The sequence below is a fragment of the Paraburkholderia dinghuensis genome (assembly GCF_003837865.1).
GTDB lineage: Bacteria > Pseudomonadota > Gammaproteobacteria > Burkholderiales > Burkholderiaceae > Paraburkholderia > Paraburkholderia dinghuensis.
Genome location: NZ_RQIS01000020.1, coordinates 1 through 103,914 on the forward strand (window position 1 = coordinate 1; position 103,914 = coordinate 103,914).

A 103,914-nucleotide genomic window follows, 5' to 3' on the forward strand; every position below is an offset into this window, starting at 1 on the left:
TTCGTCAAAACGATGAAACGCGATTACGTCGCCTTCATGCCGAAGCCGGATGCGGCGACTGCCGCAAGCAATCTGGCCATCGCATTCGAGCATTACAACGAGAAGCATCCCCATAGCGCGTTGAAATACCGCTCACCACGAGCATTCCGGCGCGCGACGGAATCAGCAACCTTAGTGTGAAGCTGTGTCCGGAATTACAGGGTCAACTCCAGCAGGGCCAGCAGCTGACCGAAGCATAAGCACACGATGCAATCCCTTCGACATCGTTCCGTTAGTGTGTTTAGTGTGTATATACACTAATTGGTATTACCAAACAGATAAACGAGACGTAGGCAAACGTCGATTCGATTCCGGGCTTGCCAATAATCGGTTCAATGCGGCAGAAACAGCGAGTCAAGTGTGGCAGCCTGTTTGTCCTTCAAAGACCTTGAGTGTCCGTTTCGATTCTCTACAATTCCACACATAGCGCACTGGCCAGATCACGGTTATGAAGCGCGCTACCCGTTTCGATGGAGGACGCGATGAGCTATCACCTTGAGGGTCGCCTGCTTGAAGTTTGCAACTGCCGCGTGCTCTGTCCTTGCTGGATTGGTGAAGACGCCGATAATGGAACGTGCGATTCCATCGTCGCGTGGCACATGGATCAAGGCACAATCAACGGCGTCGATGTCGCAGGCAATACGGTTGCCACGGTATGCCACATTCCGGGCAACATCATGCAGGGCAACTGGTCGGTGGCGGTCTTCATCAGCGACCACGCGTCGAAGGAACAGGAAGAGGCACTGCTGAACGTCTTCACGGGACAGGCTGGCGGTCCTGTCGCGGAACTTGCCAAATTGATCGGCACGGTGGTGTCGGTGGAACGCGCACCAATCGGCTTCGATGTCGTCGGCGGAAAGGGCACGCTCAAGATCGGCGCCGACTATTACGCCGATCTCGAACCGTATCTGGGACCTACCGGCGCAACTACGACCCTGACCGATACCATATTCTCTACAGTACCGGGAGCGCCGGTGTTCGTCGGCAAAGCCCCTGTCTACCGCGCGAAGAACGAAGCGCTGGGGATCAACCTCGACCTGAAGAACCATAACGCGCTGCAAAGCACCTTCCAGTTCGACGCGTGACCGGGTTCCAGGTGCTGCCATTCACGACGGCGGCACCGTCACAACGCCGATTAGCGGAGCCGAACATGCGCGGCATGTCGCGTCATCGACGCATCTTCGTGCCCGTGGTGGGCAGCGTAGTCGTGCTCGCGTGGACCATCTTGTGGCTCTGGTCGCGCAGCCCCTACGGACGCTATCTGGATCACGGCGACTGGGCATCGTCGGGGCCCGCGGCGGTATTGTGCCGGGCCGTCCCCGGCGGGTCTCCGGTCGTGCAAGCCGTGCTATACGCGCTGTCGTGGACGCTGATGATCACGGCGATGATGCTCCCCACCACACTGCCTCTGTTCAATGCATTCGAGCGCGTGGTCGCGGGGCGGTCCGACCAGTTGCGCCTGCTGTCTCTACTCTGCCTCGGTTACATCGTGACGTGGAGCGCGTTCGGGTTGCTCGCGCATGGCCTTCACGCGCTCTTGCTGAGCACAATCGCGCGCGTGCCTGCGATCAGCGAATACGGCTGGCTGATCGGAGCGGCTACGCTGGCGTGCGCCGGCGCATTCCAGTTCAGCAAGCTCAAGTATCGCTGCCTCGATAAATGCCGCACGCCGCTGAGTTTCGTGATCACGCATTGGCGCGGCCGTACAACGCAGCGCAACGCGTTCGCATTGGGTGCACATCATGGACTGTATTGCGTCGGTTGCTGCTGGGCGCTGATGCTGCTGATGTTCGTGGTCGGCGCAGGCAGTCTCGGCTGGATGCTCATGCTTGCGTCCGTGATGGCGGTCGAAAAAAACATTTCGTGGGGACAGCGACTCAGCGCGCCACTCGGCGTTACATTGTTGACCTGGTCGGTGCTGCTCGTGGCAAGCAATGCCTGAGTCATCTTCGATCCGGCATGCGGAACCCCTGGCGCTCGTATTGAGCGCGTCACAGCACAGCGGCTTGCATGCCGGCCTGGAACGGAACGACCACTAGTGGCGCACGTTGGGCCGGCCTCGGGCATCGCTGCCCCGAACCGGACACGCGCGCCCGGACCCTTGGGGAGTCACTCATGCCAACCCGACCCGCGAATACACCGCACGCGCTGCGCGAAATCTCGCTGATCCGACACGGCGAAACTGCATGGAGCCTCTCGGGCCAGCATACGGGCCGCACCGACATTGCACTGACCAATCGCGGCCGTGAGCAGGCGCTCGCGCTCGTGCCGTTGCTCGGCGAACAGCCGTTCGATGCAGTGCTATCGAGCCCGATGTCTCGCGCCATCGAGACTTGCCGCCTGGCTGGATTCGGCGACCAGATGACCGAAATGTCCGATCTTCGTGAGTGGGACTACGGTATCTATGAAGGACGTACTACCGCGGAAATCCGCGCGACCGAGCCCGACTGGAGTGTGTGGCACTCGCCCATTCCCGAAGGCGAAAACCTCGAACAGGTTCAGATACGGGCAAACTCCGTGATCGAGCGGCTGATGATGATGAAGGGACGCCTGGCCCTGTTCTCGCACGCCCATTTCCTGCGTGCGCTCGCCGGTTGCTGGATGGGCGGCGACGCGTCGCTGGGCGCGCATCTGTATCTCGATACCGCATCAGTCAGCGTATTGGGCTTCGATCATGAAGAACGCGCCATACGGTGCTGGAACGTGCGATGCGCGGCAACTACATGAGGACGATATGTTGCGAAGGCGCGGCACAGGTATGCCGCTTTCAACACCGCGATAGAAAAAAATAATCCGCGGCAACTGTCAGTCTCGTCCGAATACTGAAGTGCCGGCGCAGGTCTTTATCACGCGCATCGTGCTCAATACGGCAAACGACGGACAACGCCTGAAAGACTACACACGCGAAGTCGAGCTTCCCGAAGTAATCCCTGATTAGTTCGGATGCCGAATCAAATAGATGAAAAACACGCGAGCAACAAAAAAGCCACGGGCCTTCTGTTGCTCGCCGTGCCGGCACCGCGCCGCGAGAAAGCGGCCGGTGCGCCAATGCTCAAGCGTCAAGAGGGGGAGCAGCGAAGACGATCAGACGCCGCGCCAAACGGCGCGGCCATTGCCCAATGCGTCACACGCACTGCACCTCGATGCGCATGTCACGACGCGTTGACGGCGTCCTTGAAAGCCTTACCGGCCGTGAACTTCACCGTCTTGGCAGCAGCGATCTGGATTTCCGCGCCCGTAGCCGGGTTGCGGCCCACGCGGGCAGCACGCTGGCCGGTCGAGAACGAGCCAAAGCCGACGAGTTGCACGGAATCACCCGACGTAACCGTGCGCGTGACGACTTCGAGGATCGCGTCGATAGCTGCGCCAGTGGCCGCTTTCGTCTCGCCCGTGCTTGCGGCGACTGCGTCAATGAGTTCCTGTTTGTTCATCTGCTACCTGTGTTGAGTTGAGAAAACTTGCATACCCTACCGCACAAGGGCGAAACAGGCAAATCGCGTTTCATGTCGATACGGTCTTTTATCGGTCACGGAGGGTCGCTGCGCCCCGTTTCGGGGATGGTTCAGATGAACGACCCACCGTCAAACCAGAGCGCGAACGCACCATCCAGATGCGCTAAGTATCTGGCCGGGAACGATTTATGCGCGTTTACGCGCAGCGGGCCCGGCGTCACAGGAACCAGCGATATTCCCGGCTACTGATCGAATTCATGAAGTCGAGATGATCCTGGCGTCGGTTTTCGCAATAAACCATCACAAAATCGTCACCAAGTCCCTCGCGCACTGCCGGATGCTGTCGCATGGCCGCCACGGCCGACAGCATGTCGCCGGGGAAATCGACGCCGCTCGACCGGTTTTCGTTGAGCGGCGCAATCGGTTCATGCCCCGCGTCGAGTCCGTGTTCGATACCCGTAAGAATCGCGGCCAGCACGAGATAAGGGTTTGCGTCAGCGCCTGCGAGACGGTGCTCGATGCGCAGATTCGCGTCGTCGGACTCGGGAATGCGGATACACGCGTCGCGATCCTCGAAACCCCAGCTCGCCCGGCTCGCCGCATTCACCATCGCGCCATACCGCCGGAACGCGTTGTGATTGGGCGCAAATATCGGCATGCAGTGCGGCAGCAGCGCAAGGCATCCGGACACGGCATGGCGGAGTGCACGCTTGCCATTCGCTGCGAGCACATTCTTTCCGGCCTCGTCGTAGAGACTCACGTGTACGTGCATCCCACTGCCCGGTGCGTCGAGCCAGGGTTTCGACATGAAGCTCGCGCGATAACCGTGTTTCATCGCCACGCCACGCGTACTGCGGCAAAAGAGAGCCGACCAGTCGGCGGCGCGAAGCCCATCGTCGCAATGACCGAAATTGATTTCGAACTGGCCCGGTCCGAGTTCTGCGGTGATGACGGTTGCGTCCACGCCCTGCTCGCGCGCCGTGTCGACCATCTCATGCAATACGTCCGAAAAGCGCGAAATGCGCTCGATATGCATGTTCGCCTGATCGTCTTCGTCGTCGCACAGCGGATCGCGCGCATATTGCGGCAGACCGTCCTTGAGCTTGCCGTCGAATAAATAAAATTCCAGTTCGAAGGCCACGACCGGCCGAAGGCCACGACGCTCGAGTCGCTTGAGCACGCGCGCGAGGACCTCGCGCGGTTCGAAGCCGATGGGCGCTTCGGTGCCGTCCGACGTGATCAGCATCTGCGCGAGCGGCTGCTTTTCCCAACGCACGCGCCTGAGCGTGCCAGGCACGAGGCGGCGCACTGCATCCGGGTCGCCGTCATTGAGGCAATAGTCGCCAATCGGATAAATACCACCCTGCGTGCCGAGCAGTATGGTGTTCTGTGGCAACTTCAGCATCGATCCGGCAGCAACCTTTTCAAGCATCTCGATGGGACAGCGCTTGCCGTAGAAATGACCGGGAATGTCGAGGCAGATGAGATCGACGTAGCGCACATCGGCATGTGCTTCGCGAAACGCACGCACTTCGCTGACGAGACCGGCTGCAGGAGATGTCACGGTAGATTCCTTGGTTTCGCAATTGGAAACAGTTGATAGCCTGACTTTATGTACAACTTATTGTTTATCCAGACCGCACGGAATGCGTCGATTGGTGCAAAACACCCGCGATATCAGGTGAATACCCAGAGCACCCGCGCCGCCTTGTCGCCGAGATTCGCGTAGCTGAACCGGCAACGCGCCGGCAACTGGAAGCTGTCGTTTGGCTTGAGCGTGACGGGATCCTGCTCGCCGTCGATCCAGATGGTCAACTCGCCTTCCAGCACGAAACCGCCCTGCTCATCGCTGTCGTCCACTGGGCGATCGCCGCTCGTGGCGCCCGGCTCCAGCAGACTCTCAAGCATCGAAAATCGCGACGACATGGTGGGCGATACGAGCACATCCGTAATGCCACTCGCGTAGTACAGAATGCGACGCTCACCTGGACGCGTCACCCAGGGCAACGCGCGCGGCTTGCTCAAACTGTAGAAATACGTGGTGGGCGTCTGCAGCGCCTCGCCGATGGCGGTCAGATCCGCCACACTCGGTCGTGACAATCCGCGCTCGACCTGCGAAAGAAAGCCAACCGAGCGGCCGACGCGCTTCGACAACTCGCTCAGCGTCACCTTTTTGTGTTTTCGCAGATCGCGAATCAGGATCGCGAGGCCTTCAATTTCTTCTTCCTTGTCCATGCTTGTTTACTCCGTCACACGACGTCCCGCAGGCGATACCACAGCTTGCCTAACGCCTCCAGCGGCGCCGCGAACCGCTCGCCACCCGGAAAGCCCGGATTATGAATGGCCTGGTAAAGCGCAAGCAAGCGGTTATCGCCGAGGATCGCGTCCGTAACGGCGCGCGCCGCCGCGAGTGTGGGCAACACACCGTGCCCGGAGAATCCCTGTAGCCAGTAACGTTGTCCTTCGCACCCGACGTCCGGTGTCCGTCGCATGCTGATGTCGATGTGACCGCCCCACGCGTAATCGAATTCGATGCCGCGCAACTGCGGGAACGCACGCTCGAGATTCGGCCGGGTCGCGGCAGCGATGTCCCGCGGAATGCCGCCGAGATACGTGCATGCGCCGCCAAACAACAAACGATGATCGGGGCTCAGACGGAAATAGTCGGGCACGAACTGGTTGTCGATGACACAGCTATTGCGCGGCAGCAGCGATTTCGCGAGTTGCGGCTCAAGCGGGCGCGTCGCGACCTGATACGTGCCGACGGGCAGCACGCGGCTCGCCAGCCGCCGATCGAGCTGATCGATATACGCGTTGCAGGCAAGCACGAGCGTGTCCGCGCGCACGGTCCCCTGGTTCGTGTTTGCGACATAACCGGAATCGGTCTCGTGCCAGGCCAGCACGCGGCTTTGTTCGAAGATGCGGCCGCCCGCCTGCTCGACAGCGTCGGCGAGTCCGAGCGCCAGCTTGAGCGGGTCAAGATGCCCGCCCTCGGGATCGTAAAGCGCCGCGCGATAACGGCGGCTACCGATCCAATCCGGCATCTCTTCTTCGGGAATGAGGCGCAGCTTGTCGTAACCCCACTTGTGCACGGCTTCGTCGCGCGCCTCTTCCAGCATGCCCACACGACTACGCTTGACGGCCGCCCACAGGCTGCCGGATCGGTAATCGACGTCAAAGCCGTGCCGAACGGGCAATTCGCGCACCTCAGAGGCGGCCCAGCACATGCTGTCCCAGAGTTGACGCGTGCGTTCGACGCCCAATGAACGTTCGAGCGGACCCATGTCGCAGGACCAGCCGAGGATTGCCTGCCCACCGTTGCGGCCCGACGCAGCCCAGGCCACGCGGCTCGCTTCGAGCAACGCGACGCGCTTGCCCGCGAGTGCGAGCCGGAGCGCTGAATGCAGGCCGCTAAACCCGCCGCCGACGATCAGGACGTCGACGTTGCAGTCGCCCTCTAACGCCTTGCGAACCGGCAGTGAGCCGGGCCAGCTACCGGCGTAATAGCTCTCTACGTGATGAGTCGATTCGACGAACATGTCGACGCCCGTGAAAATTGGTTGGTGAAATTTCATGAAAAAATAACACGACAATTTCACGAGCGCAACTCATCGTGTTGCCGCGCGAGGAACCAGGTCGCATGAGTTGTGCGTTCCAGGATGCTCTGCTCGATCTAGTTCCGCACGCTGCCAGAGGATCAGGAATACGGCGCCGCTGTGCCGCGTTTATACCAATGTCGATGCATGGCGTTCGCACACCATGCACTTTGAGTTCGACACCCCGGTAGTTTTGAAGTGAATGCCTCGCTCGAATGCTCTGTGCGGAACTTCCCGCGGGCTTCCCACCAGGAGATCGGCATGAAACGGATTCGGATGGTTCTTGCGTATCTCGTCTGCCTTGGCATGGTCGCGATGTCCGCGTCGGCGGTTGCCGGCAGCGACATGAATCGTAGCGCCGACAGTGCGTCGAGCAGTTCAGGGAATTCTTCCGGGAGTTCCTCAGGCGGTGGCTACTGAACGCCGCAAGACACCTTGCGCGGTCCGTCCCCCGAGGCCGGACCGCTTGCGCACGCATGGCCCGGCCTCGGAGCCGTCTTGAACGCGCACTGACAACGCCCGACGGGGATTGTCGGCGGCCGCCGGGTGACGCCGGTGTTCCGCGAACACACTAAACAGAACGGCGAAGGAAGCAGCAGGAATCAGCATCCTGTACGCCGCCCTACCTCATAGCCACGCCCTGCTTCAGTTCCATTGGCCCGCTGGCAAAAGCATATTCATGGTCGCTACGGATGACCCTGGAAACGCCTGCAAGAGCTAATTGCATTACTTGACGGTGATCGTCCCCTTCATTCCCGCCTCGAAATGCCCGGGTTGAAGGCAAGCGAAATCGAAGGTGCCGGCACGGGTAAATTGCCACACCAGATCGCCGGTCTTTCCAGGCTCGACCGTCACGCTATTGGCGTCCTGATGCGTCATATCTGGCATCGCACGCATCATGTCGGCGTGCTCCTTCAGTTCCTGCCTGGAGCCCAACGTCATCTCGTGGCGTACCGCGCCGGCGTTCTTGACGACGAAGTGGACCGTCTCGCCTTTCTTGACGGCGATAGTCGGCGGTTCGAAGCGCATGGTGTCGAGCATAGTGACTGCGACCGTGCGCGTTGCGTGCTTCGCGTCGCCGGGTCTTCCAGCGGATGAGCCCTCATCATCTCCGTGGACGTGGGCACTGGAACTCGCCCGCGGACTATGTTGTGTCGCCTCCTTCTGAGGTGCCGTGGCGTCTGCAAAGGCGGACGACGAAAGAACGGCAGCCGCGAGCAGGACGACGGTCGATGCCGCGATTACGGCGGCTGAAGGGCGTTGCATGGACTACTCCTATCCAAAGAGAACTCGCAGTCTAGCGTCAGTATCCGGCTCCCGCTATGACGGAAATCCTGCGCGGAAGGGTGCGTAGCTTGTCAGAAAGTTGGCCGCACAAAGTCAGAGGAGCATCCGCAGACCAACGTGACAAGTGGAGCTGCCCTGGTCGCTCGCGTCGCTGCCTGGGATGCTTGACGGCGCGCAGGGGCGCTTCCGCGGCTCGCACGAGCAATGCGGTCTCAACGCTACGACCGACACCGAAGCGATCGCCGCGTGGCTGACGCTGCACGAGCCGCGACACGCGACGCGTTTACTGCAGTGAGACTTGGCGCCTGCTGCTGTGGGTCCTCGGCGAACGCCACGGGCGGCACTCGTCGCGCCCCCATCGCGTACTGCGCCTTCGATCGACGTCGCGCACCGGCTGCACGCCGGGTCGGGCCACCCTGACCGCGCAGCTCGCCCGCGTAACGTCCGAGTGGCGTCCGCTTGCGCGCGAACGCAGCGTGCGCTCCGCGACATACGCGCTGCCCGTCCTGCGCGCACGCTTTGCGCGGCTCGTCGGGCAGCAGCACGTCGTCGTCAATCCGTTCGCCGACGTGACGGTCCGCGGCGGGCTGGCGAGCATCGCGTTCGATGCCGCACAGGCCGTCGATGGCCGCGAGTGGAAGCAAGTGCGCGCACTCGCCGCCGGCTCGTACGCGGCCTGGCCGGACGCGGTCCGCATATACCTGAGTATTTTGTGAAGGGACGTGTGGTCGGCCACAGAACAAGACCGGCGTCCGGGAAATCATTCTGTACATGGCGGCAATGGACGCGATCGCGGACTTCCCTGGCATCGTAGCTAGCGGAACCCACCCCCTACGCCTTAGCCGAAGGCGAACGGTTTGGGAGGCAAGGCTAATCGGTCCCAGTGAGGCGCTGGACACTCCAGACAACGCAACATCGCAATCGCGGTAGTGTGTTGACTGGCGCCTTCGTGTGCATTCGCATCGCCCGGGTTTGTCCTGGCTAGATGCCAGCGCAACCAGGTGCTGCCATGTTGCGTAAGGTCGCACTGCGTTCGCGCGCCGCCAGCGGGCCAAGTGGCTCGCTCAACCACTCCCTCACTCTGCACGGAGGAAGCCATGCAGAAACTGATTACGCGGAGTCTGGCTGGCATGGCCTTCGCCACGCTGTTCTATGGAAGCGCATCGTATGCGGACGGTCCGCCCGAGGCATACGACAACGGCGCGCCGGCCCAACGCAACCTCAAGCCCGGCGACTACCTCGTGAATGCCGACGGCGCGAAGGAAGATCCGAACGCAAGGATGAGCGAAATCGCCCGGGCGTATCGCAACGGCTGGATTCATCGTGGCAACACCGACGACCGGATCCTGAAGGACCTCATCCAGAAGCAGCACGATGCGAACATGGCCGCTGCCCGCGCGGCCATCCCGCCGGTGAGCGGGCCGCCTCCGGCGGCACCGGCGCAGACAGTGCGGCGGTACTTGCCACCGCCGCCGCCATCGTCGTATGTGGACGCCCCGCCGCCTGCGCAGTACGCGCCGCAGATGTATGCGCAACCGATGTACGCCGAACCGCCCGCACCCGTTCAGCCGGTTCAGTACGTGCCGGTGTATCCGCCAGCGCCTCCGGTGTATCAACAGTACCCGCAAGCCGTGTACGCGGCGCCGCCTGGCTGGCCAGTCGTCGCCGTAGCAAGCGCGTACCCCGTGGTGCAGGCCGGATACTACCGGGCACCCTGGTGGTATGGCGGAGGTTATCGTCGGTGGCGCTAGCGATTTTTGCGTGAGCGATCCCGGGCGCGTTACGGTCTGCCCGGACGCCGTTCCAGTAAAAGGATAGCTTCGTACAAGGAGACGCGGGCCTGGCTGGCGATACGCCGGCGTGCTATCCCTCCCCGTCCGGTCGGGCGGGTGCCCGCACGACAATATGAACCTACGCTTACAGCCTCTTGCGGTCGCATCAGTGATGGCGGTATGTGGTTCGTTGTCCGTGTCCGCCATCGCCGCCAGTAGTTCCGGCACGATGACACCGGCGGAATTGAAGGCCGTCAGGGAAGCCTACGAGGCCGGGTACAAGGCCGCGCATGCCGAAGTCCCGGCCAGCCAGTCCGGCGGCGCAGCACAGGAGGCGGCGACCGCACCGCCCCGACACAACATCGTCGACATGAAGGAGACGTACAGCGATGGAGGGGACGTTGAGACGGTACAGGAGATTCCGGTCTCGAGCGCCCCGTTGCCAGCACAAAAGGCGCCAGCGCCCCACGTGGCGAAAGTCGCCCAGGCGCCGCACGCCGCGGCAGCCCCCGCGAAGGTTCCTTCAAGAGACCAGCTGATTGCCGAATTCTGTTCGGCGGCATCGGTTCACGCCGCGGGAAATCCGCCTCCGCAGCCCGCTCACCCAGCCGCTGTGACGGCACGTGAAGATCAGGTCCCCGATGATGGAGAGGATGACAGCCAGGCGCAGGCCGTGACGCCCCAGCAGTTCGAGGCCGATGCGCAAGCCTATGCGCGGGAGATGTCGCGGACCGACGACGCACAAACAGACGCCCAGCCGGCGATACAGACTGCCTCCGCGGAAGCACCGTCGCCTTCGGGTCCAGCAGCTCCGCGACGCTTCTGGTCCGCGCAATACCATACCTGGATCACGGTCGGGAATTCTGGCCAGTGATGCGGTATCGGGTGCCGCTGGTTGCGCGGCGGCACCCGGTTTCGTACGCCTCTTCTGTTGTTTATTTTCGGCACTGCGCTCGTCAGTCGCCCGGCGGCACGCTGTATCCCATATCGAATCGCGTGCATCTGGCAATGCACAATGAATTTTGCCGAACAAGGCGCGCCGAAATTGTCGTTGCGAGCCGGAACGTGAATGGACCACGCTTGCGCTCGCAATCGCTAACGCTTGCGCATCTGTCCGACGAGTTTGCCGATCCCTCGCGAAAGTCGCGCAATCTGCCTGTACTGCTCGATCAGATCGACGGCCAATTGATAGTCCAGCACGTCTGATTTCTGCGCCAGTTGCACATTACCGAGAATGCTCTGCCGCGTCTGCGCAACGAGCGCCTTGATCTCGGGCTTGGTGCCAAAGGTTCGAGACGCGGGACGCGCATTTGTATCCGCGTCGCCATCGGCATCCACGTCCGCGTCTGTTTGCGCGTCGCCGATCGCCTCGACGACCTGTGCCAGATTCTGAATCACGACTTCGGCGAATCGCGAATTCGCAACGCCTTTCAGACGCGTGAATTCAATATTCTGCGTCAGCCGTTGTTGACTCATGGACATCAGATTCGTCCCGATAATGGCACTGATGTTCTCGAGACTCGTGACGATCTGCGTAAAGCAGACTAGCTGTACGCCTTCCTGCTCTGATGGTTCATCCTGCGAAATTAGTCCGATGTAATAGAGTATTTCGGCAGCGAGCCGGTCCACCTCCTTGTCCCGATCGAGCAGCGTATTGATCTCTTCGATGGACCCGCCCACGACGACGTGTGCGCCGCTGCGCACGATATCGACGACCTCATTGCCCAACCGGCTCGATTCCATCCGGACGCGCTGAAGCCCAAGCGAAGGCATCTCCAGGGACGATTTGTCGAGATAGACCGGGTCGCCGATCCGTTTCTTCTCCCGCGCGCGCGGACGAACGATCAAGCGCGCGAACCGGGCGATCCAGTCCGAGAACCAAATTAGCACCAGGGTATTGCTCACGCTGAAAATCGTGTGGATGTTGGCGACCTGCCGCGGCGTTTCGGCTGCCAGCCTGGCAACACCTTCCAGTTCCGGGAACGACGGCGAGACGAACCGGCCCATTTCTGCCATCTGCGGAATGAAAAACGCCCAGACCACCACACCAAGGACATTGAATATGAGGTGTACGACAGCCACCTGAAGGGCTTCCGCCGACTTGCCTATCGCAGCAAGCAACGCCGTTCCGCAAGTGCCCACATTCGCACCGAGAATCAGTGCGATACCGGCTTCAAGCGGCATCAACCCCTGTGCACCGAGGGCAATGACAATGCCCAATGTCGCGGCAGAGCTTTGCACGATCGCGGTAAAGACGGCGCCGACCACAATACCCAGCACTGGATGCTTCATGTCCTGCATCGCATCGATGAACGGGGGGAAGGTTCTCAGCGGACGCGTGGCGTCGCCCATGAACTCGATGCCGATAAACAGCAGCCCCAACCCCATCACGATTTCGCCGGCCCGGCGAATCAGCATGCGCTTGCCGAATGCGTACATGACGAACCCGGCAGCCAGCATGAAAGGCGCCAGCCTGGAAACATCGAACGCAATGATTTGAGCCGTGACCGTCGAGCCGATGTTCGCGCCCATGATCATCGGCACCGACTGCGTCAACGTCATCAATCCAGCGGAAACGAAGCCGACCATCAACACGGTCGTGATCGTGGACGAGTTCAGCAGCGCAGTCACCACTGCACCGGCCAGTACGCCCCGGAAGCGGTTGGCCGTGAGCTCGCCGAGCCATGCCTGCAGTCTCGAGCCGGCGATGGCCTTGAAGCCTCCGGTCATGAATTGCAGGCCCAGCAAAAAGAGCGCAAGTCCACCGACAAGAAGGCCGGACATGTGGACCAGATTCAGGTTTGCCTGATCGATAGACGAGGGATCGGGAGTCATGTCGTTGCGCCTCGCGTCATTGCGTACCCACGCTGTCTGCCCGCTTCAATGTTCACGCGATCTCGTGCCCGTCCGGTTCCGCACCGGCACGACGAAAGCCCCGTTGATCCGGATCGCGACCGTCAACCCGCCTATTCTGTTTCAAAACGGGAAAACGGGGCGGATCCCGGTCATGCGCGGCTCATGCACGATCACTGCGCCGTCGAACTGCGTGCCACTCACCCGTGCTTTACCGGCTTCCGGCACGCGAACCGTAATCGACCACCGTGTCTGCCACCTCGACTGGAATTGCTGATGACTTCATTGGCCCGCTTGCACATTGCACCGCAGCAGCGCAGCACACGCTGTCTTTCCAGCTCGGCGCCGAACGCCTGCGATGGGCAGCACCACCGCGTTTGTTCATCTACGGCAGCGTGCGATCAGGCGGCGACAAAATCCTCGCCGGCTCACAAGCAACGTTCGCTTCTTCGGCATCAAATCACGGGCGACGGATATTCAATGCGTGCGCGAACAAAGGTTGCCTCATCAACAACCTTGAAGGCAGACCGCGAACGGCGAACCGGCCCCTTTGTATTCGCCTTTGCGCCGCTGAAATGCGCTGTTTCGTCGTGATTTTTAAGTCACGTTTAAGCAGCTATGAGTACCTTACGCCCCATTGGTCAACCTCCCTTTTCATCATAGCCATGACTACCAGCAAAAATCGGAACCGCGGATTGATCGTCGGTGTTGCAGTGGCGGTCGCCGGCGCCTATCTCGTGGGTCACGAACGTGCCCGCGCAGACGAGGACAGCAGCGCAAAAACCACTCTGTCCAGTCCTGCAGCCGGCAACAATCAGGCCCCGAATTTTTCGGCGATCGTGGCGAAGTACGGCCCGGCGGTCGTGCACGTCGAGGCCAGAAGCGATGAACAAACGTCCGACGGCGGTCATTCCGGCGCCCTGGGAACGGGATTCATCGTCAGCCAGGACGGCTACATACTGACGAATAATCACGTTGTCGAAGGCGCGGCCCGAGTGACGATCAAGCTCTCGGATGGCCGCAAATTCCCGGCGCAGGTGATTGGCACGGACAAGGAAGGCGACGTTGCCGTGCTGAAAATCGCCGGCAGCGGATTTCCGACCGTCAAGATCGGCAACCCGGCGGATAGCCACGTCGGCGACTGGGTCGTCGCAATCGGCTCGCCTTACGGCCTCGACAACACCGTGACGTCCGGCATCATCAGCGCGAAATCGCGCACGATGTCCGAAGACAACCCGATGCCGTTTATCCAGACCGATGTCCCCGTGAACCCCGGCAATTCGGGCGGACCGCTCTTCAATCTCAACGGCGAAGTCATCGGCATCAATTCGATGATCTACTCGCGCACGGGCGGATTCCAGGGGCTCTCATTTGCCATTCCGATCGACGAAGCCATGCACATCAAAGACCAGATTGTCGGGTCCGGACACGCATCGCATGCCCGCCTCGGCGTTGCCGTTCAAGCGCTCGATTCCTCCACGGCGAGCCAACTCGGACTGAACTCGACGCATGGTGCGCTCGTAGCGCAAGTCGAGGACGGCAGCCCCGCGCAAGCGGCGGGCGTCCAGCAAGGTGACGTCATCGTCGCGCTCAACGGCCAGGAAATCGCAACGCCAGCCGAGCTGCGCGCACGCGTCTCGCACCTCGAATCCGGCGCGAATACCAAGCTGACCGTGCTGCGCGATGGCGCAAAGCGTACGCTCACGCTCGCTGCCAGCGGCGACGCGGCAGGCAACGCAGCGCCTCAAACTCGCGCGCAAAGCGAAACACCGCGTCCGCGACTCGGCGTGGCCGTGCGTCAGCTCTCGGACGACGAAGCCGCGCAGATCGGTGTCGATGGCGGCGTGCTCGTCGCGCGCGCGTCGGGTCCGGCGGCAGCGGCGGGCGTTAGCCCCGGTGACGTGATCCTCGCGGTCAACGGCGTCGAGGTGAGTAACGTCGAGCAGTTGCAGCAGACCATTGCCGACGCGCGTGGCAAGGTGTCGATCGTGGTCTATCGCGACGGCCAGCAATTGACGCTCAAGGCACAACTCGCGAACACGCGCGAGGGTTGAACGCGCCACACATCGATTGCGTCGATTGCGTCGATGTCACGGCGAGACGGCAGGCGAAGCGTCACTGGCGCTTGCGCGGGAAAAGGGTACGCGAGAACAGGTACCTCAACCCGCCAGGCACCTGCGGCGCTTCGACGGCCTGCCACGCCAGCAGGCCGGGGACGAAGATGACCACGTCGCGGATACGCCGCGCCCCGGCCAATGCGAGACATAACGCGGGATCGAGTCCGAGCGCCCCGCCGATCACGATGAATCCGCCTTCTTGCACGCCCACCGCGCCGGGAACGAAAAACGCCGCGCTGCTGAGCGCCTGAATCAGCGATTCGATGACAAGTGCTTCCACGAATGTGACGCGCGCGCCAAGAAAAAACAGCGCTGCCCAGATTTCGAACGACGTAATCGTGTAATGCAGCGGCTGCCAGAAAAACAGATAGCGAATAACGGCCCCGCGACGACGCCAGACCTCCTTGATAGCTTCATCCACCTGCCACGAAGCAGTGACGGTGCCGACAAGCTTGCCGCTCAACATACGGTCGAGCACGCGCGTCACCCGCTCGAACGGATTTGCGTGCTGGATTAGCGCGAAGGCCGCCAGCAGCGGCGCTAGAACGGCAACGCCCAGGGCGAGATCGCCCGCAAGTCGAAGGTCGCCCGACTCCCCGTGACTAAACAGAAAGCCGATGCCGACAATCGTGAACATCAACTGACTGATTACCGTTAGCTGCGTATCCACGATCAGACTGGATGCAGCGAGGGGAACGGGCACGCCGCGTCGCAGCAGGAGGCGAAAGGCTTCGATATCGCCGCCCACGCGTATCACGGGGAGCAGGCTATTGACGGACTCGCGGATCCAGGTCAGCAAAAACAGGAACCGTAACGGCGGCCGGCTCACGCGCTCGAAAAGGATTTGCCACGCGCGTGCGTTGCTCAAGATGTGCAGCACGTGAATCAGCGCGGCAAGGACCAGTCCCCAACCAGCAGCATGCAGCGCCGCGAGGACAGCACGTGGATCCTCGTGCCACAGCAACCAGAGTGCAAGGCCCGCACCCGCAAGCGCGGCGAGACCTCCCACGCCTTTCATGGGAACGCTGGACAAGACCGGGCGCAGCACGAAACGTGCAGCAGCGAACTGGCTCGACGAATACTCACGTCCCGAGACCTCCCTTATCCGTCCACTTGCGCAGCGGGCGCGGGCGCCATCTTCGCTCTTGAACGCAGCATCTGACGTGGAAGCGTCTCGCGCGAGAGTGACCATATCGAATACAGCACGCCTTGCTGACGCAGCGCGTTGACCGCTGCCTGCACGTTGCCGTGCCTGAACGCCTGAAGCGCATCGGCCACGGCTATGGCGCCGTGCATCAGCACGCTGGCATGCCGATAGCACGACATCGTGCACGCGTTACAGGGCTCCGTTTCATCGGGGAGGTCATCCAGGTCGAAAACCGAACCCATAGGCTCGGACCACGCTTCGCACCGCCAGATGTCGAGATTCCAGTCGATATAAAAGTACTTTCTCCCGCCTATGCACGGCACGCGCTGTTCTTCGCCGCGCACGAAACGTTCCACCTCGGCGAGCGCTCCAGACGGATCGAGCACGCGAAAGTGGCGCTTCATTCGAACAATGGCGCGCAAGGCATCGAGCAATTCCTGCGTATCGAGGTCGATTAGCTTCGACGCTTCATCGTAGACGAGCGACGTGGATCCGAAGGGTGCGCGCCGCGGATATGAGAATGAGACGGCATCGAAACCAAGTTCCGCAAGCGTCTCGGGAAGCGCGTCATAACGGACGAGCCGGCTGACTGTCACAGAAGCACAGGTGAAGATGCCATGCGCGCGCGCCGCAGCAAGGCCTGCGCTGATTCGCGGGCCGAGTCCGTTTAGTCCTCGATTCAGTTCGTGCTCGTGGATGTTGGGGCTATCGATAGAAACGAGCAAACGCTTGAGACCTGCTTGCGCGAGACGCTCGATATGGCGGGGAAGAAACCAGCCGTTCGTGATGATTGCGCACACCATGCCTGCCTGCGAAGCCGATGCGACGAGTGCATCGATATCCGGATGAACAAGCGGCTCGCCCCCCTGAAACGTGACGTACTTGATGCGGCGGCGTCGCAGGATCGGCAGCGCGCGTGCAAACGCGTCGGGGTCCAGGTAGCGTCGCGGACCTGCGAGTTTTTTGTCGCGCGAAAAGCCACAGAAATCGCAGGCAGCGTTACATACGTTGGTGACTGAAATGTCGCAGACGGCCGGAATAAAATTATCTGGCGCGGTGGCCGCGGTGGCCGTCGTGGCCGCCTTGGCAATAGTCACCGGTTCGGGAGTTGTCGATAACTTCATATCCACGTCGCCCCATGAGTGAACTCAACTATTGGGCATGACCACCCCCTCCTGCTGGGGGGCCACGGAACCTTTCAATGCGGGTATAGACCGGATAACGAGCTTTTCAAGCTCAACCACGAGGAAAAACAGGAATGCTCCGGCAACGAGCCAGATCCACGCCGACATGGGTAGACCCTCTGTGTCGAAGATTGCCTGAAACGGTAGTGCATAGGTGAACAGAAGCTGCAGCACCACGACGCCAGCTATGCCGTACCACATGTAAGGATTACCCATGTGCGCACGCACGGACAGCGATGAATTGAGCAGGTACCGACTGTTGAAAAGATAAAAGACCTGACCCAGCGTGATGGCATTGACAGCAGCCGTGCGCGCCATCTGATCCGAAGTTCCCTGGGCCTTCATCCAGAAGAACGTCGCGAGCGTATAGATCACGAGCGCCGCGCCGACGAACAGGATGCGCCAGATACCGAAACGGGTGACGATGGGCCGGTCGACTTCACGCGGTGGCCGGCGCATGACGTCTGCCTCGTGCGGCTCGAAAGAAATCGCGAGGCCGAGCGCGACGGACGTGACCATATTCACCCACAGCACCTGAGGCGCCGTAATTGGCAGCGTGAAGGCGAACAGGATTGCCACCGCGATCACGACGCCCTGGGCGACATTGGTTGGCAGAACGAATAACATCGCTTTCTCGATGTTGTTGTAGACCGTGCGCCCCTCCTTCACGGCTGCGGAGATCGAGGCAAAATTATCGTCGGCGAGGATCATCCCCGCTGCTTCCTTCGTTACCTCGGTACCCTTGATGCCCATTGCGACGCCAACGTCTGCCTTCTTGAGCGCCGGCGCGTCGTTGACGCCGTCGCCTGTCATGGCGACGACCTGCCGGTTGGCCTGAATGGCCTTCACCAGCCTCAGTTTGTGCTCCGGACTCGCACGGGCAAAGACATCGACGTCACGCACGCATTCCTGCAGCGCCGCATCGTTCATCGCCTCGATCTCCGCGCCGGCCACGGCCGTCTTCCCGTCGCCAATCCCAAGCATTCTTGCGATCGCGGCCGCAGTGATCTTGTGGTCGCCCGTGATCATCGTGACGCGAATACCACCGCCGTAGCATTCGCGCACGGCTTCAATCGCTTCCTTGCGCGGCGGGTCCATGAGGCCCACGAGGCCTAACAGCACGAGCGTTTTCGGCAAGTGCTGCGGACCCAGCCCGCCCGCTTCGAGTCCCGGGTTCGGCAGCCACGCAAGCCCCAGCACGCGATTTCCCTGCGCAGCAAGCCGGTCACCCTCCCTCGCGAAACGGTCGCGATCGAGCGGCGCTGGACCTTGCGCCGTCTGCTGCCGGTCGCAATGCTCGATGATCACTTCCGGTGCGCCCTTGACCAGCAACATCTCGCCGTGCGTCGAGCGATTCAGCGTCGCCATGAACTTGTGCTCGGACTCGAAAGGGATCGCGTCGATTCGCGGTGCGGCGGCCGTCTCTGCGGTCCGGTCCATGCCGAGCTTGGTGGCGAACGGATAGAGAGCGGCCTCGGTTGGGTCGCCCTCGACTTTCCATTTACCGTCATCTTCGAAGAGTGCAGCGTCGTTGCACAGAATGGACACGCGACCCATCAGCGAAAGCACCTCGGGGGCGGCGCCGAGCCGCGTACCGCTCTCGTGAATCTCGCCTTCTGGCGCATAGCCGTTGCCGGTCACCGCATAGGCCGACTCCGCCGTCACGACGGAGGTCACCATCATTTCCATCAGGGTTAGCGTACCGGTCTTATCGGAGCAGATGCGCGAAACGGAACCTAGCGTCTCGACCATCGGCAGGCGGCGAATGATGGCGTTGCGCTGAGCCATGCGCTGCACGCCAATGGCGAGTGTGATGGTGATCAGCGCTGGCAGGCCTTCCGGAATGACCGACACCGCAATGCCGACGACGGCCTGAAATAGTTCGACGAACGTCATGTGTCCGAGCCAGTGGCCCCACGCGAAGAGCAACGCGCTGACGCAGACGATGACCACCGTGATGACGTAGCCGAACTTCTTGATCTGGCGTAGCAGCGGCGTCTCGAGCACGCTGACTTCGGCGAGCATCTGATTGATCCGGCCGAGTTCAGTCTGGCTCCCAGTCGCCACGACGATACCGGTCGCCCGGCCGGACACGATCATCGTGCCGGAAAAAGCCATGTTCTCGCGGTCGCCGACCGTGGCTTTCGCGGATACCGCAGCGGCGCTCTTCTCGGACGGAACGGATTCGCCCGTGAGCGCCGCTTCCTCAGTCCGCAGGTTCTTGGTGTCGGCAAGGCGGATGTCCGCGGGAATCTTGTCGCCCGATTCCAGAAGCACGATGTCGCCCGGCACAACGTCTTCGGCCGGGATCAGGCGAACCGCGCCGTCACGCAAAACGCGCGCTTCCGCAGAAAGCATGTTGCGAATCGAATCGAGCGCCTTTTCGGCACGCCCCTCCTGGATGAAGCCCAGCAGCGAGTTGAGGATGACGACGGCGAAGATGATCGAGGCGTCGAGCCACAGACTCAGCATCAGCTTGACGAAGCCGGACACCAGCAGGACGTAAATGAGGATGTTATGAAACTGCGCGAGGAACCGTATGATAGGCCCACGTTTCTTGCCCTTCGGCAGGAGGTTCGCCCCGTACGTGCCCAGCCGTTTGGCAGCTTCTCCGGCATCGAGGCCTTGCGAAAGATCGGTGTTGAGTTGCCGCTCGAGCTCGCCTACTGGCATCGCGTGCCACGCCGTCGCATCCACGCCTGAAGCCGCAATCCCAGACATGTTCATTCGCCGCTCCTGATTGCAGGGGGTTTCGGTCCAGGGCATCGGCCCCAACCATCAGGACCGCTCGTTGGCTGATCGGCTCCGTCACTTACTCACCCTGACCGCGAAGATATACCGCAGTTCGCGAGGCGAGGCTCGCAAGCCGGCCAGGCGCCGCACAGCCAGCGATAGTGACCAGGCATTCGCGCTGCAACACGACCGGATGCTTTGTCATCGGCTCAGTCCGGGCAAGCGAGGCGTCTGCCTGCACCGGACGAGCAGCTAAAGGAAACAAGCCGGCAAATTCGGCTTCCGCGTATTGCCGGCGGCGTCGATCCTTCGTCCGTCAATGAGGCGGAAAAATGCCCGGTCCTGCCTGACCGCCAGACAACCCCGATTCGCCAACGGATGGATGCGAGCTGCGGAGGCGATCGTGCAGCCACGCGTCGAAAGCGTCCTGCACTTCGGCATGCCGCAGAGCAAAGTCGACCGTTGCCTGGAGGTAACCCAGCTTGGTGCCGCAGTCATAGCGCTTGCCAACAAACTCGTAGGCGAGCACCTGCTCATCCTTGAGCATCGAATGAATCGCGGGGGTTAGCTGGATCTCTCCGTTCCCGGCAGGCACCAAAGCGCGCAAATGCTCGAAGATGCTGGGCATCAGCACATAGCGCCCGGCAACGCCGAAGCTCGATGGTGCGGCTTCCGGCGTCGGCTTTTCCACGATACTGGAAACGTTGATCACACGTTCATCCCAATGTCGTCCATCGATCACGCCATGGCTCGACGCTTCATGCGAAGCGAACTCCTCGACGGCCAGAACCGATGAATCGTAGTGGCTGAAAATATGAACCATTTGCGCGAGGACCGGCGGCTGTCCCGTAAGCAGATCATCAGCGAGAATGATCGCAAAGGGCTCCCCGTCGATCAGCTTCTCCGCGCACAGCACAGCATGGCCGAGACCGAGCGGTTCGGCTTGCCGGACGTAGACACATTCAACCTCCGGGGGCTTGATGCTCTGCACGAGTTCAACGAGCTTCTGATTTCCACGCGCTCTCAGCACATGCTCAACCTCGTAGGACTTGTCGAAATGATCTTCGATGACCCGTTTGCCGCGGCCAGTAACGAAGATCAATTCAGTGATTCCTGCGGCTATCGCTTCTTCAACGGCGTACTGGATGAGTGGCTTGTCGATGACCGGCAGCATTTCCTTCGGACTCGCCTTGGTCGCCGGCAGAAAACGCGTATCGATTCCCGCCACAGGGAACACAGCTTTATGAACACCAAGCATAATGGACTCACCCTATCAGGTAGGGGAAACAAAACGGCATCGAGCATCGCCTGGATCCGTGACACCGCAGCCTCGCCACACCCGCCAACCGACGGTCGAACTGCGCTCCCACGCACAACGTTAGCCAACTTCAAATCGCTCTTGCCTGCCCCCTTACGAAACAAGGCCTCATCGGCATGCGTCAGGCTAGCCGCCGAATCCCGTTCGCCGCGCACTGGCACGGTTTCACCGATGCCAACCGAACTTGTCGTGCCGGTACCGGCGGCTGAGCTTCTTGAAGAAGTTGGAACCAGGAATTAAAGCCAAATTTCAATTCAGACCGGTAAAAACTTTCCTGGCAACACGATAAAACGCACTGACAAGCGGTAAATCATTCCGCGCCTCCGCGCAGCGCACTTCAGAAATAAATCTATCTTCAGGAGAGCATCGACACTTTGGCGAATGATAGCTGTAAATTCAATGAATTCCCGCGATATTAATTGGCCGTTTTGCGCAATTGAACGATTAACCGTTTCAGAAATTAGTCTGGAAATCATCGGGGCACCGGTGCAATCCGGGTCAAGTCGCGCTAAACGGGCCGTGGAGGCTTGCAGCGATAAGCACCATAAGTCCGCGTTGTCATTGTAGGACCGCTGCGGCGCTCGGTGATGGCCTCGACGTTGCGGTGCTACGAACGCGTCCTGATATCGCTCCGTCACCTGGATTCCGTTTCCTCAGCTGCAAAAAGTACTCGCCTACCGAACGGCAAGGAAAATTCCGGTTCAGCCTGATCGTCAAAAACCTTTCTTAACATCGGGGTCGCACCTCGCGTGCCTGCTTGAAATCGTATCTCTCCCATACACTTGGTCATGCGTCGATCCGCAACTATATTACCGGGCATCATTCGCCTATCAGGCGAGCGGTACGGCACCGAGCGCATAATGCAATCACCTCGCCTTATGTAGAACGAAACTATGAGTGTGCACTGCATTCTCCGCAATCCGCTTGCGGTAAGCGTTCGGAAACATCTGCGTAAAGCGCAGGAATTTTCATGACGGAGGCGTGATGTCGGACTTGTCCGCCCGGATCCGGGAATTCGTCGATGAAATTGCAGCGAGCGTTGCTGTAATCGCACGCGACGAGAGGGGGCAACTAGCGGTTTCTGCCTGTAATGATCAATTCATTCAGATGACGGGCGGCAGGCAACCCGGCGCGGTCAAATCGCTACCGGCACCACTCGATACCCTGCTTCCTAACTATGCGCGAAACGACTTTCGGCAGTTGATCCAGGAGTGTTTTGATACCGGAGTCGCCCGGGAACTCGAGCAAGCCTATGACTTGAGGGATGGGACACACTGGTGGCGCTTGTCGTTGAAACCGTTCAGGCACAACGAAGGCGATCAGGCAAAGTTTGAAATCCTCGTGACAGGTCTCGAAATCACTTCGAAGATGCTGCTGACCCATGAGCTTGAAGTCAGCACGTCCCGTTTCCGGTCTGTCGTCGACGCCGCGTATGACGCGATCATTACGATGGACCAGCAGCACTGCATCACGCTGTTCAATCGTGCAGCAGAAAATCTTTTCGGCTACACGGCAGAAGAAATGCTGGGAAGGCCCATTACGAATCTTCTCCCTGAGCGTTACAGGGCCAATCATTCCCACTATGTGATGCAGTTCGCCCGGTCCCCGGTGCGTTCACGGCAGATGGATGAGCGCAACCGGGTGTATGGACTGCACCGGGACGGTACGCTGCTGCCGGTGGAGATCGCGATATCGAAGATCAATGTGGGCGGATTGATCGAATTCACGGCGGTCATTCGGGACATCGCCGATCGTGTCCGACTGATGGATCTGCTTCAAAAGCAGGCCGTCACGGACGAACTAACCGGCCTACCGAACCGCAGGGAATTTACCGATACCGTCGACAACATCCTTTACACCGATAAAATACTCTCGGTTTTCATCCTCGACATCGATCACTTCAAGAACATCAACGACAGTTACGGACACGATATCGGCGACGAGGTGCTCCGCGTCCTGGCCAAGGTTGCCATGGGTTGCGACAGTCGCATCGGCGTTTTCGCCCGCTGGGGCGGCGAAGAATTCGTTGCGACGCTGCCGGGCGTGGGAATCGAACAAGCCCAGTCCGTTGCGGAAGAGCTGAGGACCAAGATCGAGCAGCAGAGCTTCGAGCACCCCTGGCGACTCGGCAAGCCGATTCCATTCACGGTCAGCATCGGTGTCACCGAGCGGTTACCCGGCGAGCGAGACGTTACGGCGCTCGTGAAGCGTGCGGATGAGGCTTTGTATCGCGCGAAAGAAAGCGGCCGGAACCGGGTTGAGGTCAACTAGTGCCGAAGGTCTGCTGAGCCAGTGCGATGGCGGTACGAGCGGTGGCCGCCATCCGCAGGACATGGCTCTTGAGCGCGATTCATGCGATCGAGCGCATGCCACTGGCGTTCGCTTTATCCTTCGCATCCCTGAATACTCTGGATTACTGAGCCACGGATCAGAACATCAGAACGTGTTGTGGTTTTCACCGTTTAAGCAAACACGCCTGAGCATCCGCAAAAACACGGCAAGATCCCATTCAAATCATGATTTGGCGGCGCGCTTCCGGGCACCGGACGATGACTTCGCTGCACGGCCCGTACGCGGCGCAGTGGCACCTGTGTCGGGCGACGTCTGACGAAGGGGCTTGCTGCGTTCCGGCGACTGCGCGCCGTGACTCGCCCGCAAAGCCTCCAGATGTCCTTCCAGCATGCCCGCGCGATGGCGAAGGTCGCCTAGCTGCGACTGCAACGACTGGATTTCGGCGCGCGCCCCCTCTTCGAACCGGGCGGCACGTTTTGCGGCAGATTCGAACTCGCGCTGCAGCCGTGCATTGGCTGTGCGCTCACGCTCGACCTCCAGCAACGCACGCTTTTCCGCCGCCTGAAGACGCGTTTCGGCAAGTTCGGTACTCGCCCGCTGCCTTTCGAGCTGGGACGCGAAATCAGCATGCGTCCGCGCGAGCGCGGCGTCGCGTTCGCGGGCCTCCCGCTCGAGGCGTGCAATTTCGCCCTCCAGCGAACCTCGCTTGGACTCGGCGCTCGCGTGTGCTTGTTCCAGTTCGTGGATACGAACCTGCGCAGCGAGCAACGCGCTGGTCCGTTGTTCCAGGGCCGTTTCCGTGCGCTCGAGATCGGCCTCGCGCGCGACAACCGATGCTTCGGCCGCCCGGCGCGCTTGCTCCACCTCGTCGCGCAACGCAACGAGCGACGCCTGGGCCGCCGTCGTTGCGCGCGTCCAGAGCGCGCCAATGAATTCGCCAGCCGCGCCTTGCAGGTCCTCCGGCAGGTCCGCGTGCTCGATTCGCACCCGGCTCTTTTCGCGCAAATCCGACCAGAACTCCGCGAGCACGGCCGTGGGCGTGCCCATGCTGCCTCGGTGTACCAGCTGGTAGAGCCGGTTGGCCGTAGGCGTGATGCCGAAACGGAAGAACATCAGCGCGCAAACTTCGCGATAAAGCTCGCGAGTCTTCGGGAACTCCGCCTTGAGCCGGTCGATGTCGGCGGCAAGGCGCGCTTCATCAGAAAGGGAATCGGACATGAGTCGGTAGCCCAGGCTATAGACGTAAATAACATAGCGTAAAACGTCAAATTCCCAACTTTGGCGGACCAACCACCTTGCAGGCGTCAGCGTCGCAAGGGTGACGCCAACGGGGACGGCGAACGCGTCCGCCTACGCCAAATCAGCTCCTGCTTTTTGCGGTGACGGCGCGAGTCCAACGATCAGCGACGTGACCCAACCCATCGTCCAGATTCCCCGCATCTCCATTCATATCGAAGCACCTCCGCCGAGATCGGCCGCCCAGATGAAACGCAGCGCACCGAATCGATGGAATTTTCCGTATCACAAATAAATCTGCGATCCACCCTGTCCTGGGGCAATCCGGGAATGTTTAACCGGTTGTGACAAGACGACGCACTCATCGCATTTTTGCGATCAATCAGGACAAACCCCGATTTTTCATCAATATTTGTCGTAAAGCATGGAAACCCAACTTCACAGCGATTGTGATACAGATATCTACGACTTTTTTGTATTCTCGTATCACTTCAGACGTCATCCGAAATGACTAGATCTGTTGAACCCGAATTACCCAACCAGGAGGAACGATATGGCCACGATCAAGGAACGCCTCTCAGACAAGATGGAATTCCCGCCTGAGACCCAGCAACCCAACGTCTACCCGCTGTCGTGGAACAGCCGGACGAAGAAACTGCAGGAAGTCTGGGAAGCGGCGCTGCGCGAGAACTGGGATCCGGAAAAACTGCCGTGGGACACCCTCGACCTCGACAGCTATAGCTGGGAAGAGCGCGAGTCGATCGCCTACTGGTGGACACTTCTGTCGGTGTTCGATGCCTCGGCGCCCCCGGTTTTCGCCGAAGCCCTGATCAAGACGTACGAAGTTCACGAAGAAGACCCCGTGCGCAAGTGCTTCTTCTCGGTGACGCGCGATGAGCAGAATCACGAGATCATGTGCGGCCTTGCGATCACGAAGCTGCTCGGCCACTCGGACCCGCTCACCTACCAGCCGAAGACCGAACTCGGCAAGCGCCTGCAGAAGAACGCGCAATGGCTGTACTACAACGGCGGCCGCTACTGGACCGGCTACAAGCAGGCCGTGCCGAAGTACGACCTCGCGGTGCTGTTCAGCTCGTTCCTGATGGGCGAAATCGCCGCTGCGACCATCTTCAAGCAGATGTACGAAAACAGCCGTGAACCCGTGTTCAAGGAAGGCTTCAAGAACATCGGCCGCGACGAAGGCCGCCACATGGCGATCTGCATGGCCGTGATGGAACGCGACTACCCGGGCCTGAAGGAAGAGACGAAGAGCATCGTCACGAAGCAGATCCGCGCCGGCTACCTGTTCCTGTCCGCCGTGCTGTTCGAGCCGCCGATGGAATTCTGGGACCTCCCGAGCGACTTCATCGCCACTCAGCGCGAAGCCGAAGAAGTGGCCCGTCGCGCCGGTTTCGGCATCCCCTCGTATGAGGCGAAGCTGGAGAACTGGAAGAACGCGATGATCAACCTGAAGGGTGTGCTCGACCGCTACAACATTCCGTTCCCGGCGATTCCCGAAGTCGGCATCACCGGCCAGGAAATCAGCGACATCGAGATGGAAGACATCATCCCGGTGTTCTGATTCCGGCTAATACAGCTTGAATCGGCGGGTGGGCGGCCCCTTGATGGTGTGCCGCCCACCCGCCAGTCTGCCTTGCCCTCACGTATTCAATCCCTCGAAGATCCATGTCCCGCATCATCATGCAACCCTCGGGCAAGTCGGTCGAGTGCGCCTACGGCGACACCGTCCTGATGGCCCTCGAAAAGGCCGGCTACGCGCTGCCCAACAATTGCCGCGCTGGCGCTTGCGGCGAGTGCAAGATCAAGGTCACGTCGGGTCAGTTCGACCAGGGCATGGTCCTCGATATGGCCCTGTCCCAGGACGAGCGTCGTCAGGGATACGGCCTGATGTGCATGGCCAAGCCGATTTCCGACGAATTGACCATCGAGTGGGGAACCGAGGATGCGAAGCCCAAGCTCTTCCCGCCTCGCGAGAATGCGCTCTTCGTCGTCACCCAGAAAATTCCGGTCGCCGCGCGGGTCGTGGAACTGCACTTGCGGCCGGTCGGCCAGCCGATCCGCTTCTGGCCCGGCCAGTACGTCACGCTCGGCAATCCCGGCGCGGGCATTCCGGCACGCGCCTACTCGATCGCCAACGTGCCACGCCCGGACGGCGAACTCGTGCTGCAGATCGCGCGTGCCGAAGGCGGCGCCACCAGTGCCTGGGTCCACGATACGCTCGCCATCGGCGACAGCGTGAAGATCTCCGGCGCATACGGCACCTTCATCGGTGACCCGGGTGTCGACACGCCTGTTCTGTGCCTCGCTGCCGGCACAGGGCTCGCTCCCATCCTCGCGCTGACCGAGGCCGCGTTGCGGCGCAACTTCCGCCAACCGGTGACCATGGTCATTTCCGCCCGCTCCGCAGCCGACCTGTATGCGCGCGGCATGCTGTCCTGGTGGCGCACCAAACACCGCAATTTCGACTACAAGATCACCCTGACCCGCGAACACAACGACGCTCACCTTCACGGCAGAGTGGACGTAGTCGTGCCGCAGCTGTTCAGCGATTTGTCGAAGCACACAATCTTCGCGGCAGGCAGTCCCGAGTTCGTCAGCACCTGCGTGGCCAGCGTCAAGTCACTGGGCGCCGCGCCGGAGCGTATCTATTCCGAGGGATTCTTCACCCAGCAGCAACCCGAGACAGCCGGCACGAACTAGTCCGTGTTGCGAAGGAGACGGTGGACCTACCGGGAACAAAGGCAAATCGCTAAACTGCGCAATTCGATCCAGAACCTCCCTGCAGAAAAGTGCTTTCCAGGATCCATCAACGCATCGACGATTTTCGCCACCAGGGCCGCGTACAGACAGGCTCCCTGGTCATTTCGGTATTCGGCGACGCCGTGGTGCCTCGCGGTGGGCGGATCTGGCTTGGCAGCCTGATCCGCCTCCTGGCGCCGCTCGAACTGAACGAGCGCCTGATCCGTACCGCCGTTTTCCGCCTGACCAAAGAAGCGTGGCTGCTCGCCGAACCCTCGGGCCGCCGTTCCGACTACGCGCTCTCCCCATCCGGCCAACGTCGCTTCGAAGACGCAGCCCGGTACATCTACGCTTCGACCGCGCCGCAGTGGGATCAGCGCTGGCGACTGATCATGACTGTCGGCAAATTGACGCAAAAGGACCGCGACGGTTTGCGGCGCGCGATGTTCTGGCAGGGATTCGGATTGCTGGGAGGAGACTGCTTCGTGCATCCGGGCGCCGATATGAGTGCGGCATTCGATGCATTGATCGCGGAAGGTCTGGGGAGCGTGCTGGACAAGCTCAAGCCGCTCATTGCCGCCGACGTTCAGCTTGAAGGCACCGCCAATGATCAGCGTATGGTTCACGAGGCCTGGGATCTGGAGAACCTGTCGGGGATGTATACAGAGTTCGTGTCCCGGTATCAGCCAATACTTGGCCAACTGCGTGACAGCCACGACGCCCTGGACGACGAAAGCGCCTTTCTGCTCAGACTATTGCTGATTCACGATTACCGTCGCCTGCTGCTGCGCGATCCGGCTTTGCCCGACGTACTGTTGCCTGCCGACTGGCCAGGCCAGCACGCGCGTCTCGTGTGCAAGGAAATTTACCGGCGCCTGCTCACTGCCTCGGAGCGCCACCTCGACAAGAACTTCCATCTCGCGAACGAATCCACGCCGCTCGCCGCGCCCATTCTGTTCGAGCGCTTCCGCGAAGCTGACCCGCTGGCCCACTGACCGGCAATCTTTGTAACTTTCACCGGGTTGTACGCGGCGTTCCGTTCGTCGCGTACGGCAACGCACTGACGATTCGTGGGGTTGTGGTCTGATCTCATCAGCGGTGCTGCTTCTGCGTGCGAAGACGAAAAACTGCACGGGAAACGCATACGCTGGAATGCACGATGCTTCAGAGTGGTAAACCGGATAACGGAAAGCTGCTTATTCCAACATGCTGCGACGCGCGAGCCTGCCGATTGTGCGGGGTACGCGTCGAAGACGGGAACTGGCTGCGATAACCGTGTCCGCCCGGAACACCGTGCCTGGGTCTCACGCCATGGATTGGCTTCGAGGCCGTACAAGAACCGGGCACAACTACCCGGCCGGACAAGATGGGGGCAGCAATGCGAGTGACCAACTGGATCGTGGTACTGGACTGCGCTTACATGGAATACACAAGCTGGCGCGGCAAGAACGTCTACCGGCGCACGGTCGCCTATGATCGTGTCGTGTGGTGTTGAGCGTTGCGTCTGCGGCACGGCACCGCGCTCAAATCAGGACGCCGAATTGAATTGACTGAACAATCGCGCAACGCTTCGATCCGGAGCATCGATTCGCGCCGTTGTGCGCCTGAGGGCTTCGACTGATGAAACATCGAGCCCTCCCGCGCGTTTCGGGGGTCCGCCGCGCCGGAGCGTGCGGACTCCGCAGACCTGCGTCTCAAACCGACTTCGTAGGACGACCGGTCTTGACCGTTTCAACCGCTGCGATCGCTGCCAGCAAGCGCTTTTCCGACGTCGATTCGAGCAGCTTCAGACCAGCACGCAGCAGTTCGCTCTTCTTCACAGCGACGCCGGCATCGAGACACTTCTTCTTGAGTATCGCGAGTTTGTCGTAATCGGTCTTGGGCATCGTAAAGCTGTCGCGCACCACTTTTTCTTTCTTCGCGCTCACTTTTTTTACGCTTTCCTTTTTCTCGCTTTTGGCCTTGGCCTTCACGGCGACTTCCTCGGCAACGGCCTCGGCAGCCCTCTTCACGATTTCGGCCGCCTTCGTTTTGGCATCCACCCGCTTGACACGCGCACTCTGGCGAGGCTTCGCAGCCTTGCTCGCGGGCGTCGCATCGCTGGCTTCAGCGGATTTGGGGAAATGGAAAGTACTCTTTGTGGGCTTATGAACCTTCGGCGTAGTCATATTGTTTGCTAACCCGGTTATAAAAACAGTATATACCGTATATACAATCTCTCTCACGCGCAAGCAATTTCTACCGTTGACGAGCGGCCGCGGTTGCGCAGTCTCAACGGCTATAAACCGTGCAACGGCCAGGAAGGCATTCGCGTATGCAACCTCGTCAGGGAACGATGCTTCGTTCGCGAACATGTTGGCGAGCGTAATACGAATGCCCATTCAACTGATGTACCGCGCCCAATCCACCCCGTACAAGGTCGCCCGACGTGCTCGGTGCGTCGGGTGGTGGACCCGGCGTTGCCTTCCCCCTGCGACGCGTTCGACCCATTTCGCCAAACCGCCCGTTCACGGATTCGCGTCGATCAAAAAACGTAGAATCGCCCGATGCAAACCTACGTCGCCTTTCTGCGTGCCGTCAACGTTGGTGGTACCGGCAAACTCCCCATGGTCGAGCTTCGCGCCATATGCGAACGTGCCGGCTTCGGTCACGTCCGCACTTATGTCGCTAGCGGGAACGTTGTCTTCCAGAGCGCGCTTCCGGAAACCAAAGTCAAGGTCACACTCGAACGCGCGCTGGAGGCCTACGCCGGGAAGCCGGTTGGCGTGATGGTCCGAACCGGAGCGGAACTGGCCGCGATTCTCGAGGCCAATCCGTTCAGCGCAGCACCGCCTGACCGGACCGTTGCGATCTTTCTCGACGCAGCACCGCCCGCGGATACGCTCGCGAAGGTGAGTGGATCCACCACTGAAGAAATTGCCCTCGGCAAGCGTGAAATCTATGTGCACTATCCGGAAGGAATCGGACGCTCGAAGCTGAAAATCGCTGCTGCCAGAACGGGAACCGCGCGCAATATGAATACCGTCGCCAAACTGGCTGAATGGACTGCGGAATAAACTGAAGTTTCTCGCTGTAGCATCGCGCTGGCGTTCAGCGCGACCTGCATCCACCAACGGCGCTTGCGCGGCCAATACGTGCTGCATTCACGATCGCGCAGCGAGGCGCGAGCGCATCAGAACTTGTGCTGGACGTTGACGGACGCGCCGACGTCGTGCGAGTGGCTCAGTAGTGGAACACGCGCACTGGCAGAAACGCGCCAGTCGTCGATCAACACGGCAAGCCGGCGATGGGGGTGCTCGGCTTCGGGCGCCGTATCGTCAGTCAGCTGAAACCTGTCGAGCAGCGAGAGGGTGGGGGTCACCTTAACGAGGCCGTAGCTTTCCGAAAGTGCCGATTGCGATTGCGTCTGGATTTTGAGCGGATGCTGGTATCCCGCATAGGATGAGGATGCCGCCGCCTGCCGCTTGAAAGGCTCGCTTGCCGCGACTGGCGCGGAGTAGAAGTCGGACGGATTGAATGCCGCTGTGGCGTCGCGATATGACTCAAACTGCATCGCGTAGCGGAAGATGTACTGGCTGGGCTCGGGTATGGGCGGAACGACTTCGATCGGTGCTATCGGCGCAATGGCCGCGATAAGCAGATTGCTGTACGCGCCATCCACCCCGCCCGCCGAGGCGATGCCACTCACGGCAAAGCATACCGCGCCCGCTAACAAACGCGGTTCGCGCCGACCTGTCGAAAGCATGATTTCCATCCCACAAGGAATAAAAACATCACACTTCTTGAGAGGGTATACCGTGCCTGGCGACGGGAATGCTGTCAGTCCACGAATGCGATCGTCTGCACTACGATCTGCGGACCCATGCCGTGGCAATGCCGGGTACTTGTTATTGGTTATAGTCGAATCCGACACCAGCGCCAAGCAGATCGGCACGAATGCCATTCGCCTGGCATCGTGCGAGAACGTCTGCATGCGTTAACGTGTAACAAGACGACGGCAATTGCGTTATCCCCTTCGCAGCGCGCGCATTCCGTTACGTATGCGCCAGTGGTTGTTTGCCCGATCAATAAAAAAATAGCACGCAACCAGGCGCGCCAATTGCTGCGCAACTTTAAATGCCGGACGCACAAGGCGCTGTTGAGATTCCAGTAGATCGCCGCCTTCGAAAAGGCAGGTGGTGCGAAGAGGCCGCCAGCCTGAACTACACGTCCTGATGCAGGCGAAATAAAGTCGAGGCGCATAATCGCGCGCGCTGAATTCACAGCGAGTCCCTCTGACTGCAAAAAACAGAAGTTCGATTTATTCGATCCGCGGACCGGCAGCACCAAAGACCACTCTCATCAGACGCTCCCCCGCGCAGCATCAGCACGCGCCAGCATGACCTCGCGCTAACGCGTGCAATCGCGCGCGGCGTATGCAATAACCTTCGCCTATTCGATGCACCAGATCGCCTCGACAGCACGGCGCATCGCGAGTCTACGTGTCTCACATCTCACGATACGGACGCCTCGACGCAATCAATCATGCAGATCGGTTCATGGCGAATAAACGCAATTCGTCCGCTCAGTTCGACGACGTGCCGCCGCGCGCCTTTTCGATCTCGCGAAAGCGTTCGATGCTATCGTTTTGCTCGAAGTCCTCGAGCTCGTAGAGTTGCCGAACTTCGATTTCGCCGTCCGCATGCTTGCCGAACGGCGCAGGAAAACGCCGCGCCCATTCAAGCGCTTCCTCACGCGAACGCACCTGGATCAGCGTATAGCCCGCAATCAGTTCGTTCGTTTCGGCAAATGGCCCATCGACGATCGTGGGCTTGCCCTCGCTATACCGCACGCGCCAGCCGCACGAACTTGGCTTAAGCCCCGACGCATCGAGCAGCACACCCGCTTTCGCCAGTTCCTCGTGGTACGCGGCCATTTCCGCGAAGATGGGATCGTCACTGTGCATTTCGCCCGATTCGCTCAGGGCGTTCGCCCTCACCATGATCATGAATCGCATCGCTCAATCTCCTCGTTGTGAAGGTCGATCAGGTGACATCGTTCGATGCGCTCAATACCGCAACACGCGAGCGGCGTGTGAGTCGGCATCCGGAACGAGAATACGCCGCTGACGACGAGAAATACCCGTGAACGGAATGCGGGACATCGGCGCAAGGCTGCGTCGGTCAAATAACGCCCTGCCGCGGCGTGGGCGGCCGACCGATGCGTATCGCGCAGATGAAAGAAAACATGTGCGCGTAACGGATGTCATGGATTCGCAGCAAGCCGCGCCCCCGCAACATCTCGGGATTTCCCCAGGCTGACATACCTCGGTTTCCAGCATTAAATAAATCAACGTGATTTATTTAATGCGAATGCTGGAGGCAACGCCAGCACCCGCGCCCGGAGGAAACACGTGAGAAGTCCGCATTTCGGCCAGGGCAGCAACTCGGCCAATGTCCGCCGCTTCAACGAGCGCCTGCTGCTACAGGCGTTGCGTCGCGCCGGGCAGGCGTCGAAGGCGGACCTCGCGCGACTCGCGAATCTCACGAGCACGGCGGTCGGCAGCATCATCACGTCCCTCATCGAGAGCGGGCTCATCGAGGTCACCGGCCGCCGCCTCGAAGGCCAGCGTGGCCAGCCTGCCTCGCTGCTGCGGCTCGATCCCCGCGGCGCGTTTGCGATCGGCGTGCGGCTCGATCGCACAAGCATCGAAACCGTGCTCGTCAATTTCGCGGGCCACATGATCGAGCGCCGCTCACACGACATGCTGCTGCCCCAGCCCGCCGTGGCGCAGCAAATCGTACAGCGCGATATCCACGATCTGCTCGCGCGGCTCGATGCCGACGAACGCAACCGGATCGCGGGCGTTGGCGTTGCACAGCCGTACAACCTCGGTGCGTGGCTGCGTGAGCTGGGCCTGCCCGCCGATACCTTCCGGGCCTGGAACGACGTCGATTTCGCGGGCGACCTGGGCCACGCGCTCTCACTGCCCGTGTTCAGCGAGAACGACGGGAACGCAGCTGCCATCGCCGAACTGTTCTACGGCTGCGGCCGCCAGCTCGATGACTTCATCTACCTGTTTCTCGGTCCCGCGATTGGCGGCGGCATCGCCATCGATGGTGACTGCGTGCGCGGCCGCACCGGCAACGCAGGCGATTTCGCCGTGATGCCCGTGCCGCCGAGCCGTCTGCCGTCCGCGCCTCAACCACCGGGTCAGTGGGACATTCTGCTCTCACGCGCGTCGCTGATCGCGCTGCGGCGGCATCTGCGCTACTGCGGCGAAACCGTGGAGAACCTCGCCGATCTCGAAGTACTCATCGCGCGCGGGCATCCGGCAATCGACGCGTGGCTCGACGATTGCGTCGATGCCCTCGCGCCCGCGCTGCGCGCGTCGCTGTGCGTGCTGGATGTGCCGGCCGTCGTGCTCGACTCAGACGTGGACGCCGGCCTCATCGACACGCTCATGCAACGCCTGCGCGTGGCCGTGGCCGCGACAGCACCCGAGGCGCGCGGCACACCGGCGATCGTGCGCGGCACGTTCGGCCGCGACGCGGGCGCGCTGGGCGCGGCCACGCTGCCCATGTTCTACAACTTTTCGCCACGCGCAGGCATCCTGATGGGCGCCAGCGCGCAGACCCTGGAGGTGAGCCATGTCGCGACCTGAACCGCCGCGTCCGATACTGGAAATGCGTGGCATCAGCAAGACGTTTCCCGGCGTGCGCGCACTGGACAACGTGAGCCTGTCCGTGCGCCCAGGCGTTGTCCATTCGCTGATGGGCGAAAACGGCGCGGGCAAATCGACGCTCATGAAGATTCTCTCGGGGGCCTATGAGGCCGATCCCGGCGGCGAAATCCTGATCGACGGTCAGAAGGTGCAGATCGACGGACCGCTCGCCGCGCGCGAACTTGGCATCGCGGTGATCTACCAGGAACTGAGTCTCGCGCCGAATTTGAGCGTGTCCGAGAACATTCACGCGGGGCGCGAATTGCGCCGCGGCGGGCACCGCTGGGGCACAGTCGATCGCAAGGCGATGGAGCGCGACTGCGAAGATGTACTCAAGCGTCTCGGCGCGAATTTCGGACCTGGCACACTGGTCGGCTCACTTTCGATTGCCGAATGCCAGCTCGTCGAGATCGCTCGCGCCGTTCACGCGAACGCACGCATCATCGTGATGGACGAGCCGACGACGCCGCTCTCGTCGCGTGAGACGGAGTATCTCTTCAAGCTGATTCGTCAATTGCGCGAGGAAGGCATCGCGATCATCTACATCAGCCATCGCATGGCAGAGGTCTACGAGCTGTCCGACCGCGTCTCCGTGCTGCGCGACGGCACGTACGTCGGCACGCTCGAACGCGATGAACTGAGCGCGGAGCGTCTGGTCGGCATGATGGTGGGCCGCGATATCTCGGGCTTCTACAAAAAAGCGCACGCACCCTACGATCCGGGCGAGGTCGTGCTCCGTGTGCGCGACGTGGCGGACGCTCGCCGCGTGCGTGGCTGCAGCCTCGATCTGCATGCGGGCGAGGTGCTCGGCATCGCGGGGCTCGTGGGCGCGGGGCGCACCGAACTCGCACGATTGATCTTCGGCGCCGAACCACGCGTGAGCGGCGAGATCGCCGTCGACGGTAAAACGCTGCCCGGCCACACGCCGCGCGATGCGATCGACGCCGGCGTCGTCTATCTGACCGAGGATCGCAAACATCAGGGCCTCTTCCTCGACATGAGCGTGCGCGACAACATCAACGTCGCCGTGTGCGGACGCGATGCGCGCTTCGGCGTGCTCGACCGCGCACGGGGTGCCGCACGCGCAAGCGAAGCGATCCGGTCTCTATCGATCCGCGTGCCCCATGCGCGCGTGAATGTGGGCGCCCTCTCCGGTGGAAACCAGCAGAAAGTCCTGCTCTCGCGCCTGCTTGAAACACGCCCACGCGTGCTGATCCTCGACGAACCGACACGCGGCGTGGATATCGGCGCGAAGTCGGAGATCTACCGGATCATCAACGATCTGGCGAAGTCCGGCGTCGGCATCATCGTGATTTCGAGCGAACTACCCGAGATCATCGGCGTGGCCGACCGTGTGATCGTGATGCGCGAAGGGGTCTTTGCCGGCGAGCTGGGCGGCTATACCGGCAAGCCGATCACGCAGGAAGCCATCATCGAGCTGGCCACCGGCTCGCAGTCCGCCTTGGGCGAAGCAGCCTGATTTCATCCGAACACGAGCGACGTTCATTCAGGAGTACGACATGCGAAACATCATTCCGCGCCATGGCATCGCTGCCGCACCGGCGCAACCGGGCGCCACTTTGCTCGACGGCCATCGCGCGCGCATGAAGTCCTTCTTGCGGACCGCCGGCATGCTCCCCGTTCTCGTGTTGCTGTGCGTGGGTTTCGGGTTGCTCAACGACGGCTTTTTCACGTTCGAAAATATGTCGATCGTCACGCAGCAGGCGTCCATCAACATCGTTCTGGCCGCCGGCATGACGTTCGTGATCCTGACTGGCGGCATCGATCTTTCGGTCGGCTCGGTGCTCTCTGCGGCAGCCGTCGCAGCGATGCTGGCCTCGAATATCCCCGGCTGGGGCTGGCTCGGCGTGCCTGCCGCGCTTGCGGTGGGCCTCGCCTTCGGTGTCGTCAACGGCGCACTGATCTCGCTGTTGCGTCTGCCGCCGTTCATCGTCACGCTCGGCTCGCTGACCGCCGTGCGCGGCGTCGCACGCCTCATGGCACACGACACGACGATCTTCAATCCGCAACTGTCGTTCGCGTTCATCGGCAACAGTACGCTCCTTGGCGTGCCGTGGCTCGTCATCATCGCGCTCGTCGTCGTGGCCGGCTCGTGGTTCGTGCTGCGCCGCACCGTGCTCGGCCTGCACATCTATTCCGTGGGCGGCAATCGTGAAGCCGCGCGTCTCTCAGGCATCAAGGTGTGGGGCATCGAGTTGTTCGTCTATGCCGCGTCGGGCCTCCTCGCCGGCCTCGGCGCCGTGATGTCCGCCGCCCGCCTCTATGCCGCCAACGGTCTGCAACTGGGTCAGTCTTACGAACTCGACGCCATCGCCGCAGTAATTCTGGGCGGCACGAGCTTCGTCGGTGGCGTCGGTTCGATCATCGGCACGCTGATCGGCGCGCTCATCATTGCGGTGCTCTCGAACGGTCTCGTGCTGCTGGGCGTTTCGGACATCTGGCAATACATCATCAAAGGGCTCGTGATTGTCGGCGCCGTAGCGCTCGACCGGTATCGCCAACGCGGATCCGCGCGCACCTGAACACTCGCAAAGCATGCTGCCCGCTGACCGGTCAGCGCAACAGACGGGCGCAAGCGGTCCTCTTGCGCCCACACTGGATAACAGGACCTCTCTGGAGACAACCACCATGTTCAAGAAGAAGGCCGTCCTCGCCGTCGTTGCGCTCACGCTCGGCTGCGCGCTGCAAGTCGCGCACGCCGCCGACAAGGAGCTGAAGTCCATCGGCATCACCGTAGGTTCGCTCGGCAATCCGTACTTCGTGACGATCGTCCAGGGCGCCGAAGCGAAGGCAAAGCAGATCAACCCGAGCGCGAAGGTCACGGCCGTGTCCGCCGATTACGATCTCAACAAGCAGTTCACGCAGATCGACAACTTCATCTCGGCGCACGTCGACATGATCCTGCTGAACGCCGTCGATCCAAAGGCCATCGAACCCGCCGTGCGCAAGGCGCGTGCGGCCGGCATCGTGGTCATGGCCGTGGATGTGAGCGCCGCCGGCGCGGACGCCACCGTGCAGACCGACAATGTGAAAGCGGGCGAGCTGTCCTGCGATTACATCGCAAAGAAGCTCAATGGAAAGGGCAACGTGATCATCGAAAACGGGCCGCAGGTATCGGCGGTGATCGATCGCGTGACTGGCTGCAAATCGGTGCTCGCGAAATCGTCAGGCTTCAAGATTCTCTCCGACGACCAGGACGGCAAGGGTTCGCGCGACGGCGGCATGAACGCGATGCTGGGCTACCTCACGCGTTTCCCCAAGGTTGACGCGGTCTTCGCAATCAACGACCCGCAGGCGATCGGCAGCGATCTCGCAGCGAAACAACTGCATCGCAGCGGCATCGTGATTACGTCGGTGGACGGTGCGCCCGACATCGAAGCGGCGCTCAAGGGCCAGACGCTCGTGCAGGCTTCGGCGAGCCAGGACCCGTGGAAAATGGCACAGACCGCTGTGACCGTGGGACACGACATCATGAACGGCAAGAAGCCCGCCAATCCGATGATCGAAATGACGCCGCAACTCATCACCCGCGACAACGTGAACAGCTATAAGGGCTGGTCGTCGCAGCACTGAGGAACTGGGTGACCGGCGGGCCGCGGCCCGCCTCACTGCGCCGAGGTCACCGTCACCGCCGCAAGCGGCTGGCTGCCGAGCGTGCGATACCACTGGGCGAACGCGTCGGCGGTCATCGACTTCGCATACAGATAGCCCTGAACGAATCCCACGCCGCGAGCGCACAGATAGTCGAACTGCGCCATGGTTTCGACACCCTCCGCCACCAGTTGCGCGTCGAGTGAAAGCGCGAGATCAATGATGGCGTCGAGCACGACGGCACGGGTCGTCCCCGGCTCGATCGTGAGAACGAAGCCGCGGTCGATCTTGAGCAGATCAAGCGGAAAATGCTCGAGGTACGTGAGCGAGCAATAGCCCGTGCCGAAGTCGTCGATTGCGACCTTCACACCTTTGTCGCGCAGTGCCTCCAGATTGCGCTGCGCTTGCTCAGTATTCTTGATTAACGTGCGTTCTGTGATTTCCATGACGATCTGCGGCCGATTTTTGCTTACCGTTTCGAGCAACGCGTTCACATCGTCGGTTAGCTTTTCTGAAGACAGGTGTTCCGGCGAAAAGTTGATCGAAAGATGAAATCCCGGCCGCACATCCATGGTCGCAAAATCGCGCGCAATCAGCTTCAACAGATGCTGGGTGAGCGGTACGATCACATGCTCGTCCTCGGCGGCCGTGATGAATTCGCCGGGCCGCACCTCGCCGAACTCGGGACGCACCCAGCGCAACAACGCCTCCGCGCCATCGCAGTGGCCCGCAGATACGCCATAGAGGGGTTGATATTCGACGTGGAATTCGTTCGCGCGAATACCGCGCAGCAACTGCTCGCGCCGTGACGATCGGCTATTCTGCAAGCGCCACACCAGCCAGACGAGCAGCGCCGATAGTGCGACAGCCCACGGCATATCCCTCAACATCAACGCGATAAACGTGGCGCGCCACCGCTCCCGCAGTCCGTATATACGCAGTTCGAAAGCACCGCTCGCCGTCACCTTTCGCGTGTTGACCAGCAACGAACTTTCGTCGAGCGGCGTGGCCATCCGCGCCCCGTCGAGCGGTGGACTCCCTGCGAATCGCAGTTCTGCTTGACGATACATGTCGAGTGGTGCAGCCGCGCGCATCAGATCGAGCAGATAGCGTCCGTCGATCACCGCCATGACAGCGCGACCGCCCGCTGCCGGCTTGCCGATAACGAGCGCCTGGCGCTCAGGCACCATCGGCGTCATGCCCACCAGCGCCATCCATTCGCCGCCACGTTCATGCCCGATATCTGGCATGAATGTGGAGAGCGGGATGGAGAGCTTCCCAAACGCAGAGGAACAGAAAACGACGTCGCCCTTGATAACGTTGATCGTGCGCACGTACGGCGCCGTAGCCGCCTTCACCGCCAGGTCCGGAAGTAATTTCTCGCAGGGATAATCCGCGTGAGGCACGATCGTGAGCATGGCAGAACGTGCCACCTCGACGATCGCACTCACCTCGCTCACGATGATATTTGCCGCAATGGCGGCCTCGCGGCGCTCGGTGCGCCCGGCCGCGTAGTAGCAGATCACAACGCACGCCAGCAGCGGTGCAAGCGCCACGAGAATCAGCACCAGAAGACGTTCCCTGCGCGTCAGCGGGGACCGCAGGTCGGACGACGCATCGGGCAAGCCATCCTCCACATCTGGCCCGCGGTATCGTCTACCGCGCGCAACGGGTCGAGATCCTTACGGCCGCCATCAGACGCCATTCGTTTCCGTGTGCGCGTCTGCGGCCATTGCTACGAAGTAGTGCCAACATACACCAACGCCCGCGAACGCTCCGGCTGGGAGATCGTCCTCGCATATTTCGTCAGCAAACATCCGGCATGTGCCGGTCAGGCACACTCGATACGATTGCGCCCGTTCTTCTTCGCACGATAGAGCGCGAAGTCGCTGCGCGAGAGGGCGGCTTCGGCGTTCGCGTCCTCGGCGGTCATCTCGGTGATGCCGATACTCACGGTGAGCGCAACCGGCCCGGCGTTGCTGGTAAGCGGTTGCTCCGCAACATGGCGCTGGATTCGCTGAGCGACCACGCGTGCGCCTTCGACACTCGCCGCACCGATCAGGACGGCGAACTCCTCGCCGCCGATGCGGCCGGCTACGTCGCCCGCTCGCAGATTCGTGCGCAGGATATCGGCGAAGTGGCGCAGCGCCTGGTCGCCGATCGCGTGGCCCCAGCAATCGTTGATCGATTTGAAGTGATCGAGGTCGCACATCAGCACGGCCGATTGCGCACCGCCCGCGCGGCGCAACTGCGCAAGCTGCGCTTCAAGACGCGACATGAAGTGCCGGCGATTCGAAAGGAGCGTGAGGCCGTCGGTCGTCGCGAACTCGTGCAGTTCCGCTTCGATGCGTTTGCGCTCGGTGACGTCCGTGATGAAGCCGTGCCACACCGTGACACCGTTCGCGAGCCGCTGTGGTTTTGCATCGCCCTGACGCCATCGCAGCCCCTGCGTCGGCAACTGGACACGGTATTCGAGGTGCCAAGGCTGGAGATACGCGGCGGAATGCGTGAACGACGCGTGCCATGCGTCGAGGTCGTCGGGATGGATCAGCGCGTCGATGCAGGAACCGTCCTGCGAAACGGCTTCCGGTGTCAGTTCGTAGATCTCGGCAATGCCCGCGCTCGCGTATGGAAACGACAGACGCCCGTCGGGCGAACGGCGGCACTGAAACACCAGTCCCGGCACTTCGTTGGTGAGATTCGTCACGAGGTTCGCGCTCTCGCGCAACCGCTCGGCCATTTCGCGCATCGACGTGATGTCGGTCGTCGTGCCGACCATGCGCAACGCGCGCCCTTCGTCGTCGCGGCTCATCACCTTGCCGCGGCTGCAGATCCACTTGTAGCGACCGTCCTTGCAGCGGATGCGGTGCTCGACTTCGTAGCTTTCGGTTCGGCCTTCGAAATGGGCCTGCATCGCCGCCTTCACGTAGTCGACGTCGTCGGGATGCAAACGTTTGTAGCTATCCTCGATGCGGTTCGTGAGCTCGTCGTCGGTATAGCCGAGTATTGCCTTCCAGCCCGTGGAATACTGGATTTCGCCCGTCACGACGTCACGGTCCCAGATGCCCGTGCCGCTGCCTGCTATCGCGAGCGTAAGTAAGCGTTCCCGTATGCGCAGCGCTTCGACTTCATCGCATTGGATGGCGGCACTCACCTGCTGGTCCACCAGCGCCGAGGCGATGCGCGCGAAATCGTTGAGGCTCGCACGTTCGGCATCGCCAAGCTCACGCGGCGCGTGGTCAATCAGACACAGACTGCCGATGCTTTCGCCCGTTGCGCGGCGCAACGGCCACGAGGCGACGAAACGCAACGGCAAGGCGCTCGCGGTCGACAGGAAGGTGCGCCATACCGGGTCGGCACCCGTGTCGGTCACGACGAGCGGCTCGCTCAGCCACGGCGCGCCGCTCGCGTCTTGCAGGCTGCGCAGCGCCTCGCGCAACGGCGCATCAAGGCCCGCGCCGCTCCAGCGCCCATTGGATTCGCCCGGTATCACACAGGCTGCCGCCACGCCGAAATGGCGCTCCGCCAGCCGCATCAGCCCGTCGAGCTGCGAGTCGGCTCCGGCCGCCGCCACAAGGGCGGTACGCGGCGCGGTCGAATCGGCCTGTGCGTCGGCGGGTGACGGTGTAACGGGCATACGGAGTATATGTCTGACGGAATGAGCACCTAGTATATAGCGCACATATCTCGCCAACGTGGCACTTCGTGGAATGGTGCCTCGACAGCGTCGCGCTACCGGCGGAACGCTCACGGCAGCACGCTCGTTGCGAACCCGCGAGCCGCGCACCACGGCGACTTTTCGCCAGCGCTGTCGCGTCCATGCCGCGGGTTCCCACCCGGATGTCGACACCCGGACTCAACCGCCCTTGCCAGCCGTCAACTGCGCGTAGACATCGTGCGACACCTGCAGCAACACGTTACGGTCGATGCCGCCCGAGACCGCGTAGCCAAAATCGCCGTCGACCCAGTAGAACACGTTCACCGGGCCATCCTGATACAGCTTGAACGCCGTGGTGTTCGAACTGACCCGACGGCGCGAAACGGCGAGTGTGATCCGCTCGCCCCGCGCGTTGTGATACATGAAGAGCGCGACCTGGCCGCCGTCGTCGGCGGGCATCAGCCGCCCGCCTGCCAGCGTGAAGCCGCTCTTTTCGAGCATCGGCGGATGAACGTCCGTGCCGAGGCGGTTCGCCAGCCACTGGACGAAGTCCTGCTCCTGCGCGCTGCTGCTCATGTCGTCCGGGCGCACGACCGAGGGCATATAAACGACATGCGCGATCGCCACATGGCGTGCGAACAGCTCGCTGCTGTCCGCGCCGACCGCGTGAATATCCGCGCCGCCCGTCGAAGACGACATCACGTTCGCGCCGAAGTGCGTACCCCAGCCGATACCGACGCCAATCACGAGCGCCGCCGCCAGCCCGGCGAAACGCGGCCAGTTCGCGGCCTCGCGCTTGCGGCTCGCCTCGGGCGCGGGACGCAAACGCGCCGGCACCGGTTCATCCAGCACGCGGTCGTAGCGCTCGTGCAGCAGCGTGTTCAGCGAAAAATAGCCGCTCACGCGTTGAGCGAGATCGGGATTGCGCTCGAGTTCGCGCTCGACATCCGCGCGGCGTGCTTCGGATAGCGTGCCGTCCACGTAGGCGTGGAGTTCGTCTTCTGTGACGGGATTCAGTTGATCGCTCATCGCACCACCTTCAGGTTCGCTCGCGGGACCGCACCGGCCATCAGCGCGCGCAGCCGCTCTCGCCCCCTCGACAGACGCGACATCACCGTGCCGACCGGAATGTCGAGGGCCAGCGCCACATCGGCGTAACTCATTTCTTCGAGGCCCACGAGCAGCACGACTACGCGCTGATCCGCGGGCAAGCGCTGCAACGCGTAGTCGAGATCGCGGACTTCCAGTGTGGCCGACTGGCTCGCCGGGACCGCGTATTCGGTCTCGGGAACGCCTTCGTCATCGACGGACACATGCACACCGCGCGTCGACAGTTTGCGCACCTGGTTCACAAAGATGTTGTGCATGATCGTGAAGAGCCAGGCGCGCAGATCGGTGCCGGCGCGAAACAGTTCCGTGCGCCCCAGCGCGCGCTCGAGCGTGTCCTGCACCAGATCGTCGGCCAGTTCCCGGTTGTTGATCAGCGCCCGTGCGTAGCGTCGCAAGCGCGGCACGTGGTCTATCAGTTCGTCACGGATGTCCATGTTCCATTCCCGCCCGCTTGCTCCACGCCGTTCGTTTGACGGCGGGTACCGCCCGCACCCGCCATCGTCGCCATGTCCGCTGCGCGCATCAGTTCGTGCGTACCCGCATTGCCCGCCAGCACGCAGCGCGTGCCGTGCCTGGCCCAGCCGATCAGCCGCAGCGCACCGATCCGCCGCGCGCTCCACTGTGGTTCGTTTTCGGCGAACCACGCTCGCGCGCACAGCAATACGATCTTCTGCCCTTGCGCATTCTCGTAGACGTAGCGTCGTGCAAACGCCAGCGGCCCGAGGTCCGGCGTGCCGCGCGCGATGAGACGCAGGCCGGCTGCATGTAAATCGAAGGGCTTCGGCGGCATGTCCGGTGTGCTCGTGGCTGCTTCCCCGGCTGAGACGTTGGTCGCTTCGATCAACGCCATGACCGCGGCGTCGTTCAGCATTTGCGGCGTCGCCTCGGACGTCGCGAGCCACGCTGTTGCCACGCCGGCCAGCATGACGAACGTAATGGCCGCAAGCGAGGCCTGCCGCCAGCCTGCGCGACGGGACGTGGGCACCGGCGCCGGATCGGCCTGGAAACGCGGAAATACGCGCCGCATCAGGACATTCAGGCGGCGATAGAAGAGGATGCGCCGCCATTCGCCCGGGTGCATTGCCAGATAACGCCGCACACGGGCAGCGCGCTCGGGTGCAACGGAACCGTCAGTGTATGCCTGGATATCTGCCTCCGACACCGGCGGGTGTTCAAGCGTCCCCTTGAGAATCATGATCTTTCGACCGTGCGAGGTTGGGATGATGGGCTAACACGCGGCCGGTGGTTCTATTCCCGTTTCGTGCAATTCCGGGGGCTTCGGGCGGCGTTTTCGGCGACGGCGCGGATTTCGTCAGACAACGGCACAACCGCCCGCTTCACGCGGAAGCAAGCCTGAACTGCACTCAGAACCCCGACGCTCGACGACAAGCGCACCGGTGACGGTCTCGCATTTGCAGTGCTTGCGTGCGACTTGTGCGCCTTGGGCCCCTTGGGGAGAATGAGAAAGGCCTTGGCGAATACGTGCGATGGAAAACAGCAACGGACCGAGCGGCGCGCAAACGACGTTGCATCGGCGTCGCGAACAGCCTGCGTTCGGCCAACACCGCCGGATGGCAGTGCAGGGATCTCGGTGTGCTGGAAAAATCGACTAGATCAGTGGGAAGAAGGTTCTTTGCGGATTTCGGGGGAGACCGCTTGCGGACAGGCGGTAGTCGGCCAGAAGCGGTCCTTAGTTGATACCGTCTGTCGGACATCCTGTCGGCGGTTCAACCCCAAAAGCAGTCGCACGAGGTCGTGTCGATCCATCTGTGCGTCAAGAGATCAGAGCCAGTCGGCTACATCACCCCGCTCGATCTGTTGCAGCGGGGCGTATGACCTCTGGATATTGAAGGGGTTCGCATGGGTGTCGTGCCGATAGATATGGCGGAACAACCCTTCCAACTCTTCGACCTGTTCCTTCGTTATGTTGTCCCAGACCTCAAAGACCGAGAAATGAGACCAGGTTTTTCCGCAATCATCCTCGTGCTTTTTGAGTCTGCCCCGTACTCCAGATTTTTCGCCCCGCGCCATTCCGATGTAGACCACGTCCCTTTCGTCATATAGGACGTAGATACCGCGGACCCGGATGGGAACAGAATTTATTTCACTCTTGGGCTTGAACTCGTAGGAGTTCTTGAACAGGAAGCACGGTGCGATGGGCATTTCAATGGATTTCGGTGGTCGATCATCGTATATCGGCATATTACCCAGAGACGTGACGGTAAAGCACGGTTCGCCATCTCGGCATCGAAGTCGACGATGTACTCGGGGACCGGCCGTTCAAACCGCTAGAGTGCCAACGGCGGCTCAGGGTCGGCCACGGCCGACCGCGCCGGGCAACTGTCGGCCACTTCCGGTCTTTGGCTCTGCACGCGTGGTTGACTGTCAAATGTCAGCTGCAAACTGTAAGCGGCCGGTCCACTTGCGATCGTGGGCATTGAATCGGCGGTGGGCTCGCCTTGCCACGCGGATTACTTCGCCCCAAAGGCTGAGGCGCGAGCGTTGAATGGCGCCTTCATGTCGACGAACAATTAGTTCGGTGATCAGTCATCTCTCACGCGTTCCTCGTCTTGGCCAATTTGCGCATCCCCTGTTTTGCGGCGGCTGAGGACCATGTTCTCGGCATGGCTGCGCAAACGGGTCCGCTCGGATCGGTTGCCTTCACGCGCGACATCGTCAATCTCCGCCTTGGCGGTCCATTGGCCATTGGGACGTTCCACACTCTTGACGCGGATTCGGCGGCCGTCGACCTCGACCGAGTCGATCGAGCGCGCCAGAGCCTTGGCGTTGACCGTGTAGTAACGCAAGCCGATGGTAGTCGTCTCTGCAAAGCACGCTTCGATCGCCCGCTCCAGCATTACAGGCGCCGCGAGGATCCGGATATGGGCGAAACTGCGGCCTTTCTTGCCGATCCCTGAAAATTGGACGACGTCGTGGACACCCTCCTGCGCACGAATACGGTCGAGTCCAATAGAGAGATCTTCTGGTGCTTGATCGTCGATATCGAACTCAATGACCGTGAGTTCGCGATGCGGCAACCGCGAAGCGGATTGCGCTTGCTCTCGTGATACGAGGACTCGAACACAATTGCTCAAGCCTGCAATCCTGCGGGTTCCAAATCCGATGCCTGATCTTTCGAGAGCGCGCGGGAGAGACGGCATGACTTGCCGATTACAAAGATAGCGAACAATAGCGGCGCCGGTCGGCGTCACTCGCTCTCCCGAAAAGCCGTCCTGGATCGTTTCAAATCCTTCGAGAAGCAGCACAGTTGCTGGCGCAGGGACGGGGAGCAGACCATGTTCCGAGCGTACGCGCCCTTGGCCGAGCGGAAGCGGAGCGACGCTCCAGTCGGCATGAACCGAAGCGATGAGTGCAGAGGCCGCCACGATGTCGCAGATCGTATCGACGGCGCCGATCTCGTGAAACGTCACCTCCTCCTCTGCCACGCCGTGGACCCGAGCTTCCGCCTGCGCCAGAAGCTGGAATATAGACACGGCATGCTGCTTTACCGCATCGGATAAGGGAGCGTTTTGCAGAAGTTCGCGAATATCCTGCCACCTACGATGCGCGTGGTCGTGCCTGGACTCGGGCGAGGCCTGGTCGCGCCGACCGCGTAGCTCGCTGAACTCCGCGAGGTTTTGCTCATGAATTTCCCCTGCGTGGCCGTCCGCACCGGCCGGTTCGTGTCGATGCGACAACGCCCCCGGAACTCCCACAATGAACCGATGGCCGACAAGCGTCCCATCGTTGTGCAATTCCAGACGACATTCGGCGTCCGGTCCCAAACTGAGCTGGTCGATCGAATCGCGTACGGTGTCTTCGAATTCGGGAAAAGCATCAAGAAGTGCCGCGACGAACATATCTCCGGCAATTCCGCCGAGCGGATCGAGATGAACGCAAAGACGTCTGCAATTATCTTTTTCAGCCATTCCTCGATCCTCCGGGAACAATTAGTAGAAGTAGAACGGCGTGGCGATGTCCATACGTGGCGTTGGCTGGGGCGTTCTCGCTGCGCCTCGCTCGGCATCGTGCCGACCGCGCGACACGCCGATTACATCGAATCCTGGCCGGAGGTGCTACTCGTCCGGGGCGTCCGGTAGCGTGATGTCCCTGGGACGGGTTTCGGAGTGGAAGAAAGTGGCCTGGCTCAGGACAGGGGCGGCGCGCTGGGTGATGGCGGCCATCTGGGCCGCGGACAGCGGCGTGAATTCGCGGGCGATCCGAACGTTCTCCTCGAGTTGCGCGATGTTGTCGCAACCAACAATGACGGTGCTAACGGGGAGTGAAAGCACGTAGTTCGTGGCGTCACGCATGTTCAGCGTTCCCGGGCGAGTGGCTACACCTTCCCAGGAGCGCCGCTGCACCTCGACGGGTGGCGGAGTCCAGCTGGACAGGATACGGCCACGCGCGGCAATCTTCATGCCGATGATCCCCATCTGCTTTTCGACGACGGCGGAGAGCAGACGCTTGATGAAGCTGTGGGGGCTGAGGGTGTCGGCTGCGTTGAGGGCGAGAATGCAAGCGTCGAAGGGAAAGCGGTTGATGAGTTCGATGATGGGATCGGGCTGGTAGTGGGCTGCGAAACCAAGATGGCGGACTACCTTTTGGTCGTGCATCTGGGTCAAGGCTTCCATGGCGCCGCCCTTGCCGAAGACGACGTTGATCTCCTCGGGGACGCCAATGTTGTGGAGCAGCCAGAGGTCGAGGTGATCCGTCTTCATGAGCTTGAGGGACTGTTCGATATCACGGAGGGCGCCGTCGCGGCTGCGCTCCCTGGTCTTGGTGCAAAGGAACACTTCATTGCGGCGGTGTTCCATGACGCGTCCTATGTATTGCTCGCTCCACCGCTCAGGGAAGCCGTATCTGGGGGCGGTGTCGATGAAGTTGACACCGAGATCGAGCGCTCGCTCGATTAGCGGTACGGCAACGTCGAAATTGTTAGGTTGTTCGATAGCGCTCTGGCCACCAAGGGATGAGATACCGACCTTGAAACCCGTCTTGCCGAGGTTGCGCGTGGGCATGGACCCCTGCGTTTTCGGATTGTCGGGCAGGGCCGGAAGCTGGTCCGGTGCGGCGTGGACTTCGTGGGAAAGAAATCCTGCGGCGAGGACACCTCCGGTCTTGAGGAATCGGCGGCGGTCGGGAGAGGGAGACTGCTTCATGGGAAACCTCTCTACGTGGTGCGAAGAGATTGATTCCCATAATAGGTTATTCTCCGACCAACACCGCAGCAATGCGATTCGCAGCCTGCAGGAGACAGTGGATTCGTTAGGATACGTCAATCCTTCCCTGCTCAAGCGGGCTTTCCTGGCGAGCCGGCGGCCGGTCAGACCGGCCTGGCTGTTACGACGAGATGACACTGAGCCACGCCACGCTTCCAAAGTCAGATTTCCGGAGGACCGGCTGAGGCTGGTCACCACCTGCGGGCGCGGCCGAACCGGCAACAGGAATATCGCGCGAATCACTGGTCAAGCGTAAGAGCAGGCATGAGTCGTCATCGACTATGTCGTCCGGACGTGGCACAGAGTTCGGTTTTTGGTAGTAAAGTCCAATGGCGACGCACTGTGCAAATTCTGGTTCGCCCCTTGAACTCGAATTGTGTTTGTGGTCCGTTTTGCGGAGGCCATGACCATTGGCGCACCTTCACGGTCAGGATGATAGCGCCTGAGGGGCGAGGCGATAGCGCTTGCGCTGGCAACAAGTGACAGGAGCCGGAAAGTCGCCGCGCACGCAACGGAGGAGGTCTCTGAGATGCAGACCCACCAAGCCGCTGGAAGCGGCCAGCCGCGATTGGCCGCCGTTTTGTCGAATATTGTGGGACCGCTGGCGGTCGCTGTCAGCGGCGGCGTGGATAGCGTCACGCTGGCGACCTTCGCCCATCGCTGCGCGGCAGGTCGCGTTGAGATGTTTCATGCGATCTCGCCTGCGGTACCTGAAGAGGCAACTGACCGCATCGAACAGCTCGCGAGGGATCAAGGCTGGCGCCTCCGAATTGTGAGCGCGGGCGAGTTCACGGACGAGAACTATATGTCCAATCCAGTCGATCGCTGCTTCTTCTGCAAGACCAATCTTTATGCCTGCATCGCGCGCCACTGCGACGCACAGATTCTTTCAGGCGCCAATCTCGATGACCTTCGCGAGTATCGGCCTGGGCTCGAAGCCGCCAAACGGCATTCGGTCCGTCACCCCTATCTTGAGGCCGGTATCGACAAAGGCGCTGTGCGCCTGCTCGCTCGCGAACTCGGATTGGGCGCTATATCCGAGTTGCCGGCTGCGCCCTGTCTTTCGAGTCGGGTCGAGACAGGCATCAGGATCCGCCCAGAGGTCCTTAAAGCGATCCATGCGGTGGAGCGCAGCATCGCAAGGGACTTTCCGACGGGAATCATCCGTTGCCGCGTGCGCGCGGAGCGAGTCGTGATCGAGCTTGATCCCGAAACCCTCGCAGCGATTGTCGGGAAGCACGAAGATGCGGTGCGCGCTGAAGCGGACCGGATTTTTGCCGGAATTGCATCGACGCTCGAACTCTCGTTCGAGCCTTATCGCAATGGCAGCGCGTTCGTGCATTCGCGCCCATGACGCCGGAATTCAAATTCGATTTTGGGCGCGGAGCGAGAATTGGCCTCGACGAAGCGGTGTTCTGCGAGGGCAAGACCGTTGATCAGATTTCGGCGATCGTAGACGCCGTGAAAGCGAAAACGGGGCGACTGCTGCTCACTCGCCTCGACCAATCGAAGTATGAACCGCTCTTCGCGCGCCACGGCGCCCAACTTGAATTCGACCCACTCTCGCGCACCGCCATTCTTGGTCAGCCTCATGACGCGCTCCTCATGCCGCCGGTGGCGATCGTCATGGCCGGGACCTCCGACCTGCCGGTCGGACGCGAGGCCGCGCGGACGCTGGCGTTCGCCGGCCAAACCTGTTGCGAGTATGCCGATATCGGTGTTGCAGGCCTCTGGCGTCTCCTGGAACGGATCGACGAAATACGATCCTCTCCCGTCGTCATCGTGGCCGCGGGCATGGACGCGGCGCTCGTCAGCGTTGTGGGCGGTCTGGTTTCGAGCGCCGTCATCGCACTGCCGACGTCAGTCGGCTACGGAGTGGCGCTGGGCGGTGCGACCGCGCTGCACGCCGCACTGGCCAGTTGTGCGCCAGGGATTTTGACCGTCAATATAGACAATGGGTACGGCGCGGCCTGCGCGGCCTTGCGTATATTGCGCGTCATGGCGACGTTACCAAAGCGCAGTGTATAAGCCCATCATGCATAGTCCGAAACGGATGGAAATACGCCGAGGATGATTTCGAAATGCTGCCGGCCGATCGTGGTTTTCTGGGTCGGCTTTTTCGCCCATTGTTCCGCCCCGTTATGCACAGCTGGCACATGTACCCCCTCAGCTTTCTGTTCGGTCCTGGATTCGATACCGCGCTGAAATCGGGTTGCTCGGCATCGTCGCGACTCAGGCATCGAAGGGGATATCTCTGTGGGCAATCATGCGGTTTCCAGTGTTGTTCAGCGCGGGCATGTCTCTGATTGGCACACTGGACGGTCACCTGATGGTCGGAGCGTATGGCGGGGGGCTACCTCAAGCCGATTCGCAAGATCTACTACCACATGACGATTACGTTCGTGTCGGTGGTCGTTGCGGTCGTGATCGGTGGCATCGAGGCACGTGGACTGCCAGGCGACCAGCTAAAGCTCCATGGCCCAGCCTGGGATGTCATTGGAGCACCGAATGAGAACTTCGGAACCCTTGGATACTTCACTATTGCGATTTCTTTCCTAAGCTGGCTCGCTGCGGTCGTGATCCACGGAACCAGGCATTTCGACGAACTTGAAATCAATCGCTAGAGATTGAAACTAGGCTGCGCCGCTGGCGGTGCAGCACGAGGCCGTCTTTTTGAGCGCGCCCCAAGCTTTGTCCTCGAGAGTCCGTTAGACCTTGCCACCAGCCGTTGCCTTCGACACGCGCCGAACGGCCGCTCGGGGTCGGGTAGCGACCATTGCAAAAGTACAGACTAAATCTCCCTTCATCTGAAAGGAGATTGTCATGAACGCATCAATCGGCGCAGGTCCGTCGCGGGTGCCGTGGAACAAAGGGAGATTGACCGGCCAGAAGCCACCGCTGAAGCTCAAGGAGATTTGGGCGATCCGCGTGCGCCTGCAGCTTTCGTTCCGAGTGCGGGATCTGGTCATGTTTAATCTCGCAATCGACAGCAAGCTTCGCGCATGCGATCTGACGAAGCTGCGGGTGAGGGATATCTGTCACGGCGAGCACGTCGCCAGCCGCGCCACAGTCATGCAGCAGAAGACGCAACGTCCAGTACAGTTCGAGATCACCGAACAGACCCGCGATAGCGTGGCGGCATGGATAAGGCATGCGGGATTGAACGCAACCGACTTCCTGTTCCCGAGCAGAATTCACGACTCCCCGCACCTGTCGACGCGCCAATATGCTCGGCTGGTCCATCGGTGGATCGCGTGGATCGGCCTCGACGACACCGCTTGCGGTACCCATACGATGCGACGGACCAAGGCGTCGTTGATCTATCGTCGCACGAAGAACCTCCGGGCCGTCCAGTTGTTGCTCGGCCACACAAAGCTTGAAAGTACGGTCCGCTACCTTGGCATCGAGGTAGATGACGCGCTTGAAATGGCGGAACAGACAGAGGTCTAGCTTGCCTGGCCAGTTCGCGAGGGGACGCTAACCGGCCAACTGCCGCCATTCGCCTGGTCATCCACGTGGACGTTCGAACGGCACCTCTGCCCTGACAAGAGACATCCGCCGCAGATCGTGCCTGTCGCGTCATCGGCACTGCGGTTAATTTGCGCCTTTTGCGCAGGCCTAATCCCGCGCCATGCGCCGCAGTCTCATTACGTGCAATCGCTGGGAAAGACCTTTGAACAAACTGCCCTCGTGTGGATCGCCGAAATGCAGCAACGCGGTGCAGCGCACGCTGGTGGGCAGACAGGCCTGATTCGCATGCAGTGAGCGCATGCCCCAGAAGAAGTAGAGATTGCCCGGTGTGAGCGGCACGATTTTCGCCGATTGCCATTGCTGCACACGCGGCATACGCCATAGCCGTTTCAGCAGCTTCTCTACCAGCAGCTTTTCAAGGATGTTGACGACCGCAAAGCGCCTCGCATTGCGCACATTCGGGAACATTACCAAATGGCCCGGAGGCTCACCCGGGCCGCTGGGGATAAGAACCGGCAGCAGTATGGTTACGACATACGAGTCGTAGTGAAAGTTGTGCGCATGTCGCAGTCCGTGCGTGCCGGTCAGCACGCGCAGGACCGGAAAAATCCGGTCGCTGGGCGGCGGCATGCGCATCTTTTGTTCGTAGAGACATCGCAACAGCGCGTGCAGGCCCGCGTCCTCAAATAACGGACTCAGACAGGTGTCGGCGATCCATGCTTTGCCCTCAAAGCCGATATATTGACCGCCGTGCTGCGCGATCTGATCGGCGACGAAGCTTCGCAGCTGCGAGAGAATCGCATGCGGCACGATATTGTGCAGGATACCTACTCCGGATTCATCCATTGATCTGGCCAGTGCTTGCGCGCTCGCCGCGCTCACCTGTGCGAACCCGTCGGGCGGCAGACAGTCGTTCAATGCGGTCATCGAAGTCCCTAGGCTTGGTCTCGAAGCTTGATGCGAACTCATGCTCAGCCAAGGGAGGATGTTGACGGAAAATTGTGCTGTCTTACGTGCGAATTCGTACAGATCCAGGAGCCATCGTAGAACCGTACCTCATGCGCGTCGAATGCCGGTTGGCAAACGTCGCTGCCTGAAGCTCGCTTCGCGAACGGCGTATTGCGCTGGGGCTTCGGGCTTCGCCCGTCAGCGGCCTTTCCCGGCCTGACGACCGTTGCACCTTGCAAGCTGCCGTCGAGATCACGGTGGGTCGAAGGGCCGCGGTGGGTCGCACTCAGCCGGCCGCGCCGCTACGAGCCAGGCGTCGTCCCATGCAAATCGCATGAGTCGGCATGCGGCCAGTTGAAGCCGCAGAAGTCAACGCCACCTCTGTCCGTTCACGAAGGGCATGAGCCTGTCGCGAGCGATCGACGTGAATCAGGCGACCTGCTGCTCTCCGTATCCCTCGATGATGACGAGATCCAATATCGCAGCTTGCCGTCTATGCAAGACAGCAGCTTGATACTCATTCGAGCGCCAACAATCCAGAGCGGCCTGGTACGACGGGAACTCCACCACCGTGTTGCGCGACCGGCTGGTCCCCTCGGGATTCTCGAAAGCACCGGCGCGAACCAGAAAACGCGCTCCATATTTCTCCAATGCCGCGACATTGGCACTCGCATACGCGTTGAACTTCTCCTGATCTGTTACGTCGACCCGCACGATCCAGTAACCCTTGTTCATATCGTTCCCCCGAATTTTTAGTCATGCGCCAGTATTCCGACGGTCTCTAACCCGAGCGCACTGCCGCGCGCGCCGTAGCTCATGAGGCTGGTGGATCGCACTGTATAATTTCAGCGGTGCAACGTAAATGCGCAACACTGAAAACAATCATTGCAACTGTGCAATACGAAATTAGCCCAACCGATTTATCCATCCTGCTTGCGCTGATACGCGCCCGGACCCTGGCCGACGCTGGTGCACTGTTGGGTATGAATGCCTCAACGGTGTTTCGTGCTGTGCAGCGCCTGGAACGCACCGCGGGTGAGCGACTTTTTGAGCGAACGCGTGCCGGGTATCGTCCAACCGACCTGGCTACTCAGCTTTCCCTTCAGGCGGAAATCATCGAGACCGCGTTGGCGCAGGCGCAAAGTGCTTTCGCCTCCTCCGATCATCAGTTGACCGGCACAGTTCGCGTCAGTGCGGTAGACGCCGTGCTGCAAGCGTTTGTCGTTCCCGCGCTGGTGGCGGTTCGAGCAGAGCATCCCCGGCTCAACATCGAGCTATTGGCCTCAAATGAGCCCTTCAGTCTCACTCACCGCGAAGTAGATATCGCATTACGCTCGACGAACCGCCCACCGCAACACGTAATTGGCAAACGGCTCGGTTCAATCCGGTTTGGCGTCTTTGGTGGGCGAGCTTTGGCGCGCAACTTCGAGCGGGACTCATCAAGTTCAGCGGAAGGGCTGGCCGACCTCCCCTGGATAACAGTGGATGACGCGATGCCTGAGCATCCCGGGGTCACCTGGCGAAAGCGTGTCCTTCCCAATGTGAAGCCCGCGCTACAGGCCAATACGATGCAGATGGTGGCGCGCATGATCGAACAAGGGTTGGGAGTCGGAATCCTTGCGCTCTTTCATGCGCGGGAAAACAAAGATCTGGTCCCCCTCAAGCTTCCGCTGGAGGACTGCAATATTGACCTCTGGTTGCTGACACATCCTGAGTCGAGGCATTTGCGGCGCATTGCGGAAGTTGCCGCTCGCATCGAGGCGCATGTATTGCGTGATGGTGGGCTTCCGTGAAGCAGCAAAGGCTCCACGAACAAAGCAACGATCAGAAGATCTGACCGCGATCTGTGAGCGTTTCGGCCATGAAGCGCTTTGCGGGCCACAAACCAGGCGGCGCCCCCGGGTCGCCGCCTGTTGTACGCTCAAGGCAATCCTGAGATTTTGCGGGTGAATTCGTCCGTCACGTTGAGACCCGTGGCTACGCCGAAGACCGGGTACACGGTCGTGGGCCCACTTGCGGTCAGACCCATGTAATCGCCGAGGAAATGGCCAGGCGCCGCGGGAGCATTGAGTATGTTGAACGAGGCCGTGGTCAATCGCTGCTCGTTGCCCCAGTTCGCGGGGTTCGCGCAGTTGGAAGCGGTCGGGCAGATGAGCGCGAAATAGTCCGTTCCCTCAAAGCCGGCAGGCGTATTCGTGTCGTTACGAAAGTCGTAGTAAGTCACCACGACAGACTTGCCGTCGCCCGTCGCCACCACTGCAGGGATGAAGGCCTGCTGACGGCACGGGTTTGCGCCATTAACCGGCGTCTTGTTGATCATCGCAGGTGTCGACCAGGTCACCCCACCGTCGTCCGATTCGCTGAAGACGATCCCGTCGATCGGAATTTTCCCGGCACCGGGGGTGGTGCAGGTGGCAGTCGAAAAGCGATCGTCCTGCCACGCCAGATAGATTGCCCCTGTGACCGGGTTCACGGCAATGCTGTAGAGAATAGACGCATCGCGTACCGGCTGGCCCGTGTCCGGGGTAACCACTCCCTGCACCTGAATATCGCTGACGAAGGTCGGCGCGCTCCAGTGCGCCCCTTTATCCGTGGACGCTATATAGCCTATGTTAAGGCCCTGCGCAGTAACACCGATCGCCGTGAAAAAGTCGCGCAAGGTCCCATCAGGCAACACCCGCACGATATTGTCGATAGTCTGTGCATTCGTGCCCGGTTGGTAGATCGGGGCGGCCGTGCTCCAGGTCACGCCATTGTCGGTGGATCGCGAGAAGAAGCTGGGGCCGGTGAAATTGAACTTGACGAGCGGGGCACCACCGGCTGCAGCGTTACGCAATTGACGCGCGATTTCGACACCATCATTTCCCGCGAGCAACTTATCGCCGGCCTGGCTCGGCGGGAAAACGCTCAGTTGATCCCACACCGCATAGACGTAACCGTTCGCCGTCGGATCGGCGGTGAGCGAGTCCTTGTCATTGAGCGCGTGCGGCGAGTTGGTTCGAATCAGCGTCGCCGGAGCTTTCCACGTCGCACCGTGGTCAACAGAACGGCTGACCAGTATCCCGCTATTTCGCGCCCCAAACGGAGTCGTCGGTTTCATGGGGTCCAGCACCAACGACATGAAGAAGGCTGTGCCGTCTTGCGCGAAGTCTACCCAGGGATCAGATGCTCGACGGAATGCTCCCCCTGTGCACCTGGTCACACCGGTCGGTATCGACCCGGTCCAGCTACCGCCCGCGTCCGTGGAAACGACGCCGACGAGTCCGCGTGCGCCACCGTCGTTCCAGCGATCCTGCTGGTGGCCAACCAGGAGGCGGGACGCGTCGGTCGGGTCGGCTGCCACCCATGGCTCGATCGACGTGGCTGGATAAAGGACGCTCCCGAATGCGGAATGTTGCGCGTTAAGCTGGTCGGCAGTGCATCCGCTGAACGGATCGCCCGCAGCCACCTGGACGAGCGGGCCCAGCGTTTGCGCATGGGCGCCAGGGACGATCGCGCAAGTAAGCGCGATGACACTGCCACCCGTAAAGCCCCGGGAAACAGAACGGGATAGTCGTCTGAAAACAGATGTCATGTTCGCCTCGCGAAAAGGGATAAACCGCTTTTTGCACTCGGCTGGCCGACCGAAAAATCAGCGCTCGCCGCCGCCGAACCTGCACATAAAAAATAGGACGCGGCGTACATCTTTGGTGTAATTTTTTGTTACGGATACCGAATCATCATGCCGGATCCAATCACTATTGACGTGGCATAGGACTTGCGGATGATCGATATGAAATCTGCATGTAGCCGCATGCAGAAGAACGGGAACCACGAAACTGCCACAAACGCGAGCGCACTACCTGAAGGTTTCCTTTCAGTAGGCAACGCAACGAATATCGCTAACGTGTCGCATAGAACCCTGCCCCGGAAGTCTGCGAGGAGACAATAAAAAAGCGTGCGTAAGCGCTACAGCTCATACGCACGCCTCTTAGTCGTCTCGCGATTAAACGCGCATCCACCGCGTCAACCCGCCGTGTCCGCTATTCGCGCGGACACGCCGAACTTCACCGCCTGAACTTCCAGCCGCCTAACTCCAGTTCAACGCCCCGCCCGTCTGATAGTCGGTCACGCGCGTTTCGAAGAAGTTCTTTTCCTTGCGCAAGTTGGCCTGCTCGTCGAGCCACGGGAGCACATTTTCCGCTCCGGGAAACGGCGCAGGCATGCCCAGCTGGCCCGCACGCCGGTTCGCGATGTAACGGAACTGGCCGCAGTGCAAATCGGCGGAGTAGCCCAGAATGGGTTCGCGCAGAATGTAACGTGCATAAGCGGCTTCAGCGGCATCAGCCTCTTCCCAGATCTGCTGTACGGCGCGCGGATCGAGCGTCAGGTTTTCTTCCTCCAGCAATTGCCGGATGACGCGAATGCCAAAGCCGCAATGAAGCACTTCGTCGCGCATGATGTACTGAAACTGCTGCGCGGTCGCTTTCATCAAGCCGCGCCGCTGTAGCGCGAACACCGGCGTAAAGCCGTTATAGAACCAGCAACCCTCGAACACTGCCGCAAAGAAAAGATACGCGAGCGCGAATTCGTGAAGCGCGTCGCGGTCGGTCAAATCAAGTCCGGAAGTCAATATGCGTTCGAGGCGCCTGTTCGCCATGGCGATCTTGGCGTGGATTTCAGGCACGACACGATAGCGGTTGTAGACCTCCTGCTGATCCAGTCCCAGGCTCTCGATGCAATGCTGATACGTCCACGTATGCAAAGCCTCTTCGTATACCTGCCGCGCCTGATAGATCTGCAACTCGGGGGCCGTCATCTTTTCCATGACCGCGAGCCCGATGTTGCGCATGGCGAGGATATCGGACGTGGTGAGATAGGCCAGCACGTTTTCGAAAACGTGGCGCTCCGTTGCGGTGAGGCGATGCTGGTAATCATGCACGTCATCGCTCATGGATATTTCGAGCGGCGTCCAGTGATTGCGGTTTGCGTTCAGAAAGCATTCCCACGCCCACGGATACCGGAATGGCGCGAGCTGGTTGATATCTCCGCGACCGTTGACGACGCGCTTGTCTTCCGCACGTGTAGGTTGCAGTTGTGAATCCGTTTTGCCACTGAGCATGCCTTAGAGTCCTCCGGCCAGATTAATCGAAACACCGCGTTTGAATGAGACCGGCCGCTCGCCGATCGGCAGCAGAACGTCTTTGGTGAGACCCGCCGTCAAACGGTGGCGTTTGTAGTGCGAACGGGCAAACACACCCGCCTGGCCTGCACCAACAGTGACAATGTCCGCATTCACCGGGAATTTCTGAACAAACGTCATGAAAATCAAATCATGTCGACAGACGACGACTTTGGTGACAGCCGATGTTTCTGTCCATACTGCGAAAGGTGGGACGAGAACGCACGACCGGTACCTTCGGGCTAGTCCTCCTTGCGTAGTCCGTCGGCGCGCGAGCGAGCGCGGCCAAATTTTCGTAATCTATTCCGGAATACACACCGGACACCAGCGACCAATTGACCCGCGTGTGCCGGCTGCATGCAGGTCATGCGACCGCTATACTTCATGTCCACTTTTCCATCCGGCATCATGCGTTCAACTCCGCTTTATTCCCATGTCGCGCTCGTGCGCGAACATTCGCCGCTCGTCCATTGCCTGGCCAATAGCGTCACCACGAATTTCACGGCGAACGCGCTGCTGGCGCTTGGCGCCGCTCCGGCGATGGTGACGGCGCCCGAAGAGGCGGAAGAGTTCACGCCGCTCGCGAGCGCCCTTTCCGTCAATCTCGGGACGCTCGACTTGCCCCAGATGGACACGATCCGGCGCGCCGTTGCAGCGGCCAACGCCTGCAATGTTCCGTGGGTACTCGATCCCGTGGCAGTCGGCGTGGTGTCCTTGCGGACCGGATTCGCGAAGCAGTTGCTACGCGAGCGGCCGGCGGTCATTCGCGGCAACGCGTCGGAGATCATCTGCCTTGCTGGCGGCGTGCCGAGCGCAAGGGGCGTCGATAGCACCGAGTTGTCCGCCGCCGCATTTCCCGCGGCGCGCGAGCTGGCCAATGCGACGCAGTGCGTTGTGGTCGTGAGCGGCGCGACCGACTATGTGACCGATGGTGCGCGCACCGTCGCACTCTCGAACGGTTCGCCACTCATGCCGCGGGTTTCGGGGACAGGCTGCGTCCTCTCGGCCGTCGTGGCGGCGTTCCTCGGCGCGAGCGGCAAGCCGTCGGCGTTTTTCGACGCGACAGTTGCCGCAGTGGCGTTCATGTCGGTGGCGGGCGAGCTTGCGGCGCTGACTGCAAAAGCGCCTGGCAGCTTCGCCGTTGCGTTCCTCGACAGCATCGCAACACTCGACGAAGCGGCGTTCGACGCTACGCTGCGAATGGAAACGCTGGACGCGCATGTGGTCGTTGCGGGGCGCCCGGCATAGAGCAGTATCAAATTCCTGATACGCATCAAGTCCTGCCCCGCAGCGCTAACGCGTTCGCGGGCTTGCGTTACGTCAGGCAGCATTTCCGGGCTGGCGCGGAATTCGAAATACGCCACTGCGCCCCGTGAGCAGCTTTCGAGACCGACCGCGCGTTAGCGGGAAAGACCATCCGCGAGCCGTCTGCACAATCCACTGACAACACGGGCCGCGCTCACGCGCCACCAAAAAGGCGCGGTCACGTCGAAGCCGAACTGAAGCGCCGTCTGCGATGCGCCCGTCGTCCGCGCCCGGCATCGGAACGTCACGACATCGCGATATGCACCGGCCGCGGCCCCCTCCGCGCGCGGCGAAAATCGCATGACCGCACGAAGATCGAGCGCGGAATCGAACGGAGATATCTCGCACGACTCGAACGACCACGACGCGCCGTGATATTGCTGACCGCGCAACGCCGTGCTCACGCGGTGCCAGACCTGATCGGCAGGCAATGACACGAGCCGCTGTTGCCCGGCGCGCGCTGCCCGCTGCATCGCGTAGAGTGCCCAGCCATTGCCATAGACCAGCAGCACGCCGCCAATCACGAGCGCCCATTGCAGCAGGCTCACGATCCAGTGCGAATGCGCGGCGAGATGCAACGGCCCAAGCACCACCGCGACGATCTTGTGCGCGATCGCATAGATAAGTAGAAACGCAACGAGGATCGCGCCGAGACGAATCATCCAGCCGCGCCGCGAATCGTCGAGAAGGGCAAACATGCGCTCGCCCATCGTGCCGTGCCACTGTGGCGCAGCATCATCGAGCCCACGTTCCGCGCTCGCCATGACCTGCTCGCGCAATTGCGCCCAGTTCGCGCGTGCGCGTGCAGCCTCATCGCGCAGGCTCACGAGTTCGGTCAGCAAGGCATCGCGTTCCGTCTTCATACGCAGCAGCCCGTCGAGGCCGCGCGTCTTTTCCGTGTATAGCGTGCCGATCTCTGCCTGCACGCGTTCGCGCTGCGACTGCAATTGCCGCAACGTGTCGTGCAGCGCCTCGACCTGCTCGCGCCTGAACACCGGACGGCTCGACGGCGCTTCGTGATGCTCCGACCAGTAATGCTCGAGCACCTCCCGCGCGTGCTTCATGTTCTTGAACTGCTCATTGGCCCAATGCTGCTGCGCGGGCGATGAATGACGCCACCTGTCGGGATGAAGCATCTGCGCAAGTTGCCGGTACTTGCGCGTGATTTCGGCCGCAGATGCACCTGGCTCCAGGTCGAGCTGATAGTAGAGCCGGTCGTAGTCGATGTGATGGCTGGGATCGTGGATCGCCATGCCCGTAGTCTTTCTTCAGGTGAATAGCCGCGCACGCAAGGATGGAAGCGAACGCTTAAGACAAGTTAGTTCACTCACCTGCCCGCTGCAAGGCCGCGATGCGCACAGGCATGCGTTCTATCGCGCGTGACCAGTGTGCAGACGACTCAGCATTTCGAACGCGACTGCCGGCAGTGCGCGCAATTTGCGCAGTTTCTGCACGACGACAGCGTCGGGATAGAACGCTTCGACGATACGCTCCGCCTCGTGCGTGCGCTTACCCGCGCGCGCCGGAAAGCGCCATCTCCAGCACACGCGCGACGTGCAGCGGCTCGGCATCTACACCGTCGCGAATCTGGTGGCGGCAACTCGTGCCGTCGGCGACGACCAGATCACCCGGCGATGCCTCGCGCAACGCAGGCAACAGCGACAGTTCGGCCATCGCCATCGAAGCGGCGTAGTGCTCCGCTTCATAGCCGAAGCTGCCTGCCATTCCGCAGCACGACGATTCGATCGATTTGATCTCCAGCCCAGGAATCCATCCGAGCACGGTTTGTACGGGCCGCAACGCGTCAAACGCCTTTTGATGACAGTGCCCGTGCAGCCACGCACGCTTTGCCTCGAGCGGCTTGAGCGCCAGGTCGAAACGGCCGGCCGCTTTTTCGCGCACGAGAAATTCCTCGAACAGCAACGCCGAATCCGCAAGCCGACGTGCCTCTTCGCCGTACCCGTACTGCAGGAATTCGTCGCGCAACGTCAGCAGACAAGACGGTTCGAGTCCCACGATCGCGACGCCGCGATCGACATAAGGCTTCAACGTATCGAGCAGACGCCGGGCTTCGCGCTTTGCTTCATCGACGAGGCCCGCGGCAAGAAACGTGCGCCCGCAGCAAAGCGGCCGTTCGCCCTCGCGCGTGTTGAAGTGGACGCGATAGCCCGCTGCCTCCAGCACGCGCTGCGCTGCGCGCGCGTTTTCTGGCTCGATGGTGTTGTTGAACGTATCGACGAAGAGAAGGACCTCGCGTCCCGGCTGACCGGCGCTGCTCGACGCGCGCCGCAAAAACGCCTCCTGAAAGCGCGGTAACGCGCGCTGCGGCGCGAACCCCACTGCACGCTTCATCCATGCTCCGACTAGCGGCATGTGCTCCGCGGCCGCGAGCCACCCACCGAAAGGGGCCGCGCGCTGCGCGTAGCGCGGCATGAACGCAATCAGCTTTTCGCGCAAGCCGATGCCGTACGTCTTAGCCCTCGCCGCGCGCGCCTCGATCTTGAACTTCGCCATATCGACGCCGGTCGGGCACTCGCGACGGCAGCCCTTGCAGGACACGCACAGATCGAGCGTTGCCTTCACGTCGTCGCTCGCGAGACCGTCGCTGCCGAGCTGCCCCGATATCGCAAGACGAAGCGTGTTCGCACGTCCGCGCGTGACGTGCTGTTCGTCCTTCGTCACGCGATAACTCGGACACATCGTCCCCGCGTCGAACTTGCGGCAGTGGCCGTTGTTGTTGCACATCTCCACGGCCTTCGCGAGCCCGCCACTCAGATCGCCGCCACTGCCCGGCTCGTGTTCCGCGCCCGTGAGCGGATCGCGCACGACGTTCCAGGCGGACCAGTCCAGCGCAGCGTCCATCGCGCGCTCGCGGTAGCCGGGCGCGAAGCGGAAGTTGTGCGCGTCGTCCATCTTCGGCGGGCACACGATCTTGTCCGGATTGAAGCGATTATCCGGGTCGAACAGTTGCTTGATCTCGCCGAAAGCTTCGTTGATGCGCGGCCCGTATTGCCATGCGACCCACTCGCCGCGGCACAGCCCATCGCCGTGCTCGCCCGAATAGGCGCCTTTGTACTCGCGCACGAGTTCGGCCGCCTCCTCGGCGATGGCGCGCATCTTCGCCGCGCCGTCGCGGCGCATGTCGAGAATGGGCCGCACATGCAGCGTCCCGACGCTCGCGTGCGCGTACCAGGTGCCCTCGGTGCCATGCCGATGAAACACTTCGGTCAGACGTCGCGTGTACTCGGCCAGATGTTCGAGCGGCACCGCGCAGTCTTCGATGAACGACACCGGCTTGCCGTCGCCCTTCATGCTCATCATGATGTTCAGGCCAGCTTTGCGCACGTCCCACAGCGCTTTCTGCTCGCCTGTGTCAGGCATCTTAACGACGCTGCCCGGCAACCCGAGATCGCCGATCAATTCTTCAAGGCGTTCGAGAAGCTGCAATTGCGCGCTGCGATCGTCGCCTGCGAATTCCACGAGCAGAATCGCATCGGGGCGGCCAACGAGTGCCTTGCCGATCACCGGCGCGAACGCGGGATTGCCGAGCGCAAGCTCGATCATCGTACGATCGACGAGTTCCACCGCCGTGGGCCGCAGTCCGACGATGTGCTGCGCGGAGTCCATCGCCTGATAAAACGTAGGAAAACTAATCACACCAAGCACGCGATGCGCCGGCAGCGGCGCGAGCTTCAGCGTGATCTGGCGGCTGAACGCGAGCGTACCCTCGGACCCCACCAGCAGATGCGCGAGATTGGCCGAACCATCGTCCGTGTAGGCGCGCGGATTCTGGCAATCGAACAGATCGATGTTGTAGCCCGCCACGCGCCGCAGCACTTTCGGCATGCGCTCTGTGATTTCCGCGCGCTCGCGCTGCGCGATGTGTGTCACCCCTGAGACGATCTGCGCGAGCCGCGCGCTGTCCGCAGCAACGGGCAGCGTCAGCGACTGGAAACGTGCTTCAGTGCCGTCGGCGAGAATGGCGTCGATGGCGCTCACGTTGTGGACCATGTTGCCGTATTCGATCGAACGCGAGCCGCACGAGTTGTTCCCCGCCATGCCGCCTATCGTGCATTGCGCCGACGTCGAAACATCGACCGGAAACCACAATCCGTGCGGCTTGAGCCACGCGTTCAGGTGATCGAGCACGATGCCGGGCTCGACCGTCACGGTACGCGCGTTCGCGTCGAAATCGACGATACGGTTGAGCCAGCGACTCGTATCGATCACGAGCGCCTCGGCGACGGTCTGGCCGCACTGGCTCGTCCCCGCGCCGCGTGCGAGTACCGCCGCGTGTTCGCTGCGCGCGACGTCCAGCGTCGCGCGCAGATCGTCCTGATCGCGCGGCACCACCACGCCGACCGGCATGATCTGATAGATCGACGCATCGGTGGCGTAGCGGCCGCGGCTCGCCGCATCGAAGAAGACATCGCCGCGCATCGCCTCCCGCAGACGACGCGCGAGCGGCGAGCCGCGATGCGCGGCGCCCGGCACGAGACGCACCGGCTTGACAAGCAAACTGGAAGGCGACTGGGTCATAAGCGATGCGAAATTAATTAGCGTCTCGACGCATCAGGCGCGCTGTTGCGAAGCCGCGATCTCGCCTGCAGTGCTGGTCGCCTCGAAGCGATCGCCCGGACGCATACGGAACGCGAGCACCACACCCACCGCCATCAGCGCCATGCTGCCGACAAACGGCAGTTGCCAGTTATGCGTCGCATCGATCACGAACCCCGACAGCACGGGCGAGATAATCGCCGCGAGCGCCGACCCGGTGTTCATGATGCCGCTTGCCGTGCCCGCGTATTGCGGCGCGATGTCCATCGGAATCGCCCACATCGGCCCGATGGTCATCTCCGCGAAGAAGAAGCCCGCCGAGAGGCACAGGACCGACACGATCAGATCGTGCGTGAACATGAGCGGCACGAGCGAAAGCAGCGTCAGCAGCATGCACACCGACACCATCAAGCTGCGCGCGCGGTTGAGGTTACCCGTGCGCGCGTAGAGCCAGTCGGTCACGGTACCGCCGAGCGTATCGCCGATCACCCCGGCGAAAAACACCGCCGACGCGAACACCGCCGACTTGCCCAGGTCGAGACTATGGTTGTGCAGGAAGTACTGCGGAATCCAGCTGAGAAAGAGCCACAGTGTCCAGCCGTAGCAGAAATACACAATGGTCACCGGGGCCATGCGGCGCAGCAGCGGGCCCCACGGCACCTTGCCGGCCTTAGGCGCGGGCTGGGGCAGCACAGCGAGTTCGGCTTCGGTGATGCGGCGATGCTCGGCCGGGCGCTCCGCGAACGTGAAATACCAGACCGCCACCCACACGAGACTGATCGCCCCACAGACAAAGAACGACGCACGCCAGCCCCAGGCGGTCATCGCGAGCACGATCATGCCCGGCGCAACCGCATTGCCGATGCGCGCCGCCGCGTGCGTCACGCCCTGCGCGAAACCGCGGCGCTCCTTCGCGACCCAGCGCGACATCGCGGAGGTCGCGGCGGGAAACGTCGCGCCTTCGCCGAAGCCCAGCAGGAGCCGCGCGGCAAGCAGCGTCGCGAGGCCGGTCGCGAAACCGGTGAGCAACGTCGCGACCGCCCACAGTGCGCCGCAAAACAGCAGCGTGCGCTTCGCGCCGAAGCGATCGCTGACCCAGCCTCCGCTCACCTGGAACAGCAGATAGGGATAAGCGAACGCGGAAAACACGAGACCGATCTGCGTGTGCGAAAGCCCGAACTCCTTGCCGAATCCAGCCGCTGCCGTGCTGACGTTCACGCGGTCGAGGTACGTGATGAAGTACATGATGCACAGCATGATCAGCACGACACTCGTCGCGCTGGTGAGTCGAAGCCGTTTCATCGTTTCTCTCCGGTTGGGGGCAGCTTCGGGCGGGTGTGGTGCGGTAAACCCTGCTGCGCCTCCGTTGCGCTCAACGGGCCATCGCATTCTGAAGCGCGGTGTACCCGGCGGCCATGGACACGCCCTTACGTGAAATCGATACCGTATGGCGCGTCGTTTTTTTGTTTTCGTCCGCGGCGTCAGTTCATGCTGCCACCTTTAGCGGCGTATCGTTCGACTGCTCCATGAGCCAGGCCATCGCGTCGGGCAAGCCGCTCGAAGCAAGCGGCACGCCCGCGAGCCGCAGGCCCATTTCGCAGCCCGCGAGCGTGGCGAGCAACGTGAGATCGTTGCAGTCGCCCAGATGTCCGATGCGGAACATTCGCCCCTTCAGCTTGCCGAGCCCCGTGCCGAGCGACATGTCGAAACGTTCGTAGATCAGCTTGCGCACCGCATCGGCGTCGATGCCATCGGGCATCGTCACGCCGGTCAGCACCGGACTGTAGACGGCGGGGTCCGCGCACTGGATTTCCAGGCCCCATGCACGCACTGCGCGGCGGCAGGCTTCAGCGAGACGCTGATGCCGCGCGAACACGTTGTCGAGCCCTTCTTCTTCGATCATCTCGAGCGATTCCGCGAGCCCGTAGAGAAGATTCGTGTTCGGCGTGTACGGCCAATAGCCGTTGCGGTTCATGTCGATGATTTCGTCCCAGCCCCAGAAGCTGCGCGGCAGCGTGGCGCGCTTGCTCGCCGCGCGCGCCTTCTCCGACACCGCGTTGAAGCTGATGCCCGGCGGCAGCATCAAGCCCTTCTGCGACCCGGAGACCGTCACGTCCACGCCCCATTCGTCATGGCGATAGTCGGCGCTCGCGAGGCCCGAGATCGTATCGACCATGAGAAGCGCAGGGTGTCCGGCGGCATCGATGGCGCGGCGCACAGCGGCGATATCCGAAGTGACGCCCGTGGACGTCTCGTTGTGCACGACGCACACGGCCTTGATCGCGTGCTGGCTGTCCGCGCGCAGACGCGATTCGATCATGTCGGCCTGCACACCGCGCCGCCAGCCTTCGATGCCGGGCAACCCCAGGAACTCGGGCTTCAGGCCGAGGCTCTCGGCCATCTTCTTCCAGAGCGTGGCGAAGTGACCGGTCTCGTACATCAGCACGGCGTCGCCCGCGCTAAGCGTGTTGACGAGCGCGGCCTCCCAGGCGCCGGTGCCTGAAGCCGGATAGATCACCACGGGCTGCTGCGTCTTGAAGATGCGCTTGATACCGTCCAGCACGTTCAACCCCAACGCGCCGAACTCGGGGCCGCGATGGTCGATGGTGGGATAGCTCATCGCGCGCAGAATGCGGTCGGGGACCGGGCTTGGCCCTGGAATCTGCAGGAAGTGCCGACCGGAGGGGTGAAAGTCGAGCTTCAACATCGATGCATCTCCGTTTGAATATTGCATGCAAAAAACTATAATCGGCAAAAGCAGTCGAGTCCAAGCGCAATTTGTTCGGTGTTAACCCTTGTTTTTCTGGTATTTATCTCTCATGGGTTAAAATAACGACAAACTGATCAAGAGTCTTTTGCATGCAAAACGCAAATTTCGACGATGACAAGGTCATCGCGCCGCTGCTTCCGAAGGTCGAGCGCCAGCGCCTGCACGACACCGTGGTCGAGCACCTGCGCCGGTTCATCGTCGAAGGCCTGCTCGAACCCGGCAGGAAACTCAACGAGCGCGAACTGTGCGAGACCCTCGACATCTCGCGCACGCCGCTGCGCGAAGCGTTCAAGGTCCTGGCCGCCGAGGGGCTCATCGAGATTTCGCCGAACCGCGGGGCCACCGTGGCGAAAATGACCGAGGCCGAGATCCGCGAAACGTTCGAGCTGATGAGCGGGCTCGAAGCGTTCTCGGGCGAGCTGGCGTGCGAGCGCATCACGCCCGCCGAGATCGCCGAAATCAAGTCTCTCCACTACGCAATGGTCGCGTGCCGCGCGCAGAACGATCTCGCGGGCTACTACAGCCGTAATCAGGCCATTCACGACCGCATCAACGAGGCCGCGCGCAATTCGGCGCTGCGTCAGACATACATCTCGATCAACCGGCGGCTGCAAGCGCTGCGGTTCCGCTCGAACTATCAGACCCCCAAATGGGATCGCGCCATCGAGGAGCACGAGGCGATGCTCGAAGCACTCGACGCGCGCGACGGCAAGCGCCTGTCCACCATCCTGCGGCACCATCTGCTCGAAAAGCGCGACGCGGTGCTGCAACTTGTATCGACGGAACGCGCGCCAGACACGCAGCCCTAAAGCGCGGCCTGTTCGCGGCGCGTCGGCAGCGAGGCGTGCTGGTGTGAGGTCTGTCGCTGCGCCGCATGCGGCATTCCCGCATTTTCCAGGTCGCGGGATTTCGCGCCATGCTCCGCCCCCGGACTCGATAACGAGCCTGGCCGCGGCGGAAATCCGTCACTTGATATCGGCTTCGAGCAGTACGGGGAAATTGCGGGCGCAGCGTGCGGACGCTTTCGCATCTCGTCACGCACTAACTGGGGATGGGTTTTGCGCAATGGCATCGCCAGATACGACTGACGGTTGCGCTACCGCGGCTTGCCTTGTGCAAGCCGTTGAGCGACGTAGCTCGGGAATCTGTCTATCTGGCAGCCAGCTTCAGCGGCATCTGCCCGCGAACCGGGCGGACCGGACAAATAGTAATCACGCCGCGCCAGAAACGCAGGCGCAGCGCTTAGTAAGGCGGCAGATCGCCGACGAGTGGAAACATCTCGAACGTGTACCCCATATTGAAGTACCCCGCCCGCGCATAGGCAGCGATGCGTTCGACCTGCTCCGGCTCGCCGTGGCCCTCCGGCTGCGCCTGCACGTGTTCATGCCTTAGCCGCCGCATCGCTTCAAACGGGTGAACCGCGCTATGAAGGGAAAAAGCCATTAACCTCGACATCGCTTGCTCCAGGCTGTTAGTCCCTGGCCTTTAATCTAGTCGCCATCGCGCGCATTAACAAACAGTCTTTTTTCCCAAGCTTCGAACGCTGAATGCGTTAGCGCAGAGCCGCCGTTACAGCGGCCACGCATGCCTCGTCGCTGGCGAGCCGCGTCTGCACCATTTCGATGAGCTTGAGGATTTTCGTCGACCCGCGACGGCTTTCCGGATAGACCGCGCAGACGTGCGCCTCGCCGAAGCACGGACAATTGAAGCGCCAGTCCGTGAGGAGTGGCACGAGACGCCCGCTCTCCAGTTCCGGCACGACACTCCAGTAGAGGCAGGGCAGAATACCGGCGCCGCCCGTGGCCGCTGCGCGGGCGAGATCGTAGCTATCGGTGGCGATGGCGCCGCGCGGTTCGATCGCGACCTCCTCATGCATCGCGCCCTCACGACTAAAGTGCCAGACACTGGAGAGCGCCGGATGCCGGTACGCGATACACGCGTGCCGCGCGAGTTCATGCGGCGATAGAGGCGTGCCGTGCTGCGCGAGATACGCGGGGCTCGCGCAGAGCAGGCTGCGATTCGAGCCGATGGGCTTGACGATCTGGTTCGGCAAATCGTAATTGCCCATGCGCAGCGCGAGATCGAAGCCCTCGCTGACGATATCGACATAGCGATCCGATAACGCAATCTCCAGTTGAACGCGCGGGAACGACTGACTGAACGGCGCGCTGAGCGGCGCAAGCACCGCCTGCCCGAACGAATGCGCAGCCGTCACGCGCAGCAGGCCGCGTGGCTCATCGTCATGTTCGGAAAGCTGGCGTGCGCCGTCCGCGAGACGTTGCAGCACATCGGTCGCGGTCGCCAGATACTGCCGGCCGCCCTCGGTCAATACAAGCGTACGCGTGGTACGTTCGAACAGACGCGTGCCCAACGTTGCCTCGAGTCCGGCGATCGCCTTGGTCACGGCCGAGGGCGTCTTGGCGAGCCGGCGCGCCGCGCCGCTCAGACTGCCTTCCTCGACGGCGCACACGAACGTTTCTATCGCGACGAGCAGGTCGATACGCGCCATGGTTTTTTTGTCCTCTCGGTGAACATTTCCTTTAAAGCACAGGTGGTGTGCAAAACAGGCACAAAACTGGCCGTATTTATTGACTTATTATCACAGCCAATCCACCTGGGCCACCCGGGCAATTCATAACGAGAGGTGAGGCAATGAGAAAGGTCGTGGTCGCTGCCACGCAGATGGCGGCAAGCTGGGATATCGAAGCGAATCTGGCCGAGGCCGAGCGCACCGTGCGCGAAGCCGCTCATGCGGGCGCGAATATCGTGCTGTTGCAGGAACTGTTTGCGACGCCCTACTTCTGCATCGACCAGAATCCTGCCCATCTTGCGCTGGCGCAGCCTTATAAGGGCCACCCGTGGCTCGGTCGCTTCGCGGCGCTCGCGCGCGAACTGGGTGTCGTGTTGCCTGTGAGTTTCTTCGAACGTGCGGGCGAAACGCAATTCAACTCGATTGTCATTTTCGACGCCGATGGCAAAGCCCTCGGCCTCTATCGCAAGTCACACATTCCGGATGGGCCCGGCTACACGGAGAAATATTATTTCTCGCCGGGCGACACAGGCTTCAAGGTGTGGGACACAGCATACGGACGGATCGGCGTGGCCATCTGCTGGGATCAGTGGTTTCCCGAATGCGCGCGCGCGATGGCACTGGCCGGCGCCGAAATTCTCTTGTACCCGACGGCGATCGGCAGCGAACCGCACGATGCTTCGATCGACTCGCGCACACATTGGCAGAACGTGCAGCGCGGCCACGCTGCCGCCAACCTGATGCCGCTCGTGGCCAGCAACCGCGTCGGCACCGAGACCGGCGAAACGGGCGCGATCACCTTCTATGGCAGTTCGTTCATCGCCGGGCCGGACGGCGAGAAGATCGTCGAATGCAATCGCGCCGAAACCGCCATCATCACCGCCGAATTCGATCTCGACGCACTGGCGTTCAAGCGCCGCGCGTGGGGCGTGTTCCGCGATCGGCGACCCGAGCGCTATGGGGTTATCACGCAGTACGCGATTCAAGACGGGAATTAAAAGGCCCAGCATGTGCCATTCTTTTCGCAATCGAGTTACATGCAAGGCACCGCATGCGAGAAGTTTGCGGATACACTGAAACCTTCTGGATCAACTCTAAAATTCCCATGATTGCAGAATGGATCATTGAGCAGACTTCCGACGCCCTGATCTACGCGGATCGCGAAGGAAAAATCGTTCGCTGGAACGAGGCAGCGACCACATTGTTCGGCTTCGGCAAGGATGAAGCGCTCGGCGCGAGCCTTGACCTCATCATCCCCGAACATCTTCGCGCACCGCACTGGAAGGGCTTCGACGCCGCAGTCGGAAGCGGCGTCACGCGGCTCGGCGGACATCCGACGCTCACGCGCGGCGTACACAAGACCGGAAAAAAGCTCTACGTCGAGATGTCCTTTGCGCTCGTGAAGGACGACGCGTCGCAGATCGTCGGCTCGGTGGCCATGGCACGGGATGTAACGGAGCGTGTGGAGCGCGAACGCGCCGCGCGCGCCGCAACGGCCACGCCGTCGCAATGAGACCGATCTTCCGGACGGGCTGACGTCGCTTCACCGCAATTGCCGACGTCTCGAGCATCAACGGTCGGCAGCGGGCGTGGAGATCGAATCGCCGCAATGTGACTGCGCGGCGACGCGAGCCATGGAGCGTAGCCGTGTTTCGGAAAGTCGGTTTATTGGTCTGTCTCGCTTGCGCGTCCGCCGCTGGGTCGGACGCGCAAGCGCAATCCATTCGCATCGAGTCAGGCAGCTACGGCGCCAATTGCGGCGCGCGTGAAGGCAACGCTACGCGCGACCTTGCTGCGCACTGCGACGCGCTCGAAACCTGTCGCTATGAAATCGACCCGATAGCAGCCGCCCCACGCCAGGGGCAATGCGCCGCCGATCTCGTGGCCGAATGGTCCTGCGGACCGGGTGTATTTCATCGCGCGACCGTCCGCGCCGCTCAGAAACACAGCGGCACGCTCGTGCTGACCTGTGTGCCGTCCACCGGCGCGGGCAAATAACCCGCCACAGCCCATACACGACACACCAGTAGCGATCCCCATCGCCACGCTCCGCTTGCAGACCCGCACGGATTGAGCAGTCACACGCCAGCACGGCCAAATCCCTACGCAAAAGCTGCGCGCTTTCGCCTCAGGATGCGTGTCGCCGAAATATATCATTTCGTGATATTGTTTTCGCACGATTCCTGTATGGATGATCGATGAACACATTTGGGCGAGACCTGAGCAAATTGAATTTCGAACAGCTCTCGGCGTTCCGCTATCAAATGCGACGCTTCGAGCGCTTCTCCGAACAAGCTGCCCACGACGAAGGCATCACACCGCGCCAATATTTGCTGCTCCTGCACATCAAGGGTTACCCGGGCCGCGACTGGGCGACGATCGGCGAGTTGGCCGAACGCCTTCAGGCGCAGCATCATGGCGTCGTCGCGCTGGTTTCACGCTGTGAGGTGCTGGGACTGGTCGAACGCAAGATTAGCGAAAGAGACCGGCGGCAGGTCGAAGTCCATCTGCTCGACGCAGGGGAGCAGGTCCTTGTGCGCCTTGCAGAGATGCACCGTGTGGAGCTGCGAACGCTCGAAGGTACATTCACGATTCCGCAAATCGACGTCTGAACGCCGCAACCCGCGAGTGGTTCCGCCGCAGCATTGCTGCCGGCGCGCCGCCCACCAGCGCGTTTATCGCGCAGCGACTTCGCGAGCCGCTGCGGTCACGCCCGCGCCGCCTGGCGCAGCACTACAGTCCCCAGATAATGTCAGCGTCGAGCGTTTCGGCCGCTTTCATCATGGTAATCAGGGGCCATGCGCGCTGGGACAGCTCATTGGCGGGTGCGTGATCGCCGTCGCGTGAATACTGCAGAGCCAGGTCGTTGCGCCCGGCTGCTGCGATCTCCGCCTCCATGCGTTCTATTGCACGAGGCAGTTCGTCATGCAGAATGACGCCACGCGCATCGAGCCTTCGCCCCATGAGTCCGAGCAGATATTGGGCGAGATCCCTAAGCATGACCACGTCCGGCGCTGCCCGCGATTGAAACGTAACCAGCATGTCCGTCCTCCCCGGTTGGGTGTCCTTTGCTTTCCGCCCGATAAAACCTCGCCCGCCCCTGTCGAAAATAATTGAGGCCCAAGGTGGAATGCGACGACAAAAAGGCGCGCGCACGAATTCCCTCGGAGAACTCGCGCCGCTCGGACCAGTCATCTCTGTGTTCTGTACGGTGTCGAACCACGCCTGATCTGGTCACATCCCACCCGTGGGCTTGCCTTCATTTTATATCATGTTGTGATGCATTCAAGCGAGACGCCGAAAGCAGCATGCAAACACGATGCCTCAATCGCGTGGCAACGGCTCCGCCTGCGATGCTTTCAAGCGCGTAATCGCTCGTCGGATTGAGGCAATCTGCTGCCCGCAGTTGGCGTTGCAGTTGGTCTCAATTACCAGGATTTCCCTTTTCATTCAGTCCGGCGTTTGCTGCAGCGCGACGAACCGCGCACGACTGTCGCCACTCGCAAGCCGCGGCCATAGCGCAAGCGCCGTGCAGGGATATTCACTATGGCCGATTCGGCGTTGCGATATACACTCAAACGGCGGTTCCCCGTGTCCGATAGCAGCCCACTGAATCCACACAGGATGCACAAGCCCGAGACGGCCATGAAAGACGAGACCACGCGGAGTCTGCCCCGGCGGAGACCACACGATGTTCGCCTGATAATTCGCACCCGGTGTGGATCTGCTCGCCGTCCTCGCCCGTCGATAGTGGATGCAGGGCCGTCTTTACATCAACGACGTATACATTCAGGCACACTGATCAATTGTGGCGTGAACTGCAAGCCGGCGTTTCTGATGACACGGCCGCCGCGGATCTCACGTAACCGCAGTGCGGTGACAAGCACGCTCCGAAATGAAATGCACGAGTGGGGCGGAGTGTTCGCACGATCTACCGTCCGTTCGCTTTCAATACAACCTCGTACGTAATACGCTAGATTCTGCACTGACCGTTCGGCGCGTCACCATAAATGCGACATGCATCTGGACGCATATCGAAACCCGGTGAATGCGCACCGTGCGCATTGGATCCACGTTCTTTACTAATGCCACGCCTTCCTCTTTAATTCGTACCTGATCGAACGCGATACCGAAACCTGGAGATGTCATGAGTCATTTTCTGGATCGTCTGCGTTATTTCACTACCGTGCGGCCCCAATTCGCCGACGGTCACGGCGCCGTCACAGACGAAGACCGAAAATGGGAGGAGGCTTACCGCACGCGCTGGCAGCACGACAAGATCGTGCGTTCGACGCACGGCGTCAATTGCACCGGCTCGTGCTCCTGGAAAATCTATGTGAAAGGTGGCATCGTCGCCTGGGAAACCCAGCAGACGGACTACCCGCGCACGCGCCCCGACATGCCCAACCACGAACCGCGCGGCTGCTCGCGCGGGGCATCGTATTCGTGGTACCTCTATAGCGCGAACCGCCTCAAGTATCCGCTCGTGCGCAGCGCGCTCGTCAAGTTGTGGCGCGAGAAGCGTCGTACGCTCGACCCGGTGGCCGCATGGCAGGCCATCGTCGACGACGACGAAGCACGCAGAAGTTATCAAACACGTCGCGGCCTCGGAGGCTTTATACGTGCCGACTGGAGCGAGGTGCTCGAAATCGTGGCCGCCGCGAACGTCCATACCGTGAAGCGCCACGGCCCCGATCGCGTGGTCGGCTTCTCGCCGATTCCCGCCATGTCGATGGTTTCGTATGCGGCCGGCTCGCGCTATCTCTCGTTGATCGGCGGCGTGTGCCTCTCGTTCTACGACTGGTACTGCGACCTGCCACCGGCCTCGCCACAGACCTGGGGCGAGCAGACCGACGTGCCCGAATCCGCCGACTGGTACAACTCGTCGTTCATCATGATGTGGGGCTCCAACGTGCCGCAAACGCGCACGCCCGATGCGCACTTCATGGTGGAGTCCCGCTACCGCGGCGCGAAGATTGTCTCCATCTTCCCCGACTATGCGGAAGGCGCGAAATTCGGCGACATCTGGCTGCATCCGAAGCAGGGTACGGACGCGGCTCTCGCGCTCGCGATGGGCCACGTGATCCTCAAGGAATTCCATCTCGCGGACAAGAGCGCGTATTTCGCCGATTACTGCCGCCGCTTCACCGACATGCCGTGCCTCGTCACGCTCGTCGAGCGCGACGGCCGGTATGTGCCGGACCGCTATCTGCGCGCCAGCGATTTCGGCGATTCGCTTGGGCAGACCAACAATCCCGAATGGAAGACAGTCGCTATCGACGCAGCAACGAATGCGTTCACGGTACCAGTCGGCTCAGTGGGCTTTCGCTGGGGCCAACAGGAAGGCGGCGATCGCGGCAAGTGGAACCTGCGGGAAGAAACCGCCGAGGGCAAGGCCTATACGCCCGTGCTGTCGCTCGTGTCCGGACACGATGACGTCGTCGACGTCGGATTTCCCTACTTCGGCAACGTCGCGCATCCGCACTTTCCGCACACCACGCATGACCCGGTTCTGACCCGGCGCATCGGCGTGCGACGCGTCGCGACGCGCGACGGCGAGCGCCTCGTCGCTACCGTCCACGACCTCTTCGTCGCGAACTATGGACTCGACCAGGGTCTGGGCGGCAAGGACATCGCACAGAGCTACGACGACGACGTGCCCTACACACCCGCATGGCAGGAAGCCATAACCGGCGTCAAGCGCGCCGACGTCATCAACGTCGCGCGGCAGTTCGCGGAAAACGCGGACAAGACCGAAGGACGCTCGATGGTGATCATCGGCGCGGGCATCAATCACTGGTATCACATGGACATGGCGTATCGCGCCATCATCAACATGCTCGTGATGTGCGGCTGCATTGGCAAGTCCGGTGGAGGCTGGTCGCACTACGTCGGTCAGGAAAAGCTGCGGCCGCAAACGGGCTGGACGGCGCTCGCATTCGGGCTCGACTGGAGCCGGCCGCCACGGCAGATGAACGCGACCTCCTTCTTCTACGCCCACACCGACCAGTGGCGTTACGACCCGATGAATCCGACCGACCTGCTTTCTCCGCTCGAGGACAAATCGGCTTACCACGGCTTGCCGATCGACTATAACGTGCGCGCTGAACGCATGGGCTGGCTACCCTCGGCGCCCCAGTTCATGAGCAATCCTCTCGATCTCGGCCGATCGTTCGCGGACCCGTCCAGCGCCGGTGCCGAAGTCGCTCGCCGGCTCAAGGACGGTAGCCTCAAACTGGCCTGCGAAGATCCGGATAATCCCGTCGCCTTCCCGCGCAACATGTTCGTGTGGCGCTCGAATCTGCTCGGCTCGTCCGGCAAGGGGCACGAGTATTTCCTGAAGCACCTGCTCGGCACGACTCACGGTGTACAGGGCGAAGAGGTCGCGAAACAGGGATTGCCCCGCCCCGAAGAAATCGCGTGGCACGAAGAGGCACCGCGCGGCAAGCTCGATCTGCTCGTCACGCTGGACTTCCGCATGTCGACGACGTGCATGTACTCGGACGTCGTGTTGCCCACCGCGACGTGGTACGAGAAGGACGACATGAACACGTCCGACATGCATCCGTTCATTCACCCGCTTTCCGCCGCCGTCGATCCGCCGTGGCAGTGCCGCAGCGACTGGGAAATCTTCAAGGCCATAGCAAAGCGTTTTTCGGAACTGAGCGAGGGCCATCTCGGTGTCGAGCGCGACGTGGTGCTCGCGCCGATCTCGCACGACGTGGCCGGCGAACTCGCGCAGCCTTTCGGCGTTCAGGACTGGAAACGCGGCGATTGCGAGCCGGTTCCTGGCAAGACGATGCCGGGCGTCGTTGTGCTCGAGCGCAATTACCCCGAGACGTATCACCGCTTCACGTCGCTCGGGCCGTTGATGGACAAGCTCGGCAACGGCGGCAAGGGCATCTCCTGGAACACGCAGACCGAAGTCGACCACCTCGGCGACCTGAACTATCGCGACGAAGACCCGCAAGCGGGCGACGCGAAGGGACGGCCGCGCATCAACTCCGCGCTCGACGCGGCCGAAGTGATTCTCTCGCTCGCGCCTGAGACGAACGGGGAAGTGGCGATGAAAGCGTGGCAGGCCCTCTCCAGCTTCACGGGCATCGATCACACGCATCTGGCCGAGGCCCGCGCCGACGAGAAAATCCGTTTTCGTGACATCCAGGCCCAGCCGCGCAAGATAATCTCGTCGCCGACGTGGAGCGGCATCGAGTCCGAGCACGTCTCGTACAACGCGGGCTACACGAACGTCCACGAGCTGATTCCATGGCGCACGCTGACCGGACGTCAGCAGCTCTATCAGGACCACGCGTGGATGCGTGCCTTCGGTGAAGCGCTGTGCGTCTACAAGCCGCCCATCGATACAGGCAGCTACGAGAAGATGGCCGGCACCCGATCGAACGGCAATCCGGAGATCGCGCTCAACTTCATCACGCCACATCAGAAGTGGGGGATCCACAGCACCTATACCGACAATCTGCTGATGCTCACGCTCTCGCGCGGCGGGCCGATCGTCTGGATCTCGGAGAAGGACGCGGCGCAGATCAGCGTAGTGGATAACGACTGGATCGAGTGCTATAACGCGAACGGCGCGCTCTGCGCGCGTGCCGTGGTGAGCCAGCGCATTCCGCGCGGCATGTGCCTCATGTATCACGCCCAGGAAAAAATCGTCAACACACCGGGCTCGGAAATCACAGGCACGCGCGGCGGCATTCACAACTCGGTCACGCGTATCGCGCTCAAGCCGACGCATATGATCGGCGGCTACGCGCAGCTCTCTTACGGCTTCAATTACTACGGCACGGTGGGTTCGAACCGCGACGAATTCCTCATCGTGCGAAAGATGAAGCATGTCGACTGGCTCGATGAGGAAACGCCGGTAGGTACCCTGCCCCAGGCTGTTCGCGAAGGAGAGTCCTCATGAAAGTCCGTGCTCAGATTGCGATGGTGCTGAATCTCGACAAGTGCATCGGCTGCCATACGTGCTCGGTCACCTGTAAAAACGTGTGGACGAGCCGCGAAGGTATGGAATACGCGTGGTTCAACAACGTCGAGACGAAACCGGGCATCGGCTACCCGAAGGATTGGGAGAACCAGGAACGCTGGCGTGGCGGCTGGGTGCGCAAGCCAAGTGGCGAAATCGAACCGCGCCTCGGTAGCAAATGGCGATTGCTCGCGCAGATTTTCGCCAATCCGCATCTGCCTGAAATCGACGACTACTACGAGCCGTTCACGTTCGACTACGCCCATTTGCAGGAAGCGGGCAACACGAAAGCGATGCCGGTCGCGCGACCGCGCTCGCTCGTGAGCGGCGAGCGCATGGAGAAGATCGAATGGGGGCCGAACTGGGAAGAGATTCTCGGCGGCGAGTTCGAGAAGCGTTCGAAGGACTATAACTTCGAGAATGTGCAGAAGGAGATTTACGGCCAGTTCGAAAACACCTTCATGATGTATCTGCCGCGACTGTGCGAACACTGCCTCAATCCATCGTGCGTGGCCTCCTGCCCTTCCGGTTCGATCTACAAGCGCGAGGAAGACGGCATCGTGCTCATCGATCAGGACAAGTGCCGCGGCTGGCGCATGTGTGTTTCCGGTTGCCCGTACAAGAAGATCTATTTCAACTGGAAGAGCGGCAAGGCCGAGAAATGCATCTTCTGCTATCCGCGCATCGAGGTCGGCCAGCCGACCGTGTGCTCGGAAACGTGCGTGGGACGCATCCGGTATCTCGGCGTGCTGCTCTACGACGCGGACCGCATTCACGAAGCGGCGAGCGTCGAGAAAGAAACCGACCTGTATCAGGCACAGCTCGATGTCTTCCTAGATCCGTTCGACCCCGCCGTCATCGAGCAAGCCGCGCTTGACGGCGTTCCGCACGCATGGATCGAAGGCGCGCAGCGCTCGCCGGTCTACAAGATGGCGATCGACTGGAAGATCGCGTTCCCGTTGCATCCGGAGTTCCGCACGTTGCCGATGGTCTGGTACGTGCCGCCGCTTTCGCCGATCAACGCGGCCGCCAACAGCGGCGAACTCAGCATGAACGGCTGGCTGCCCGACGTCCACGCGCTGCGCATTCCATTGAAGTACCTTGCGAATCTGCTGACCGCAGGCGATGAAAAACCCGTGCAGGTTGCACTGGAGCGGCTGCTCGCCATGCGCGCGTTCATGCGCGCGCGCCAGGTCGATCGTGTTGACGCGCCGCAGATCCTTCATCAGGTTGGGCTGTCACTGGCGCAAGTCGAGGACATGTACCGCTACCTCGCGATCGCCAACTACGAGGACCGCTTCGTCATCCCGACGACACACCGCGAATACGCCGAGAACGCATTCGATCTACGTTCGTCGTGCGGCTTCACGTTCGGCAACGGCTGCTCGGACGGGCGCACGGAAGCGAGCCTGTTCGCGCCGAAATCCGGCCATCGGCAGATTCCAATCCAGGAGATCTGAGATGTTTGCAGTCAAGCCACAGCCCATGACCTACCGGCTCCTTGCGTCGCTCCTCGAGTACCCGGAGTCCGCGCTCGTCGAGGCGACCGACGAGATCCGGGCGATGGTGCGCAGCGAGCGCGCGTTCAACTCCGACGTGCGCGAGAAGCTGGAGCGCTTCGTCGACTATCTCGGTTCGCGCGAGCTGATCGCATTGCAGGAGAATTACGTCGCCCTGTTCGACCGCGGCCGCGCCACGTCGCTGCATCTGTTCGAGCACGTGCACGGCGAATCGCGCGATCGCGGTCAAGCGATGATCGACCTCATGCAGTTATACGAGAAGCACGGCATGCTGCTGCATTCGGGCCAGTTACCCGATTATCTTCCCGTGTTCCTCGAATATCTGTCGATGCTCGATGCCGGTGAAGCGCGCTCGCTGCTCGGCGAAACGTCGACCATCCTCCAGTCGATCACCACCGAACTCGGCAAACGTAACAGCCACTACGCGTATGTGATTGGCGCGCTGCTGCCGTTGGCGGGCGCAGGCGATGGCAGCCTGCCCGAGTCCGCGCACGACGACGACGCCGGGGCTCCGCACGACAAGGACGCACTGCGCGCACTCGACGACGCGTGGACCGAAGAACCCGTGCGCTTCATGGGCGCCGAGCAACCACCCGCCACAGCGAACGTCGAATTTCATCCGCGACGCAAAACGAGCTGAAAAACCGCAACGCGCCGACCGGGCGCCCAGTAAGGAGCAGTCATGGACCATTATTTCCATCAGTTCCTGTTCGGCATCTACCCGTACATCTGCCTTGCGGTGCTGCTGTTCGGCTCGCTCGCGCGATTCGACCGCGAGCAATACACGTGGAAAAGCGACACGTCGCAACTACTGCGGCGCGGCTCTCTGCGCCTCGGCAGCAATCTGTTCCACTGGGGCGTTCTGGTCGTGGTGCTGGGACACTTCGTCGGATTTCTCGCGCCGCACTGGCTTACCGCGCCGTTCATGTCGGCGACGGTCCACCAGTTGCTCGCCATGGTCGCGGGCGGCATCGCGGGGTCCTTCGCGATCGTCGGCCTCACGATCCTGATCGCCCGGCGCCTCGGTGACACGCGCATCCGCCACAACAGCAGGACGTGGGACATCATCATCGTGTTCATGCTGTGGCTGCAGCTCGCGCTCGGCCTTGCGACCGTCGCGCTTTCGGCGCACCACATGGACGGCGTGATGTTCGAACAACTCACCGACTACGTGAAGGGCGTCGTCACGTTCCGGCCGAACATTGCCGGCCTGCTCGACGGCGTGCCATTCGTCTACCAGATGCACATCGCGCTCGGCTTCACGATCTTCCTCGTTTCGCCGTTCACGCGGATGGTGCATATCTGGAGCGGCATCGCGTCCATCGCGTATCTGTTCCGTCCGTACCAGCTCGTGCGCAAGCGCTAAAACTACTTCAAGCAAACAGGAATACCACCGATGGATGAAGCCTCGCAAACGATCGCGCGCGAGTTGCCCGCGCGCGTAAACGATGTGGTGATCAGCGCCGCGACGATCGAAGCCGAAAGCCGCCACTACGCGAACGCACCGGACCCGTCTCTCGCCGCTCGCCGCGCGCTCGTCGTTCACGAACTGCTGCGCCAGCGCGCTGTCGCACTCGAACTGATCGCACCGGATGCCGACATCGACGACACCACGCTCGACACGCTGCTTGCCCGCGAAATGCGCGTCCCCGAGCCGACGCGCGAGGACTGCGCGCGCTATTACGCGCAACATCCGGCGCGCTTTGTGCGCAACGAACTCGTGTATGCGAGCCACATCCTCTTCGCCGTGACGGACCGCGTGCCGCTCGCACTCCTTCGTCAGAAGGCCGAGCAAACGTTGGGCGAATTGCTGCGCGCGCCCGACACCTTCGAGGCGCACGCGCGTGAGCTGTCTAACTGCCCTTCGGCAGGCGTCGGCGGGAGTCTCGGCCAGCTTACGCGCGGCGACACGGTGCCCGAGTTCGAAGCGGCGCTGTTCGATTGCACCGACCTCGGCATCTTGCCGCGGCTTGTGCGAACGCGCTTCGGCTTTCACCTCGTGCGCATCGACCAACGGGTGCCCGGCGATCCCGTCTCATTCGAAGACGCCGCCGACACGATCGCGCGCTATCTCAGCGAGCGCGTGCGCCACAAGGCCGTTCAGCAATACGTATCGATTCTTGCTTCTGAGGCATCACTTGAAAACGCCGCACTCGAAGCGGCGACCAGTCCACTGGTTCAATGATCCAAACGCGAGGAATACGACATGAGTCTGCGTAGCGAATCCACCCGACCGGGTCCGGCTGCGCCGGCCACGATCAGCATTCAGGCGTGGTCGGTCCTGTTTGCCAGCACGCTCGCATTTCTTGTGTGCTTCGTGGTCTGGATGATGTTCGGCGTGCTCGGCATTCGACTACGCGACGAGCTTGGCTTGAACAGTACCGAATTTGGTCTGCTCACGGCCACGCCCGTGCTCACCGGCGCCGTGATGCGACTGCCGCTCGGCGCCTGGACCGATCGATTCGGCGGCCGGATCGTCATGACACTCCTGCTCCTTGTCTGTGCGATTCCCGTTTTTATCGTTAGTTTTGCCAATCAACTCTGGCAGTTTCTCGTGATCGGGCTTTTTCTCGGCTGCGTGGGCGCCTCGTTTGCCGTGGGCACACCTTATGTCGCGCGCTTCTTCCCGCCGGAACGACGCGGGTTCGCCATGGGTTTCTTCGGAGCCGGCACGGTAGGTGCTGCGGTCAACCTGTTCGTCACGCCGGTACTTCTCGCGGACTTCGGATGGCGCTTCGTGCCGCGCGTTTATGCCATTGCGCTGCTCATAACGGCCTTGATCTTCTGGTTTGCGTCCGCGCCCGATCCAGGCGTTGGGAAGTCACAGGGCTCCTGGGCCGATTCGTTCAAGGTGCTCGGCGACCCGCGTGTCTGGCGCCTTTGCCAGTACTACTCCATCACCTTCGGCGGCTTCACCGCGCTCTCGCTGTGGATTCCGCAATACCTGAAGGCCGAATACGGCATGTCGATCGTGATGGCGGCTGCGTTCGCGGCCGGATTCTCGCTACCGGGCTCCGTGCTGCGCGCCGTGGGTGGCATCCTCTCCGACAAGCTCGGTGCGCACAGCGTCACCTGGTGGGGTCTATGGGTCGCGTGGGTCTGCCTCTTCCTCCTGTCTTACCCATCCACCGACTTCGTCATCCACACGATCGACGGCCCGGTCACGTTGCACCTCGCTGTACCCATCGCAGGCTTCGTCGCGCTGACGTTCGTGCTCGGCGCAGTGTTCGCATTCGGGATGGCGTCGACGTTCAAATATGTCGCTGACTTCTATCCGACCAACATGGGTGTCGTGACGGGAATCGTCGGCCTTGCAGGCGGGCTTGGCGGCTTCCTGCTGCCGATCCTGTTCGGCGCGCTGCTCGATGTCTTCAGGGTCCGGTCAACCTGCTTCATGCTGCTTTACGGCATCGTCTGGGTGTCGCTGATCCTGCTGTATCTGTCCGAGGTGCAGCACACGCCCGTTCTCGAGAAAAGGGCCGCTTGATTTTCGGGTACCGCAACGATCTGCACGCCGCTCGCGGCGCGAGCGGCGTTTTTTTTCAGGTATTCGGATTCTGCGGTTGATCGTCGCAACACGTCGCAACTCGTCGCGATACATGCGGCGCAGCGAGAATCGCGCCTCTGCGGAACGCGATGCGCAGCGCACGATGCCCAGTTCAGTCACACCCCCAATATCACGAATTAACCGTAAAATCCGATTATCCCTTTCTTGACCTGCATTATTTTATCTCCGCCGCAATCGCGATAATATTCGCTACCACAAAGAAACGTCACACGACACATTCACCCATCGCCTCAACGGGTAAATGAAGCCAGATGCCAGCGCAGCCTTTGTCCATCATCCGAAAGGAGGAGGCGACAAAGCGCCTCTACGCACAGTGGGCTAATTACACCAGGCTAATTCCACTTGCGTATATCCGCGGCGTTCTGCATTGCATATAGTTCTTTTTAATCCGTAACTGATCTTATGATCTGCCGCCCAACGCATACGTTCGCCGGCAACCATCGCGGAATCGAATAATGGCTGATGCCCCTTTTCTTGAAGCGCCTGGCTGCTTTGCGCCAGAGCCGGACGATATCCTCGGTATCGTCGAGCTTCCCGCACCGAACCTGGAGCGCAAACGCTCGCTGATGAAAGCACTCGGCGACCGCGCGAGCCATCGCGAGGTCAGCCCGGAAGCGCTGTCGACGACGCTCATCAGCGAGATTCTCTGGGCCGGCTTTGGTGTCAACCGGGTCATCACTGGCGGGCGCACAGCACCCCGCCACGACGACGCTCGTGACATCGACATCTACGCCTTCCTGCGCCGCGGCATATACCGCTACGACCCCCTTTCGCACAGGTTGCTCCTCAGAAAGGCCGAAGACGCACGCCATCTGACTGGCCAGCAGGCGTTCGTCACGGATGCGCCGCTGAACCTTGTCTATGTCGCGCTGCCCCCGAAAGACCCAACATCGAAGCCGGACCGCATTTCCACGCCCGAGCTGATCACCATTGGGGCAATTTCGCAGAATGTATCGCTGTACTGCGCAGCATCGGGCCTTGCCACGGTCATCCGCGGATCGTTCTCCCGCGCTCGACTTGCCGAGGTCATGGAACTTCGTTATGGAGAAGTCGCAGTGCTTGCGCAATCCATCGGCAAACCGGGTTCGTAACCGACGCCAGAGATGAAGTGAGGTTCGCCCTCCAGGCAAGCCGAGAGACCTTGCCGGTTGGGGCGTTTTAAATTGCCGCTGTAGAGCGGCGCGTTATATCGGCGGATAGTTCAACTAATAGAACGTGCCGCCGGGAGTATGACCTATGAGGCAAGTGAGCGGCCGACACCACGTACCCTGCGTTTGGGAAACGCATTACGTTACCCCCCTGGCCCATTTCAGAAATCTGCGTCACCGGACGCTGCCGTGTGGCCCGCTCCAGCCGAGCGACACCTACTACGTTCTCGAGGCATTGCCGCGTGAAGGCGGGCAGTCCATCACGTTCGTCGCGGAACGACGCTACGCGGAAAAACTGCTTTGCCGCAGCGGAAGACTCCCGCTGCCAGTCTTCAATCCGCTCTATCGATCCTATGTAAAGCACGGCACCGAGCGCGATCCTCGTGCATGCATGAGCGGGCTCAATGCGGACCTCTACGACGCCATTCACATGCTGTGCATCGTCCGCGGCGACATGCCGAGAAACGGCATCACGCGCACGCTGGAATCGCTGCGCAGCAATCCGGAGGCGCCCGTGAAGAAGCACGAAATCGTCCGCTTCGCGCACGCGTTGGCGCAGGGGGGCGACGAAAGCCCGCTTTCGATCGCAATCGAGCGGCTGCGCAAGGCCATTCCGGGCCTCCGCGACTTCCCGTTCAAGTTTTTGCGCGTCCGCATGCTGCACGAAAATCTGGCTGTCGGCCTTTGAATTCGTGGCTATGGCGCGGTTATCGCGCGTTATCGTTCAGGATCGGGGGATAGCAATACAGCGGGCGATCGAATGTGCGCAAGGCACTATACGTCCGCTGCCCCCTGGCTAGTGCCAGCGCCCAGATACCCTTCGCGCTCTTTCGCGTAGATCGCGACCTGCACACGGCTCGTCATTCTCAGCTTGCGCAAAATATTGCGCACATGAATCTTCACCGTGCTCTCTGCGAGGTCCAGTGCGCGCGCGATCTCCTTGTTGCTGGCACCGCGCCCCAGTTCCTGCACGATTTCCTGCTCGCGCGCGGTCAACGCTTCTCCCGTATCGCCGGCACGCGGCGCGGGCGGCTGCAGCACCGGCCTGCGCATCCGCTCCACGAGCTTCGCCGTCATGTGCTCGGTGATCACCGGCTGACCGGCCGCCGCCTTGCGAATTGCGTCGGCCAGCGTCTCGGCCTCGATGTCCTTCAAGAGATATCCGCACGCGCCCGAGCGCATCGCAGCGGTCAGATCGTCTCCATCCTCCGAGACCGTCAGCATCACGACCGCCGTGTCGGGCAAATCCTGCACGAGCAGTTGCAGCGTTTCCAGGCCCGAAAGCCCCGGCATGTTCAGGTCGAGCAGCACAACATCCGGCGCGTGCTGCTTCGCGCGCTTGATCCCTTCGACGCCGTCGGCCGCTTCGTCCACGACCTCAAAATCAGGCTGTCGCAGCAATAGCGCCCTGACGCCCGAGCGAAAGAGCGTGTGATCGTCGATGAGCAGAATGCGTATTGTCATGTGAGCGTAGATACAGGAGTATTGGGTTACTTCAAGCGGCCATACGCGCCTCGGCGCCAAGCACCAGCTCCACGCGCGAACCGTGATCGGGGCGGCCGTCCAGCTTCAACGTCGCCGCAAGGTGCCTCGCCCGCTCGCGCATGATATGGAACCCCACGTGCGATTCACCCGCCGAGTCGAGATCAGCCGGATCGTAGCCAATGCCATCGTCCTCGACAAGCAGCCGAAAATCGCGTCCGTTGACTACCGTAACGTGAACCGATTGTGCCTCGGCATGTTTGCGCACGTTGGAGAGCGCCTCCTGCAGGATAAACAGCACCTGTAGCTGCTGATCGGCCGGCAGCGGCGCGCCGCCTTCCTCGCGATAGTCGAGCGTCACCTCGGCGTCCGACTGACGCTGGAAGCGCGCCACCGTATCCTCGACCGCTGGCCGCAGCGCGCCCGGGCCGAGCCGCGTGCGGAAGTTCAGCAGCAGTTCGCGCACGTCCTCATAGCTTTCCTCGACACCACCGGCGAGCAGCGGCACCAGTTCGCCGATTTCGTCGAGATCGCGCGCGCGCACGGCCTTGTCGAGCAGTTGCACCTGCATTTTCAGGTAGCTCAGGCCTTGGGCGATGCTATCGTGCAAACCCTGCGCGACGAGATTGCGCTCCTCGGACACGGCAAGCTGCCGCGCCAGTGTGGCGAGCCGCCGGTTCTTGAGCGCGACGCCCAGATGCCGACCCAGTGTGCGCAGCAACTGAACCTCGGACGGCGACATCGCCCGCTCGCGGCGGAAGTGCAGCGAGAACATGCCGAGACTTTCCCCCTGCGATACGATGCCGAACGCGGCAACGTTAACAAAGCCGGCCCGAATGCAGTACTTCGAGTATTCGCGGTCCGTGCCCGTCATGCTGCGCGGACTGCGCATGACCGCATATTCCGACGACGTCGCGCTGCCGCAGATGCAGTCGTTCACTCCCATGCACCGCTCCGCGTTCACCAGCTCCTCCGACAATCCCTCGGACACGAGCATATGCAGCTTGCTGTCCTCCGCCGATACCAACCGCACCGACCCGCCGTCGACATCGAACTCGCGCATGAGGCGCTTGAGGAAGTCACCGCACAGCACTTCTGCGGACTCGTTTCCATTGAGGCACGCTGTCATTTCGTAGAGCAGAGACAGTTCGCGGTTTTGCACCGCGAGTTGCGCGGTCTTCGCCTCGACGAGCGCCGCGAGGTCGCGGTACAGCGCCTGCAGCTCGCCAACCATACGGTTGAAACCCTGGGCGAGATAGCCGAACTCATCCTCGGTATCGACCGGCAGACGCGTGTCGAACTTTCGCGATTCGATGCGCGAAAGCCCTTCCTGCAGGCGCTGCACGGGCACGATGAACCACAGGTACAGCAAATAAACGATGGCCGCCGTCCCGACACATGACAGCGCAGCCAGCGCGAGCTGCGACGTTCGCAGCCAGGCAGTCTTGCGTGCATTCTCGCGCTCGATCATGCCGACGAGCCGGTCCGCTTCGTCGACGAAACCCGGCAGCAGCGCGAGATATTTCGGTGGCTCGCCTTCGCCTGTGTCGCGTTCGCTCAGCACAGCCGGTTTGAGTTGCGCGTCCCATACCGCGGCGACGCGATCGAACTGCGCGTGAATCGCCGGGTCGTTGGGCAGGAACAGCGGACGTGCCGCATCGCCCTCACGCAAGCGGCGCAGCGTGTCGTCCAGTAGCTTGAGCTGGTCGTCGAGGTCGGCGGGCTCGCCAAGACGCGTCTCCCACAACGCGATCGCCACGGCGTTCGCGCGCATGCGCAGGCTGCCCGCGTCGTTGATTGCGGCGCCCGCGCCTTCCAGCTGCCACGAAAGCCAGAGCGTGCCGCCGATCATCGAGAGCACGAGTGCGAGCGCCACCGCCGAAAGCACGATGATGCGAGTCGACAGGCGCCGGGGGAACGGCGCCAACGGCGGAGCGACGTCGGCGTGTTCGGAAGAGTCGGAGGGCGTGGACATGTCTTGACCGGTCGGTGTGTGGCTCAGCTGCGATTATCCGCCTGTGCGCCGCCCGCCGAAAGCCCGCCCACCGTCCGCGCGATGAACGCGGCAATCGCTGGCACGTCGTCCAGCGCCAGGACCGGCAAACGGGTATCGAGAACCATATCGGACGCGATCGCCACGATGCGCGGGTCATGCGGATAAAGCACCTCGCAGCCGCTCCCGCTGCGCACGACTTCGAGCCGGGGCAGCTCGGCGGTCGTGTAGCCTTCGACGAGCGTGAGGTCGGCGGGCGAGAGCCGGGCGAGCATCGTGTCGAACGACGGCTCCGGTCCGTCGTGCAAGATAGCCCACGACGTCGGCGACACGACCAGCACCTCGCCCGCACCGGCGGCGCGAAAGCGCGCGCTGTTCTTGTGCGGCGGCTCCAGATCAAGCCGATGGTGACAATGCTTGATGACGTTGACCACGAGGCCCTGAGCGCCGAAATGGGCGAGCAGTGCCTCGATCAGGGTCGTTTTGCCCTGACCCGAGCGGCCTGCGATGCCAAAGAGACGTGCCATGACACGCATCCTCCTGCAAAAAAAAAGGGCGACTGCCAGACACAGATCGCCCTAACGTGATCAGGCCTCAACCCTCCGAGCTGACCAACGGGGACTACCGGCTACGCACGAGCTGCCATGCGCGGCCGAGATAGCCGAGTGACGCAAAACCGCTCCACACGTGCACAAGGCGCGTGAACGGGAAGATGACGAAAAGCGTCATGCCCATGAAGAGGTGTACGCGGAAGATGAGCGGTGCGTCCGCCACGAAGCTTGCGCCATCACCACGGAACGTCAAGGTGTGCTGCGCCCACGTCATGAGCTTCACCATCATCGCGCCGTCCATGTGCCCGGCCGATTCGCCGATCGTCGAAAGACCGAGCAGCAGCGTGATGAGAATCCACAGGAGCAGGATCTTGTCAGCGGTGCGCGTCACAGCCGACACGCGGACGTTCGAGAGACGACGGTGCAGCAGGATCGCGAGCCCGGCGAGACACATCGAGCCCATCACGCCGCCCGCCACCATCGCGACCATCTGCTTGGCGCTGTGCGGCACGCCGAGAAAATCCCAGACCGCGACGGGCGTAAGCAGACCGAACAGGTGGCCGAAGAACAGCCCCAGAATGCCGACGTGAAAGAGGATATTACCGATCCTCAGTTGTCCGCGGTGAAGGAGCTGCGAACTATCCGCCTTCCACGTGTACTGCTCGCGTTCGAAGCGGGCGAGACTGCCAAACAGAAAGATCGCTAAAGCAATGTAGGGATAGGTCCCGAACAGAAACTGGTTTAACGTGTTCATTGCATATCCTTTGCAAGGCCCGCCGCGTCTTGCCGCGTACGCGGCGGGTGAAAATGGACGGTCTGCGGTGCATTGCGCGTAATGAGCGGCTCGACGCCGTCCGCGCCGACGCCGAACAGCTCCAGCGCTTCGTCCATGTCGCGCACCGGTGCCACGGTCAGTGGCTTGGGCTCGACCGTGCACATGCTGCACAACACGGTGAAGACGCACGCGTACGGACTCTCGGAGCGCTTTAGCTGCTTGCCGAGCTCGGCGAGCACGTGAATCGCTTCGCCGAGCAGCGTCGACGCATCTTCGCTGCCAATCAGCCCAAGCACTTCAAGGAAGAGCGGCACATAGTCGGGCAATTCGCTCGCCGACACGTCGAGGCCAAAGCTGCGATATTCCTCGAGCAGATCGACCATGGCCTGGCCGCGGTCGCGGCTCTCGCCGTGCACGTGCTCGAACAGATGCAGCGAGTGACGCGGATTACGGTCGAACGTCCCGACGTATTCCTCCTGCGACTCGATCAACGAACGGCCACGCAGCGCGCCGATCAGCGGCGCCAGATCGCGCGCCGCATCGGGATACGCGAGCAGCGCATCATCGATTTCCTCGAGGGCATCGAGCAGGTCCTGCTCCGGATAATCGAGCAGGCCTGCCAGAATTGGATAAATCGACATCGTGTATTCCTCCGCTTACGTGTTCGACGTCGCCTTACGCGACTTCGGCATATCCGCGAACACGACGCTGCCCTGCTCCTTCGCGCCGAACAGCGAACCTTCCGACACGCCGCCCGAACACCCGTTGCCGAACGAGAAGCCGCAACTGCCCTTCTCGTTGAAGCTGTCCTCGACCATTTCCTTGTGCGACGACGGAATCACGAAGCGGTCCTCGTAGTTCGCGATCGCCATGATCCGGTACATGTCCTCGACCTGGGCCGGGGTGAGGTTCGTCGTGCTCAGCAGCGACGGATCTTCAATGCCGTCGACGGATTGCGCACGCTTGTACGCACGCATCGCCAGCATGCGGCGCAGCGCGTCGATCACCGGCGCCTCGTCGCCTGCGGTCAGCAGGTTCGCGAGATACTGCATCGGAATGCGCAGGCTCGCGACGTCGGGGATCACGCCGTCGTGGCCGATGTGGCCTGCGTCGGCGGCCGACTGGATCGGCGAGAGCGGCGGCACGTACCAGACCATCGGCAGCGTGCGGTACTCGGGATGCAGCGGGAACGCAATCTTCCACTCCACCGCCATCCGGTACACCGGCGATTTCTTCGCGGCATCGAGCCAGTTCTGCGCGATGCCCTGACGCAATGCCTCGGCTTCCACAGCCGGGTCATTCGGATCGAGGAACATGTCGAGTTGAGCCTGATACAGATCCGTCTCTTTCTCGACGCTTGCCGCTTCGCTGATACGGTCGGCGTCGTAGAGCATCACGCCGAGATAGCGGATACGGCCCACGCAGCTTTCCGAGCACACAGTCGGCTGACCCGCTTCGATGCGCGGGAAGCAGAACACGCATTTTTCGGCCTTGCCGGTCTTCCAGTTGAAGTACATCTTCTTGTACGGGCAACCGGACACGCACATACGCCAGCCGCGGCACTTGTCCTGGTCGACGAGCACAATGCCGTCGTCCTCGCGCTTGTACACCGAGCCCGACGGGCACGACGCGACGCACGCCGGATTCAGGCAGTGCTCGCACAGGCGCGGCAGATACATCATGAAGGTGTTTTCGAACGTCGAATACATCTCCTTCTGCACGTTCTCAAACAGCGCATCACGGCTGCGCGACTCGAACTCGCCACCGAGGTCGTCTTCCCAGTTCGGACCCCAATGGATCTTGTCCATCTTCTTGCCGGTGATCACCGATACCGGGCGCGCGGTCGGCGGCGTCTGCGAGAGACCCGCTTTCTGCAGATGCTCGTAGTCGTACGTGAACGGCTCGTAGTAGTCGTCGATTGCGGGCAGATTCGGGTTCGCGAAGAGGTTCGCGATCACCTTGAGCTTCGAACCCTGGCGCGGCTCGATTTTGCCGTCCGGATTGCGCACCCAACCGCCGTTCCACTTCTTCTGGTTTTCCCATTCCTTCGGATAACCAATGCCCGGCTTCGTCTCGACGTTGTTGAACCACGCGTATTCCACGCCGTCACGCGACGTCCACACGTTCTTGCACGTAACCGAGCACGTATGGCAGCCGATGCACTTGTCCAGGTTCAGGACCATTGCCACCTGGGCACGAATCTTCATGATGCTGCTCCTTCGACGAGCGGCCCTTCCAGCCACTCCACCTTGTTCATCTTGCGGACAATGACGTATTCATCGCGATTGCTGCCGACCGTGCCGTAGTAGTTGAAACCGTAGGCAAGCTGCGCATAGCCACCGATCATGTGCGTCGGCTTGAGCACCGTGCGCGTGACCGAGTTGTGGATGCCGCCGCGGAAACCGCTCGTCTCGGCGCCCGGCGTGTTCACGATCTTCTCCTGAGCGTGATACATGAGGCACATGCCGCGCGGCACACGCTGGCTCACCACCACGCGTGCAGTCAGCGTTCCGTTCACGTTGAAGACTTCGACCCAGTCGTTGTCCTTGAGGCCGGCCTCTTTCGCTTCGGATTCCGAAACCCACACGTGCGGACCGCCACGTGAAAGCGTGAGCATGCGGAGGTTGTCCGAGTACGTCGAGTGAATACCCCACTTCTGGTGCGGCGTGATCCAGTTCAGCACAAGCTCGTGCTCGCCGTTCGGCTTCGCACCGAGCATCGGCTTGATGGTCTTCGTGTCGATGGCCGGCTTGTAGCTCGCCGAAGCCTCACCGAAGTCGAGCATCCAGCGGTGGTCCTGATAGAACTGCTGACGACCGGTGAGCGTGCGCCATGGAATCAGCTCGTGCACGTTCGTGTAGCCCGCGTTGTAGCTGACTTCCTCCGATTCGAGCCCCGACCACGTCGGCGCGGAGATGATCTTGCGCGGCTGCGCCTGAACATCGCGGAAGCGGATCTTGTCGTGCTCGCGACCTTCGGCCAGATGCACGTGATCGCGGCCCGTGATCTTCGAGAGCGCGTCCCACGCCTTCACCGCGACGTGACCGTTGGTTTCCGGCGCGAACGTGAGGATCATTTCCGCCGCGTCGATTGCGGTGTCGAGACGCGGGCGTCCATCCGTCACGCCAGTGCGATTCGTGATGCCGGTGAGGTGCGCGAGTTCACCTACCTCGTGCTCCGTGTTCCAGTTGATGCCCTTGCCGCCGTTGCCGAGCTTGTCGAGCAGCGGTCCGACCGACGTGAACTTGTTGTAGATCTCGCGATAGTCGCGCTCGACAACAGTCATCGAAGGCGCGGTCTTGCCCGGGATCAGGTCGCACTCGCCATGGCGCCAGTCCTTCGGCTCGAACGCCTGGCCGAGTTCGTTCGGCGTGTCGTGCATGAGCGGCGTGCAGACGAGGTCGGTACGCGTGCCAAGATGCTCGCCGCCGATCTCCGAGAACTTCTTCGCGATCGCCTTGTAGATCTCCCAGTCCGTCTTGCTTTCCCACAGCGGCTGCACTGCCTCCGAAAGCGGATGGATGAACGGGTGCATGTCGGACGTGTTGAGGTCGTCCTTCTCGTAGAACGTCGCGGACGGCAGCACGATGTCGCCATAGAGGCAGGTCGTGCTCATCCGGAAATCGAGCACCGTGAGCAGGTCGAGCTTGCCCTCTGCAGCCGGGCGCACCTTCACTTCCGACGGCTTGATGGCGTGGTCTTCGTCGCCGAAGACCGCGTTCTGCGTGCCGAGCAGGTACTTGAGGAAGTACTCGTGACCCTTGCCCGAGCTGCCGAGAATATTCGAGCGCCACACGAACATGTTGCGCGGGAAGTTGACGGGATTATCGGGGTCGTCGCACGCGAAATTCAGCGCGCCGGACTTCAGTTGTTCGACGGCCCAGCCGATCGGCTCGCGGCCTGCGCGCTTCGCGGCTTCGACGACGTCGAGCGGATTCGCGCCAAGCTGCGGTGCCGACGGCAGCCAGCCCATGCGCTCGGACTTCGCGTTCAGGTCGAGCATGCTCAAACCCTTGTAGCGCTCGCGATCGGCGCCCGGGCTGAGAATTTCGTCGAGCGAGACCTTCTCGTGACGCCACTGGCTCGTGTGGTTGTAGAAGAACGACGTGCCGTTCATCTGGCGCGGCGGACGGTTCCAGTCGAGCGCGAACGCGAGCGGAGTCCAGCCGAACTGCGGCCGCAGCTTCTCCTGACCGACGTAGTGCGCCCAGCCGCCACCGCTCTGGCCGATACAGCCGCACATCATCAGCAGATTGATGATGCCGCGGTAGATCATGTCGTTGTGGTACCAGTGGTTGAGCGCGGCGCCGAGGATCACCATGCTCTTGCCGTGCGTGCGATCCGCGTTGTCCGCGAATTCGCGAGCGACCTGGATCACGAGCTTGCGCGGCACCGTCGTGTGTTTTTCCTGCCATGCGGGCGTGCAGGGAACGTCGTCGTCGTACGTCATCGCGACGTTCGGGCCGCCGAGGCCCTGATCGACGCCGTAGTTCGCCATCTGCAGGTCGTAGACCGTCGCGACGAGCACGCTCGTGCCGTCCGCCAGTGCAACACGCTTCGCCGGCACGCGACGCGCGAGCATCGCACCGTGCTCCCCGCCGAAATACGGGAAGCTCACGTCGGCCACTTCGTCGTGCGCATCGATGAGCGACAGACGCGGGTCGATCGTCCGGCCACTACCGCCGTCCTTCAGTTCGAGATTCCAGCGGCCGACCTTCGCACCGTCGTTGTGGTTCGACTCGCCCCAGCGGAAACCGACCGAGCCGTTCGGCGCGACGATGTCGCCGGTCGCCGCGTCGATCGCGAGCGTCTTCCATTGCGGGTTGTTCGCTTCGTCGAGATTGCCAGCGAGTTGCGACGCGCGCAGGAACTGGTCCGGCACAATCGCGCCATCGCGCTCGGCGAGCACGACGAGCAACGGCATGTCGGTGTATTGCTTGACGTAGTCGCGGAAGTACGCGGATTTGCCGCTCGCGTGGAATTCCTTGAGCACGACGTGACCCATCGCCATCGCGAGCGCCGCGTCGGTCCCCTGCGTCGGCGCGAGCCAGATGTCGCCGAACTTGACCATTTCGCCGAAGTCCGACGACACAGCGACGGTCTTCGTACCCTTGTAGCGGACTTCCGTATAGAAGTGCGCGTCAGGCGTACGCGTCTGCGGCACGTTCGAGCCCCAGACCATCAGATAGGTGGAGTTGTACCAGTCGGCGGACTCGGGCACGTCGGTCTGCTCGCCCCACACTTGAGGCGACGACGGCGGCAGATCGCAGTACCAGTCATAGAACGAGAGGGGCACGCCGCCGATCAGGCTCAGGTAGCGCGAGCCGGCCGCATACGAGACCATCGACATCGCCGGAATCGGCGAGAAGCCGACCACGCGGTCAGGGCCGTATTTGCCTACCGTGTAGGCGTTCGCTGCGGCGATCATCTCGGTCGCCGTATCCCAGTCGGCGCGCACGAAGCCGCCGAGCCCACGCACCTTCTTGTAACGCGCGGCCTTTTCCGGATTCTCGACGATCGACGCCCACGCCTGTACCGGGCCGAGCGTGCGGCGCGCGTCGCGCCACATGTCCATCAGCCGTCCGCGGATCATCGGGTGTTTGACGCGCTGCGCCGAATACACGTACCAGCTATACGACGCGCCACGCGGACAACCGCGCGGTTCGTGGTTGGGCAGGTCGGCGCGAGTGCGCGGGTAGTCGGTCTGCTGCGTCTCCCACGTGATAAGGCCATTCTTCACGTAGACCTTCCACGAACACGAGCCGGTGCAGTTCACACCGTGTGTCGAGCGGACGATCTTGTCGTGTTGCCAGCGGCTGCGATAGCCGTCTTCCCACTTGCGGTCTTCGTTGACGACCGCGCCGTGACCGTTCGAGAAAGTCGCCTTGACGCGCGACATGAACTTGAGACGGTCCAGAAAGTGACTCATCTTATTCTCCGGGACTTATGCTGCGTCCAGCGTGCACTCTGTGATTGCATGGACGCGGGGTATTCGTGAAGCTAAGTGTCACGGGCGCGCAAGCGCCCGGTTGCCAGCGGAAACGAACTACAGACGCATCAGCAAGGCATCGGCGCGTTGCGGCGCGCGTAGAAAATCCACGTGACCGCCGCACACACCAGGTAAAAACCGATGAAACACACGAGCGCCGTGACGGGCGACCCCGTGGCGGCGATCGACGAACCGAAGCTCCTCGGGATAAAGAAGCCGCCGTATGCGCCCATCGCACCTGCAAAACCGAGGACCGCTGCCGACTCCTTGCCCGCCTCGGCCAACACCTGGTGCTGTGCAGACGCACCCTTGGCCTTCGCAAGGCGCTGATGCTGCGTGAGGAAGATCACCGGAATCATGCGGAACGTCGAACCGTTGCCGATGCCGGTCAGCGCGAACAGTACGATGAACATCGCGAGGAAGCCGCCGAAGTTGCCGGCCGATCCGTCATGCGGCAGGAAGGCGATCACGCCGACGACCGCCGCGATCATTGCGAGAAACGTAAAGAGCGTAACGCGCGCGCCGCCCAGACGGTCCGAGATCCAGCCGCCGAGAGGACGTGTCAGCGCACCGGCGAGCGGCCCGAGAAACGCGTAGGCGGTCGGGTTGATCGCGGGAAATTCTGCCTTCGTGAGCAGCGCAAGACCTGCGGAAAAGCCGATGAACGAACCGAACGTGCCGACATACAGGAAGCACATCAACCAGTTGTGCGTGCGGCGGAAAATCACTGCCTGCTCGCTGAACGACGCCTTCGCATCGGCAATGTCGTTCATGCCGAACCAGGCGGCAATCGAAGACACAATGATCAGCGGAACCCAGATGAAGCCCGCGTTCTGCAACCAGATGCCGTGCTCGACACCCTTCGCGACATAGGTCTGGCCGTCACCGAGCACGCCGCTGAACACAGCAGTCGAGATGACGATCGGCGTCACGAACTGCACCACCGAAACGCCGAGGTTACCGATACCCGCGTTCATGCCGGTCGCGAAGCCCTTGCGCTGCTTCGGGAAGAAGAAGCTGATATTGGCCATCGACGAGCTGAAGTTCGCGCCACCCAGGCCGCACAGCAGTGCGAGCACCAGCAGCGTTTGATACGAGGTCGACGGGTCGCGCAGCGCGAAGCCCATGCCGAGCGCCGGGATCAGCAGCGTGGCCGTCGAGATCGCGGTGAATCGGCGACCGCCGAAGATGGGAACGAGGAACGAGTAGAAGATGCGCAGCGTTGCGCCGGACAGTGCCGGAAGTGCCGTGAGCCAGAACAGCTCGTCCTTGGAGAAGTGGAAGCCGCCCTTGTCGAGATTGACGACGGTGACGCTCCACAGCGACCACACGACAAACGCCAGCATCAGCGCGGGAATGGAGATCCAGAGGTTGCGGTTGGCGACCTGCTCGCCACTCGCTTTCCAGAAACGCGAATTCTCCGGCTCCCATTCAGTCAACAGATATTTAGACATGATGTTTGCTCAATCAAAAAAGGCACGCCACATACGTGGCGTGCGGGAAAATCAGTGGGCCACCGTCTCGCGCTCGTACACCTTGCTCTCTTTCTCAGCACCGGCCTTGGCCAGCGCTTCCGAGCGGTACGAAAAGTGCATGAACAGCAGGCTGACCACAGTTGCGCCAAACATCAGCATGAAGCACGTGCTGCGCACGCCGGTCAGATCGACCAGCAATCCGAACAGAATCGGCAGGATGAAACCGGCAAGACCGCCAGCCAGCCCGACGACGCCCGAGACCGCGCCGATGTTGTCGGTGTAGTCGTCACCGATGAACTTGAAAACCGACGCCTTGCCGACCGCGACTGCCACGCCGATGATGAACATGACGACCGTATAGAGCACCGGACCGGCACCGATCGTGAACGCAATCGGCCCACGCGCGCTGTGGATCACGAAATCGGTCGGCGGATAGCTCAGCACGAAGAAGCCCGCGAGCGCGATCCACATCACGGCCCAGGTCGTGCGATATGCACCGAAACGGTCGGAGAGCCAGCCGCCGAATGCACGCACCACGCCACCCGGCAGAGAGAAGCAGGCGGCAAGCAATGCCGCGGTCTCGATACCAAAGCCGTATTGCTGCACGTAGTACTGCGGCATCCACAGCGAGAGCCCGACGTAGCCGCCGAACACCACCGAGTAGTACTGCGCATAGCGCAGAACGCGCGGGTCGCGGAGTACCTTGAGCTGGCTCCCTGCGCTCGACCGGGTCGGGATGCGATGCGCGGGATTGCTCGCCGACAGGGCGAGAAAGACGAACGCGGTGATAAGCATGGCGATCGCGTAGACCTTCGGCACGATCGTCCACGTACCGGCGGTGACGATCAGCACTGGCGCCACGAACTTGTTGAGTGCGGCGCCGGAGTTGCCCGCGCCGAAGATCCCCATCGCGAGACCCTGGCGTGACTTCGGAAACCAGCGCGCGACGTAGGGGGTGCCAACGGAAAACGATCCGCCCGCCACACCGACGAACAGACCGAGCAGGAGAAACTGCCAAAGCTGCGTTGCATACGACACGAGCCAGATCGGCACGACAGTCGAGAGCATGGTCAGGAAAAACACGATCCGGCCGCCGAAACGATCGGTCCAGATACCGAGCGGCACGCGAATGAGCGAGCCGGTCAGGACGGGTGTTGCGGCGATGAGGCCAAACTCCGCGTTGCTCAGATGAAGTTGCGACTTCAACGGAATGCCGAGGATCGAAAACATCATCCAGACGGCGAAACAGATCGTGAAAGCAAAGGTGCTTGATCCGAGCACACGCCACGCGGCGTCTGCCCCGTTATTGATGCTTCTATTTTCCCCGTCCATTTTTTATGGCCTGGTAGTTAGTGGATAACAGTCAGCTTACTGACTATTTCGGGCGATTCCATTACTCATCAGGATCGTGTGACAACCGGACACTACTCCTTTGGGAGTAGCTCTTGCTTCAGCCGCACGAACGAACGCTGATGGGTGTTTGGGTGCGCTCGCACCGTTCCACCAACGACAACTGACCACTCAAACGAGCGGCATTAATCCTATGCCAATTAGATGAATTCCCTCTTGTTTTACGTGACATTTTTGCAGTTAGTTAGTTATGTTGATTGATCTGCAAAGTACCTGAAACACACACGACACAAATCAGGCCGTTTGTCGCATTCACGAAAACAAGATTGGCGCGGCCCGGCCATCAACGGGCCAAGCCGCACCATAAGACAATATGTCGCACGGACTACTCCACCTTGCCGTTCCGCAAACCGGCAAGGGGAGTTCAGCCGCGCTCAGCTGGAAAAGCGCTCGCTCACGAACTGATCCGCCGGCACGCGCGCGGCAGCCGCCGCATCACGCGCGCCGGTCACGAGCGCGGGCGGCCCGCAGACATAGATGTCCGGCGCCGCGTCAGACTCTGCGAGCGCCATGGCCAACGCATCGACAGGCGTACCGCGGAAACCGGACCAGTCGTCACGGGGACGCCAGACGCACAGTTCCACCTTCAACTGCGGCAACTGCGCCTGAAGGCTGCGCAATTCGTCGACCATGAACAGTTCTTCCTCATGCGAAACGCCGAAGAAGACCCGCGCATCGTCCAGTTCCTGAAACTCCGCCATGCGTCGCAGCATGGAGATGACGGGCGCGAGACCCGTGCCGCCCGCAACGAACCAGCGTGGCCGCAAACTGCCCGCGATCAGGCCGAAGCCGCCCTGCGGACCGTGAACGGTCAGCGCATCGCCAACCTTTGCGCTGTCGCGCAGCCACGCGGAGAACTGTCCTTGCGGCTGCAACCGGATCAGAAACTCGAACCGTCCTTCCCAATTGCTCGTGTTCGAGATCGAAAAGGGACGTCGCACGTCGGTGCCGGGGATCTCCAGCTCGGCGAACTGGCCCGGTTCGAACTCCACCGCACTGCCGAGCGGATCATCGGGATCGATGCTCAACTCGACTCGCACGGTGTTCTGCGCGATCGTCTCGAGCGCCGTAATCCGCGTAGCCCGCGCGGACACCGGGTGCAACAGCACCTTCGCGCTGTCGTAAGGCAAAGACACGCGAAGGTCGCTGCGCGGCATCGTGCGGCAAAGCAGGATGGAGCCCTGGCCAGCCGGCAATGCGTCAGGGCTGTGGACGCCCAGCGCATAGTCGCCAGCTGAGACCGTCGCGTGACAGGCACCGCAACTGCCTTGCCGGCATTGCGACGGCAACGTGATCGTCGCCGCCGCGGCCGCCGACAGCACGTCCTGGCCTGGCTCGCACGCGAAGTCGAACTGCGCTCCGTCGCGCGTGGTGATCTCGATTCGACAATTCATGATTTGGGCGTTCCTTGCAGCGCGTCAGGCAGCCTTGCGCGAGAGCGAGGCAGCGATATCGTCGCTGGCGTTGCCGATCGGCTGAATGCCGAACTGCTCGACGAGCAGACCGAGAACATTCGGCGTGAGGAACGCGGGGAGCGTCGGTCCGAGGCGGATGTTGCGAATACCGAGTGCAAGCAGCGTCAGCAGCACGGCAGCGGCCTTCTGCTCGAACCACGAAATGACGAGCGAGAGCGGCAGGTCGTTCACGCCGCAATCGAACGCGCTGGCAAGCGCCATGGCGATGCGGATCGCCGAATAGGCGTCGTTGCACTGGCCCACGTCGAGCAGACGCGGAATGCCGCCGATGTCGCCGAATTCGTGGCGGTTGAAGCGGTACTTGTTGCAGCCGAGCGTCATCACGACGGTATCGTTCGGGGCCTGCGTGGCGAAGTCCGTGTAGTAGTTGCGACCCGGCGCAGCACCGTCGCAGCCGCCGATCAGGAAGAAGTGATTGATCTGGCCTGCCTTGACTGCGTCGATGACCTTGTCCGCGACGCCGAGCACTGCATGGCGGCCGAAGCCCACCGTGATGGTCTCTTCGGGTGCCGTCTCAGCAAAGCCGGGCAACGCGCGAGCAGCCTGAACGACCACGCCGAAGTCGTGATGCTCGAGGTGGCGCACGCCGGGCCAGCCAACCGGACCGGTCGTGAAGATACGCTGGCGATACTGGGGCTGCGGTTCGATGATGCAGTTCGACGTCATCAGAATCGGGCCCGGGAAATTCGCGAAATCGCCGTGCTGGTCCTGCCACGCGCCACCATAGTTGCCGGCCAGATGGGTGTAGCGCTTGAGCGTCGGGTAAGCGTGCGCGGGCAGCATTTCGCCGTGCGTGTAGATCTGGACGCCCGTCCCTTCGGTCTGCTCGAGCAGCGCCAACAGGTCGCCGAAATCGTGACCCGACACGAGAATCGCCTTGCCCGCCACCGGGCTCACGCGCACCTTCGTCGGCGTTTGCTCGCCAAAGCGGCCCGTGTTCGCCGCGTCGAGCAATTCCATGACCTTCAGGTTGACGCGGCCGAGTTCGAGCGACTGGCCGAGCAGCGCGTCGGCATCGGCGGGATCGCTTGCGAGGAACGTCAGTGCGGCTTCGACGCCCGCATAGACCTCGTCGCTTTCATAGCCGAGCATGCAGGCGTGATGCGAATACGCGGCCACGCCCTTCAGACCGTAGATGACGAGCGCGCGCAGACCGACGATATCGGCGCCCACGTCGGCTACGCCCGCCTGGATGCCAACCTGCTTCGCCTGCTCCAGCAGACCCGCCATCGAGTCAGCCGGTTGCCATTGCGCCGGGCCCGTCGGCGCCTCGAACGCAACACCCTGTGACGTGGCCTGCGCTTCGCAGGCGGCCTTCACGCGGTCACGCGTTTCGGCCGCTTCACGCAGCAGCACGACGAAGCGCGAGGCGTTAAAGTTGACATTCGTCAACGTCGTGAACAGCGCGTAGAGGATAAAGCGGTCCGCTTCGCGATCCGGCGTGCCCAGACGGCGAGCGAGACCGCAATACTGACCGATGCCTTTGACTGCGTACACCAGCAGGTCCTGAAGGTCGGCGGTCGTCGCGTCCTTGCCGCAATTGCCTTTTGCCGAGGCACAGCCCGGCTGGCTTTGGGTGCGGTCGGTCTGTTCACACTGGTAGCAAAACACGAGTACTTCTCCTATTTCGACGGTTGCGCATGGGGGGCGCGGAGTTGGCATGCGTCACTTCGGTTACGGTACGGCGCAAACGCAATTAACATGCTTTTCGTATGAATCTTTTTAAATGTTGCCGGGTTCGGATCATTCGTGTGCTGATATAAATCAAAAAAGGTGCCGTAGCGGCGCCGTGTCGCACCCGGCCGCGCGTGCGAGGAAATGCCGCATCAACGTGTTCTGCCCATCCCATATAAGATGCACGTGAAATACCTCTTTTATGCCGGAGAACCAGCATGACCCTATATCGGATTACCGAACCGCCAGCAGCTCCCCAGCGCGGCTTCGCCCTGTGGGCCCTCGGTTTCCGCCCGTTTTACCTGGGCGGCGCGCTCTTCGCCACCGCCGCCATGCTGGCGTGGCTAGCCGAACTCGACGGGCATCCGCTGCCTGCCCTGCACCCGTATTTGCCGGGAATGCTGTGGCACATTCACGAGATGATTTTCGGATTCGCAGCCGCAATCGTGGCAGGCTTCCTGCTTACCGCCGTACGGGCATGGACCACGGTGACGCCCGCGGAAGGAAAATCGCTCGCAGCACTGTGGGGGCTGTGGCTTGCGGGCCGCGTGGCCGTCGCATACGGGAGCGCCCCGATCGCCATCACCCTCGACATCGCGTTCCTGCCCGTGTGTGCAATCGTTCTGCTGCGCGTGCTCGTGCACGCGAAGAACCGCCACAACGTCTTTCTGCCCATCGCGCTTGCACTGCTGGCCACGACCAATCTCGTGTTCCACCTCGCCGCCGCGAGCGGGCGCGCGGACCTGGCCGTGCGCAGCGCCTACGTCGCGGTCGGTCTGCTCGTGCTGTTCGTCACGATCATCGGCGGACGCATCATCCCGTCGTTCACCGTCAACGCGATTCCCGGCTTCGAGATCAAGAAGTGGCGCTTCGTCGAGTCCAGCATCATGCTGTTGACCCTGCTCCCGTTCCTGCTCGACGGGTTCGGCGTGACGGGCCCCTTCCTCGCTGTCGCGGCTGCCGCCGCCGCGTTCGTCCAGGGGATGCGGGTTTTCGGATGGCGCTCGTGGCGCGTCGGCAACCGGCCGATTCTCACGATCCTTCACATCGCCTATGCGTGGATTCCGGTCGGCTTCGTCATGCTCACGCTCGCGGCGCTAGGTGTCATCGCGCATACGCTCGCAATTCATACGTTCACGGTGGGTGCGATTGGAGGCGCGATCATCGCGATGATGACGCGCACTGCGCGCGGGCATACGGGGCGGCCGCTCGTTGCCGGATATATGGATGTCGCGTGCTATGTGCTGCTCGTGCTCGCGGCGGTCGTTCGCGTGGTGGTTCCTGCGCTCGCGCCGCAGCTCATGCTCGTTGCGATTGATGTTTCGGCGGCGTGCTGGATCATCGCGTTTGCCGGGTATTTCGCTCGCTACGCTGGATGGCTCGCGAAACCGCGGGTCGATGGTAAGCCGGGTTGATGGGGCGTGTTCGTGGCGGGTCGGTGATTACGGCCCGCCAAACTGTATCGGTTCAATGCGACGGAATTCGCGTTAGCTCTCGCATAGGCTTTGGAAGTTTGTTCATTGGTGTGCTTTCGTCCGGCTCGCCTTTTCCTGATACATAGCTGTAAACCAGATATTTTTTATCCGTTTCGTACCCTTCGTTCGGAATAACTAGCAACATACCTTTTTCGTCTGCATATAACCAAAGCGGCAACGCCTTCTCTGAAAAATGAAGGCGTTCAATTTCCTTAGTTAGCGGATTCTCGCGAATTGCAATGCCTTTTCGATATGGCGGGCCATATTCGACCGCGAAAATCAGTGTTCCATGCGCGCATGCTGACAGAACAAGATGATCGTTACCTGAGGTGGCATTGTCATCGGGAAATGCCCGCTCGGTCTTGCCTTTGATTTCGACAAGTACGTCTTCAGCTTCGTATCCGGACGGCTTCACTTTGAGCGTAGCGCTATCACCGCCCGCGAGCGGACACGACAGCACCACGCGTTGCTGAACGCCTTGGCCGCAGTGTGCTGGCGACGAAGCCAGGACAATCCCGGCGACAAACGCGGATCGCAACAGTCTATCCATTTCACTTTCACCATATCCCGCAGCAGTTGCATATATGCGCTTCTCGCGATGGCGCCGCAGCGGCGTCTAGCAGAGGGTCGCGCCTGCTGTGTCAGAGGAAACGGAGATCGAGCACGTCCTGATCGACTTGGACCGGCCAGAGTTTCATAGACACTCACGAGCCGTTCAGCGCATAGCGCCTTTCAAACTCTACAGGCGAAAGATCGCCGGCGGAACCATGTCGGCGAATCGGGTTGTAGAACATCTCGATGTAATCGAACACATCCGAGGTAGCCATTGCCCGGTTCGGATAGATCCGCCTCTTGATCCGCTCCTTCTTCAACGCACTGAAGAAGCTTTCCGCCACGGCATTATCGTGACAGTTACCGCGACGACTCATGCTCGGCACCATGTGGTGGGCCTTCAGGAACGACTGCCAGTCGTCACTGGTGAACTGGCTGCCCTGGACGCCCTTCTAAAGATCAAGGGGTAATTTGCACCTGCGCGATCTGTCGGTTTCTCATGTCGAATGACGTAATAGACTTCGCGGGCGATATAGCGCTTGAGACAGCGGATCGCTTCAAGCTTCGAATGCCCCTCGCTGACGCGTTTGTCGACGTAGGCCTTTGTGCGAGCGTCGGTTCGCAAGCGACCGATGGCAATGATGTGCAAGGCACTGTTGGCTGCACGGTCGCCTCCGCGATTCAGTCGATGTCGCGTCACCTTACCGGAAGACGCCGGGACGGGGCTTACTCCACAAGGGGCGGCGAAGCTGGCCTCTGACTGAAGCCGGTCGCTGTTGTCGCCAGCGGTCAGTAACAGCTGCGAAGCGGACTCGTATCCAATCGAATTTCGGGAGACAAGGTCGGGGGCGAGTTCGTCGACGAGCGTCGCGATCATGACGTCGAGGTCGGCGATCTCGTCGTGTAACTCGAGATAGCGACGTCCAAGTGACTTCAGTGCAATCCGGCAAGCGGAGGTCACGTTCCGATAGTCGGACAGATCGGGACGCCACGCGGCTAGTGTCCGGATGAGCTGCATGCGTGTCATCGTGCGTAGTGATTCGCGTAACTCATCGGGCGCGCTGATGATGGTATTGTGGATCAGCTGCAATGCGACGCGACGCGCCGAAATGGCCGTTTTCCGGCAGACTTTCAGAACGCGCAGCGATTCAATCATGCCATCGCGCGTCTTGGGCGTGACCGTACGTACACCGGCAAAGGCGGCATGAGCCGCGTTGCAGGCATCCAGCGTATCGTCCTTCCCCCGTTTGCGCCGATCGCTCTTGTCCGGCGCGGTGACCTCCAGCACGGTTACGTGGGCCTGCTGCAGGTAGCGGAGTAAGCCCGCTCCGTAGGTCCCAGTGCACTCGACGCCGACCCGGACAAGCTCACCGAATGAGCGCATCCAAAGCAGCATCTGCTTGTAGCCGTGCCGCGTGGTTGGGAAGGATTCGCTGCCGAGCACGCGATCATGTTCGTCAACGACCGCCGCGAAATGCAGATCCTTATGCGTATCAACGCCACCCACGATGCTGCGATGCCCAGCAGTAGCCTGTTCTTCTTTCATACAGCCTTGCTCCGGTTGTCGATGGGTATGGGCGATTTCACCGGCATCGAGTACCTGGACAAGACAGTAAGGTGACAGGGTGTCAGGCCCTTCTTGAGTCACACGTATCGACGAGGCGAAACCTCGCCGTTCGGCAGTTCCGGACGACCGACAGGTCCAGGGAAAGACATTGAGTCGATCAGAGTGTGGGTCAGGTCGCCCGGAACGCTTTACGGCACCAGATATCCCCGGAAAGCCGCCGTTGCAAACCGCCGACTGCCCGGAAACATCTGATACCCGTATTCTTACTGTCCGAATGCACCATGACGCCCGGTCCCGGTTTGCGTTTCCATACCGCTGCCAGCAAGGCCTGCAATGCCAGTCACTGGTCATCGTCGAGCGCGTGGCCCAGCCGACAATCTGGCGCGAGTACAGATCCATGACCGCCGCCAGATACAGCCATCCCTCGTAGGTCCGGATGTACG

85 protein-coding genes and 4 pseudogenes are annotated in these 103,914 nt (G+C 61.6%); 40 read left to right on the plus strand and 49 right to left on the minus strand.

Translation table 11 applies throughout. The features are described 5' to 3' along the window. From D1Y85_RS22430 to D1Y85_RS22445, 4 genes are all read left to right on the plus strand, one after another. The coding region (locus D1Y85_RS22430) for an integrase core domain-containing protein (RefSeq protein ID WP_148089154.1) at positions 1-180 on the plus strand (180 nt) is incomplete at its 5' end. A 341-nt stretch (positions 181-521) separates the two neighbouring features. Beyond that, the gene (locus tag D1Y85_RS22435; RefSeq protein WP_124153349.1) at positions 522-1,124 is read left to right on the plus strand and encodes a DUF1326 domain-containing protein; all 603 of its coding nucleotides are present in this window, start codon (positions 522-524) and stop codon (positions 1,122-1,124) included. A gap of 65 nt (positions 1,125-1,189) precedes the next feature. Next, complete coding sequence (locus D1Y85_RS22440; RefSeq protein WP_124153276.1) at positions 1,190-1,981, plus strand: DUF2182 domain-containing protein; 792 nt, start codon at positions 1,190-1,192, stop codon at positions 1,979-1,981. A 173-nt stretch (positions 1,982-2,154) separates the two neighbouring features. Continuing rightward, positions 2,155-2,766: a histidine phosphatase family protein gene (locus D1Y85_RS22445; RefSeq protein ID WP_124153277.1), complete on the plus strand. Its 612-nt coding sequence runs from the start codon at positions 2,155-2,157 to the stop codon at positions 2,764-2,766. Between the two features lie 425 nt (positions 2,767-3,191). Here D1Y85_RS22445 and D1Y85_RS22450 read toward each other — a convergent pair whose 3' ends face one another. The 4 genes from D1Y85_RS22450 to D1Y85_RS22465 form a co-directional block, all read right to left on the minus strand. Then, complete coding sequence (locus D1Y85_RS22450) at positions 3,192-3,470, minus strand: HU family DNA-binding protein (protein ID WP_124153278.1); 279 nt, start codon at positions 3,468-3,470, stop codon at positions 3,192-3,194. Positions 3,471-3,708: 238 nt separating this feature from the next. Continuing rightward, complete coding sequence (locus D1Y85_RS22455; protein ID WP_124153279.1) at positions 3,709-5,055, minus strand: glutamine synthetase family protein; 1,347 nt, start codon at positions 5,053-5,055, stop codon at positions 3,709-3,711. Between the two features lie 113 nt (positions 5,056-5,168). Beyond that, on the minus strand, positions 5,169-5,726 hold the full coding sequence (locus D1Y85_RS22460; protein WP_124153280.1) for a helix-turn-helix domain-containing protein: 558 nt from the start codon (positions 5,724-5,726) through the stop codon (positions 5,169-5,171). Between the two features lie 14 nt (positions 5,727-5,740). Next, positions 5,741-7,030: an NAD(P)/FAD-dependent oxidoreductase gene (locus D1Y85_RS22465; RefSeq protein WP_124153350.1), complete on the minus strand. Its 1,290-nt coding sequence runs from the start codon at positions 7,028-7,030 to the stop codon at positions 5,741-5,743. Between the two features lie 318 nt (positions 7,031-7,348). Here D1Y85_RS22465 and D1Y85_RS27205 point away from each other — a divergent pair, with 318 nt between their 5' ends. Further along, complete coding sequence (locus tag D1Y85_RS27205) at positions 7,349-7,507, plus strand: hypothetical protein (RefSeq protein WP_185219085.1); 159 nt, start codon at positions 7,349-7,351, stop codon at positions 7,505-7,507. Between the two features lie 306 nt (positions 7,508-7,813). Here D1Y85_RS27205 and D1Y85_RS22470 read toward each other — a convergent pair whose 3' ends face one another. Further along, on the minus strand, positions 7,814-8,353 hold the full coding sequence (locus D1Y85_RS22470) for a cupredoxin domain-containing protein (RefSeq protein ID WP_124153281.1): 540 nt from the start codon (positions 8,351-8,353) through the stop codon (positions 7,814-7,816). A gap of 145 nt (positions 8,354-8,498) precedes the next feature. Between D1Y85_RS22470 and D1Y85_RS27210 the strand changes: the two genes are divergently transcribed. From D1Y85_RS27210 to D1Y85_RS22485, 4 genes are all read left to right on the plus strand, one after another. Next, positions 8,499-8,669 (plus strand): hypothetical protein, encoded by a 171-nt coding sequence (locus tag D1Y85_RS27210; protein WP_185219086.1) that lies wholly within the window; start codon positions 8,499-8,501, stop codon positions 8,667-8,669. A gap of 181 nt (positions 8,670-8,850) precedes the next feature. After that, positions 8,851-9,090: a hypothetical protein gene (locus D1Y85_RS22475; RefSeq protein WP_124153282.1), complete on the plus strand. Its 240-nt coding sequence runs from the start codon at positions 8,851-8,853 to the stop codon at positions 9,088-9,090. 381 nt (positions 9,091-9,471) lie between these two features. Beyond that, positions 9,472-10,125 (plus strand): hypothetical protein, encoded by a 654-nt coding sequence (locus D1Y85_RS22480; protein WP_246025017.1) that lies wholly within the window; start codon positions 9,472-9,474, stop codon positions 10,123-10,125. 217 nt (positions 10,126-10,342) lie between these two features. Then, positions 10,343-11,020: a hypothetical protein gene (locus tag D1Y85_RS22485; protein WP_124153283.1), complete on the plus strand. Its 678-nt coding sequence runs from the start codon at positions 10,343-10,345 to the stop codon at positions 11,018-11,020. Positions 11,021-11,241: 221 nt separating this feature from the next. On the opposite strand, the gene D1Y85_RS22490 is transcribed toward D1Y85_RS22485, so the two are convergent. Next, positions 11,242-12,981, minus strand: coding sequence for a Na/Pi cotransporter family protein (locus D1Y85_RS22490; RefSeq protein WP_124153284.1), 1,740 nt, complete (start codon positions 12,979-12,981; stop codon positions 11,242-11,244). Positions 12,982-13,664: 683 nt separating this feature from the next. Here D1Y85_RS22490 and D1Y85_RS22495 point away from each other — a divergent pair. Continuing rightward, positions 13,665-15,053 (plus strand): trypsin-like peptidase domain-containing protein, encoded by a 1,389-nt coding sequence (locus D1Y85_RS22495; protein ID WP_124153285.1) that lies wholly within the window; start codon positions 13,665-13,667, stop codon positions 15,051-15,053. A gap of 61 nt (positions 15,054-15,114) precedes the next feature. Here D1Y85_RS22495 and D1Y85_RS22500 read toward each other — a convergent pair whose 3' ends face one another. The 4 genes from D1Y85_RS22500 to galU all read right to left on the minus strand — a co-directional run bounded on the left by D1Y85_RS22500 (position 15,115) and on the right by galU (position 21,438). Next, a complete protein-coding gene (locus D1Y85_RS22500) occupies positions 15,115-16,134 on the minus strand; it encodes a lysylphosphatidylglycerol synthase domain-containing protein (protein WP_124153286.1) in 1,020 nt (339 codons plus the stop codon). A gap of 83 nt (positions 16,135-16,217) precedes the next feature. Then, a complete protein-coding gene (locus tag D1Y85_RS22505) occupies positions 16,218-17,387 on the minus strand; it encodes a radical SAM protein (protein WP_124153287.1) in 1,170 nt (389 codons plus the stop codon). Between the two features lie 24 nt (positions 17,388-17,411). Then, entirely contained in the window at positions 17,412-20,174 is a 2,763-nt protein-coding gene (locus D1Y85_RS22510; RefSeq protein ID WP_124153288.1) for an HAD-IC family P-type ATPase, read from the minus strand. 322 nt (positions 20,175-20,496) lie between these two features. Further along, positions 20,497-21,438 carry a UTP--glucose-1-phosphate uridylyltransferase GalU gene (galU, locus tag D1Y85_RS22515; RefSeq protein ID WP_124153289.1) on the minus strand — a complete coding sequence of 314 codons (942 nt, stop codon included), beginning with the start codon at positions 21,436-21,438 and terminating at the stop codon, positions 20,497-20,499. Positions 21,439-22,482: 1,044 nt separating this feature from the next. Here galU and D1Y85_RS22520 point away from each other — a divergent pair. Beyond that, the gene (locus D1Y85_RS22520) at positions 22,483-23,769 is read left to right on the plus strand and encodes a sensor domain-containing diguanylate cyclase (protein ID WP_124153290.1); all 1,287 of its coding nucleotides are present in this window, start codon (positions 22,483-22,485) and stop codon (positions 23,767-23,769) included. Between the two features lie 243 nt (positions 23,770-24,012). On the opposite strand, the gene D1Y85_RS22525 is transcribed toward D1Y85_RS22520, so the two are convergent. Continuing rightward, positions 24,013-25,008 carry a DNA-binding protein gene (locus D1Y85_RS22525; protein ID WP_124153291.1) on the minus strand — a complete coding sequence of 332 codons (996 nt, stop codon included), beginning with the start codon at positions 25,006-25,008 and terminating at the stop codon, positions 24,013-24,015. A 571-nt stretch (positions 25,009-25,579) separates the two neighbouring features. On the opposite strand from D1Y85_RS22525, the gene D1Y85_RS22530 reads away from it, so the two are divergent. The 3 genes from D1Y85_RS22530 (at position 25,580) to paaX (ending at position 28,781) form a co-directional block, all read left to right on the plus strand. Further along, the gene (locus D1Y85_RS22530; RefSeq protein ID WP_124153292.1) at positions 25,580-26,608 is read left to right on the plus strand and encodes a hypothetical protein; all 1,029 of its coding nucleotides are present in this window, start codon (positions 25,580-25,582) and stop codon (positions 26,606-26,608) included. 104 nt (positions 26,609-26,712) lie between these two features. Then, on the plus strand, positions 26,713-27,747 hold the full coding sequence (locus D1Y85_RS22535; RefSeq protein ID WP_124153293.1) for a 2Fe-2S iron-sulfur cluster-binding protein: 1,035 nt from the start codon (positions 26,713-26,715) through the stop codon (positions 27,745-27,747). An 89-nt stretch (positions 27,748-27,836) separates the two neighbouring features. Continuing rightward, positions 27,837-28,781: a phenylacetic acid degradation operon negative regulatory protein PaaX gene (paaX, locus tag D1Y85_RS22540; protein ID WP_185219087.1), complete on the plus strand. Its 945-nt coding sequence runs from the start codon at positions 27,837-27,839 to the stop codon at positions 28,779-28,781. 699 nt (positions 28,782-29,480) lie between these two features. Here paaX and D1Y85_RS22550 read toward each other — a convergent pair. Continuing rightward, a complete protein-coding gene (locus D1Y85_RS22550; protein ID WP_124153295.1) occupies positions 29,481-29,954 on the minus strand; it encodes a hypothetical protein in 474 nt (157 codons plus the stop codon). A 378-nt stretch (positions 29,955-30,332) separates the two neighbouring features. Here D1Y85_RS22550 and D1Y85_RS22555 point away from each other — a divergent pair, with 378 nt between their 5' ends. Then, complete coding sequence (locus D1Y85_RS22555; protein ID WP_124153296.1) at positions 30,333-30,842, plus strand: DUF1697 domain-containing protein; 510 nt, start codon at positions 30,333-30,335, stop codon at positions 30,840-30,842. Between the two features lie 116 nt (positions 30,843-30,958). Here the strand turns inward: D1Y85_RS22555 and D1Y85_RS22560 are convergent, their stop codons facing one another. Then, positions 30,959-31,759 (minus strand): hypothetical protein, encoded by an 801-nt coding sequence (locus D1Y85_RS22560; protein ID WP_124153297.1) that lies wholly within the window; start codon positions 31,757-31,759, stop codon positions 30,959-30,961. 591 nt (positions 31,760-32,350) lie between these two features. Further along, positions 32,351-32,782, minus strand: a complete 432-nt coding sequence (locus D1Y85_RS22565; protein WP_124153298.1) for a YciI family protein — start codon at positions 32,780-32,782, stop codon at positions 32,351-32,353. Between the two features lie 396 nt (positions 32,783-33,178). Here D1Y85_RS22565 and D1Y85_RS22570 point away from each other — a divergent pair, with 396 nt between their 5' ends. The 4 genes from D1Y85_RS22570 (at position 33,179) to D1Y85_RS22585 (ending at position 38,083) form a co-directional block, all read left to right on the plus strand. Further along, the gene (locus tag D1Y85_RS22570; protein WP_124153299.1) at positions 33,179-34,429 is read left to right on the plus strand and encodes an ROK family transcriptional regulator; all 1,251 of its coding nucleotides are present in this window, start codon (positions 33,179-33,181) and stop codon (positions 34,427-34,429) included. Continuing rightward, complete coding sequence (locus tag D1Y85_RS22575) at positions 34,416-35,969, plus strand: sugar ABC transporter ATP-binding protein (RefSeq protein WP_124153300.1); 1,554 nt, start codon at positions 34,416-34,418, stop codon at positions 35,967-35,969. The genes D1Y85_RS22570 and D1Y85_RS22575 overlap by 14 nt, the downstream gene beginning before the upstream one ends. A gap of 40 nt (positions 35,970-36,009) precedes the next feature. Continuing rightward, positions 36,010-37,032: an ABC transporter permease subunit gene (locus D1Y85_RS22580; protein ID WP_124153301.1), complete on the plus strand. Its 1,023-nt coding sequence runs from the start codon at positions 36,010-36,012 to the stop codon at positions 37,030-37,032. 106 nt (positions 37,033-37,138) lie between these two features. Further along, positions 37,139-38,083, plus strand: coding sequence for an ABC transporter substrate-binding protein (locus D1Y85_RS22585; RefSeq protein ID WP_124153302.1), 945 nt, complete (start codon positions 37,139-37,141; stop codon positions 38,081-38,083). 32 nt (positions 38,084-38,115) lie between these two features. Here D1Y85_RS22585 and D1Y85_RS22590 read toward each other — a convergent pair whose 3' ends face one another. From D1Y85_RS22590 to D1Y85_RS22625, 8 genes are all read right to left on the minus strand, one after another. Next, positions 38,116-39,669 (minus strand): EAL domain-containing protein, encoded by a 1,554-nt coding sequence (locus tag D1Y85_RS22590; RefSeq protein ID WP_185219088.1) that lies wholly within the window; start codon positions 39,667-39,669, stop codon positions 38,116-38,118. Positions 39,670-39,932: 263 nt separating this feature from the next. Continuing rightward, positions 39,933-41,738 (minus strand): sensor domain-containing diguanylate cyclase, encoded by a 1,806-nt coding sequence (locus D1Y85_RS22595; RefSeq protein WP_246025018.1) that lies wholly within the window; start codon positions 41,736-41,738, stop codon positions 39,933-39,935. Positions 41,739-41,957: 219 nt separating this feature from the next. Continuing rightward, positions 41,958-42,788: an anti-sigma factor family protein gene (locus D1Y85_RS22600; protein ID WP_124153304.1), complete on the minus strand. Its 831-nt coding sequence runs from the start codon at positions 42,786-42,788 to the stop codon at positions 41,958-41,960. Beyond that, on the minus strand, positions 42,785-43,303 hold the full coding sequence (locus D1Y85_RS22605) for a sigma-70 family RNA polymerase sigma factor (protein WP_124153305.1): 519 nt from the start codon (positions 43,301-43,303) through the stop codon (positions 42,785-42,787). The genes D1Y85_RS22600 and D1Y85_RS22605 overlap by 4 nt, the downstream gene beginning before the upstream one ends. Then, the gene (locus D1Y85_RS22610; protein ID WP_124153306.1) at positions 43,282-44,064 is read right to left on the minus strand and encodes an anti-sigma factor family protein; all 783 of its coding nucleotides are present in this window, start codon (positions 44,062-44,064) and stop codon (positions 43,282-43,284) included. Before D1Y85_RS22610 ends, D1Y85_RS22605 begins: the two co-directional genes overlap by 22 nt. Positions 44,065-44,651: 587 nt before the next feature. Beyond that, entirely contained in the window at positions 44,652-45,032 is a 381-nt protein-coding gene (locus tag D1Y85_RS22615; RefSeq protein ID WP_124153307.1) for a GIY-YIG nuclease family protein, read from the minus strand. A 380-nt stretch (positions 45,033-45,412) separates the two neighbouring features. Beyond that, positions 45,413-46,798, minus strand: a complete 1,386-nt coding sequence (gene larC, locus D1Y85_RS22620) for a nickel pincer cofactor biosynthesis protein LarC (protein ID WP_124153308.1) — start codon at positions 46,796-46,798, stop codon at positions 45,413-45,415. A gap of 147 nt (positions 46,799-46,945) precedes the next feature. After that, positions 46,946-48,031, minus strand: coding sequence for an aldo/keto reductase (locus D1Y85_RS22625; RefSeq protein ID WP_124153309.1), 1,086 nt, complete (start codon positions 48,029-48,031; stop codon positions 46,946-46,948). Positions 48,032-48,620: 589 nt separating this feature from the next. On the opposite strand from D1Y85_RS22625, the gene larE reads away from it, so the two are divergent. From larE to D1Y85_RS22645, 5 genes and pseudogenes are all read left to right on the plus strand, one after another. Next, complete coding sequence (gene larE, locus D1Y85_RS22630) at positions 48,621-49,445, plus strand: ATP-dependent sacrificial sulfur transferase LarE (RefSeq protein ID WP_124153310.1); 825 nt, start codon at positions 48,621-48,623, stop codon at positions 49,443-49,445. Further along, entirely contained in the window at positions 49,442-50,119 is a 678-nt protein-coding gene (gene larB, locus D1Y85_RS22635) for a nickel pincer cofactor biosynthesis protein LarB (protein ID WP_124153311.1), read from the plus strand. The genes larE and larB overlap by 4 nt, the downstream gene beginning before the upstream one ends. A 53-nt stretch (positions 50,120-50,172) precedes the next feature. Beyond that, positions 50,173-50,375 (plus strand): annotated as a pseudogene (locus D1Y85_RS27975) (HoxN/HupN/NixA family nickel/cobalt transporter); the annotation flags it as partial. Between the two features lie 58 nt (positions 50,376-50,433). Beyond that, a complete protein-coding gene (locus D1Y85_RS27980) occupies positions 50,434-50,715 on the plus strand; it encodes a HoxN/HupN/NixA family nickel/cobalt transporter (RefSeq protein WP_281278314.1) in 282 nt (93 codons plus the stop codon). A gap of 199 nt (positions 50,716-50,914) precedes the next feature. Next, the gene (locus D1Y85_RS22645) at positions 50,915-51,541 is read left to right on the plus strand and encodes a tyrosine-type recombinase/integrase (protein ID WP_124153312.1); all 627 of its coding nucleotides are present in this window, start codon (positions 50,915-50,917) and stop codon (positions 51,539-51,541) included. Between the two features lie 168 nt (positions 51,542-51,709). Here the strand turns inward: D1Y85_RS22645 and D1Y85_RS22650 are convergent, their stop codons facing one another. After that, on the minus strand, positions 51,710-52,489 hold the full coding sequence (locus tag D1Y85_RS22650; protein ID WP_124153313.1) for a hypothetical protein: 780 nt from the start codon (positions 52,487-52,489) through the stop codon (positions 51,710-51,712). 450 nt (positions 52,490-52,939) lie between these two features. Beyond that, complete coding sequence (locus D1Y85_RS22655) at positions 52,940-53,245, minus strand: DUF1330 domain-containing protein (RefSeq protein ID WP_124153314.1); 306 nt, start codon at positions 53,243-53,245, stop codon at positions 52,940-52,942. A 158-nt stretch (positions 53,246-53,403) separates the two neighbouring features. On the opposite strand from D1Y85_RS22655, the gene D1Y85_RS22660 reads away from it, so the two are divergent. After that, positions 53,404-54,303 (plus strand): LysR family transcriptional regulator, encoded by a 900-nt coding sequence (locus D1Y85_RS22660; protein WP_246025019.1) that lies wholly within the window; start codon positions 53,404-53,406, stop codon positions 54,301-54,303. 128 nt (positions 54,304-54,431) lie between these two features. Here the strand turns inward: D1Y85_RS22660 and D1Y85_RS22665 are convergent, their stop codons facing one another. The 3 genes from D1Y85_RS22665 to D1Y85_RS22675 all read right to left on the minus strand — a co-directional run bounded on the left by D1Y85_RS22665 (position 54,432) and on the right by D1Y85_RS22675 (position 57,812). Beyond that, positions 54,432-56,084, minus strand: a complete 1,653-nt coding sequence (locus D1Y85_RS22665) for a sialidase family protein (RefSeq protein ID WP_124153315.1) — start codon at positions 56,082-56,084, stop codon at positions 54,432-54,434. Between the two features lie 495 nt (positions 56,085-56,579). After that, on the minus strand, positions 56,580-57,611 hold the full coding sequence (locus D1Y85_RS22670; RefSeq protein WP_124153316.1) for a ribonucleotide-diphosphate reductase subunit beta: 1,032 nt from the start codon (positions 57,609-57,611) through the stop codon (positions 56,580-56,582). Positions 57,612-57,614: 3 nt separating this feature from the next. After that, positions 57,615-57,812 (minus strand): hypothetical protein, encoded by a 198-nt coding sequence (locus D1Y85_RS22675; RefSeq protein ID WP_124153317.1) that lies wholly within the window; start codon positions 57,810-57,812, stop codon positions 57,615-57,617. A 243-nt stretch (positions 57,813-58,055) separates the two neighbouring features. On the opposite strand from D1Y85_RS22675, the gene thiM reads away from it, so the two are divergent. After that, entirely contained in the window at positions 58,056-58,919 is an 864-nt protein-coding gene (gene thiM / locus D1Y85_RS22680) for a hydroxyethylthiazole kinase (RefSeq protein ID WP_246025020.1), read from the plus strand. 152 nt (positions 58,920-59,071) lie between these two features. Here the strand turns inward: thiM and D1Y85_RS22685 are convergent, their stop codons facing one another. The 4 genes from D1Y85_RS22685 to D1Y85_RS22700 form a co-directional block, all read right to left on the minus strand. After that, positions 59,072-60,229 carry a J domain-containing protein gene (locus tag D1Y85_RS22685; protein ID WP_124153318.1) on the minus strand — a complete coding sequence of 386 codons (1,158 nt, stop codon included), beginning with the start codon at positions 60,227-60,229 and terminating at the stop codon, positions 59,072-59,074. Between the two features lie 256 nt (positions 60,230-60,485). After that, positions 60,486-63,515 (minus strand): FAD-binding and (Fe-S)-binding domain-containing protein, encoded by a 3,030-nt coding sequence (locus D1Y85_RS22690; RefSeq protein ID WP_124153319.1) that lies wholly within the window; start codon positions 63,513-63,515, stop codon positions 60,486-60,488. Between the two features lie 33 nt (positions 63,516-63,548). After that, the gene (locus D1Y85_RS22695; protein WP_124153320.1) at positions 63,549-64,835 is read right to left on the minus strand and encodes an MFS transporter; all 1,287 of its coding nucleotides are present in this window, start codon (positions 64,833-64,835) and stop codon (positions 63,549-63,551) included. Between the two features lie 184 nt (positions 64,836-65,019). Beyond that, positions 65,020-66,240: a pyridoxal-phosphate-dependent aminotransferase family protein gene (locus D1Y85_RS22700; protein ID WP_124153321.1), complete on the minus strand. Its 1,221-nt coding sequence runs from the start codon at positions 66,238-66,240 to the stop codon at positions 65,020-65,022. Between the two features lie 152 nt (positions 66,241-66,392). Here D1Y85_RS22700 and D1Y85_RS22705 point away from each other — a divergent pair, with 152 nt between their 5' ends. Further along, complete coding sequence (locus tag D1Y85_RS22705) at positions 66,393-67,112, plus strand: GntR family transcriptional regulator (RefSeq protein ID WP_124153322.1); 720 nt, start codon at positions 66,393-66,395, stop codon at positions 67,110-67,112. Positions 67,113-67,545: 433 nt separating this feature from the next. On the opposite strand, the gene D1Y85_RS22710 is transcribed toward D1Y85_RS22705, so the two are convergent. Together D1Y85_RS22710 and D1Y85_RS22715 are read right to left on the minus strand one after the other, a co-directional pair. Further along, the gene (locus tag D1Y85_RS22710) at positions 67,546-67,746 is read right to left on the minus strand and encodes a hypothetical protein (protein ID WP_246025021.1); all 201 of its coding nucleotides are present in this window, start codon (positions 67,744-67,746) and stop codon (positions 67,546-67,548) included. Between the two features lie 109 nt (positions 67,747-67,855). Continuing rightward, positions 67,856-68,812, minus strand: coding sequence for a LysR family transcriptional regulator (locus D1Y85_RS22715; RefSeq protein ID WP_124153324.1), 957 nt, complete (start codon positions 68,810-68,812; stop codon positions 67,856-67,858). Between the two features lie 143 nt (positions 68,813-68,955). On the opposite strand from D1Y85_RS22715, the gene aguB reads away from it, so the two are divergent. The 4 genes from aguB to D1Y85_RS22735 all read left to right on the plus strand — a co-directional run bounded on the left by aguB (position 68,956) and on the right by D1Y85_RS22735 (position 71,445). Further along, on the plus strand, positions 68,956-69,831 hold the full coding sequence (gene aguB / locus D1Y85_RS22720; protein ID WP_124153325.1) for an N-carbamoylputrescine amidase: 876 nt from the start codon (positions 68,956-68,958) through the stop codon (positions 69,829-69,831). A gap of 107 nt (positions 69,832-69,938) precedes the next feature. After that, complete coding sequence (locus D1Y85_RS22725) at positions 69,939-70,346, plus strand: PAS domain-containing protein (RefSeq protein WP_185219089.1); 408 nt, start codon at positions 69,939-69,941, stop codon at positions 70,344-70,346. Between the two features lie 134 nt (positions 70,347-70,480). After that, entirely contained in the window at positions 70,481-70,831 is a 351-nt protein-coding gene (locus tag D1Y85_RS22730) for a hypothetical protein (protein ID WP_185219090.1), read from the plus strand. Positions 70,832-71,031: 200 nt separating this feature from the next. Beyond that, on the plus strand, positions 71,032-71,445 hold the full coding sequence (locus tag D1Y85_RS22735) for a MarR family winged helix-turn-helix transcriptional regulator (RefSeq protein ID WP_124153327.1): 414 nt from the start codon (positions 71,032-71,034) through the stop codon (positions 71,443-71,445). A 121-nt stretch (positions 71,446-71,566) separates the two neighbouring features. Here D1Y85_RS22735 and D1Y85_RS22740 read toward each other — a convergent pair whose 3' ends face one another. Continuing rightward, positions 71,567-71,875 carry a DUF1840 domain-containing protein gene (locus D1Y85_RS22740; RefSeq protein WP_124153328.1) on the minus strand — a complete coding sequence of 103 codons (309 nt, stop codon included), beginning with the start codon at positions 71,873-71,875 and terminating at the stop codon, positions 71,567-71,569. A gap of 1,105 nt (positions 71,876-72,980) precedes the next feature. On the opposite strand from D1Y85_RS22740, the gene D1Y85_RS22745 reads away from it, so the two are divergent. The 8 genes from D1Y85_RS22745 to D1Y85_RS22780 all read left to right on the plus strand — a co-directional run bounded on the left by D1Y85_RS22745 (position 72,981) and on the right by D1Y85_RS22780 (position 83,741). Continuing rightward, positions 72,981-76,757 (plus strand): nitrate reductase subunit alpha, encoded by a 3,777-nt coding sequence (locus D1Y85_RS22745; RefSeq protein ID WP_124153329.1) that lies wholly within the window; start codon positions 72,981-72,983, stop codon positions 76,755-76,757. Further along, on the plus strand, positions 76,754-78,277 hold the full coding sequence (gene narH / locus D1Y85_RS22750) for a nitrate reductase subunit beta (protein WP_124153330.1): 1,524 nt from the start codon (positions 76,754-76,756) through the stop codon (positions 78,275-78,277). Before D1Y85_RS22745 ends, narH (D1Y85_RS22750) begins: the two co-directional genes overlap by 4 nt. Position 78,278: 1 nt before the next feature. Beyond that, the gene (narJ, locus tag D1Y85_RS22755; RefSeq protein ID WP_185219091.1) at positions 78,279-78,977 is read left to right on the plus strand and encodes a nitrate reductase molybdenum cofactor assembly chaperone; all 699 of its coding nucleotides are present in this window, start codon (positions 78,279-78,281) and stop codon (positions 78,975-78,977) included. A gap of 42 nt (positions 78,978-79,019) precedes the next feature. Beyond that, positions 79,020-79,703 carry a respiratory nitrate reductase subunit gamma gene (gene narI, locus D1Y85_RS22760; protein ID WP_124153331.1) on the plus strand — a complete coding sequence of 228 codons (684 nt, stop codon included), beginning with the start codon at positions 79,020-79,022 and terminating at the stop codon, positions 79,701-79,703. Between the two features lie 30 nt (positions 79,704-79,733). Further along, positions 79,734-80,522 carry a peptidylprolyl isomerase gene (locus tag D1Y85_RS22765; protein ID WP_124153332.1) on the plus strand — a complete coding sequence of 263 codons (789 nt, stop codon included), beginning with the start codon at positions 79,734-79,736 and terminating at the stop codon, positions 80,520-80,522. A gap of 21 nt (positions 80,523-80,543) precedes the next feature. Beyond that, positions 80,544-81,824, plus strand: coding sequence for an MFS transporter (locus D1Y85_RS22770; protein ID WP_124153333.1), 1,281 nt, complete (start codon positions 80,544-80,546; stop codon positions 81,822-81,824). A 536-nt stretch (positions 81,825-82,360) separates the two neighbouring features. Next, entirely contained in the window at positions 82,361-82,996 is a 636-nt protein-coding gene (locus D1Y85_RS22775; RefSeq protein WP_124153334.1) for a nitroreductase family protein, read from the plus strand. 145 nt (positions 82,997-83,141) lie between these two features. Then, positions 83,142-83,741: a hypothetical protein gene (locus D1Y85_RS22780; RefSeq protein ID WP_124153335.1), complete on the plus strand. Its 600-nt coding sequence runs from the start codon at positions 83,142-83,144 to the stop codon at positions 83,739-83,741. An 86-nt stretch (positions 83,742-83,827) separates the two neighbouring features. On the opposite strand, the gene D1Y85_RS22785 is transcribed toward D1Y85_RS22780, so the two are convergent. The 11 genes from D1Y85_RS22785 to hcp form a co-directional block, all read right to left on the minus strand. Then, positions 83,828-84,517 (minus strand): response regulator, encoded by a 690-nt coding sequence (locus tag D1Y85_RS22785; RefSeq protein ID WP_124153336.1) that lies wholly within the window; start codon positions 84,515-84,517, stop codon positions 83,828-83,830. 31 nt (positions 84,518-84,548) lie between these two features. After that, entirely contained in the window at positions 84,549-86,510 is a 1,962-nt protein-coding gene (locus tag D1Y85_RS22790; RefSeq protein ID WP_124153337.1) for a type IV pili methyl-accepting chemotaxis transducer N-terminal domain-containing protein, read from the minus strand. A gap of 23 nt (positions 86,511-86,533) precedes the next feature. After that, positions 86,534-87,055: a molybdopterin-guanine dinucleotide biosynthesis protein B gene (gene mobB, locus D1Y85_RS22795; protein ID WP_124153338.1), complete on the minus strand. Its 522-nt coding sequence runs from the start codon at positions 87,053-87,055 to the stop codon at positions 86,534-86,536. 94 nt (positions 87,056-87,149) lie between these two features. Then, positions 87,150-87,833 (minus strand): respiratory nitrate reductase subunit gamma, encoded by a 684-nt coding sequence (gene narI, locus D1Y85_RS22800; protein ID WP_124153339.1) that lies wholly within the window; start codon positions 87,831-87,833, stop codon positions 87,150-87,152. Beyond that, entirely contained in the window at positions 87,830-88,495 is a 666-nt protein-coding gene (narJ, locus tag D1Y85_RS22805) for a nitrate reductase molybdenum cofactor assembly chaperone (protein ID WP_124153340.1), read from the minus strand. Before narJ (D1Y85_RS22805) ends, narI (D1Y85_RS22800) begins: the two co-directional genes overlap by 4 nt. 15 nt (positions 88,496-88,510) lie before the next feature. After that, on the minus strand, positions 88,511-90,061 hold the full coding sequence (gene narH, locus D1Y85_RS22810; RefSeq protein ID WP_124153341.1) for a nitrate reductase subunit beta: 1,551 nt from the start codon (positions 90,059-90,061) through the stop codon (positions 88,511-88,513). Next, entirely contained in the window at positions 90,058-93,783 is a 3,726-nt protein-coding gene (locus D1Y85_RS22815; RefSeq protein WP_124153342.1) for a nitrate reductase subunit alpha, read from the minus strand. The genes narH (D1Y85_RS22810) and D1Y85_RS22815 overlap by 4 nt, the downstream gene beginning before the upstream one ends. A gap of 128 nt (positions 93,784-93,911) precedes the next feature. Continuing rightward, positions 93,912-95,297: a NarK family nitrate/nitrite MFS transporter gene (locus tag D1Y85_RS22820; protein ID WP_124153343.1), complete on the minus strand. Its 1,386-nt coding sequence runs from the start codon at positions 95,295-95,297 to the stop codon at positions 93,912-93,914. A 51-nt stretch (positions 95,298-95,348) separates the two neighbouring features. Beyond that, entirely contained in the window at positions 95,349-96,650 is a 1,302-nt protein-coding gene (locus D1Y85_RS22825) for an MFS transporter (protein ID WP_124153344.1), read from the minus strand. Between the two features lie 452 nt (positions 96,651-97,102). Then, the gene (locus tag D1Y85_RS22830; RefSeq protein ID WP_124153345.1) at positions 97,103-98,122 is read right to left on the minus strand and encodes a 2Fe-2S iron-sulfur cluster binding domain-containing protein; all 1,020 of its coding nucleotides are present in this window, start codon (positions 98,120-98,122) and stop codon (positions 97,103-97,105) included. Between the two features lie 24 nt (positions 98,123-98,146). Continuing rightward, positions 98,147-99,814 (minus strand): hydroxylamine reductase, encoded by a 1,668-nt coding sequence (gene hcp / locus D1Y85_RS22835; RefSeq protein ID WP_124153346.1) that lies wholly within the window; start codon positions 99,812-99,814, stop codon positions 98,147-98,149. 281 nt (positions 99,815-100,095) lie between these two features. On the opposite strand from hcp, the gene D1Y85_RS22840 reads away from it, so the two are divergent. Next, complete coding sequence (locus D1Y85_RS22840) at positions 100,096-101,292, plus strand: NnrS family protein (protein ID WP_124153347.1); 1,197 nt, start codon at positions 100,096-100,098, stop codon at positions 101,290-101,292. A gap of 52 nt (positions 101,293-101,344) precedes the next feature. Here the strand turns inward: D1Y85_RS22840 and D1Y85_RS22845 are convergent, their stop codons facing one another. The 4 genes and pseudogenes from D1Y85_RS22845 to D1Y85_RS22860 form a co-directional block, all read right to left on the minus strand. Further along, a complete protein-coding gene (locus D1Y85_RS22845) occupies positions 101,345-101,902 on the minus strand; it encodes a hypothetical protein (RefSeq protein ID WP_124153348.1) in 558 nt (185 codons plus the stop codon). 154 nt (positions 101,903-102,056) lie between these two features. Beyond that, positions 102,057-102,347, minus strand: a pseudogene (locus tag D1Y85_RS22850) (IS3 family transposase); the annotation flags it as partial. Between the two features lie 38 nt (positions 102,348-102,385). Next, positions 102,386-103,450: pseudogene (locus tag D1Y85_RS22855) on the minus strand (IS110 family RNA-guided transposase); the annotation flags it as partial. Between the two features lie 289 nt (positions 103,451-103,739). After that, positions 103,740-103,914, minus strand: a pseudogene (locus tag D1Y85_RS22860) (DDE-type integrase/transposase/recombinase); the annotation flags it as partial.

Excerpts from the sequence above, each read along its gene's own strand:
- D1Y85_RS22780 (WP_124153335.1), top strand. The coding sequence starts at position 83,142 with ATGAGGCAAGTGAGCGGCCGACACCACGTACCCTGCGTTTGGGAAACG.
- D1Y85_RS22575 (WP_124153300.1), top strand. The coding sequence starts at position 34,416 with ATGTCGCGACCTGAACCGCCGCGTCCGATACTGGAAATGCGTGGCATC.
- aguB (WP_124153325.1), top strand. The coding sequence starts at position 68,956 with ATGAGAAAGGTCGTGGTCGCTGCCACGCAGATGGCGGCAAGCTGGGAT.
- D1Y85_RS22445 (WP_124153277.1), top strand. The coding sequence starts at position 2,155 with ATGCCAACCCGACCCGCGAATACACCGCACGCGCTGCGCGAAATCTCG.
- D1Y85_RS22440 (WP_124153276.1), top strand. The coding sequence starts at position 1,190 with ATGCGCGGCATGTCGCGTCATCGACGCATCTTCGTGCCCGTGGTGGGC.
- thiM (WP_246025020.1), top strand. The coding sequence starts at position 58,056 with ATGTCCACTTTTCCATCCGGCATCATGCGTTCAACTCCGCTTTATTCC.
- D1Y85_RS22675 (WP_124153317.1), bottom strand. The coding sequence starts at position 57,812 with ATGACGTTTGTTCAGAAATTCCCGGTGAATGCGGACATTGTCACTGTT.
- mobB (WP_124153338.1), bottom strand. The coding sequence starts at position 87,055 with ATGGCACGTCTCTTTGGCATCGCAGGCCGCTCGGGTCAGGGCAAAACG.
- narH (WP_124153330.1), top strand. The coding sequence starts at position 76,754 with ATGAAAGTCCGTGCTCAGATTGCGATGGTGCTGAATCTCGACAAGTGC.
- D1Y85_RS22735 (WP_124153327.1), top strand. The coding sequence starts at position 71,032 with ATGAACACATTTGGGCGAGACCTGAGCAAATTGAATTTCGAACAGCTC.
- D1Y85_RS22490 (WP_124153284.1), bottom strand. The coding sequence starts at position 12,981 with ATGACTCCCGATCCCTCGTCTATCGATCAGGCAAACCTGAATCTGGTC.
- D1Y85_RS22645 (WP_124153312.1), top strand. The coding sequence starts at position 50,915 with ATGAACGCATCAATCGGCGCAGGTCCGTCGCGGGTGCCGTGGAACAAA.
- D1Y85_RS22480 (WP_246025017.1), top strand. The coding sequence starts at position 9,472 with ATGCAGAAACTGATTACGCGGAGTCTGGCTGGCATGGCCTTCGCCACG.
- D1Y85_RS22715 (WP_124153324.1), bottom strand. The coding sequence starts at position 68,812 with ATGGCGCGTATCGACCTGCTCGTCGCGATAGAAACGTTCGTGTGCGCC.
- D1Y85_RS22685 (WP_124153318.1), bottom strand. The coding sequence starts at position 60,229 with ATGGCGATCCACGATCCCAGCCATCACATCGACTACGACCGGCTCTAC.
- D1Y85_RS22625 (WP_124153309.1), bottom strand. The coding sequence starts at position 48,031 with ATGAAGCAGTCTCCCTCTCCCGACCGCCGCCGATTCCTCAAGACCGGA.
- D1Y85_RS22530 (WP_124153292.1), top strand. The coding sequence starts at position 25,580 with ATGGCCACGATCAAGGAACGCCTCTCAGACAAGATGGAATTCCCGCCT.
- D1Y85_RS22725 (WP_185219089.1), top strand. The coding sequence starts at position 69,939 with ATGATTGCAGAATGGATCATTGAGCAGACTTCCGACGCCCTGATCTAC.
- D1Y85_RS22450 (WP_124153278.1), bottom strand. The coding sequence starts at position 3,470 with ATGAACAAACAGGAACTCATTGACGCAGTCGCCGCAAGCACGGGCGAG.
- narI (WP_124153331.1), top strand. The coding sequence starts at position 79,020 with ATGGACCATTATTTCCATCAGTTCCTGTTCGGCATCTACCCGTACATC.
- D1Y85_RS22700 (WP_124153321.1), bottom strand. The coding sequence starts at position 66,240 with ATGTTGAAGCTCGACTTTCACCCCTCCGGTCGGCACTTCCTGCAGATT.
- D1Y85_RS22500 (WP_124153286.1), bottom strand. The coding sequence starts at position 16,134 with ATGAAAGGCGTGGGAGGTCTCGCCGCGCTTGCGGGTGCGGGCCTTGCA.
- D1Y85_RS22535 (WP_124153293.1), top strand. The coding sequence starts at position 26,713 with ATGTCCCGCATCATCATGCAACCCTCGGGCAAGTCGGTCGAGTGCGCC.
- D1Y85_RS22790 (WP_124153337.1), bottom strand. The coding sequence starts at position 86,510 with ATGTCCACGCCCTCCGACTCTTCCGAACACGCCGACGTCGCTCCGCCG.
- larC (WP_124153308.1), bottom strand. The coding sequence starts at position 46,798 with ATGGCTGAAAAAGATAATTGCAGACGTCTTTGCGTTCATCTCGATCCG.
- narJ (WP_185219091.1), top strand. The coding sequence starts at position 78,279 with ATGTTTGCAGTCAAGCCACAGCCCATGACCTACCGGCTCCTTGCGTCG.
- D1Y85_RS22505 (WP_124153287.1), bottom strand. The coding sequence starts at position 17,387 with ATGAAGTTATCGACAACTCCCGAACCGGTGACTATTGCCAAGGCGGCC.
- D1Y85_RS22615 (WP_124153307.1), bottom strand. The coding sequence starts at position 45,032 with ATGCCCATCGCACCGTGCTTCCTGTTCAAGAACTCCTACGAGTTCAAG.
- narI (WP_124153339.1), bottom strand. The coding sequence starts at position 87,833 with ATGAACACGTTAAACCAGTTTCTGTTCGGGACCTATCCCTACATTGCT.
- D1Y85_RS22525 (WP_124153291.1), bottom strand. The coding sequence starts at position 25,008 with ATGTCCGATTCCCTTTCTGATGAAGCGCGCCTTGCCGCCGACATCGAC.
- D1Y85_RS22550 (WP_124153295.1), bottom strand. The coding sequence starts at position 29,954 with ATGACTACGCCGAAGGTTCATAAGCCCACAAAGAGTACTTTCCATTTC.
- D1Y85_RS22845 (WP_124153348.1), bottom strand. The coding sequence starts at position 101,902 with ATGGATAGACTGTTGCGATCCGCGTTTGTCGCCGGGATTGTCCTGGCT.
- D1Y85_RS22610 (WP_124153306.1), bottom strand. The coding sequence starts at position 44,064 with ATGATTCTCAAGGGGACGCTTGAACACCCGCCGGTGTCGGAGGCAGAT.
- D1Y85_RS22665 (WP_124153315.1), bottom strand. The coding sequence starts at position 56,084 with ATGACATCTGTTTTCAGACGACTATCCCGTTCTGTTTCCCGGGGCTTT.
- D1Y85_RS22815 (WP_124153342.1), bottom strand. The coding sequence starts at position 93,783 with ATGAGTCACTTTCTGGACCGTCTCAAGTTCATGTCGCGCGTCAAGGCG.
- D1Y85_RS22710 (WP_246025021.1), bottom strand. The coding sequence starts at position 67,746 with ATGGCTTTTTCCCTTCATAGCGCGGTTCACCCGTTTGAAGCGATGCGG.
- D1Y85_RS22695 (WP_124153320.1), bottom strand. The coding sequence starts at position 64,835 with ATGAAACGGCTTCGACTCACCAGCGCGACGAGTGTCGTGCTGATCATG.
- D1Y85_RS22565 (WP_124153298.1), bottom strand. The coding sequence starts at position 32,782 with ATGCGATTCATGATCATGGTGAGGGCGAACGCCCTGAGCGAATCGGGC.
- D1Y85_RS22595 (WP_246025018.1), bottom strand. The coding sequence starts at position 41,738 with ATGCCCGTTACACCGTCACCCGCCGACGCACAGGCCGATTCGACCGCG.
- D1Y85_RS22650 (WP_124153313.1), bottom strand. The coding sequence starts at position 52,489 with ATGACCGCATTGAACGACTGTCTGCCGCCCGACGGGTTCGCACAGGTG.
- D1Y85_RS22705 (WP_124153322.1), top strand. The coding sequence starts at position 66,393 with ATGCAAAACGCAAATTTCGACGATGACAAGGTCATCGCGCCGCTGCTT.
- D1Y85_RS22770 (WP_124153333.1), top strand. The coding sequence starts at position 80,544 with ATGAGTCTGCGTAGCGAATCCACCCGACCGGGTCCGGCTGCGCCGGCC.
- D1Y85_RS22670 (WP_124153316.1), bottom strand. The coding sequence starts at position 57,611 with ATGCTCAGTGGCAAAACGGATTCACAACTGCAACCTACACGTGCGGAA.
- D1Y85_RS22585 (WP_124153302.1), top strand. The coding sequence starts at position 37,139 with ATGTTCAAGAAGAAGGCCGTCCTCGCCGTCGTTGCGCTCACGCTCGGC.
- D1Y85_RS22600 (WP_124153304.1), bottom strand. The coding sequence starts at position 42,788 with ATGAGCGATCAACTGAATCCCGTCACAGAAGACGAACTCCACGCCTAC.
- D1Y85_RS22580 (WP_124153301.1), top strand. The coding sequence starts at position 36,010 with ATGCGAAACATCATTCCGCGCCATGGCATCGCTGCCGCACCGGCGCAA.
- D1Y85_RS22655 (WP_124153314.1), bottom strand. The coding sequence starts at position 53,245 with ATGAACAAGGGTTACTGGATCGTGCGGGTCGACGTAACAGATCAGGAG.
- D1Y85_RS22690 (WP_124153319.1), bottom strand. The coding sequence starts at position 63,515 with ATGACCCAGTCGCCTTCCAGTTTGCTTGTCAAGCCGGTGCGTCTCGTG.
- D1Y85_RS22605 (WP_124153305.1), bottom strand. The coding sequence starts at position 43,303 with ATGGACATCCGTGACGAACTGATAGACCACGTGCCGCGCTTGCGACGC.
- D1Y85_RS22830 (WP_124153345.1), bottom strand. The coding sequence starts at position 98,122 with ATGAATTGTCGAATCGAGATCACCACGCGCGACGGAGCGCAGTTCGAC.
- D1Y85_RS22825 (WP_124153344.1), bottom strand. The coding sequence starts at position 96,650 with ATGGACGGGGAAAATAGAAGCATCAATAACGGGGCAGACGCCGCGTGG.
- larE (WP_124153310.1), top strand. The coding sequence starts at position 48,621 with ATGCAGACCCACCAAGCCGCTGGAAGCGGCCAGCCGCGATTGGCCGCC.
- D1Y85_RS22560 (WP_124153297.1), bottom strand. The coding sequence starts at position 31,759 with ATGCAGACGTTCTCGCACGATGCCAGGCGAATGGCATTCGTGCCGATC.
- D1Y85_RS22840 (WP_124153347.1), top strand. The coding sequence starts at position 100,096 with ATGACCCTATATCGGATTACCGAACCGCCAGCAGCTCCCCAGCGCGGC.
- narH (WP_124153341.1), bottom strand. The coding sequence starts at position 90,061 with ATGAAGATTCGTGCCCAGGTGGCAATGGTCCTGAACCTGGACAAGTGC.
- D1Y85_RS22460 (WP_124153280.1), bottom strand. The coding sequence starts at position 5,726 with ATGGACAAGGAAGAAGAAATTGAAGGCCTCGCGATCCTGATTCGCGAT.
- D1Y85_RS22775 (WP_124153334.1), top strand. The coding sequence starts at position 82,361 with ATGGCTGATGCCCCTTTTCTTGAAGCGCCTGGCTGCTTTGCGCCAGAG.
- D1Y85_RS22435 (WP_124153349.1), top strand. The coding sequence starts at position 522 with ATGAGCTATCACCTTGAGGGTCGCCTGCTTGAAGTTTGCAACTGCCGC.
- D1Y85_RS22510 (WP_124153288.1), bottom strand. The coding sequence starts at position 20,174 with ATGAACATGTCTGGGATTGCGGCTTCAGGCGTGGATGCGACGGCGTGG.
- D1Y85_RS22820 (WP_124153343.1), bottom strand. The coding sequence starts at position 95,297 with ATGTCTAAATATCTGTTGACTGAATGGGAGCCGGAGAATTCGCGTTTC.
- D1Y85_RS22555 (WP_124153296.1), top strand. The coding sequence starts at position 30,333 with ATGCAAACCTACGTCGCCTTTCTGCGTGCCGTCAACGTTGGTGGTACC.
- D1Y85_RS27980 (WP_281278314.1), top strand. The coding sequence starts at position 50,434 with ATGGCGGGGGGCTACCTCAAGCCGATTCGCAAGATCTACTACCACATG.
- narJ (WP_124153340.1), bottom strand. The coding sequence starts at position 88,495 with ATGTCGATTTATCCAATTCTGGCAGGCCTGCTCGATTATCCGGAGCAG.
- D1Y85_RS22470 (WP_124153281.1), bottom strand. The coding sequence starts at position 8,353 with ATGCAACGCCCTTCAGCCGCCGTAATCGCGGCATCGACCGTCGTCCTG.
- galU (WP_124153289.1), bottom strand. The coding sequence starts at position 21,438 with ATGCTTGGTGTTCATAAAGCTGTGTTCCCTGTGGCGGGAATCGATACG.
- D1Y85_RS22495 (WP_124153285.1), top strand. The coding sequence starts at position 13,665 with ATGACTACCAGCAAAAATCGGAACCGCGGATTGATCGTCGGTGTTGCA.
- D1Y85_RS22465 (WP_124153350.1), bottom strand. The coding sequence starts at position 7,030 with ATGTTCGTCGAATCGACTCATCACGTAGAGAGCTATTACGCCGGTAGC.
- larB (WP_124153311.1), top strand. The coding sequence starts at position 49,442 with ATGACGCCGGAATTCAAATTCGATTTTGGGCGCGGAGCGAGAATTGGC.
- D1Y85_RS22740 (WP_124153328.1), bottom strand. The coding sequence starts at position 71,875 with ATGCTGGTTACGTTTCAATCGCGGGCAGCGCCGGACGTGGTCATGCTT.
- D1Y85_RS27205 (WP_185219085.1), top strand. The coding sequence starts at position 7,349 with ATGAAACGGATTCGGATGGTTCTTGCGTATCTCGTCTGCCTTGGCATG.
- D1Y85_RS22745 (WP_124153329.1), top strand. The coding sequence starts at position 72,981 with ATGAGTCATTTTCTGGATCGTCTGCGTTATTTCACTACCGTGCGGCCC.
- D1Y85_RS22785 (WP_124153336.1), bottom strand. The coding sequence starts at position 84,517 with ATGACAATACGCATTCTGCTCATCGACGATCACACGCTCTTTCGCTCG.
- D1Y85_RS22765 (WP_124153332.1), top strand. The coding sequence starts at position 79,734 with ATGGATGAAGCCTCGCAAACGATCGCGCGCGAGTTGCCCGCGCGCGTA.
- D1Y85_RS22520 (WP_124153290.1), top strand. The coding sequence starts at position 22,483 with ATGTCGGACTTGTCCGCCCGGATCCGGGAATTCGTCGATGAAATTGCA.